Genomic DNA, 114,195 nt, shown 5'->3' on the forward strand with positions numbered 1-114,195 from the left:
GAGGCGTAAATGGTGAGGAGTGAGGGGTAGACTTCAACACCTCACACCTCACACCTCAGCGCGATTTCCAGGCATTTTCTTCCAGATATAACAATAGCTTGTGCATTCGGCATGGTATTGTTGCCAAGCAGCATCTAGTATTATGCTGCACGTACCCAGAAGTAAAATCTCAGGAGGAGAAACGGTATGACGACGCAAGTAGCCAAGAAGTTAGCAATCGCTCTATTTATGGCCTTGATGGCAGGCGGACTGATCGCTTGTGATGATCAAGGGCCGGCTGAAGAAGCGGGTGAAAGCATTGATGACGCTGCAGAAGATGCCGGGGAAAGCATGGAAGAGCTCGGCGAAGATATGGAAGAGGCTGCCGAAAACTAGGCCGAGAATTTATTTGATGAGTTAGCCAAAGCAGTCGCTGAAAAGCGGCTGCTTTATTTTTTGGAATATGGCTATGATGACTCCAATAATGATAAGAAATGGAGGAAGCAACATGCAGTTACAGTGTGATAAAAGTCTGCTATTGATGGTCGATTTCCAGGCCGGGTTGCTGCCTGTGATCGATGGTGGTCAAGAGGCCGTTAACGAAGCGGCTTGGCTAGGCGAAATGGCGTGCTTGCTTGAGGTGCCGGTATGGTTAACCGAGCAGTCTCCAGAAAAGTTGGGGGGAACCTCCGCACCACTGCTCGCCAGCTTGAATGACTATCAGCTCTGGCAAAAACAGCACTTTGGCGCCATGGCGGAAGCTGAATTTCGTGAAGCACTAAACGCAACGGGCAAAACTCAGATTGTGCTGTGTGGAACAGAAGCGCATATCTGCGTGCTGCAAACGGGACTAGGTCTATTAGCGGCAGGTTACGAGCTGTACTGGCTGAGTGACGCTTCTGCCAGCCGCCGCCTGCAAGAGGCTGCGTTTGCCCGTGAGCGCGCTTGCGCAAGCGGTGCTGTGGCGGTGACGGCAGACATGGTGGCTTATGAGTGGCTACACCGCTGTGACACTGCGCTATTTAAAGAGGCGCACCAGCGGTTTTTAAAGCCACGTTCGGCTCGCCCCGTACGTTTCTTCTAGGCTGTTCGCCTCGCTCTAGCGATCACTATCCTTGCGAGTGAAAACGAAGGTATCACCCTCGGATGCCGAGGCATCGAAACGATAGCCTGCTACATCGAATGCCTTGAGTTGCTCTGGGTTGTTGACCTGTTGCTGAATCAGCCAGGCGCTCATCAGCCCGCGGGCCTTTTTGGCGTAGAAGCTGATGATTTTAAAGGTGCCGTTTTTCTCATCTTTAAACACCGGCGTAATGACTCTGGCATTGAGTTGCTGGGTATCTACCGCTTTGAAATACTCATTCGAAGCGAGATTCACCAGCACGTCAGAGCCGCTTTCAGCAATGGCCTCATTGAGCGCAGGCGTTAGTATAGGCTTCCAGTAGGCATACAAATCCTTACCAGCACTGTTGGACAGCTTGGTGCCCATCTCTAGCCGATAGGGCTGAATCAAATCCAGGGGCCGTAGCAGGCCATATAAGCCGGAGAGTATGCGTAGGTGGGATTGCGCGTAACGGTTATCTGCTTCGCTGAAGCTTGCTGCTTGCAGGCCGGTATAGACATCGCCCTGAAACGCCTGGGCAGCGGGTTTGGCATTGCTCAGCGTGAAAGGGGGGCGCCACTCCTCAAAGCGCGCTGCATTCAGCCCCGCCAGTTTATCGCTGATGCCCATAAGTTCACTGATTTGCTGGGGCGAGTAGTCGCGCAAAAGTGTGATCAATGCTTGGCTGTATTTCAGAAAGTCAGGTTGTGTTACCTGCTCTGTGGTCGGTGGGGTTTCAAAATCCAGCGTTTTAGCGGGAGAGATAACGCTCAGCATCGCATGCTCCTAGGGCCATCATAAGTGAACGTAGTATACCAAGCCTCGGCCAAGGCCGAGGCTATCGCTTCGATAGTTCTGGCAGAGCCGCTTACTGCCTATAGGCGGGGCTCAGCAGCCGCTTAAGGGCAGGGATTCGGCATGCGGCGATGAATATCTTCGATGGCCTCTAGCACTTCGTTATCCAGTTTGAGACTCTCGCTGGCAAGGTTGCTTTCCAACTGCTCCATTGTGGTGGCACCAATGATATTGCTGGTTAAAAAGCTGCGTGAATTAACAAACGCCAGCGCCATTTGCGCAGGGTCTAGCTCGTGCTTTTTAGCGAGCGCCACATAAGCCTGGGTGGCCGCTTCGGCTTCGGGTGAGGTGTAACGCTTGAAGCGCTCATACAGCGTCAAGCGGCCTTTGGGTGGCTGCGCGCCATTAAGGTATTTACCTGAGAGTACCCCAAACCCTAGCGGTGAATAGGCAAGTAGGCCGACATCTTCACGGTGGGCAATTTCAGCCAAGCCGACTTCAAAGGAACGGTTAAGCAGGTTATAGGGATTTTGAATTGACGCCACGCGGGGTAAATCCAGCTTGTCGGCGAGCTGCAGTGAGCGCATTACGCCCCAGGGAGTGTCATTAGAGAGCCCTATAGCCCGCACCTTGCCAGCATCAACCAGCTCTTTCAAAGCAGCGAGCGTCTCTTCTAACGGCGTCGCGTCTTCGTCTTTGCTATGCACGTAGCCCAGCTTGCCAAAGAAGTTGGTTTGCCGGTCTGGCCAGTGCAGTTGGTAAAGGTCAACGTAATCGGTTTTTAAGCGCTCCAGGCTGGTGTCAATGGCCTGATGAATATGCTCACGGGTTAAACGCGGCCCACCGCGGATATGGTCAAGGCCTGGGCCTGCGGCTTTGGTGGCTATGATGAGATCGTCTCGGGCGCCGCGCTGCTTTAGCCAACTGCCGATATAGTGTTCCGTCAGACCCTGTGTACTGGCCATGGGCGGGACGGGGTATGCCCGGTATCAATAAAATTGATGCCAAAGGCCACGGCCCGGTCAAGCTGTTCGTGGGCTTCGGCTTCGCTATTTTGCTCGCCAAACGTCATCGTACCTAAGCAGAGTCGACTGACCTCCATGCCGGTTCTGCCAAGTGGGCGCGTTTGCATTTTCATCTCCTTACTAAGGCGGAATTGCCACAAATAAGCCACCATTACCTGGATGGTAGACGGCGTATGAATCGCATGTTAGCGAGGCTCTTGGCAAGCAGCAAATTAATGGGGTTGAGTCGTCGCAAAGGCAGGCGTATGCTTGCCAGCCCATCGACCGGCTAAAGGCCGGTTTCTCGTGTGGTTGGCAGCTATTTCATGACTGCTGGCCCAAGGTTCCAACAGACAGGCAGGGTGGTTTGCCATGCTGCAGGCATCAACGTTATTTACTCGGCTAGAATTTCGCCTAGCTGAACGGCTGTTCCATAATCACTGGTTGTTGCCGCGTTCACCGCGCACCCAGCGTTTAACGATGCGCTTATTTAAGCGCTGTGCGGAGGCGGGTCACCCTGACGCGCTCTCTGTTTATGGCCATATGTTGTTTCATCGCAGTCAGACGCCCCAAGACAAGGCGCGCGGTGCGCGCTACGTTCTGGAAGCGGCGCATGCCGGGGATGTAAAGTCACAGTACCAGGTGGCACAAATCCACGAGCACGGCTGTGCTCAATACCCGCGCCGTGAAGACTACGCGGTCACGTGGTACGCCCGCGCTGCACAGTCGGGTCACTATCTAGCGGCCGAGAGGCTTGCCCGTGCTTATCGCCTGGGTGAGTTAGGCTTGGCAGTGGACGGCGAGCGAGCGGCTTACTGGCAGCGACAGGCGGAACAGCAGACGCTAAATAACGTGGCCGCCGCATGAAGCGTTACCGCGTTTTGATTGAGTGAGGAAGGTTGTGTCCGAGACGCTACCCACAGTATTAGATATTGAAGCGTCCGGATTTGGGCGTGGCAGCTACCCGATTGAAGTCGGCATCGCACGTGCCGACGGAAGCTGCTGTGCTTTTCTTATTCAACCGCTGGAGGAGTGGACGCACTGGGATCCTAAAGCCGAATTGCTACACGGTATCACCCGTGATCGCCTTATTCACGAGGGCTACCCGGTCCGCCAAGTTGCCCAATGGTTGAACGATGAGCTGCGCGAGCTGGGTAAGGCGTATAGCGACAGCTGGGGATACGATAACACCTGGCTGTCGCTGCTTTTCCATCACGCTGGCATGCTGCCGGGTTTTCGTCTTGAGGCGTTAAGAATACTGCTGAGCGAAGAGCAGCAGGCACTATGGAGCGACACCAAAGAAGCGATGATCGCCGAACAGGGGATTCACCGTCACCGGGCAGGGGAAGATGCCCGCTTGCTCCAGTTGACGTATCAGCATACCCGTAAGCTCACTGAGCACCTGGGCCGCTCGTAACTCCTTCCTTCTCCGGCGTTCGTTATAGCTGAGCTTCTAGCGCATCAAGGAGCTCACCGGGTGACGGCGCGTCGAGCAGCATCTCCCGGGTGGGAGCCGCCAAAAAACCATGACCGACCGTGCTGTCTAAAAAAGTCAGCAGTGGAGAGTAGAACTCGTCAATGTTAAGTAATCCCATGGGTTTTTCATGCAGGCCCAGGTAGCCCCACGTCCATATTTCAAACAGCTCTTCCAAAGTGCCAATTCCGCCCGGCAAGGCAATAAACGCATCGGCGTTGGCCGCCATGGTGGCTTTGCGTTCGTGCATATTGCGCACCCGAATCAGCTCGCTCAAGCCAAAGTACGCCTGTTCGCGCTCCACCAGGTGGTCGGGCATCACACCAAGAACTTCACCACCGGCCTCAAGTGCTGCGTTAGCTAGCTCGCCCATCAGGCCAACGCGTGCCCCGCCATAAACCAGCGTATGGCCGCGTTCAGCGAGCGTGCGCCCCAGTTGATTAGTGGCCTGCCGAAAGGCAGGGCTATTGCCTTCTCGGGAACCCAGATAAACGCAAATTCGAGCCATTCGAACATTCCTTATAGCAAGCGAAGAACAGTATTTAAGGAGAGTACTTAAGGAGAGTACTTAAGGTAAATGTTGATTGACCTGATGATGCTGATCCATCCACTGGCCAATCACATTATCGCCACACAGGTGATGGGCATACTGGGTATGCAGGCAGCGTATCTGGTGCCAGTTAGTAATCCCGCCAATGCCTCGCTCGGTCATCACCTGGGTGTAACCCAGCTTAGCGACTTCTGCACGCTGAGCATCGCTCATAAAGTCCCAGCGGGCGGCTACATAGTCGCGGTGACTCTGCTGATAGGCCTCAAGAAATTCGGGCTCATCCTGCAGGCGCTGTTCGAGCGCCTTGATCACACCAACGGCTTCGATGCGGGAAATCTCGACTTTCAGCACATCTGAGCAGAGCCAATACAGGGTGGGGAAGGGTTTGCCATCGACAATCGGTGCCATACGCAGCACGAGCGGCGTGCCTTCACCGTCGGTAGCGGCGACCGCTTCGATGCCGCGCGGTGCACGGCCAAGCTGCTGGGCAATAATGGCGAGCTGACGTTCGTCAGGCGCTTGGTTGGTGCGTATCACCATTGGGTTGGTCTCTTATGAACGATCGTCTTGAACAAATTTAGTCGAGCGGCCAACGGCACGGAAGAAGCAGCGATTGAGCTGTTCAGGGGACGCGACATAGCACCACGTCCGCTCACAATATTCAGCGGCTCGTGCCATTAGCACGTCATAAAGGCGGTTGAAGGGGGCATCATAATCGTAGGGGTCGGCACCAAACAAGCGGATATGCGGGTAGTCGGCAAAGCGCTCGACAAAATAGTTTTCCAGATCGGCCTCTACGGCACGGTGTTGGGCGACGTTGTCAGGGTCTATCCAGAGGTTGTAGCGGATGGCCATTACAATTGGCTCCTGTTGCCCCGAAAGCACGGGGCTGCGGTAATCAGGCGGGCTCAGGCGCGTCTTGCAGGTGCGACGTTAGCGCCTCGCGCAGGTCACCCTCAATAGGCATGGCGCACTTGGCCTGGTGGTCATACTGCACCATAACGGTATGCCCCAGGTTAGTGAGTTTGCCATGCTGGCGCGCCTCTTGGGTCACAGTAAACGAGCTATTGCCTAATCGCGTTAAGTAAGTACGTATTTCGATATCGTGACCGTAAAACAGTTCAGCCCGATAGTCGACTTCCATACGCGCCATAATCAAACGCCACTGCTTGGGGTTTAAGTCAGGGGTAAAGAGTTTGAACAGGTCATTGCGGGCAAGCTCAAACCACGCCGGCAGGCGGGTGTTGTTAATGTGGCCTAAGGCGTCGGTATCGTAAAATGCGGGCTCGATGGTACGTGTAAACATGGCATGTCCTTGTAGTTATGAACATAATTATGAACAGGGTTATGTAAAGAAGCAGCTATTGGCATAACAAGGCTCTTTAGGATTGACCCAAGCAAGCGCTTGGTCAAGCACCCTTTACACTAAACGCAATCCCTGCTGGTCGCGCCAGGCGGCTTCCAGGGCCTCTTTCAGGGGGGCTTTCAAGTGTCCTGGGAGCGCGTCATGAGCGTCTTGCAGTGAACCAAAGGAGCGGTTGCGTAGCCAGCAGTAGGCCCAGGCGCAGGCCTCGGCGTCGCTATCGGGGGTCGGGCGAGCGGGCATTTGATTAAGCAAAAACACCGCGGTGCGGGGTGCCCATAGCGGCATTTCGCCAAGCTCATCGTGACTCCACTGTTCAAGCGTCGTGCCACTAGGCGTGGCGTCGGGGGTGCCTAATTTCGCCACCCGTGCTGTTTCAGCCAGAATGAGCGCTAGCTGGTCTGTATCCGCTTGGCCTAGCGAGCGCCATTGCCGCAGCAGCGCAGATAGCCCCGCGCGCATCTTGGTATAAAAGTCATCTTGCGGCATGCTTGGCACAACCCCTATTCAATGAGTGAGATTTTTCATGGCCTATGATTTTGCCACGCCTGTAGAGCGACGCCACCCAGAAGGTGGCTGGGCATCGCAAAAGTGGCACCGTTACGGCGACGATGTGTTACCCCTTTGGGTCGCCGATATGGATTTTCGCTCCCCGCCAGCGGTGATTGATGCGCTGCAGGCTAGGGTAGCTCACGGTGTATATGGCTATGGCGAAGTGCCTGCTACGTTAACAGAAACCCTGTGTGAGTGGAGTGCCCACCACTATGATTGGCCGATTCAGTCGGCGTGGCAGCAGTGGCTACCGGGCGTCGTGCCGGCCTTGCACATCGCCGTATTAGCGCTAACCGAGCCAGGCGACGGCGTATTAACGGTGGCTCCCATCTATCCGCCATTTTTAGACGTGGCAAAGCGCACCGGGCGACTGCCCCAGCAGGCGATGCTGGCTGCGCCTTCGACGCTTAACGAGCCATGGCAGCTCGATATTGCCGCCCTGGAAGCAGCGATTACGCCGCGTACCCGCTTGCTGCTGTGGTGCCAGCCCCACAACCCGACCGGGCGCGTATGGCGTCATGAGGAGCTTGCCGCACTGGCTGAACTGGTCAAGCGCCACGATCTTTGGGTGGTCTCCGATGAGGTGCACTGCGATCTGCTGTTAGACGAAGGTGCCCAGCACCGCCCGTTAGCCGCGGCATTTCCTGAATTAGCGAAGCGCACCATTACCCTGTGGGCGCCGTCGAAAACGTTCAACCTAGCCGGGCTGACCAGCGCCTGTGCGGTGATTCCCGATACTGCGCTGCGTGAGCGGTTTGCGGCGGCTACCAAAGGGTTACTTCCCGATGGCAATGTGCTTGGCTTGGTTGCGGCGGAAGCCGCTTATCGACATGGCGAGCCGTGGCGTCAGGCGCTGTTAAGCGTGTTGAGAGAGCATCGTGGGACGCTGCAGGCGCGTATAGCGGCTTGGCCGGGCGTGCGCTGGAGTGCGTCAGAGTCGACCTATCTAGCTTGGCTGGATATGCGCGAGGCAGGGCTAGGCGATGCGCCGCATAAGACGCTGCTGAAAGAGGCGGGGGTAGCGCTTTCGGACGGGGCTGCCTTTGGCTGCCCCGGCTATGTACGGCTTAACTTCGGTACTACCGCTTCCCAGCTGGAAGCGGCGCTGGCTCGAATGGATTCCCTGCTGAAGCGGGATTGAAAGCCTTCAGAAGACCTTAGTACATCATCGCAAAGAGTTTGCGGCGGTAAGCAACGGTCAGCGGGTGGTCGGCGCCCAGGGCGTCGAACACCTGTAGCAGCGTTTTACGTGCCGCGTCATCGTTATAGGCGCGATCCTGCTTCATCAGCGCCAGCAGCGCCTCCAACCCTTCATCATAATGACCGTCGGCCACTTGGCGCAGGGCGCGCTGGTACTGCGCTTCGCTATCGGTGCGATCACCCAGGGCGGCAATCTCTTCGGCTGAGAGTGCCTGCTCGCTAAACTCGATGCTGGCGCGTACGCCACGGGCAGGCGCGGCATCACGCTCCTCCGGCGGCAGGTTATCGAGCACCTCGCGGGCCTCATTGCCTTTGTCCTCCGCCAACAGCACGCGGGCGAAAGCTACCTGGTAGGCGTAGTGCTCTGGATACTGGCCCATCAGAGTTTCATAAATCTTACGGGCAGCGGCGATTTCGCCGGCTTTCAGCGCCTCTTCCGCCTGCTCTTCTGGGGTGGGCGGTGCCTCACCTGGGGCAGGGAAGTAGCGGTTCAGCCACTCGCGGACTTCTTTCTCCGGCAGAGCGCCTTGGAAGCCATCGACTAAACCGCCTTGGCTAATCAGCTTCACATCAGGCACCGACTGTACGCCCAATTGGCCGCCAATTTCAGGGTTCGCTTCGATATCGAGCTTGCCGAGCAGGAAGGCGCCCGCGTACTCAACTACCAGCTTTTCCAGTATTGAAAGCAGAGTACTGCTGCCAGGATGAGAAGGTGAGTAGCAGCCCAGTAGCACGGGCACCTTCATGGAGGCTTCCAACACCTGCTGAATATTGCCTGCATTAAGCTCGATAATAACGTCTTCAGGACGTACCGCTGCCTGTTCAGCATCAGGCGCGGGGGCGTCGGTATTTCCGGTATCCGCAGTCAGCGGTTTACCTGAGCGGGGATCAATAATCTGCATAGGAAGACTCGGCATCAAAAAATGAACAATAGTTCCCTATGATATGCAGGCATGCCCGGGAGGATTCAAGGAAAGGAGGGGAAATAAAACCCAGGGCGCGATGATGCACGCCCTGGTAGAACCATTTTTTTCTGGTATTGCTTAAGGAATGATTCGTTCTGCGCGCAGGCGAGCGAACAGGTCGAAAAACGCCGCGCGGGTTTCGCGGAAGTGGTCAAAGCCGAAATCGCGGGATTTGGTCACATCGTTAACGCACTCAAGCTCGCGTCCCAGGTCGGCATCGGTGTGCCACCAGGAAGCCAGCTTGGAAACGTCGGCTTCGATTAGCCCGTGTTGCTCGGCAATCTCAGCCCAGGTTGGCGCTATGTCGGCCATCTGTGTTTCAAGCGGCTGCGGCGTTTCCGGGCAGTCCGGCACTTCAAGGCCGAAAAACTCACCCATTTCATTCCACAGCCGACGCCAGCGGAAAATATCGCCATTGACGGTGTTAAAGGCTTCGTTATGCGCGCCGGGCGATACTGCCGCCCACTCCATCTGCCGCGCCAGCACCAGCGAATCGGTCAGGTCGGTCAAAGCGTTCCACTGGGTCTGCGAGCCTGGGAAAATGAACGGCTTGCCCGTTGCCTTGCAGATAGAGGCATAAACCGCCAGCGTTACGCCCATGTTCATAGCGTTGCCGCGGGCATAGCCGATCACGGTGTGCGGGCGGTGCACGTTCCAGCTAAAGTCGTCGCGCTTTGCCGCTGCGAACATGATGTCTTCGAGGGTGTAGTAGAAGTTCTCACCCGGTACCCGGGGCGCTGATTCACGAAACGGCGTCTCGGTCTTGCCACTGCCGTAGTTTTCGAAGGCGCCTAGGTACTGCTTGGTGCCGGTGACCAACGAGACATGCGCCACGCTTGCACCCTGCAAAGCGTCGAGCAGGTTGTGCATCATCGCGCCGTTAGCCTCGACATTGGCCTTCTCGTTGTCACGGCGTACCCAGGTGCAGTAGAAAACGTTAGTAATGGGTAAGCCCGAGAGCGCCTTAGCCGTCGCTTCGCGATCGAGCAGATCGGCGGCGACGGGAATGACACCCTCTTGTTGAGAGGGGCGACGTGATAAACCGTAAACGGTCCATCCGCTAGCGGCGAGATAGCTGGCCAGATTGCCGCCGGTGATGCCGGTAGCGCCTACTACAAGTGCTGTGCCTTTGCGCATCGTTAATTCCTTATGCAGACAAGAGATTCGAAACGGGGGGCGAACGTTGTGCTCGTGCCCGATGAAAAGCAGTTTGGTCGCTGAGTATCATTGCTACAATTGGAAAGATCGCAAATCTTTATTGCGACAGGAGCAACTCAATGGATCTCAATGCGCTACGCATCTTTGAGCGCGTCGCCGCGACAGGAAGCTTTACTGCCACCGCGCGTCATTTTCATCGCGCCGTGTCGTCGGTCTCACGCCAGATTGCCTCTTTAGAGGAGGCGCTGGGCCAGCAACTGTTCTATCGCCACACCCGTGCCGTGACGTTGACCGAAGCGGGCTGGCGCTACTATCAGGAAGTTCGCGAGATTCTTGAGCGGCTCGACTTGGCGACTGAAGCGCTGATGGCACCCAATACTGAGCCCAGCGGTGTGCTGCGCCTTAACGCCCCGGTGGCCTTCGGCCAGCGGCAGATCGTGCCGATTCTGCACCATTTTCAGCGCCGCTACCCGGCGATAAAAGCCGAGCTGATGCTGACCGATCAATTGACCGACCCGGTGCGTGAGGGCATCGATATCACCTTTCGCGTCGGTGCCTTGGCGGATTCCACCTTGGTGGCGCGCCGCCTAGCGCCAATGAATTATGTGGTGGCCGCGGCGCCCGAGTATTTGCAACGTTGTGGTACGCCCACCCGCCCGGATGATCTGAGCCAGCATGACTGCTTACTCTACCAGGGGGAAATGGGCCGCCAGCGCTGGTATTTCAATACTGCCGATCAGTCACAAGCCTGCGCTTATAAAGTCGACGGCAGCCTCTACAGCAACGATGCCGAGAGTTTGGTGCGCGCAGCGCTAATGGGGCAGGGGCTGGTGATGTTTCCCACCTGGCTGATCGCTGACGAATTGGCATCCGGTGCCCTGGTGCCGGTACTCGAAGCGTGGGAGTGCGAGGTTATGCCAGGCAGACGCGATATCCACGTGCTCTATGCTCAGCGTCGCCTACACACACGCAAGGTGAGTGCATTTCTGGATCATCTGTTTGAAATGGTGGGGCCTACGCCGAGCTGGGATCGCTGGCGTGAGCAGGAGTGATGCTCGACATTGGGAGCGTTCAGAGTAGTTCTTCTCTGAGTTCTTCTCTGTCAGATACAAAGACTGCATATACCATCAAGGTGGAAGGCTCACAGCGTCGGCGCGTTTATCCAGTATTTCCTTCGTTTATAGCGACGCCTTTTTTTCACCGGGCGGTATTCGCTTCATAATATGAGTTCCCGCCGCGGGGTGGCCACGGGGGAACTCCTTATCTCAACATTCAGTTGGCGTAATCATGCGAGAACGCTGCCAGTGACGCCTTCAGGTCTTTTTCAGCAATCGCGGCACCAATGCTGCGGAACTTCCAGCTGCTATTATGGCGATACACGCTACCCATAATCATGCTCACTTTGCCCGCGAACGTCGGGTCGTTAGCCACGTCAAATTTTGCAAATTCGCTACCGCTACCCGCTTTACCGTTGTGGATACGAATACCCGCAAACGGGATCTCACCGAAGTTCTGTTGTGAAAAAGAATTCAACACTAACGCAAGCGTAGTGACGTTACTGGGTACGTTTTTTAGGTTGATCTGGATAATTTCGTTGTCTTCGCCATCATCGCCGCCAGTGTCACCCGTGCGGTCGTCGCCGCTGTGATTGATAGAGCCACACTTCGATTTCAGCTGACGAAACCACACCGTATCGACCAAATTGCCTTGGGCGTCAAACATGCCAACAGAGGCATCCAGGTCAACGGCGACGTGTTTTTTGCCAAAAAAGCCTTTCTTTTCGATTGCGCCCCAGTTAACACCGATTTCGATGTAATCCAGGCTGCCACCGCCTTCTTTTTCAAGGCTAATACGTTGGCCTTTCGCGAGGTTAATAGACATAGTGAATGCTCCATGTTTTGCTTGATTGCCGGGTACCGGCATTGGGTTTAACTAATTGGGGTTAACTAAAGGGCCACCGTATTACGCTGGCCCCTAAATGGATTAGCCGAACAAGTTGCCCAAAAAGCCTTTCTTTTTCGCTGGGGTGACGTTTTCAAAGCGATAGGGGATCTTGAATTTCTTGTTGTACGGCTCTGACTCGCTGGCCTGTGGGCCTTTAAATACCGCCGGGCCCACGATGTCGACATCGATGGAAGCATCCCGCCAGAAGATCCAAGGCGTTTCCTCCTGCCCAGGCTTTGATGTTTTGCCGGAAGGCGCCAGGATGACTTCTTCTTCAGTGATGATTGCGTAGCCAATGATATAGGTGTAAATGTTGGGGTTGCGGGCATCGGGAGCCTGATTGAAGTCGAAGCTGCAAATTACCTCGTCGCTGCCATAGGTCATTTTCATTTCCGGACGAAGTGACGCCACCGACACTGCGCCATTGCCCAGGGCAGAATAGACACTGAAGCACAGCGCTACCGGCCCGCCGGCGCGCTTTGCGATGTCGCGAGCCACGGTAATGATTTCCTCACCTGGCGCGTCGATGCTGGCGCTCTGTACATCACCGTGATGGTGCGCAAAAGGCATCGCCTGCAAGGATCCCCGGTACTCTCCGTCAATCAGGTACATCTTGCCGTCAGGGGCCAAAAGCGAGCAGCGCAGGTCTAGGTCGTCATTGCCATCATCACCGTCACCGTTATCAACCCACTGGGCACGCACAATAATATCGGAACTACCTTTGGATAGGCTGATGGTGGCGGTCTGGTCTGCTTTAGTCAGATTGATCATGGTGGTTCTCGCTGGTCGGGTAGTTAAATAGAGGCTTGTAAGGCGGCGACCCGCTTGGCCCAATTGTTGTGGCAAGTCGCTTCTAGCATCTGTCCACTGTGTTGAAACACCGCTTCCGGACTATTGAGCAGGGCATGGGCCTGAGGCTGTTGGCGGGCCATGGCTTGCGTAAAATGCTCTTCGACCAGCGCTACCTGCGCCGGGTGGACGCAGGTCTTGGCATAAAACCCCCAGGCTATGTCCAGGGCCACTTCACGAGACAGGGTGTTGGGTTCGCTTATCAAGTCACACACGGGGGCTGACAGCTCAAACCCCGCAGGCCGGAAAATGGTAATGAGCCGCTCAATGGTTGACCTCAAGGGGGTGTCATAGATGGTTTGGCCTGGCTGGCGTTTAAGGCCTATGGCACCTAAAAGATCATTAGCGCCAATACGCAGGGCGATGACCGGGTTACCTAGGGCTTGTACCGCTTTAAGGGTGGCGATGGCGCTGTCTTCACGAAATAGCGCCGGTGTTTCGAGCGTTGGCATGATGGCGAGCTGTTTATTGCGATCCAGCACGTCGCGCCATGCGGGCATGGTGGTGTCGTCAAACTTTGGGATCACCACCCCATCGAGGCGCGCCACCGCATCGGACGACTCCAATAGTTGGCGCAACACAAAGGGGTTACGCGGTCTGACAAAGCGGAGAAAGGGTACCTTTGCTGGAGCAGCCTTCAACGCTTTTATCAGTCGCTGCACGGCCCAGGTGACGGCATCGGGTGCCACCGCATCTTCCGTACACAGGATGATCGATCGTGCATCGTGGCAGCCAACGGCTAAAATCTGATCGAGCGATTTGTGGGTGGCGGGCACATAGAGCGAGGCGCCGAGCTGGCCATAATGGGGAGTCGCCATTAGATAGCCTCCGCCTTGGTAACCGCTTTGATCAATGAGCAGGCGTGGAAAGGCATATCAGGGCATACGTCCACCGGCACGCCTTTTTCTTCAGCCAGCAGCATTAGATGTTCAACATCCGGGTGGGCTGTATTACGTACCATCAACAGCGCCGGCACGCGACGCAACATGACGCGTGTGGCCTCAGCAATACCTGGTTTGATGTAGTTGATGTCGTCGACGCGATAATGGCGTTGGATCTGGGCGAGCATTTCTTGCATCAGGCACCGCTGGCGCGTGAGTTCGCCCTCTGTTGGCAAAGAGGCGCCATCAAACGGCTGCGATAAATGAGCGGCGACACGTTCTATGAACGCTTGTGATTGGTCGTAAGACGCCAAGTCGGTATAGAGGACACAGCCATGAAAAGCACCCTCAGGGACTTGATGGTTGAGTACCGATCGCGATACAAGGCCTGATACAGTGGCGTTGAGAATGCCCGATGGAATGGCATAGTCCTCACACGTTGCCGCGTAATCGGCCGACCCGCCGATGTCTGAAATGACCGCCAAACGGGTAGCGACGGTGCTTTTACCTTTGGCACGTCGGGCAGTGTTGTAACGCGACATATCTGAACGCAATTCACGGGTAATCACGCCTTTGGCTGTCCAGGCATCGACGAAGACGAGGCGCTGAGCATCTACGCCTACGTCATCCAGTAGATAATCCAGCGCCGCGGTGTCGATGCCTCGATCACGAATAATGGAGACGCTGTAGTGCTGGCATGCCTGGTCTTCATAATCCACTAAGGCGCGTCGCAGTAGCGCGCCCGCCGGGGTGCCAGCGCGTACCAAGCTGACCAGCGTAATGGGAGAGGCGCTAACCCCCAGGTCGGTCATCAACTGATGGGCTAACTGGCGCACTTCACGCGCTAGCCTGGGGGCGTAGCGCTCGCAAAGGGTCTCGAATAACGCCAGGTATCGTGGGCTTGGCGCTTCCTCACGATGGATCATTTCACTGTAGTGGGCTTGGCCTGTTTGAATCCGGTGCTCTTTCTCTTCAATCGAGAGGTATTCTGGCACTATCGGAGTGAGCAGAAACTGGCAGTCATCCGGCAGGTAAGAGCCATAAAAGGGGGCAAGCGGGGCCACTGCGGTCATTGGGCGAGTTCCTTAACAGCGTTCCAAACTTGGCTACGCGTGGGCATCACGGCCATATCGCTATGGGTCATGAAAGGTAGATCCGATAGGCTGTCGCCAAGCGCGATGATGGTGTCTTCTGGCTGACGCTGCAGCACCTCCTCGAGAAGAAACCGGCAAGCCTCTGATTTGCAGGTGTAGGAAGGGCGTAGAGCGGCATTACGGGTGTTGGCATGAAGCGATAGCCCATGTGTCTGAGCAACCTTATTGAGTAGCGCGTGAGCCTCAATAGTCAGCTCTCCCGTTGCCTTGATCGACAAATAGACCGGCACTGACAGGTCTTCCAGCTGACGCAAGGTAAACTGCAGGTGTGGTACTACCTGGGGCAGCGCCTCGCTAAGATCAGCGTAGGCCCGACCGATGGCCAGGTGCGCATTATCCACGTGAGGTGACAGCCGGGATTGCCACGCCGGTAACACATGGCCTTCGAACGTGACCAGCGCGCCATGGCTGACCACGGCATACTTTCTTGGAAAGGATAGCGTCACACGGTCCAGCGCATAGCTGGTTCTTCCTGTCACCGGAATAATCAAATCGGCCGCGCCACTGAACAGCTCCCACAGCATGCGTTGCTGGTGGGTCTGAAACGAAAGCGGGGTGCCGTCGCCATCGACAGCCGCGAGCTGAACGCGCTCAGCGTTGTCGGGCAATGACCGCTCACTGGCGAACAGGGTATCGTCGAGATCTGTCAGCAGGATCACTCGGCCCCGGCTCATGCCACTTCTTCCTGTTTGCCATTAGCATACAGGCGGTGAGCTGCTTCAAGCGCTTGGCTTAAATGCGGCTGACCGATGCCATCAAAGGCCAATGGCTCACGCTGTAGCGGTGCGTTGTAAAGGAAGTGGGTTTTATTGCTATCGCCGGGAGCGGGGTGCTCAAGCCGATTCGCCACTTCATCGCCCAAGGCGATGGGTGAGCGTGTAGAGCTTTGAAACAGCACATCCATACCAGCCATTTCTAACGCCAGGGCCACACGAAAGGGGGTATCTAAGAATTCCCCCATGCCATACACCACATGGGGTTTATTGACTTGAAGGTTCCGCGAGAGAAATTCGTCTTCCAGTACTGCCTCGTAGCTACCAAACAGCATGCCGTAAAGCCCCTGTCGCTCCAGTGGCAGTGGCGCTGACTGTGTGGCTGACTGTGCGGAAAGTGCATTGCAGAAATCGACATCGACGTTATCGGGCAGAGTGGCCTGATATTCTGGGTCGGCAGCGAAGGAAAAGGTTCCCGCCATCAGCTGTACGAAGTTAATCTCGATATTAGACGGTAGCAGTGACAACAAGTGCGCTCGTGCTGCTTCGTCTAGCCAGCTTACGATCGACACAATGTGTAGACGCTTAACCCGTGAAAGTTCGGGTTGCCCCATTAGCGAATGGGCTAACTGCGCCAATGTGCGGCCCGTGGATATCTCATCATCGACGAGCACAAGATCCTCAGTCGTTTGGACGGCATTTAGCGCATCGCCTTCCAGGCGCGCCATGTGCATCGTATCAGCGTGTGAGTGTGCCTCGCGGATGCGTAACCAGGGATTAGGCACCAGGAAGCGAGTGGTGTGATGAAAAACGCTATGCTCATGCAGCTTGCCAAGATGGCGTGCAACGCCAGCGCCTAAACCGATCGCCGTTTCCGCCATGCCTACCACATAAGCGGTATGGCCGCGTAACTGGATGGCCTGCGCTAACTCGGCATGAACAGCATCCATTTTAGAGGGCCGCACCGGTATATGCTTGCCCAGCACACGGGATACGAACAGGTAGCCGCGACGGGGATTTAGCCGCGACGCAAAGGCGATTAATTCGTCAAGGCGGTGGCCATTTTCGGTCAATGTAAGCGTCAGCCGTCCGGCCTGGATGTCTTTAATCGCTCTTTGCGTGCTCATAGAACAGTATTCCAATCAGTATATAGGCTCTGAAAAACCGCTTAAGCGCGCCAGAAATAGCTTTTCAGAACAAACATCTCCCAGCATCGGAAGCCCGTGTCATTTAAAAGTCGCGTTAGGGTAAGTTGCTTAGATGAGTGGGAGTCACCGCTCCCACTCTTACACTCGTTTAAGAGGCGCTTAAGCCATACTTGGATGCGAGGTCGCTCAGACCACCGCTAAAGCCTTGACCGATGGCGCGGAACTTCCATTCGCCGTTGTTACGGTAAAGCTCACAGAAAATCATGGCATCTTCAATTGAGTAATCTTCTGACAGGTCGTAACGAACGACTTCTTGATTATTGTCTTCGTTGATAACGCGAGCGAAGGCATTATCAACCTGACCGAAGTTCTGGCCACGTGCCGCGGAATCGTGAATGGTGACCGTGACAGCAATTTTGTCGACGTCAGCGGGCACCGTGGATAGGTCGACCTTGATGACTTCATCATCGCCTTCGCCTTCACCCGTGAGGTTATCGCCCGTGTGCTCAACAGAGCCATCGGTAGATTTTAGATTATTGTAGAAAATGAAGTCTTTATCACTGCGGCACTTGCCATCGCTATTGACCAGAAAAACGCTGGCATCTAGATCAAAGTCCTGACCGGTGGTGATGCGAGGATCCCAACCCAGGCCGATACGGATTTTCTTGATACCGGGTGATTCTTTGCTCAGCGAAATGTTACCGCCTTTAGAGAGAGAAATAGACATATGTTGACACCTCATCGTTAGTTGATAGATATAGAGAGGCCAAGCCATTGCTTGACCATAGGAAAGACCTTATTGCAGGCCGTAACCGGTTAGGAATGCCGCCAAACCACCCGCAAAGCCATCGCCTTTGGCCGCAAAGCGCCATTCGCCATCTTTCTGGTAAAGCTCACCAAAGATCACTGCCGTTTCGGTGGAGTAGTCCTCAGAGAGGTCGTAGCGTGCAACTGGATCGGTGCTACCGTCTTTCAAGACCCGGACGAAGGCGTTGTTGACCATACCGAAGTTCTGGCCACGCGCCTCAGCCTCGTGAATGGTAACGACGAGAACGATTTTGGCAACATCGCTACTCAGCTTCTCAAGGTCAACGGTGATGGTTTCGTCGTCGCCTTCGCCTTCCCCAGTAAGATTGTCACCAGATGACACGACACCACCACACGGTGAAGATAGCTGGCTATAGAACACTAAGGCACCGGTTTCACCGACTGGTTTGTCATTAGCATCCAGCAACAGAGCAGATGCGTCTAGATCGAAGTTTGCACCATCGGTAATACGGGTATCCCAGCCCATACCTAGGGTGAATTTCGTGGCACCTGGGGCTTCCTTCGAGAGGTTAATACGGCTGCCTTTGCTCAGGTCGATCATGCAACACTCCTTAGTACGTCATATTGGTTAGTACCCGAGAGTAGGCACTGGCAAACGTATTGAGTCGCTTGCCAGTATCTCCTCAGTGAGAGGCGCCAGGCGACTCGACTTTCCTTCCTGGATTCATAGCATAACCGCCGCACTCTGGGCCATCCGGTAGAATCAGGAGTGCCCGAGCCGGTACTCGCTCCGCTTTACGATCAAAGTGAAGCAGCGTATGGGATGCCGACAACTGACCCGAACCCAACGATACCAGATTCACGCTTGTATTGGGGTAGGTTTGAGCCAGCGATAGGTCGCCAAACGCCCTGTCTTCATGACAGCACAATAAGCCGTGAGTTGCGTCGTAACGTGACGAATGGTGGTTATGACCTCGAGCTGGCTCGGCGTCGGCGCAATGGGCGGCAGGAAACACATAGATAACAGAGAGTGTCTGAACTTACGGGTGACTGTTGACTCAAGCGAGAGCTGATGAGAATCGGCTAATAATGAGATATCTTTCTGGTGCGTTCAACGTACGTTAAATTGAATTTTGGAAACCCTGAGGCATCGTAAGGTGTAAGGTATTTAAGGGTGGGACAAGTAGGTGTGTATGTGGCTAGGGTGGTGCAGTCACTCAACGTAAAAATTAAATTAACCAATCACCCGGCAACATTTAATTAGACGGTTGTCGGCGCTGTTAAGGGAAGAGTAATTGATGGGTACCCAACTGATTGCAGGGCAGAACGCCAAACTTAATGACGCACAGCTTACGTTTAGTCTCGCCGTGGGGAACGACCAAGGTGCTGGCCTAGACGCCTCAGCCATTCTGCTGGCTAACACCGGTAAGGTGTCGAGCGATGATGACTTCATCTTCTTTAACCAACCCAAGCACCCGTCAGGTGGCGTAGAACAAAAAGATGGGTCGACATTTTCGGTCGATCTGAGCAAGGTGCCCGGCCACCTTGAACGGATAGCCTTCGTCCTCACCGTTGAGCCTGGGCTATCAGCGTTGTCAAGCGGCTACCGTTTTGACCTTAAGGGTAACGCTGATCAGTTTGAATTCAGTGGGCAAGGCGCAGGGCGCCAGGAGAAGTCGCTCATCGTGTGCGAGTTGTACCGTCGCAACGGTGATTGGAAAGTGAAAGTCGTTGACCAGGGCTTTGCCGGTGGCATGGCACCGCTTGCCGAGCATTTTGGCGTCGATGTCGACAGTAATTCCAAGCCAGCTCCCACGCCAACACCGGCCCCCGCCCCTCCCAAACCCCAGGAGAAGCCATCGATTAATCTTAGCAAAATCACCCTTGATAAAAAGGGCGACACTATTTCGCTTGAGAAAAAATCAGCCACGTTCGGCAAAATCCATGTGAACCTCAACTGGGATCAAACCGCCGGGGCGGGCGCCAGCAAAAAAGGTCTATTGGGATCGTTACTGGGCGGCAAGCAGGGAGGCGTCGATCTTGATCTTGGCTGTATGTTCGAGTTTAAAGACGGCACCAAAGGGATTGTTCAAGCCCTTGGTAATCACTTCGGCAGTCTGGAAAGGGCGCCCTATATCTTTCTTGATGGCGACGATCGCACGGGGTCAGTGAACCAAGGCGAGAACTTATACCTGAATGGCCAGCATTGGGGTGACATCAAGCGTGTGATGATCTTTGCCTTCATTTATGAAGGCGTTGCCAACTGGGCGCAGACCAACGGACGCGTATCGATCAAAGCGCCTGATCAGCCTGAAATCGAAATCCGCATGGACGCCAGCGGTAAAAACGAGAACTTCTGTGTGATTGCGATGCTGGAGAACCAAAACGGGGCCCTGAATATTTCCAAAGAGGTGAACTACTTCGGCAGTCACAAGCCAGCGGATAACCATTATGGTTTTGGCTTCCAGTGGAAAGCGGGCACTAAGTAACGACATAACGTTGCCAACCCCTACTGGTAGTGCCGTCCTGCTACGGCACTGCTTCTCAAGACGCTTGATGAATGCAGTGAGGAAACCATGCGCCGACTCCCCGTATACCTAGTGCTTGATAAGTCCTACTCCATGGCCGGTGAACCGATTAATGCGGTGAACCAAGGCTTGCAGGCCTTAGTCGACATGCTGCGCCAAGATCCTTTCGCGCTTGAAACTGTTTACCTGTCAGTGATCGAATTTAGTTCAGAAGCCCGCCACACTGTGCCCTTGTGCGATCTGATGACCTTCCAGCCCCCCACACTAAAGCCTGATGGTATGACGGCTCTGGGCGCGGCACTCAAGCTCACCGCTGAGCGTATCCGTGAGGAAGTACAGTCCTCGTCCAGCAGCGCGAAGGGCGATTGGCGTCCTTTAGTGTTTGTCTTCACTGATGGTGTGGCCAATGACGACTTAGATGCAGGCGTCCAGGCTATGAAGAGTGTCAGTGTGGCTAAGTTGGTTGGCTGTGCCGCTGGCGCCGATGCGGATACGGCCGATCTGCAACGTTTTGCCACCGACGTTGTGCGGTTGAACAGTAACGACGCCGAGTCTATCCGGGCCTTCTTTGCCTGGGTCTCTGCCAGTGTCTCAATGACCAGCCAGTCCGTTGAGTCTGGCGGCAGCGATGGCAGCGCCGAATTGCCGCCCCCGCCCAATGAAATCAGTGTCATCAACCTGAGCAAAAACTGAGCTAGGAGCTAGCCATGGATCGTCGTTTACCTATTTATCTACTTATCGACTCGTCGGGCTCAATGCGCGGCGAGCCCATACAGTCAGTGAACGTTGGCTTGTCGGCTATGCTGTCGGCGCTGCGCCAGGACCCTTACGCGCTCGAAACTGTTTACCTATCCATCATCACCTTTGATCACGAAGTGAAAGAGCTGCTCCCCCTGCAGGCCTTAGAAAGCGCCCAGGTGAATGACATTGAGCTGCCGCGCTCTGGCGCAACGCATATGGGCGAAGGCCTTAATAGGGTCTGTGACTGCGTAGAGCGGGATATCCTGACGTCCACGTCCGACCAAAAGGGCGACTTCCGGCCGATGCTGTTCGTGATGACCGATGGCTCGCCCTCGGATCTGATGGATTTTGAAGCGGCGGTAACGCGCATCAAGGCAATGAAGTTTTCCGAGATTATCGCCTGCGCGGCTGGCCCTAAAGCCAAGGAAGAGCACCTCAAAAAGTTCGCGACCAAGACGGTAAGTCTTGAAAACATGGACAGCGCAGGCTTTGCCAACTACTTCCAGTGGGTATCGGCGTCTATTGCGGCTAACGCTAGTGGCCAACAAAACGGGGCTGGCGACGACATCACGCTGCCTCCGCCCCCCGATGAAGTGCAGGTCGTCCTGTAACCGAGGTATTAATGAGACGTTTACCCATTTTCTTTGTGCTCGATGTTTCGGAATCCATGGCCGGTGAGCCTCATGCTCAACTGCAGCGGGCGATGGAGTCTATCGTTGAGCAGCTTCGCCAGGACCCCAGCGCCCTGGAGACCGTGCATATTTCGGTCATCGCTTTTGCTGGGCAGGTGGGTACCGTGGTGCCCATGGTCGATCTGATGGGGTTCTACCCACCGCGTTTACCGCTTGGCGGCGGGACGGCACTGGGGGAAGCCCTGGATGAACTGATGACCCGTATTGAGGTGGACGTAAAAAAAACCACACCCAACCAACGGGGAGACTGGGAGCCGGTTATCTACCTATTGACGGATGGCCGCCCCACTGATCGCACTGATGCTGCTATCAAACGCTGGCGTCAGCACTACGCCAGCCGCGCCCATTTGATTGCAGTCACGCTTGGCGGGGCTGCCGACACGCAAGTGCTCAAACAGCTGACCGATGACGTGGTCTCGCTGGAAAACGGTAGCGGCGAAGATTTGAGCCGCTTTGCCCGCTGGGTCTCTGCGTCGGTCGCCGCACAGAGCCAAGCGCTGGATGTGGGTAAAAACGCGCCAGGTATCTCACTTTCCAAAGCGAGCGATGTGGGGATTAGCTTGGTGAAGGACAGTGACGCGGCGCCGGTCGACGATCAGGTCGTGGTATTCACCGGTCGCTGCCACCGCCACAAGAAGCCGTACTTGCTCAAATACAACGCCGTGGCGGTACCGGGCAGTTTTGGGGCGCCAGCCGCTCAGGGTATTTATGGTCTCGAAGGTGTCTTTCCCCTCAGCGAGGAGTATTTCGAGTGGTCTTCGGAGAGCAGCGCCAAGGCATCGGTTAGCAGTGACCAATTGGAAGGGGTGCCGCCTTGCCCTCACTGTGGCGCGGTTACCACATTTGCATTATGCGGCTGCGGCAAACTGATGTGTTGTAACGGCCCTGGCAAGCAAATCTGCCCTTGGTGTGACGCTAACGTAGCGTTTGGTCAAGGTAGCGGGGGTGCCGGTTTTGATGTGGGTAGGGGGCAGGGGTGAAGGAATCACAAGACTACTACCGTCGGGTTATTAATAGCCTGTTTGGCGCTCCAGGGCAACGGGTGAAGGATCACGTGGTGGATCAGGTACTAAACGAGACGGACGCAGCTGCGTTAATCGATGACTTTCGCAACCGCTTTAATGACGTCATGTTAGAGCACTTTAAACAGGCAAAAGAGCACGGCACGACAGCAAAAGAAGCGGGTTCCGCCTTTATGCCAGGTATCTCCATCAGCGATAGCGAGGAACGCTCAGTGTCCGAACATAACGATGCCAATTCGGGTAATGCTCCCCAGGATCGATCAGCGGGCGCACCTCTCCAGCCGGGCGATATCCCCTCCGCGGCCCCTGCAGAAGCGCCGGTGACGGTAGTCGCGTCGCGTACCGAGAGCCTCCCCAATGGCCGTACGGGGCAACCCTATGACGTTTGCCTTGATGAGTTGCTGGATGACTTGCCGGCTAAGCTGCAACTTGATCATGATGGCGGCAGTTGTCTGTCATTGTCCCATGACCGGCGGCTGCAGGGCACGCCGACTGCCCAGGGGGCTCACCAACTGGACGTGCAAGGTCTTAATGAGCATGGCGAGAAGATACTGCAGCTCACGCTCAAGCTGGCGCTGATCCCTAGCTCTCGCGACCTATGGAAAGACCTGCCGTCAGATCCCGACGCTCCCTATGCCAAGCCCGATGAAGACGTTGCTCGCCTAAGTGGTGGCGAAGGGTGGCAAATGGCCATGGGCTCACAACGCGGTCGGTCTCATGCCCACCGGGGTGGTCAGCGTGATGATCACGGCACTATCGCCCGGTCAGCAACAGGCTGGAATGTGTTGATCGTGGGGGATGGTGCGGGGTCGTGTGAGTACGCTCGCCAGGGAAGCTTATTAGCCACGACCGTGGCCCGCGATGAGCTGTTGAACTCATTGGAGGCAAGCGAGGGGGCCGCTTTGGAAGCCGCCGCGCTTGCGTGGTGGAAAGGGGGGGATCGTTCTCGCATGTCACAGCAGTTACTGGTACCCCTGCAGCAGACGGTGATTACCGCGGTGCATGCGGGCCATCGAGCGATTACTGAGGAAGCCAAAGCCGCGGGGCACCCGGCGAAAGCTTTTTCGACGACCTTGCTACTCGCGCTGCATAAAGAAACGCCAGATGGACACATCGTGGTGACGTTTGGGATTGGCGACGGCGCGGTGGCGGCGCTTTACGAGGGGCGACAAGCCCAGATGCTGAATACCGCCGACTCAGGCCAACATGCCGGACAAACCCGCTTTCTTGACGCGCCACTTTTCCAAGAGGCTGAGGGTCTTTACCAGCGAGTGAAGATTAACGTTTTCTCGTCACTTGATGCCCTGATTGTCGCTACCGATGGCCTGACCGATCCAAAGTTCACGTCTGATAACGATATGCACGACGGTGACAGCTGGTGGGCGTTTTATGATGAGCTGGCGCCAGCCCTGGAAGCCCCCGATGCAGCGTCTGAGCGCGACCCGCTGCAGGACTATCTGAGCTTTTTTGTTGAGCGCCATCACGACGACCGGACGTTGGCGGTGCTGTATCGTGACCGCGTTATGTCAGCCGATATGAGCGACTCGGAGCTCACGACATGAGCGCCCCCATTATTACGCTAACAGCCTCCAACGGTGAGCAAGTTCAGTTTCGCGACAAAATCATCGCCACAGGTGGTATGAAGGATGTCTATGCCAGCCCAGACAAGCGCTACGTGGTTGCCTTCTACCGTGCCCAGCTGGATGACGCTGCCCGTCAGCGCCTTGAGATGATTACCGGCGCCTACCGTGAGCGCATCTTTGACAATGAGCAGGGCGCCTACTGGGAGCAACTGTACTGCTGGCCCACGGCGACGGTTGAGCACAACGGGCGTACCGGGGTAGTGGCACCGTTCTATCGCGACCATTTCTTCTTTGAGCATGGTTCGTTCAACAACGACATGCTCAAAATTCAGGGTAAGGATAAGGAAGGCAAGTGGTTTGCGTCGCCCAACAACCAATTCAAGTTCTTAGACGCCAGAGAGCGCGGCAACTGGCTTAATTACCTGCAGCTCTGCTTACGCCTGTCTCGCGCCGTTCGTCGGCTACATGCGGCAGGGCTCGCCCACAGTGATTTGAGCTACAAGAATGTTTTGTTAGCACCGACGACCGGCAACGTCTGTATTATCGATATGGATGGTCTGGTGGTGCCCGACCGGTTCCCCCCAGAGGTCGTGGGCACCCCCGACTTTATTGCGCCTGAGTGCGTTGCAACGAGCCATCTGCCTAAAACTGACCCGCAACGGGTATTGCCCAGTATTTTCACCGACCGGCACGCGCTGGCGGTGATGGTCTATTCGCTGCTGCTGTTACGCCATCCCCTGCGCGGACAAAAAGTGCATGCCGATGATCCCAGCGAGGATGAGCGTCTCACGATGGGGGAGCAGGCGCTGTTCGTCGAGCATCCCAGCGACAACAGCAATCGGCTCACCCCAACGGAAGCAACGAAGCCGACCGAGTTGCCGTGGAAAGACCCGCAACAGCTTCCCTACACTATCACCGGCCCTTACCTAACGGCGTTGTTTGATCGTGCCTTTATCGATGGCCTACATGACCCCCGCAAACGTCCTAGCGCGGATGAATGGGAGGTTGCCCTGGTTAAAACGGTGGACCTGATTCAGCCCTGCCAGAATAGCGCCTGCCAGCAAGCCTGGTTTGTCTTCGATAACACCACGGCGCCACGCTGCCCCTTCTGCCAAACCCGGTATCAGGGAAAGCTGCCGGTGATTAACTTTTACTCCTCGCGGGGGGATCGTTATCGTCCGGATAACCACCGTTTGATGGTGTATTCAAACCAGAGCGTTTTCCCGTGGCACGTTGATCGCACGATTATGCCGAACGAGCGGCTTGGCGATGCGCATAAATCGCGGGTGGGCTACTTCGTGCTGCACCAGCAGCGCTGGTTCTTGGTCAACGAAAATATGCCTGATTTGAAGAATGCTCAGACCGCTGAGGCCGTACCGCTCGGTGGCAAGATTGAATTGGAGGACGGGCTACAGCTGCTAACCGGCAAGTCACCTAGTAGCCGCTTGTTCTATCTGCAGATGGTGTAAGAGCATGCTCAGCCTTCGAGGCGATAGTCTTTCAAATAGGTAGCACTGCCCATGGCATGCGACAGTGCTATCTGATTGCTTCTTTTGCGAAATATGTCGATACGGTCAATCAGAGAGTCACCGCCAGGACGCTGTCAGCCACCGTGTATTGCGCGATAATGAAGGCGATATAGCACGCTGCCATGATCCCGCCTGCTATACGGCCGATCTTACCTACGAAGAGTAGGAAGGCCGCAAAGACGAGGGTTACAAGCACGACGACGTAGATGTCGAAGGACGCAAAACGTGGATCGATCAGCAAAGGTTTGGCGACGGCAGACAGTGCCAATACCGAGAGAATATTGAAGATGTTACTGCCAATGATGCCACCTACGATCATGTCGTTCTGGCCCTTGCGAGCGGCAGCTACGCAGGCGGTCAATTCAGGTAGCGAGGTGCCGAAGGCAATAAGGGTCATACCGATTACGGCTTCGGGGACGCCGAGTGCAATCCCTCCGGCAACCGCTCCCTGAACCAGAATCTCGGACCCGACCAGCAGAGTTGCGATACCGACAAGCAGCATAAGTCCCGGAAAACGGCTGCCGGTATCGTGCTCTTCCACTTCGTCTACGTCGAGCTTGCTCGCCTTGTACTGGTAAAACACGTAGCCGGCAAGCGCGATGACCATCACCAGACCTCCCCAAGCTGGCAGGGTGCCGGCGATGACCGCTGCCGTCATGCCTGCCGTGGCGACCAGCATGACGACCGTGTCTAGACCTACCTCGGCGCGTTTGAAGACGACAGGTGCAATCAGGGCTGATACCGCAATCACCATCAATATATTGGCAATATTTGAGCCAATCACGTTACCCACCGAAATGCCGGGAAAACCGGATAGGTTGGCGTTGACAGAGGTGAAAAGTTCCGGCGCAGAGGTGCCGAACGCCAGAACGGTGGCAGCAATGAAAAGCTTTGATAATCCTGACCGTCCGGCAACCGTCACGGCATTATCGACCGTCCAGTCCCCTCCCTTGATCAGCAGCCAAACGCCAAAAGCGATTGCGCCAAATGCAATCATGGAAAGTTGGTAGGTGCTGAGTTCGTGCATGTTGGTTCCTGAAAAATAAACAACGGCGAAAAGTGAGGACGGTTTATGTGATTGAAGGGGTTATAGATCGAATTCTTCAGGCTTGAGGCCAAGCTCCTGTGCGATTTCTCGCACCACGGCTTTCTCATCGGCATCGAAATCCCCATCGGCCGCACCGATGGCGCACACAACACGGACAATGACCCGGGCTTGATCTTCCTTACCGCGTACTTTGCCGACGGTCTGCAGTGCATTGGCCTTGCCGATTGCATGATCGAATTCGAAATCGCCAACGGCTTTGTTGAACACCTCAATCACCTGTCGGATGTCGAAGTGCTTCAGCTCGTCCGAGCGCTCCAGAAAAGCGGCCATCTTTTGTTTTTCTGAGGCATCGACTGTGCCGTCAGCTGCGGCTACGAGGGCGCAGCCGGAGACAATTGCTTCCATAAAGGTACGGTTTTTGAACTTCGCTACCTCAGCCGTCAGGTTTTCACGTGCCTTAGTAACGTTTTCTTTTAGCCAATTAAGTGCCATTTTGCTTCTCCAGTCTGATAATGAAACATTGAAATTTAGAGGGCTTGATCAGATAGCCTATCCAGTGTCTTTATAAGATCCGCGAGGCAGAGACTACGCACGGCTTGTGGTGGTCATTGATGCCATAACGACGCCGTATGAAGGCATTGATCGGCCAGCGTATAGTGACACAACTCATCATCTTGCGTCTCGTCGACCAGATGACAGAGGGCGTTCCATCAGGATGATCCCCTGTCATCCTGATGCCCGGAGCTGCCACTGCCCGACAGGAATTCATCACGCGCGCGCTGACTGTCATCGTTGTTACGGCTGGCGACACGTGCCTGCTCTGCTTGAGCTTCTCGTTCGGCGCGCGCTGCCTCGCGACGGGCATGCCGTCGCCGGGCCGCGCCACGCACCCGCCAGGCGACATAAACTCCCCCCAATGCTAGCAAGGTCAGTACAACGATGTTGAACAGCGGAAAGTGCCGGTAGCCTGGCTCGACCTGCCAGACCTTCACGGCGTTGGGAAACATCGAGAAGATCGGAATACGCCAACCGTAATGCCGAACGGCCACCAGGTTATCTTCGTTCTGTGAAATCGAGCGGGCACGCGTGTTTAGGTTGGAGCTATCGAATTTGCCGTACAACAGTGCATCTTCGTTACGATAATTGACCGGATCGCCTTGCGGGTTTTCTGCAAGGATGAAGTACACATCCATGGTACTGACGGAGCCATCGGATTCACTGTCCACGTTGTTCTGCTGGGTATCGACACGCTTAACATCGGTACCGATCAGGCGTACGACATCAACCTGCGGTAGGGCATAGTACAAAGCGGCGCCGACTGCGATCAAAACAGCGCCAACCAGGGCATATCCAAGGCGTTTCATTGATCATTTCCCTTAGGGTCAAGGTGTTTGTAGCGACCAGTACCCACCCAGCGCGACGTCTATTCGGCTTGGCGGTAAGGTTTTGGCAGGTTTCCTTTGAAGGGCACAGCACATCGACATTCTATTGGCTGACCATCAGTGTAATCACTTTTGAGCTGCCAGTGATAATGACATTCGTGAGCGTCTTCGGCAACTCTGCCCCGACCGAATCAGCAGGCAGCAGAGTGGCACCGGAAGTCGCTGTCAAGGGCGAAAAGCAATAAAGCGACTCAGTAAGTTTCCATTGCCACCAGGCGATAGCCTCTGCATAGTTAGCCAATCAGCCAATGCAGAACGCGCTTATTTGAATGCAGGGCCCATTAACCGATAACGAGGCACCTATCTATGTCGCAGCAAGTGATTCTTACCACCTCGTCACACCTTGAAGGCTACCGCGTAACCGACCATCTCGATATTGTTTCGTCTGAGTGTGTGTTCGGCATGAACGTGATAAAGGATATGTTCGCGGGCTTTCGCGACTTCTTTGGCGGTCGCAATAAATCATCTCAGAACGCCTTGCGTGATGCGCGCGTTGCTTGCCTTGATGAATTGCGCGTAGAGGCAGCTCAGTTAGGCGCTAACGCTGTGATTGGCATTGATCTTGATTACAGTGAGATTTCAGGCGGCGGTAAGTCGATGCTGTTCTTGGTTGCCACAGGAACCGCGGTGAAGGTGACGAGAGCGTAAGGCCGGATTTGAACCGATGCCTTTCTGGGGTGATAAGGCGGTGAGCCCGACAGCTTTTCTGAGTGCTCTCACCGAACTTCAGGCAATAAAAAAGGCAGACCAGTAAGTAACTGATCTGCCTTTCAAAATATTGGTAGCGGGGACCGGATTTGAACCGATGACCTTCGGGTTATGAGACTGATGATTTAGGGACATTTATTTTGTCCTTAAATGGTTTTAAATGGCTTTAAACCTTATGATAGAGCGGTTTTCGGCAAATGCCGCTTCTGGACGTAAGGGTTATTAATGACACGGGAAGGCGTAGGAGATTGTCACAGCCAGCAGCTGGAAGCAGTGACCGTAAGTCTCGGGAAGCGGTACCGCAAGCTAATAGCATGGGCGCACGAGGAGAATTTACTTGATGTTCTCCAGGTCATTTATCACGCCCTAGGACTAAGCCCCCGCAATGACGCGATTGCCAATCTTGTAAGGGAATGCTCTCACCCTGAATCTGTCGAGATTCTCTCGCTTTGGGCGGGCGACCCGATAGTCGATGAACTACAGCGGTTTGTTAACCATTTCAATGCATCGCCAGACATCTCTCGTGACTACTCACAGGTACCTCATGTCGGCACGGTTGAACAAAACAAACGTCAGTTTCAGGAAGGGGGTGTAAAAAATAAAACGTTTTTGATTACGTTGCTCACTAACCCGCTGGCTGATGGTAAGGCGAAGTCGACCGAAGGCTACCTGCTGTTTTGGCGTCGACTTTTGCGTTTATGGTTTTTGGTGCACGCAGCACAGCGTATCGCTCATCAAAAATGTATCGCGGATCGCAATATCAGTGATGCAGCACGTTTTATGACCTTAGGCCCCTACGATGAAAAATGGCATGTGGTAGACGCGCTATTAAGGCGGTGTCGCAGTTTTGTGGGGCAGCATGAGCCGACGCTTGAGCGTGTTAACGATGCGTTCATCTCTGCCGCCGATGAGGTGAGTCATGATTATCGTGATAACAAGAGCTATAGCCGCTTTTTCAACGCCATTACTGCTATTGCGCGTCAAGATGTTAATCCCATTAATCATGAGGCAATAGCATCTCTCTTGCGTATTGAACGGTTCTTGCCGACTGTCCTCCCACTGGTACACCAAGGTTATGACGAAAGCGAAGATACCGAGTACGAATTTTACGCGTATCAAAAAGAAGAAGATGCCGATCAAGACCCAGAGGATGAGGGAGTCTATGTTGCAAGGGTAGATCCCTCTGATAGCGATGCGGAACAACAATTAGCTAGCCGAAGCTATTTTGTCCAAACGGCAGAAGCATCGCATTTTTTGCCATGGAGCTGGGAAAAGCTACTGCCGCCAGAGCGAGAAAAGCTGCTTAGTTGGGTGGATCAATGCTTATTTTCAACCGATGAGGTAGAGCAGCTCGGCGCCGTGATGGTATGGCTGTCAGTTCGCTTCTCACGCTCGCTCTATTTTGCTGCACAGTTTCAGATAGATGATGCCCCGGGTGATGAGTGGACATTGACACGTGACTTTTCATCGATAGCGCGGAAATCACCTCGACGTGGGAATGCCTGGCAACCCAATAGCGAATCACTCGATTATGTTCACTCAATAAGAGAAGTGCTCTCCGTTGAACTGCCGGAACAGGTCACTGCGATCCTCCAGCGAGCCGCTAACGCGCAGCAAGCTTCGCTCGCCACGTTAGGGGATATGTGGGAGAACACTCTGCCTTTGGAACGTTGGTTTTATCAGCAGACCCAATTACATTTTCCCCGAGTAACGAGCGCTAAATTGGCGCAGGTCTGGGGACAAGCCGTCTTTGATAACACCCATGACCCCCATTTGGCGCGTCTTTTAACCGCTCACCCCAACGCAGGGTTGCCAGGCGCATGCAGCTATGCGACATGGGATATAACCGCGATCGAAAAAGGATTGTCTCTATCCCTCTCCGACTCAACGCCATTTCCCCCCTCCGTGAATCTGATTGGTAGCCGTCTCTCGCCCATCACGACGGTGTTGCGTCAAGAGATTACTAACGCCAGGGCAATGGTTGAAAGTAGCGCCGACGGTGACCTGATTCACTATCACAACGTCCTGGCTCAATACTGTGTCATGGGACTTTATGCAGCCTCGGGCGGCCGATATCTTAAAGATCCATTTGAGTCGCTGGGACACTTCAACCTAACAGCACGTTGTTTATATCTTAACGATAAAATCGACCAAGGGCGCCGAAGTAGCCGGATGGTGCCGTTACCAGACAGAGCGATCGAACTGTTGCAGTGTTACGTGACGCATTTGCAATGGCTGGCTCAAGTACTCAAAAACGTCAACGCTGCGCTGGCAGAAGCGATACATCAAACACTGGATAACAACGCTTTATCAGCACTTCCGCTGTTCTTCTTGTTGGATGATTCGCTGGTATGGCACTCCATGACAAGCACCGACTTGCCCGGGGTGCCTCTCTTTCAGTGGCCCTTGCCCGGCAACGTGTTTCGCCATCGCTATGCCCAACAGCTGCGTTTTTTGAAGGTGCCATCAGAAGTGGTTGATGGGTGGATGGGGCATGCGGAGCGCAGTGTGGCGACCTACGGCGATTTTTCGCCGCGTTGCTGGACCGACGATGCGCACAGCTATGCCGATGCCGTTAACACCGCCTTTGATGAATTAGGTTTTTTTCCTCCCACGCTGCCTTCGGTGTTGCCTTTATTAACGCCTCCATCTAGCAGTGCTGAGGATCAGCACTATCAAAAGGCACTGGTGAACCGTCGGTTTGGTCAGTGCCAGCGAGAACACGAAAGACGCCAAACGATGGTGCGAGAACGTAAAGCGGCTGAAGCGGATATCGCAATATATATGAGCCGCAGAGCATGGGGGGAGCTGACACAGGACGATATTGATGTGTTAGTTCAGCGTATGCTGCATCGAAGTGGTTCGGTGATACATACCTATGCATCGCTACGGTTGTCAGTGCTGTTGCGGTGCTTGAAAGAGGAAGGCAACCGGCACCAGCACGGTATCAGTAAGCGCGTGGCAGAAGCGTCGGCTGAAAAATCGTTACTGTCCAGCAAGGCTTCAGAGGCCCTTTCATTGTGGCCAGAGCTAAAGCGGTGGGCGGATAACATTCGAGCGAAAGTACTGAAAGCGCATTTTTCTAAATTGAGCGCTTTGAGCGTTGGGGCGCTTTTGTTGTGCTTAGAAAAACGCATTAGTTATCAACGTATGCTGCTAGATGTAGCCCGAGGGCGTAATTATCGACTCATTCAGCACAAGCAAGAGTATTTGCTTGAGTATAGCGAAAGCCTGGAACTGGACAATTACCTCGCACCCGTTCAGCGCCACCGTATCAGCTATAAGACGGCATCTTTGCTAGCCGCCGGGCAGCAAATTCAAAAAGAAATCGATCTAAACAAAGTGCTGATGCCAGCCACTATCACTCCACCCCCTGATGCATTGAGAGGGCATTTGCCGAACATAGCGGAGACAAGCGTTCAAGCCTTGTTTGCAAGCTTGGGTGAGCTGATGGATCAAGTAAATCTCTTATCACTGCCTGGCATGGTGGCAGGCATGCTAGGCGGGCGTGTTCTTTCGACGAGCTTACCGCTTCACGATGAGCTACGGATTCGAGAGGGCGTTAGGTTAGCATTTCCTACCCATGACGATAGCGCAGACAGTGAACTCAATGTGTCGGCCACAAAAACGTCTCGTTGGCGCCATCTCAACAAAGTGGAGCAGCAGGCCAATGCGCAACGGCTTTATGAAGAAGTCCAAGAGGTTCTGAAAGGGTATACAAAGCGGCAATTACGCCAGGGGGCTTCGCAACTCGATAGGCTAAGCAGCGCATACGACGGGCACGTCAGTAGCTGCGTCCTGCTATTAGTGCGGTGGATGAGTTTTATTATGCGGCGAGGCAAAGTCGGTAAACGGAACGACTATGCGCAAAGCTCATTAACGCGGTACTTCTCAGCATTGAAATCAGCCTTTGCTGAGATTGGCTACCAGGTAGATCTCCTCGACTTTGACGAAGAGGAAGTCACGCACCTTTACGCTAAAATGCTGACGTTTGTTGAGCTAACGTCGCAAGATGCGCACTACTTCAGTCATCGGTTGCGTGATTTTCATGCGTGGGTGGAAACGTTGGGGGTGGCAAGCCCTGATTGGCAAGAATTAGCTATCGAGAATGATCGCCGCAGCGTTCGCGCAGGGATGTTGATACAAAGTGAATACCTCCTGTGTCAGTCCGCTTTGCAATCAAAATGGCAAAGCCAACACGATGAGAAATTTCTGTTGTTAGGGTTTGTGCTGTTACTGACCTTTCGTTTTGGGCTGCGCGCGCAAGAAGCGATAGGGCTACAGCGCAATGACTGGTGTGAGCATTACGGTATCCGTTGGGTGCTGGTGCGTGATAACGCGCAGCGCAAGCTCAAAAGCGACGCTAGTCGCCGCGCAGTGCCACTGCTTTTTGCGCTAGATCCAGCCGAAGAGGATCTCATCGGTCACGTGTTAAGTCGCTTCCACTCACTGGCGGGTAACGATTCAAAACGTCCTTTATTGGGTGAACTTTACGAGACCCAAGTCAGGCTCATTCACTGGGCAGCGCAGGTGAGTCCAATTTTGATTCAGTTACTGCGCAATGGGACGTCGAGTAGGGGAATGACGCTGCACCATTGCAGGCACGCGTTCTACAGCACATTAGCGCCCTCGTTATTTGGTATACAAACATTGCTTACAGAAGCGATAAGCGGTCACCTTGATCCACAGTTCATACGTCAGCACGTATTAGGTCACAACAACCAAGTATCGCGACGCAGCGGTATGGCCATGGCGAGATTGATGGGGCATCGTCACCCGCGTACGGGGTCATTAAACTACAATCATGTATTGACTGATTGGGCAGATCAACTAACCCCCGTACGTCATATGCGTGCAAGAAAAATTGATGGTGTTCTAAACACCAAGACATTGTCGCGTATTGAAACTCCGGCGCTTGAAACAACCGATATTTCCGTTCGTTACACTCGTTTAAATTTTATGGTGTTATGGAAAATACTACGGTTTGTAGGGCTAGGTATGAGCTATGAACGTGCAGGGAAGCACGTTAATCTTAATCCAGAGGCTACAGAAGTCATTGCAAAAATCGTTCGCGAAGCCGAATCACATATGCGATTTAAATTGAAAGGGGAAAGCGATGCTTGGGTAAGCGGGGCGAACTATCCCAATATTTTATTACGTCAAGTAGGCGAAAAGGCGTGGCGCCGACTTATTGAGCATGTAACAGGACTAGAAGCGAGCCGGTTGGTGAGCTTGGATGGTAGCGTAATTTTGGGTGAGTTACCTTTTTTAATCAGTAAGAACCGGCAGCTACTAATGAGTCATCAGCATCACTGCGCCTTTCTTATACAGGTATTTTCTCTGTTTAATGTGCCAAAGCAATATATACAGATTGCCTTAAAAAATGCGCCTGAAGAGCTCGTCAAAATGCTAAAATCAAATGGCCTTTATCAAGAAAAGAACATTAATACGTTCCAGCTGGATCCGTTTCCGATTATCGTCGATAATGTGCTTGATCGACGCCAAGAATATGTCGGCATTGGCCTTAAAAGATCTCCGGAAGGAACGATACGTAACAGTCACGAGCTGTCTGTAGCCTTGCTAGCTTGTGGTCTCTTTGCGACACTAAATAGATCTTAGTTGTAAGTATCTAACGTTTCTTCAGTTTCGCTGATAAGCGTGAAATCATCTATTTCTGTTAAGGATTTATCTATCTTCAGTTCTGATAATGTATAAGAAGGTTTTTGCTTCATTTTTTGCGTGATCTTTTTTGCTTTGAAGCGGACATAAGATTCTTGATAGCTGGCTTCTAAAAATACCTTAAAGTCATCGGGGTGAGTAACGGTAAAGTGTCGTACGTCACCTGCCTGTTGTAGACTATCTTCAATGACGCGAAGTTCTATCCAAGTTTGCGTTCTTGAAAAACCATCAGGGAGGCCAACGCCTTCGATCGGTATATTTGTTTTCTCCTCATCGTCGAGCGTAATAAAGTCAGAGTTAACACAAAGAATTGACTCTTTTTCAATAGTGTCAATTAAGCTAAAACCATTCGCCGGGATTTTTGTATTTTTCCAGCTTGATAGAAAAATATTGCGGCGTTCATCAAGCATTTCAATATTTTCTTTACTTAACCAAGATATATCAAGCGTTTGGTTAAAAAGATCGTTATTAGGAAGAAGTTGTTGAATAATAAATAACGCCAGTGTGCGTGATTTTTCTATGATTTCTTGATTAGTTTTCGAATCTTTAAAAGCGTCTAAAAAGAAAACAGCACCATCTTTATCATAAGGGTTTTCTGTACTGAAAAATATGGTTTTATATTTTATTGCGACACTATATTCTTTTTCAGTAATGCAGTTAAGACTGGCGGCAAGATATTTGATGATTTTTTCAATAGCAGAGTTTTTAATTTTATTTACATCAAATTCACAATAGTTTTCATATACACTTTCGATGGCGCTAGCATTGGGAGCGAGGATAATCACCTGGTTTTCTTTTAATTTTGACACGGTAAATTCACCAAGTTTAACTATATGTATATACAGATAAAACTAGCAGCTGTGTCATGTTTTCAATGGGTTAAATAACCGTGTTTTTTGATGCTATTTCGCTAATTTAGCTTCATGGGTGTCATTTGTGACTGTTGCACTCTGCTCAAGAAGGAAGGGGGAGAGTCACTATAGATCTCGGTCTACTTGAAGGCTTCGTCACCACGCGGCGGTGAGAGAAGTTGCGAAAGCAAGAGAGCGTCACCAGCGTCGTCATGGCATTTGTGCTTGCCAACCCGTATCGCTCCGATTAGCTGTAGTCCTCAACCGTGTCCTCGTGATCGCCCCACTAGTGAGCAAGAGCTTATCGCTGTCGTTCAAGTGCTCTGATACGCACCTATGTCACCGAAGCGTTTAATGAGCACGTCTGTATATCCATATCCTATCTTCCCCAAATGAAGAAGGTAGTACGCTGATAGGACGTATTTGTAAGACCGCCTTTGTAAGACCGCCTTTGGAAGACTATGTTGAGGTAGCGTTTGACGCTATGAGGATCATAATGAAATCACAAGGAAGGAGAACGGCATGATGCCTATTAGTCGTGGGAAACAGTTTAAGGCGCTGTTGTTAAGTGCAATGATCGGGCTGAGTGGGGTAGCGCTCGCCGGCTGTGGGGAAGAAGAGGCGGTGGAACAGGAAGCAAAAGAACCGATGAGCACGGGACCAATGAATGCCGACAGCCCTCCTACCAGTGGGGCGCCAGGTGAGGGCGTAACAGAGTAAAGAGTTTATTAATGTAAAAAGCTTTAATACTGAGGTTTGCCGAGCATGCGCTCGGCAAATGTTTACTTTTCATTGTCTTCCAAGCGACGATATAGCGTCCTGCGGGCGATTTCCAATACTCTACCGTGCGTCACTTATTGCCACCTGTCGCTTCAAGCACTTTGTTAATATAGCATTTTTCGACTTCCTCTAAGCTCGGCCACTGCTGCGCTGGCAGGTCTTCCTTTCGCAGCATTAGCGGCAGAAAACCCTTACTCAAAGCCAGATGGAACGTGGAACAGTTTAAGCGGCACAGCCGTTGAGACTAGCCCCGGCAGTTTCGTTCTCGACTATGGTAAAAACACAGTCACTGTCGAAATGGATGACTGGAGCTGGTATGACCAAGAAGGTATAGGCCTCCTTGACGGCGATAAAGTGACTGTCTATGGCGAAGTCGATGACGATGACGATCTTGCCGAGATGAGCAAAATTGAAGCCAGCAGTGTTTATGTAGAAACGCTTGGCACCTATTTTTATGCCGATAGTGCTGATGAAGAGTCCTTACGTCAAAGTGTTACCACACCGATTGTGGCAGGCTTCACTGAAGTCGTAGGTACCGTTACGAGTACAAGTGATCATGAACTCACCGTCGACACCGATCTTCAGCAAGTAACAATTGATACGACTAGCCTGCTCTATAACCCTATGGACGATGTTGGATATCAGCAAATTGACGAAGGAGACTTGGTCAGTATCACGGGCGATATGGAATCAGACCTCCTCGAAAGCATGGAGTTGATGGCGGATAGCCTTGTAATTCTCGATAACGCTTAACATCTTTTGCACAGATATTAACATATATTGGTGACTAACTCTTGCGTCGTCAGCTAATTTGCTGGCGGCGCTTTTGAATTGTTGTTCAGCTACAAACTGAGCTGATAATAAGAGTAGTGATTAGGAACGCTCGCCATTAATGGATGACTATATAGTAAGGTTCTACATATAGTGCATGAAGTGCTATATAAGATTATGATGATAAGCTGCTTATGATCGGATAATAACGGCCTAGACAATACTTCGGTTGACCACCTAAAATTTTCTTCTACTTTGGTCATCCCCAAAGAATTATTCACTTTTATCCCCAGGTACCTGACGATGCTTGCAAGCTGATTGAGGCACAGGAGTTGTTACACCACTCCAAATTTTGGGGTGATATATCAGCTAAGTTTTAATGCAACTCATCTTGAGCGTACCATTGATAAGTACATCTAGAAAAATTTCGCTTACATAAGAGCTGACGATACGGTTCTTAATAAGCGTCTTCGGATATGAATCACTGTTTCAGGAAATAGGGAGAACAGGCAACTAAGAATGAAAATGAATGATGAAAAAGCAGCAGACAGCTTAAAAGATACAGTCATTTGCGCCTGTCGACATCATCGACAGGAAGGTTCCAGTAATCGTATGGGCTGAGGCTACCCTTTTGTTCTTGTCTGAGAAGCTAATTCTAAATATTCATTAGAATTTTTTAAGCAGCTCTCTTCTATGCTTGAAAATAACTTCGCGTGCACGCTGATGCGCTCTACGCCGTGCTTCATTCTGAAGCAGGTTTATGGGCATTAAGCCGGATAACCAGGCAATCACGACACCGAAGATCCATGCTGAAATCCAGGCAGCATCCTCCAACATCAAGATTAGCGCAAGCTCAGCGGTTGCCACACATTCGATCAGGAGTGCCAGCCCCATGGTATCAATCATCTCCTGATCAAGCCGGGAAAGCCACAGACGAACAGTATTTTGGAGCGGTTCAACGGCCACGCTAGGGACGTGCTGGCGACCTGGCTCTATATGGAACAGACGTTCAAACGCTAAGCTTGGCTGTACAATCACCACATTCATCCGAAGGCGCTGCATCATCAATTGCCAATCATGGCGATGAAGGAGTGATAGGCCAAGCGTTCTGAGTTATTTACCAAACGAGTGGTCAATCACACGGGATCGGACATCTATCCTATTAATCCCCAATTATTAACCTTGGCAGCAATAGCGATCTCTTTCGCGTGTTGAAAGTAAGGACGGTCGCCTTTAATCGTTACACGCTCACCTCGCCGGGCTTGCCCGGAGTAATCAAAAATTGCCCGGTGCTGTGTGCAGCGGTTATCCCAAATAGCCAAGCTGTTGGGAGTCCAGTTTAGGCGGACGGTAAACTCTGGCGTTTCCTGGTGGCGATAGAGAAACTCCAGCAGCGTCTGGCTCTCTGTGTGGGAAAGCTCAACAATCTCCCGAGTAAACCCTCGATTGACAAAGAGGCTTTTGCGCCCCGTTTCTGGGTGAGTGCGCACCACGGGATGCACCGCCTCAGGGTAATCCGCACCGTTCTTGAAGCCAAACTGACTGCGATCTTTAGCCGCTTGATGACCGTAATGAAGGCGATAAGTAGCTTCGCCTGAGTGAACGGCGGTTAAGCCTTCAAGCAGGGATTGCAAAGCGGGGGAAAGTGCTTCATACGCAGCATAACCGCTGCTGAATAGGGTGTCGCCGCCGTATTCAGGCACATCGCTTAGGTACAACAAACTTCCCAGCGGTGGCTCGACATCGCAGGAGACATCCGAGTGCCAATGGCCACCGTTTACCGCTCGCTTGCCGCTTCGAATCGCTTTCGGGTCGTTAGACGAGTTGGCATCCGCCTCAATGGGAAAAATTTCCGGATACCCTTCGGGCCCTTTAGCCATAGGGTGAACGTGCAGGTCGCCAAAGCGTTTACCCAGCGCAATATGTTGATCCCGCGTGAGCGCTTGGTTACGCAAAATCACTACCTGATATTGTAGAAACAGCGATTTTAGCGCTGCAAACGTTTGGTTGTTTAGATTGGCAAGATCAATCCCTTCGATCTCAGCGCCAATATGTCCGCTTAATGGGCGTACATGAAGCGTGCTTTGTGTGAGTGTTAGCGATGTCATGTGCAGTGCTCTCTTAAATGGAGTGTGAACCTACTATCGAAGAGCCTCTGCATGAACCCAAATAACTTAAATAACCGTGCTTTTTATGATTTAGATATCAGTTGGCAATGAATAAGTAGTTCAGTTACTCGCTGATAATAACTTCTCGAAAACTCACTTCTGAGTAATATCAGAACTTCATAAGGTGGCCTGACATTTAATGCTCAGGAGCACCGCCATGAAACGAACGCTCATTAGTACTTCTATTGGTACCTCTGGTTTAGCCACGCTGCTGGCGGTCTCGCTGGCAAGTGCAAGCCCCGCTCAAGCCGCAGAACAACTGCGTATCGCCGAACAGTTCGGCATTACCTATTTGCTGCTCCACGTTGCTCGTGACCAGGGATTGATTGAAAAGCACGGTGCCGAGCGCGGTGTGGATATCGATGTGGAGTGGCTGCAGCTCTCAGGCGGGGCGGCCGTTAATGATGCGCTGCTCTCTAACAGTATCGATATTGCCGGGGCTGGGGTGGGGCCGCTATTAACGGTGTGGGATCGCACTCATGGCAATTTGAATGTGAAAGGCATCGCTTCGCTAGGTGAGTTTCCTAACTTTTTGATCACCAATAACCCCGATATTCAGACGTTAGAAGATATTGATGACAATGACCGCATTGCCGTGCCTGCAGTCGGTGTATCTGTTCAGTCGCGTTTCTTGCAAAAGGCGGTCGCCGATACCTTTGGGCAGGATCAGTTTGATCGGTTAGAGGGCAATACCGTTGCACTGCCTCACCCAGATGCCACGGCGGCGCTCATCAGCGGTGGCACCGAGATTAATACGCACTTTTCATCCATCCCTTTTCAATACCAGGCCTTGCAGCATGAGGGCATTCACAAAATTACCGACTCCTACGAAATTCTAGGCGGCCCGGTATCTCCGACGGTGCTTTACGCCACCGAAGATTTTCGCAATGAAAATCCTGACATCTATGCTGCGTTCCTGGATGCACTGGATGAGGCCAGAGCGGTAATAGAAGAAGACCCGCGCGAAGCCGCGAATATCTACAAACGAGTGACAGGCACGCAGTTAGATATCGATTTCCTGGAGTCGATTATTACTGACGAACAAGTGAGCTTCTCTCTGGTGCCGAACAACACTTTCCCGCTGGTAGAGTTTCTGTTTGACGTTGGCGCTATTCAGAATGAGCCCACTTCATGGCAGGACTACTTCTTTGACGATATCCATGCCTGGGAGGGGAGCTAATGTCACTAGCCCTTCGTAATCGCCATGTGCTGGGTGAGGCCTCGCTGGATCGCGAGGCTTATTCACCGACAAATACGTCATCCGCAGCAGCAACTCCCAGGCTGGTAGTGGACAACGTCACCCTTGAATACCGCACTCGCCAACATGTCGTGAAAGCGACCCAGCAAGTGAGCTTCAACGTGCAGGAAGGAGATCGCTTTGTCCTGCTAGGGCCATCCGGTTGCGGAAAGTCCACGCTGCTCAAAGCCGTTGCCGGGTTTCTAGCGCCTGCGGAGGGCAATATTCGGCTGGATGGCAACACCATTCATGGCCCAGGGCCCGACCGCATCGTGGTGTTTCAGGAGTTTGATCAACTGCCCCCCTGGAAAACCGTCAAGCAGAACGTCATGTTCCCGCTTGTGGCTTCGCGCACCTTGGGGCGCAAAGCGGCGGAGGTGCGTGCGTTAGAAACGCTAGAAAAGGTTGGGCTGGGGCGTTTTGCGGATGCCTATCCGCATACGCTTTCCGGTGGCATGAAGCAGCGTGTGGCCATCGCCCGTGCGCTGGCCATGCGGCCACGGGTGCTGCTGATGGATGAACCCTTTGCCGCACTCGATGCGCTCACCCGGCGCAAAATGCAAGAAGAGTTGCTGGCGTTGTGGGAGCGAGAAGGCTTTACGCTACTGTTTGTCACTCACTCTATTGAAGAAGCCCAGGTAATAGGCAACCGGGTACTGCTGCTTTCACCCCATCCAGGCCGGGTACGCGCCGAGCTAGGCTGCGCTGACGATAGCCTGCACAGCTTAGGCAGTGAAGCGACGAAAGCGCGTACCCAAACCATTCATCGGCTGCTATTTGAAAACGAGGTGGCCCCATGAGTGCGTTAGTCAGCCCGCGTGTAGATGAAAAAATCACTCCCTTAGCAGGTCAGCGTTATAGCTATGTTGAAGGGCTTTACTGCCCGCGCTGTGCTGCGGAGTATGCCCATCAACACGTTCAACAGCTGTGCCAGTGTGGCTCGCCGCTGCTGGTGCGTTATGACTTGGAGGCGCTTAAAGCGTCATGGTCGAAGGCGGATCTTGCCTCGCGCCCCTGGAGCCTGTGGCGTTACCACGAACTGCTGCCCGTGACGTCGCCAGACGCCATCGTGAGCCTAGGTGAGGTGGTTACACCGCTGATTGAGTTGCCTGCGCTGGGTGCCGATATGCGCTTGGATAATTTGGTCATGAAAGATGAAGGGCTGCTGCCCACGGGGTCATTTAAAGCGCGGGGCGCGGCGGTGGGCATATCCCGCGCTAAAGAGTTGGGTGTTACCCACTTAGCCATGCCAACCAATGGTAATGCCGGTGCCGCGTGGTCGTTATATGCCGCCCGGGCAGGCATTAAAGCCACGATTAGTATGCCGGTAGATGCCCCCTTTATTACTCGTCAAGAGTGCGCGGCTGCCGGTGCCAGCCTAACGCTGGTCGATGGAGTGATTAGCGATTCAGGTAAGCAGATTGGCGAGTGGATAAAAGCCACCGGCCACTACGATGCTTCCACCCTGAAAGAGCCCTATCGCATTGAGGGCAAGAAGACCATGGGGCTGGAGTTAGCCGAGCAGCTCGGCTGGCAGTTGCCAGATGTGATTCTGTACCCCACCGGCGGTGGCGTGGGGCTGATCGGTATTTACAAAGCCTTGCAGGAGCTTCAGACGCTGGGATGGGTCACCGGCAAGCTGCCGCGGCTAATTGCCGTGCAAGCCGATGGTTGCGCGCCCATTGTGAAGGCTTGGCAAGCGGGCGCGCGGGTATCGGAATTCTGGGAGCGCAGTCATACCCATGCGTTTGGTATCAACGTCCCTAAAGCACTGGGGGATTTTCTGGTGTTAGACGCCCTGTATGCCACCGGGGGTCGTGCCATTGCGGTGAGTGAAACGGCGATTCGTTGGGAGCAAACCCGGGCGTCACAGCTAGAGGGTACCTTTGTATGCCCAGAGGGTGCCGCTGTTCTCGCTGCCGCACGGGAGTTAAGCACACTCGGCGAAATCGGCACTCATGAGCGTGTGGTAGCGCTGAATACAGGCGCAGGCATCAAATACCCGGATAGCCAATTGTTCCACGTTGATGTGCTGGATAAACAGAGCGCGATTCCCACTGCGGGTTTCACTACTGCGTCAGGAGATTCACATGAGCGTACATGACCTGCGTGGCCCCGTTGATCCACGCGTTGATCGCTTCTTTGATCTACCGCCCGTTGATGTGCGCGAGCTAAAAGTCGCTCGCAGTGTTGGCAAACGGCTGTGGGATCAGAGCGTGGTGCGTAAAACTATCATTCTGGTGCTGTTGGTTGTCGCTTGGGAGGTGGTTGCCAGGGTCCAGAACAATCCATTGATGCTGCCCAGTGCCATGGAAACCGCGAGTGCACTTTGGCATGGGCTGGCGTCGGGCGTGCTGCTGGCACGGGTAAGTGCATCGCTGAGCGTGCTGCTAAAAGGCTTTGCCTTAGGTGCGTTCCTCGCCCTGGCGTTAACGACCTTGGCGGTCTCAACGCGTATTGGGCGAGACTTGCTCACCACATTAACGTCCATGTTTAGCCCGCTCCCCGCCATTGCCCTGTTGCCGCTGGCGCTGCTGTGGTTCGGCTTGGGCGAGGCCAGCTTGATCTTTGTATTGGTGCACTCCGTGCTGTGGGCCATGGCGATCAATATTCATGCAGGCTTTCAAGGCGTTTCAGAAACGCTACGTATGGCTGGGCGTAACTACGGTCTTAAGGGGCTGCGCTATGTGGCCTTCATTCTGATTCCTGCAGCACTTCCCGCGCTGTTGGCGGGGTTGAAAATTGGCTGGGCGTTTGCCTGGCGCACCCTGATCGCCGCCGAGCTGGTGTTTGGTGCTTCTTCAGGCAAAGGCGGGCTTGGCTGGTACATCTTCCAGAACCGGAACGAGCTTTACACCGATAACGTTTTTGCAGGCTTGGTCGTCGTTATTGTGATTGGCCTGCTGGTGGAAAATATTATTTTTGACAGCGTTGAGCGCCTAACGGTGAAGCGCTGGGGCATGGTGCGCTGATGCCTAAAAAGGAGAGTTTCTGATGCCGTTAACACAAGTCACTCACTACTTAAATGAGCACCTCGACGCTTTCAATCCAAACGCTAGCCTGCGACACCACGCGGCGTTTCATTGGGAGAGTGGAAGGATATGGGGGAAGCTCTCCAATTTGACGCTGTATCCATCACAGCAACCTATCTTCTCATTGGAGCGGTTGGATATTGCCGCTTGGGAAGCCGGGGTTGAAATTCGTGATCAACACGATGTACCGCACCCATCAGACTGGCTCTATTTTCTCTCGTGGAACCAGGAAGATGTGGTTTTTTTAGACCGTTTTCTACGGGTTCTGCATGCCCTGAATCATTTGGCTCTGAATGGGGCTAGCACCAAACCGCTGATTGTAGATGTGCACTGGCGTCATATCCAAGCCGTCGAGGTTTCTCATGGCAGTGTATTTGAAAGTTTGTTAACCCAATTGGGCCTACATCCTAGCCAAGTGGTCTTGCGGCTTGATGGTGCCGTGGTACTGGAAGAGGAGCATGCCCAGGCCGCTGCCCATAGCTTTCATCAACGTGGCTATCCGCTCTTGGCGCAAGCCGTACCGCTTGGTACCACGGCTAACGAGTGGCAGCGCTTGAAGCAGAACGGTATACGCTGGGTAACGCCACCGCCGGATGCATTGCCGCTAGCGCGCAAAAGTCGCGAACACTTCCCCCGCTTAACGGAGTGGAGCAAGGATGCGCGACTCGCAGGCCTAAAAGTGTGGTGGCCAAAACTTGATCGACCTGGAGACTTGGGGATTATGACGCAGTTGGAACCGACATTGGTTAGTGGGGAGCAGTTGAGTGATTTTAGTGTCTCTGAAACAGTAACTATTAGATAAGCCTTCTTTAGCTTTTTTATTTAGTTGCTTTGATTTTTAAATCTTTAATCCAGAAAATTATATCGCTTAAAAGTATTTATTTAACTCAGAGAGTCTTCACTACTATCTCATAGGTAGGCTAATCAAAAGGGGACGGTAATGAAAATTCAACATTATATTGGCGCATCGTTTATTAGCACATGCTTGGCTGTGTCGGCTGCCAGTGCTGCTGATAGCGAGTTTTTGGTCAGCACCGAGTGGCTCGAAAATAATCTCGAAAGTGAAGACTTGGTGGTTTTTGAAGTCAGCGTAAATCCAGGTGTGTACGAGCGGGGCCACATACCCGGCGCTGTCAATGTTAGCTGGCATACGGACTTAGTGGATACGGTTAACCGTGACATCGTTAGCCAGGAGAACTTCCAGTCCTTACTTCGGGATGCAGGCGTATCTGAAGGTGACACCATTGTTCTTTATGGGGATACCAATAACTGGTTCTCGGCATGGGGGGCTTGGGTATTTGATATTTATGATGTCGCCAACGTTAAGCTGCTGGATGGTGGCCGTAATAAATGGGAAGCCGAAGGCCGCACGTTAACGCCTATCGCACCGACGCCCGGAGCTGGTGATATCACCATTGCGAGTGCTAATTCAGAGTTGCGCGCCTTTTTATCCGATGTGGTCGCGGCGGCGAAAGATGAAGCAGATGTTGATGTTGTCGATATTCGTTCAGCGGATGAATATGCGGGTAAGATTTTCGCACCGCCGGGTGTTCAGGAGCTGGCGGTTCGGGCTGGTCATGTGCCCGGCGCTGTGAATGTACCTTGGGGCAATGCAGTGGCAGAAGATGGTACTTTCAAATCCGTTGAGGAGTTGCGCCAAGTCTATGCAGATGTTGGCATCGACGGTGACAAACCCATCATTACCTACTGCCGTATTGGTGAGCGCTCCAGCCACACTTGGTTTGCTCTTAGCAAGCTGCTGGGATACGACGTGAGCAATTATGATGGTTCATGGACTGAGTACGGTAATGCCGTTGGCGTCCCTGTCGCTAACCTGTCAGGCACTGTCTGGGGTGGCCAGTAAGTTGTAACGTTTTAGTGTTCCTCTTCCTTGGGGATTCAGGCAGTGCATTCGCGCTGCCTTTTTTATTGATAACTATGTTTCATTGACAGGTACGCTTGATAAATAGGCACTTTATGTCGAATTTTATACGCGATGAGGCGAGTAGGATCCATTTTCCAGCTGCTCAACAGTGGCTATTGCCCTTGCTGGTGATCGCAGGCGTCGTTCTCTTTGCCAAATGGGTAATAGCGCCTAGCGATAGCGGGCATCTTGAAATGTCACTATGGCTTGGGGTGTCGTTTGGGGTGTTACTACAGCGTTCACGGTTTTGCTTTTATTGCGTATCAAGAGATTTTTTTGAACGGCGTGATGCGGCTGGGCTGCTAGGCATTGTGGCTGCGTTGGCGGTCGGCTTGGTGGGTTACCATTTTATCTTTGGTGCGTTTATGCCAGTGCCTCGTGCTGATCGTTTACCCCCAGGGGCACATATTGGCCCTATTAGCTGGGTGTTGGTGGTGGGGGCATTTATCTTTGGCATCGGCATGTCATTAGCTCGCTCCTGCGTCAGTGCTTTGTTTTATCGGTTAGGTGAAGGCATGGCGACCGCGCCTATTGGTTTGCTGGGGGTCATCGTAGGGTTTGCGCTTGGCTTTGCCAGTTGGAATACGCTTTATCTTCAAGCCATACAAAGCGCGCCGGTTATTTGGCTGCCTCACTATTTAGGTTATGAAGGGGCATTGTGGTTACAGCTGGTCGTGCTGGCTTCCGTGGCGTTGGTATTGGCGTGGCGCCATCAAATAATGCCTGCATCGAATACAACCATGTGGTGGCGTAAGCGTTGGCCAACCTGGACAGGCGGACTTCTCATCGGTGCTTTAGCCGCACTGGCTTACCTTAGAGTAGGGCCCTTTGGTGTTACGGCGGAAATTGGCAGCTTAGCGCGAACAGGGGCAGATGCTTTTGGCTGGCTACCGGCTCGGCTTGAAGGCTTGGATACCTTCAGGGGGTGCGCCACTGTTATTAAGGAAACGCTCTGGAGTAATAACGGCTTATTTGTTATCGGTGTGATCTTAGGTGCGTTTGCCTCGGCACTTTCAGCTGGCGATGTGGCCTTCAAAAAGCCCTCTTTTAAAGAGCTCACGCGGACATTTGCAGGTGGTGTACTGATGGGGTGGGGAGCAATGGTCGCACTAGGCTGTACGGTCGGTACGTTACTCTCCGGCATTATGGCGTCAGCGCTGTCAGGCTGGGTCTTTGCCGTCTTTTGTATGGCGGGGCTTTACCTGGGATGGCGTGTTCAGTACCGCAAATAATGGTGGCGTGGCTCATTCTGATACCAACAGGATGAGCCACATACCGCGTTCACTTCTTAGTGAACAGGAAGTACAGCACCGTCATAATGCTCGCGAATAAAATCTGCCACCTGCTCTGACTCCAATGCGTTAGCAAGTGATACAAGGCGCTCATCGTGGGCAATGTCTTGACGAGTTACCAGTATATTGGCGTAGGGATTGTCGAGAGCTGTCTCCAATACCAGCGCATCTTTATCTGGCGTATAACCTGCTTCTAACACCCAATTGCCGTTGACGATCGCCGCGTCAACATCTGCTAATGCACGCATTAATAGTGGCGCATCGATGGGCACTATCTCAAGTTCATATGGGTTTTCGGCAATATCCAGTTCCGTTGCTTGCGTTAGCTCTGCTCGGCTAACGCCTGGTGTCAATGAAAGTAATTCGGCATCTTCTAATAAAAAGAGGGCACGACTCAAGTTGGTAGGGTTATCCGGTACGGCGATACGTGCGCTCTTGGGCAACGCTTCCAACGTATCATAACGGCTTGAGTAAATACCTAACGGTTCGATATGTACGGTAGCAATCACCGTCAGTGGCTGTGAAAAATTAGTACTGTCTGTTTCTAGGTAAGGTACGTGCTGAAAGAAATTGGCGTCGATATCTCCCCCGGCGAGAAAGCCGTTTGGATTCATCTGGCCGGTAATCTCGATAATCTCAAGAGAGAGGTTGTCGAGCAGTTGATCGTCGGCGAATTCGAGGATGTCTGCGTGAGGCAATGAAGAGGCCATGATAGTCAGTGTTTCTGCCCGTTCGTTCGCTTGGAGGGTCATCGAGAGTGCCCCCATAACCAGGCTGCCCACAGAATGGGTAATATAATGATGGTATTGATTATTCATACGAGTTCCTTAAGAAACAGAATGAGATGAGAGTTCAGGATAAAAGCGTTCAGCAACATCAGGGTGCGAGCGTAATCGGCCCTTTAGAGCGTTAGAGCCGATGTCACGAAAGAGCGGGTTGTCGGGGTCGCTTTCCGGGCCTAGTGCATCTTTGGCCAAGTGCTCGGGTAGCGGTAAAAGCGGCACACTGCCTTCCAGGCTGGGGGACAGAAAATAGCCAATGGAGTAGCGCGTGACACCAGCATCGGGTACCAGCACTCTATGTAGCGTGGCGCACAAGTAGCCATTGGTGGCGAGTTCCAGAATCTCACCGATATTAACGACCAAGGCACCTGGCATCGGTGGTACATCGAGCCACTCGTCATTTCGCTTCACCTGCAACCCTGGATGCTCGTCTTGTAACAACAGAGTGAGAATGCCTGCATCTTTATGAGGGCCTACGCCCTGGCGCTCATGTACCTGGTGGCTTCCGGGGTAGCGAATAAGCTTAAGAAGTTGCGCTGGGGCTTTATCGATAAGCCCATCCAGCGCTTCTTCAGGCTGTTCAAGGGCGACCGAAAATGCGCGCAGCAATTGTATGGCCACACTGCGTAGCGTTGCAGACCACTCAAGCGTTACCTCGCGTAACTCGGGCAACCGGGAGGGCCATTGATTAGGACCCTGCAATCGTAGCCATGCAGGGGCATCGGATGAAAGCTCAAGAGCGGGTAACTCAGCACCTATATCAATTTGCTCTCGGCGGTCAGGCACCCCCCGGGTCAATTCATGGCCTAGTTGGGTATAGCCTCGAAAGTGCGGCGAGTTGGCCATGCTGATGGCATTTTTTTCTGCTTGTGGTAGCGCGAAGAAGCGCCTGGATACCTGCCATATTTGCTGCGTGATTGCGTTATCAACGCCATGGCCAACAAGGTAGAAAAAGCCAACATCGCGGGCCGCATGACGCAAATTGGCTAGAAAGTCCTGGCGTCGATCCATACAAGTGAAATCACGCAAATCCAGAATTGGAAGCGCAGGCTGTTTCCTGGAGGTGTTGGGAGTTACACCGCGACGTTTGTTTGTCATTATGTTTCCTCGTAAGTAATACGCTGGAGATCCTGCTCCAGCGCCATGGTGAAGCCATGCTCTTTACCCAATACCATTTCCTAAATGGGTTGGGTGCCTAGCTTAATTAAGAGTAAGAAGTATTGGCCTACCTATTCTTTAAACGGTAAACATAGCGGTCACCGGCATACTGGATGATGGCAACAATGGCAATAAGAATGGCAATAACGGCAAGCATCACGGTGGTGTCGTAACGCTGATAACCGTAACGAATCGCTAGGTCGCCTAATCCGCCTGCACCAATGGCACCTGCCATGGCAGAGGCAGAGATCATGGCCACAAGTGTGATGGTGAAGCCGCCGATGATCCCTGGTAAGGCTTCAAGCAGAAGAACGTTGAAAATGATATGGCGCTTTTGGCAACCCATCGCCTGGGCAGCCTCAATCACCCCTGAGCTGACTTCTCGCAAACTCACCTCGGCGATGCGCGCAAAGAAGGGCGTCGCGCTCACAGTAATAGGCACAACGGCAGCCCAAACGCCAATGGTTGTCCCAGTAATCAAGCGGGTAAGTGGGATCAACGCCACCAGCAAAATAATAAAGGGTGTGGCGCGGAAGCCGTTGACGATACTGCCTAGCACCCGATTAACCAGTGGCGCTTCAAAAATTTGCCCCCGGGCGGTGGTCACCAAAATGATTGCTAGCGGGATACCCACAAACCAGACAATCGCCGCTGATACACCTACCATATAAAGCGTATCGAGAAAGGCTTGCCAAAGTGCATCAAGCATGCGCTGGGACAGCATAGCCGAGTACCTCCACGGTTGAGACAAGGTCATTAATAGTTTCGAGGCGTTGGGCTAGCTCGTCTTGCTGGTAGGGTAGGCTGACAAGCAGCTCGCCTTGTGGATGGCCTTGAAGCCGACCAATACCACTCTGCAGTAGCCTGAGATCCCCGCCTAAGCGCTGGCTCAAAATGCCCAAGGGGAGGTAGGTGGCCGCGGTTCCATCGAAGAAGAACTTCACAATCGCCCGTGACGTACCATCCGCCGGTGTCGCCACGATTGTCTGTGAAATGTCGTCAGCTACTTTGGGTTTCAATGGCGCCAGTAACGCCTGGGTAGCTTCGTGTTCAGGTCGCCCAAACACTCGCCAAACAGGCCCCAATTCAGCCAGCGCACCATCTTCAAGTACCGCTACGCGATCACAGATCTGACTGATGACGGACATCTCATGTGTAATCAGCACAACGGTGAGTTTGAGGGATTTGTTGATCTCTTTGATCAGGCTTAAGATGGATTGCGTCGTTTCAGGATCGAGTGCTGAGGTGGCTTCGTCGCATAACAGAATTTCTGGCTCCAGCATCAGCGCACGCGCAATGCCCACACGCTGTTTTTGTCCGCCGGATAAGCGGGAGGGGTAAACGTGCTCTTTACCTTCTAAGCCCACCAAGCGTAAAAGTTCTTGTGCCCGTTGTTGTATGCGATTCTTATCACGAATGCCGGCCGCTTTAAGCGGAAGCGCTAAATTTTCAAGTACGGTTGCTGAAGAGAGCAGATTAAAGTGCTGAAAAATCATCCCAATACGACGGCGTAGCTTGACTAGGCCATTTGTATCGAGGGACTGGATATCGACGCCATTAATCAACACTTTTCCAGTAGTGACATCTTCAAGGCGATTGAGCGTGCGTATCAGGCTCGATTTACCCGCACCACTCCTCCCGATAATGCCGAAGATCTCTCCTTGGTAGATATCCAAATTTATATCTTTAAGCGCCTCTACTCGCCGCTGACCAGATACATAGGTTTTGCCGACAGCTTCCAGCTTCAGGTGCAGCGGTGCGTTGGGGGGCGTAGTTTGTTTCTCGGCAGCCCCTGACGGGGCCGCCTTGCGGTAGGGGGCTACGGCAATATTCATTCACTCAGCTCCAGGGGAGGAAAGTCTTCCCATGCCAATTGATACAGCGAGCTATCACCGAAGGCTTCTTCCAAGGAGGTTTTTACTTCAGGTGCCTGGTGATAGATAGAGATAAACTGTCGAATAGCGGTGTTATCTTCATTGTCGGGGTGAACCACGAAGCGAAGCGCGAAAGAGTGGGTGTCGTCACGGTGAAACAGTAAGGCGTCAGCGGGGTCTGTTACACCTGACGATTTGATGTAGTGAGGGTAGCTAAGAATAGCGGCGACATCTTCAAACGCGCGGGGTAGCTGTGGCCCCGGTAGCTCTACAAAAGAGAGATCCAACGGGTTGTCTTCAATATCGTACAGGCTGGCATGGTAGCCGATGCCTTCTGGCAAGGTGATTAACCCAGCTTGCTCTAGCAGCATTAACCCCCGCCCTTGGTTGACAGGGTCATCGGCTACTGCAATGGTACTGCCCGCAGGGATATCTTCTGGTTTATCAAACTCCTTTGAGTAAATACCCATTAAGCCCTCAACCCCATAGGCGAGCGGGGTTAAATCAAAGCCACGCTCTTCCTCGGCATTGGTCAGAAAAGGCTCATGCTGAAAGTAGTTGATATCAATGTCTTTATTAAGTACGGCGGTATTAGGTAGCACCCAGTCGCTAAACTCAGTGACCTCAACATTGATGCCTTGTTCTTTAGCCAAATCTGCGGCGACATAGACTGAATCGACAATCAGTCCATTTGATACAACGCCAATCCTGACATCGTCAGCGTGTACCTGTGAGGCAGCGGCTAAGGGGAGTAGCAGACTTGCCAACAAATATTTTTTGGTGCGGGCAAAAGAGAGGGGGGTAGTGAGAGAGTGTATTCGCATAGTGGTTTACTCAAAAGTGGTCAGTAATGGCAGACCATAAATCACTATGCCTAAGTGTAAAAATAGTTATGATAACTTTCTAAATCATGATTATTAAATCATTTGTAGCGATACGTGTGGCGGATCTTGCTGTGACTGAGTAGGTTGATAAGATTTTAAGTTGGTTTTTAAAATAGATATACGCAATAAAGATTTTGAAAGGCTCTAGCGGTAGAGTAAGGTTGAAAATGCAGTGTCCCAGTGGAGTATGCCTTTTAATCGCCTGAATGGTTGATGCCAATTAGGCGATTTTTTTATGCTTATTATTTGTATTCTTCATTAGCAGGGTGATGAAATTGTCTTTCCAAATGCTGTAAGTGGTTCCAGCCCATTAAGCGACTGATCATTTCCTTGGCGGCGTTAGTGAGGGATGGTGCATTTTGTTGATAAGTCCAACGGTAGAGCGCTTGCTGTTTAGGCGCAAGCGAAGCGAAGTATTGCTGGGTCTGATTATGGATGTGTTGACGCAGGCTGGGAGAGCCAATGATAGTCGTTATCAAGGCGGCCTGGCGATCTTTAAACGCCGTATGCCTGTTTTCAGGTAGTACGAGTGCTTCGCTGGATGTAAGCCAAGAACTCAAAATATGGTCAACGGCAGCAGGACTCTCGGTACCTTCTTCGGCCCAGCAGCCACTTGGCGAAAGGAAGCGGAGTGCTAATCGGCCTGATGATTTTTGGCATAGAGAGGGGCTGACGAGAGCGAGCGGAAGCTGCTGGAATCCTGTGGAAGTGGTTTCTCGAGACAAAAAGCAGTAACTGGTGGTGCTCGGCGGAGGTGTGTTGAAAGGAGAAACGGGGCGCGTAGTAACGACATATAAAAGCTGGTGCTGATGACAAAACGCTAAGAAGTTGGCTGGGTCGTTTAGTAGTTCGCTGTCAATCAGCACCGGCCGGCAATGGCTAATAGAAGCCGCCAACATCGCAAATAGTAAGTCGGCGTTGAGCGCACCACAAAATCCGATACGAGCGTTGGTCGCTAGGCTATGATTTCGCATATTGGCGGCGAGGTTTTCCGCTTCTCTTAATAGGTCGATCCATCGCCAGCGTCGCCATTGACCATGGTCAGGCTGCCATAATGCCGTCGAAAGAGGAGTGGTACTTGCCCAGTGTCGCAACTGGATCATATTGCTAGGGTTTGAGTGCGTGTGTGATTCACAACATCGCGCATTAGGTAACGAGGAGAATGGGGGTTGCAGGCTTGGCATCTCGTTATTCATCCGGGTAGATATAAGTAGAAAACATATAACTTGAGTGGGTTGATAGGCTAAATAATTTAAACAGAAGTAGTCATCAGTTTTATAGCATTAGACTTGCTTGTCTCATGCTGAAATAGATATCTCATAAAGTGATTTGTTTGGGTTTTATCCATTTCTTTATGCTGTCTGTAATCAGTGCTTAATGCCCTTTGCAGCCTGTTTACAGGTTTAATTACAGGATAAAGACGCGATGAGTTTAGATATTTTCTGGTTCCTGCCTACATCTGGCGATACGCGTTATTTGGGTAAAGGTAGTGGACGGCCACCCAGCAACGCTTATTTACAGCAAATAGCGGTTGCCGCTGAACACCATGGTTATGACGGTTTGCTCATTCCTACCGGCTCCAGTTGCCTAGATCCGTGGGTGGTGGCTGCAAGTTTAGTACCCGTCACTCAGCGGATTAAGTTATTGGTAGCGTTGCGCACCTCTATTTCAGGCCCCACTGCATCCGCTCGCCAGGCGGCAACGCTGGATCAGGCGCTCAAAGGCAGGCTGTTGCTCAATGTTGTGCCGGGCGGCGATGCCGCTGAACTGGCGGCCGAAGGGGTTCATTTGACCCATGACGAACGCTACGAAGTGGCCGATGAGTTTCTAACGGTTTGGAAGCAGCTGTTGAAAGGTGAAAGTGTTGATCATCAGGGCAAGCACTTTCAGATCGAGGGCGCCAAGAATTTCTTTGATCCTGTCCAGAAGCCTTATCCGCCGCTTTACTTTGGCGGCTCTTCCCCCGCGGCTCATCAATTAGCTGCCAAGCACGTTGATGCCTACCTCACCTGGGGTGAGCCACCTGCCGCTGTTGCTGAAAAGATTGCTGATGTGCGGGCAGTAGCGGCCAAGTACGGGCGCGAAGTGGAAGTTGGCGTGCGCCTCCATGTGATTGTCAGAGAAACCCGCGAAGAGGCTTGGCAGGCAGCAGACAAGCTGATTGCCAACCTGGATGACGAAACCATTCAAAAAGCCCAGGAGAATTTTTCGCGCATGGACTCTGTGGGGCAGCGGCGTATGGCGGAACTGCATGGCGGACGTCGCGACCAGCTTGAGATTAGCCCTGATCTTTGGGCGGGTGTCGGGCTGGTCAGAGGCGGAGCTGGAACGGCGCTGGTGGGAGACCCAGAAACAGTGGCGAAGCGTTTGCAGGAGTACGCGGATTTAGGCGTAGATACGTTTGTACTCTCGGGTTATCCGCATCTTGAAGAGGCAATCCGCTTCGCTGAGCTCGTTTTTCCTTTGCTGCCTGGCAAACAGGCGGTGACAGAAGAGGGCGTATTTACCGGAGGCGCGTTTGACGCGCGTGCGACGCAACCCCGTCAAGCCTCAGCCTCGTAAATCACTTTTTCTACCCCTGATATCTTAACTATTTTGTGCTTAAGGAGTTTGTTATGAGCGTTGTATTAATTGCAGGAAGCCCTGGAAGCTTGTCACGTACCTCAGCGTTAATCGACTTTATCAATAAGGAGCTACAGGAACAGGGAATCGAAACAGAGGTATTCAACGTTAATGAATTTGACGGTAATGAAGTGTTTTTTGCCGATTTTACCGCACCTCAAATTGTTCGCTACCGGGAGGCGATTGCCAAGGCAGATGCGGTGGTGTTGGCAACGCCTGTTTACCAGGCCTCCTTTTCAGGGGCGCTTAAACTGCTGCTGGATTTAATACCTGAGCGTGGGCTGAAAGGCAAAGTGGTACTGCCGCTTGCCAATGGTGGCTCTGACAGCCATCTACTGGTGATTGATTACGCGTTAAAGCCGGTGTTGTCTGCGTTAGGGGCCAGCAATGTATTGGGCGGTGTCTACGTCAACGCAAAACAGCTCACCCTTGATGGCGAAAAGCGCTACCAAGTGGGGGAAGAGGCAAGTGCTCGCATCAGTCGCTCTATTGAAGAGCTGATTGAAACGCTCCCCAGTCAGAGTTCCGCATCAGCGAGTGCCTACCAGCGCTCTGTTGCCTACGCTTAATTTTCAGTGGGATTAACTATGATTAAACGAACAGCCTTATCTTCCGCTGTACTAACGGGAGTGTTGGCTTTGTTGCCGCACCCGTTGTTAGCGGCAGACGACCCTGAAACGCTGCGTATTGGATACCAGAAATACGGCACGCTGGTACTGCTCAAAGAGCGTCAGGCACTGGAAGAGCGATTTGCTGATCGCAATATTAATGTCACCTGGACGGAGTTTCCTGCTGGCCCGCAAATGCTGGAAGCCCTTAATGTAGGCAGCATTGATTTTGGCACGGTAGGTGAAACACCACCGGTATTTGCCCAAGCTGCCGGGGCGGATCTTGTTTATGTGGCCCACCAGCCCCCAGCGCCTCAAGCAGAAGCGATTCTTGTGCAAGAAGATTCGCCCATCCAAAGCGTTGCCGAGCTGGAAGGCAAGCGCGTTGCGCTAAACCGTGGTTCTAATGTCCATTACCTGTTGGTACGTGCGCTACAGGATGCCGGGCTATCGATCCACGATATTCGCACCGCCTTTTTACCCCCTTCGGATGCGCGCGCAGCATTTGAGCGAGGCAGCGTCGATGCCTGGGTTATTTGGGAACCCTACTTGGCTGCTGCCGAAGATGCACTGGGGGCACGCATTCTGACCGACGGTACCGATTTAGTTAGTAACCATGAGTTTTATATTGCGGCGGGGCCATTGGCGGAGCAGTACCCGCATGTTGTTGAAGAGATCGTACAAGAGCTACAGGAGCTGGATAGCTGGGCAACTGATAACCTTCGTGAAGTGGCTGAGCTGCTAGCCCCCTCCATCGGCCTTGATCCGGATGTGGTGTATGTGGCGGCGAATCGCGCAAGCTACGGTGCTCAATATCTTTCTGATGAAGTTATTGCCCAGCAACAGGATATTGCCGATACCTTCTTTGAACTGGAGCTGATTCCACGCGAGCTGGATATCCCTTCTGTGGTATGGCGGCCTAGCGATGAATAATACACCGTATCCTTACCCGCTAAACGTAATTGAGCCTCAATGTGCCTGGGCCTGCGTTTTACCGTTTGATGGTTCTTTTTTCTGGTTTTTGCATTAATGCATTGAGGAGAGTGGCCGCATGAGCATTGCAAATGCCTACCCAGATCAGTCTGAACGATTGAGAGCGGTGGATGCCTCGCGAGACGTTCTGTCGAGCAATGATCAGCAGCATTGGCTGGCCATTGCTGATCAGTTGGCAGCGCGCCTAGCCGAAAGTGCCGTTGAGCGTGATCGCCTGGGTGGGCATGCCTCTTTTGAGCGCGAGCTGATTCGTGAAAGCGGTTTGCTGACATTGGCTGTACCCACTGAATATGGCGGTCAGGGGCAGCCATGGTCACTTGTTTATCACGTGGTCAGACGCTTAGCCAGGGTGGATTCAGCGCTTGCCCATGTGTTCGCTTTCCACCACCTGCAAGTGGGGTCGGTATTACTTTATGGCAATCAACATCAGCAGCAGCGACTTTTAACTGCTACCGCTCAAGAACATCTTTTCTGGGGCAATACCCTTAACCCGCTGGATAAGCGCACCGTCGCTACCGAGCGCGGTAATGGTGGCTTTATCCTGCAAGGCAAGAAGGGATTCTGCTCAGGGGCAAGAGGGTCAGACTATTTAACCGTCTCGGCGTGGCATGAGCCGACCCAAAGCCTGGTGATTGCGGCGATCCCCACTCATCGTCCTGGCATTACCGTGCATGATGACTGGGACGCTATCGGCCAACGGCAAACCGATAGCGGTACCGTGAGTTTTGAGCAGGTGGAGGTGCTAGAGAGCGAAGTGCTGCTACCGCCTGGTTTTGCGTGGTCCCCGTCGGCTCAGTTTCGCGCCTGTTTAGCCCAGTTAGTGTTAGTCAATCTATACGTAGGCATTGCCGAAGGAGCCTTTGAGGAAGCAAAGCGCTTTACGCTTGAGCAGGGGCGACCCTGGTTAGCCTCTGAAGCAGCTCAAGCGCAAGATGACCCTTACCTTCAGCGCCACTTTGGTGAGTTGTGGGTAAAGCTGCGTAGTGCTCAAGTATTGGCCGATATAGCAGGCGATATAGCCCAGTGCCACTTTGTGAAACGTACCGCTATTAGTGCCGAAAACCGGGGTGAGGCTGCAATTGCCATTGCAGAGGCGAAAGTCGTGGCGCACCAAGCGGCGTTGGATGCTAGCAGCCGGTTGTTTGATATTGCAGGTGCGAGGGCGACTGCGCGGCCTTTGGGGCTGGATCGTTTTTGGCGCAATGTACGCACCCATACACTCCATGATCCGGTGGATTATAAAATACGCGATCTAGGCCGGTGGGCACTGCTGGATCAGTATCCTGTGCCAACGTCTTATTCGTAGTCAGGGCAAACTATCAACGCTTGAAAAAAAGAGGCCCACGCTGAGATGAGTGAAAAAAACCACAATGAGCCATCTCCATGGCCATTAGACAGTGTGGTGACAGAGTTACGGCAGGTAAGACACGAGTGGCGCGAGCGCCAAGGCAGGGAAACCGACCTGGGCACCCGTGAGCTTCCTGCTCACCGCCATATACATGAGGTGATTGATGCCCTGTGCGGCATCTTATTTCCTATGCGCTTGGGCCCCTCTGATCTCAAAAAGGAGAGTGAGGATTTTTATGTGGGGCATCAGCTTGGTCACGCGTTGAATATTCTGGTGACCCAGGTGCGTTTAGAACTGAGTTGCCAGCAGCCGCGCCTGGAACCTCAGGCTCAAGATCGTAAAGCGAATGAATTTGTCCGTCGTTTTGCCACCATGCTGCCTGCACTACGTCGGCAATTAGATCAGGACGTGATAGCTGCCTATCGCGGCGACCCGGCAGCGTCCTCGGTAGACGAAATTTTGCTTTGCTACCCAGGGCTATTAGCCATTATTCATCATCGCATCGCAAATGTGTTCTATGTGGAAGGGCTGAGAATCATCGCAAGGATCATTGCCGAAAAAGCCCACTCGGTGACCGGTATTGATATTCATCCTGGCGCAACGATTGGCAGCCATTTCTTTATCGACCACGGCACGGGGGTTGTGGTCGGTGAAACGGCGGTCATTGGTGAGCGGGTACGCCTTTATCAGGCGGTGACGCTAGGAGCGGTAAGATTCGATGAGGACGATCAGGGTGCACTCACCAAAGGCGAGCCACGCCACCCCATTGTGGAAGACGACGTGGTGATCTATGCCGGTGCCACCATTCTTGGCCGTATCACCATTGGTCGCGGCGCTGTAATTGGCGGCAACGTTTGGCTAACCCGCGATGTACCTCCAGGTAGCAGGATTACTCAGGCGGTACTGCGGCAGTCGGTGGATACATAGAATACCTAAATTCATAATTCCATCATTGCTAGGCTAAACGATAACACTCCTTATTATGACTTACCCAGGCTCGTATTAAACATCGCTACGAGCTTGGGTTTTGCCTCGCTATCTATTATTCCTCTTGTTTAACTCAGTGCCCTTCAGTGATCGTTTCCTCTGAAACCAGTTGAGTGTTGAGGTGACTATTTAAACGACGATACTGCGCTCCAGCGTGATAGCTCGGAAGCTTGTCCCCGGCACTAAAGAGTTTGTGGCGTAGGCTGCCTTCCTGGTAGCTGGTTTTGTAGACGCCGCGATTTTGCAGCTCGGGCACGATAAGGTCGGCAATATCTTCAAAGCTTTCCGGTGTGACCGTGCGCGATACGTTGAAACCGTCGATGCCGACGTCAGTGATCCATGACTCAAGTTCATCGGCGATATAGGAGGGGTCACCTACCAGGGTGGGGTAGCGGCTGCCTAGTTTGAAGCGTTCCAGTAACTTACGCTTGGTCATGGCGTTGGCTTGGGCACTGCTCGCCGCCGACTGAATGGCATTGCTGTTGCCGTAGTGAATCGGCTCATCCAGCTCAAAGCGATCAAAATCGATACCGACGCTGCTAGAAAAGTGGGCAAGCCCTGCTTCTGGGCTGGCATAGCGGCGGTAATCATCGTACTTATCCTGCGCTTCCTGTTGGTGGGTGCCGCTAATCATCGCAATGCCTGCGAAGATTTTGATATCGTCTGCTTTGCGCCCCGCTGCAACGGCTTGACGGCGCAGGCTATCCACTGCCAGTTTTGCCTCACCCTTATCCTGGGCACTGATAAATACCGCTTCTGCGTGGCGGGCGGCAAACTGCTGGCCACGAGGTGAAGAACCGGCTTGATATAGAACGGGCGTGCGCTGTAACGAGGGTTCACTCAGGTGATAGCCCTCCATCTGGTAGTAAGGGCCTTGATGAATGATTTTGTGCACTTTAGCGGGGTCGCTAAACACGCGAGCCTGGCGGTCGCGCAATACGGCATCATCTTCCCAGCTGCCTTCCCATAGTTTGTAGAGCAGTTCTAGGTAATCGTCCGCGCGGTCATAGCGCTCATCATGCGTGGCAAGGCCATGGAGACCGGCGGCTTTAGAACCACTATCGAGATACCCCGTGACGATATTCCAGCCGACGCGGCCACGAGTGAGATGATCGAGTGTCGACATGCGGCGAGCAAAGAGATAGGGCGGCTCAAAACTTAAGTTGGCGGTAATACCAAAGCCTAAATGCTGAGTCACTGCGGCCATCGCTGAGACGAGTACGGCAGGGTCATTGAGCGGCAGCTGCACGGACTCCCGCAACGTCGTCTCAACACTATTTTGATAAACGTCATACACCCCGATGATATCGGCAATAAACAGGCCGTCAAAAAGACCACGCTCCAGCGTTTTAGCCAACTCCGTCCAGTATTCCAGCGTGTTGTAGTCTGACGAGTTATCCCTTGGGTGCGTCCATAACCCATGATTGATATGGCCGACACTGTTCATATTGAACGCATTGAACAGGATGTGTTTTTTGGGCGCTGGCATCGTTTAGATCGCTCCGTGACGGGGTGGGCGTTGCCCATTGAGGTAGAAATTGCCTATTGCGTGCAGCTTCCAGCGGGCAGGGTCATGTAAGGTATGTGTGCGGGCATTGCGCCAGAAGCGATCTAACTGCCGGTTATCCAACGTTGCCCCCGTGCCGGATAGCTCGAATAACTGCGAACCCGCCAACAATGAAACCTCGGTGGTGAGTACTTTCGCTTCGGCGACATCAATAGAGGCTTGCGCCACGCTGTCGTCATCGGGCGTTTTCTGGGCAATGGCAACGCTGCCAGCCGCTCGTTTAAGCAGGCTCTTTGCCGCTTTTAGGCGCACGGAGAGATTGCCTACTCGCTCGATTAACAGCGGGTCTTCGCTTGCCTGCTCTACGCCGGCATCAATCCAGGGCCTGGCATGCTGTTTGACGAACGCCAGTGTGGCGGCGAAAGCGCCTTGTGCAATGCCCAAATCAATCGCGGCGTGTATCAACTGGGCAAAGGGCCCGATAGCGGTGGGCCGTTCAAAGGAGTCGGTAAACGGCACCACCCATAAGGGGTCTACCAATACGTTGTCCAACTCAACTGAGCCACTTCCCGTAAGGCGTTGGCCAAAGCCGTCCCAGTCGTCGGTAATGGTGACCCCGTGTGCTGACTTGGGAATGAATACCAGCTGTTGGCGTTCTGCTTCATCCACCACCAATGTCGGTATCCAGTGGGCGTAAAGAGCGCCTGTGCAGTAGAATTTTTGCCCGTTGACGCGCCACTGTTGGCTCGCATCTCTATATAGTCTGGTGCGGCGTTTGTAATCCTTATGGCCTATTTCCGCGAGTGCATTACCCAACCGCTTACCGCTGATGACCTCTGAATAGAAGAAGCGCTTCTGCGCTTCACTGCCGCCTACGCGCAACACCTCAAGGGCATAAAAGTGGTTTTGGGGAATTTGGGCGATGGAGCCATCAGCGGCGGCAATGATGGCAATCACTTGGGCAAGTGCATCACTACTTAGCTCTGGGCCGCCATAGTCAGCGGGTACGGTGATCGCCCATAGGCCGCTTTTTGTAAAGTCATCAAGCTCTTGCCACGGCAGCAAGCGCTCTTTATCACGCTGGGCTGCTTGCTGTTCAAAACGGCTAGCGAGAGTATGTGCAGTCGCAATCGCTTGCTGATCACTAGTGATCAATCCCACGCGACTGGCTTGAGGGGAAATGAGGGTAGCCTCAGTCATGGTTGCTCACTTAATTCCATTGATGGCGTGCGGGTAGCACGTCATTGAGGTAGTAGTTGCCGAGTAAGTGATATTTCCAGCGAACTGGGTCGTGCAGGGTGTGGGTACGCGCGTTACGCCAATGGCGATCCAAGTTGTGCTTGGCGCGGGTGGCAGATGCCCCGGCAAGTTCAAAGAGTCGTTCGCTGGCTTCAAGTGCTATTTCCGTGGTGAGAATTTTCGCTTCTGCCACCGCAACGGACGCTCTTGCACTGCCTTTATCGTCAATCGGCTGGCGGGCGATCTCATCAAGCGTCGTGGCAGCTTCCTGAAGCACCGCGTTGGCGGCATGGAGGTCGATTTTCAGGCGACCAAATGCATGGATGGTGTAAGGGTCATCGCTGGCGCGAGCAACGCCGGAATCTGTCCAGGGGCGGGCGTGTTCGCGCACAAACTGAAGAGCATCGTCGATAGCGTTACTGGCAATGCCTGCATCAATAGCGGCCTGAATGAGCTGTGAAGAGGGGCCGCTCAGCCCAGGCTTATTGGCGATTTGCCACACCGGCAGGGTATGTTCCAAGGGAACCTGAACATCGTTAAACGTGACGGTGCCAATGGCCGTGATACGTTGACCAAAGGCCGACCAGTCGTCGATAACGTTTACGCCTGGTGCTGTACGTGGCACAAAAGCCAGCACAGCACGGCCCTGTTCATCCAGAGCGCGGGTAGGGATCCAATGGGCATAGAGTGCGCCGGTGGAGTAGAAGCGGGTGCCATTAAGGCTGAGTTTATCTTGGCCTTGCTGTTCAGCAAGGCGGGTGCGCTGATGCAGAATGGTTTTGGTTCCCCGCTCGGGCCCTGCGTTGCCAAATCGTTGACCTTTCAAGACAAGGCCAAACCAGTGCGCTTTCTGCGCTTCGCTAGCCAGCTCTTTCACTACGCCCAGTACGCCAAACTGGTTTTGAGGAATTTGACCCAAAGCGGGGTCTGCAGCACTCAAAAGGCGAAAAACCTCCGCAACGGTTTGATAAGAGACATCCGCCCCGCCGTATTCGCGTGGCACGGTTATTCCGCCTAAGCCGCTGTAAGAAAATTCATTAAGTTCCTTCCAGGGAAGCCGCCGTTCAGCATCGCGAGTGGCAGCTTCTTGGGCGAAGCGCTTGGCAAGTGCATGTGCCGTGGAGATTGCCTCTTCATCATTACGGATAATACGAACACGGTCAGCAACAATGGTGAGAGGCTCCATTAAGGAGCCTTCTGCAGAAGCAGTAGTGGGTGATAAGGTCATAAGTAACTACTCTACCCAGGGGAGCGTATAGAGATCAGGATTGCCGCCATAGCTGGCATCAATGGTTTCCCTTACGGCAGGAGACGTTTGGAATTGATTGATGACATCCAGAAGAAGAGCGTCATCCTTGCGGCTTTCCTGGGCCACAAAGCCCATGGCGTAGAAAGTGTCATCAATGCCTGAATAAATCAGCGCTTCGCCAGCTTGCTCCGGGCGGCCTGCATTAACGAAATGGCTGGGCCAAGAGACTGCTAAATCTACATCATTCAAACTGCGAACAATTTGCGGGCCATCAATTTCATGGAAGTGGAGGTTATTCGGGTTAGAAGTAATATCGTGCACGGTTGCGCCAATGGCATCGCCGTCACTTAATTCGATTAATCCTGCACGTTGAAGCAGCAATAACCCGCGCCCTTGATTGACAGGGTCACTTGCAACGGCCACCCGAGCACCTTCGGGAATATCCTCTAACGTGGTGAGGGTATTGGAGTAGATGCCAATATTTTGCAATAACCCCAATCCCAACATGCTGAGCTCATAGCCACGTTGGTCGATCGCGTTATCTAAAAAGGCCTGGTGCTGGAAAAAGTTAAGATCAATATCGCCGTTGTTAAGCGCTTCATTGGGGAGCGTCCAGTCGCTAAATTCAATGACCTGGAGATCAATACCTTGTTCACTAATTTCATCACTGAGCGCTAGCAGTGAATCTGACGTAACCCCAGACGTTGTGCCAATGCGTACCACATTATCGGCATAGGAGGCCGTTGCAACCGCTATGAGTGCTGAAGAAAGTAATAATGAGCGAAGTTTCATCGTAAGTCCTTATCCTGAATAGGTGTTTATAAATTAATGCAGAGCGGTTAGAGCTTGCGCATCGGCAGTGCTTCTGTAAATAATCATCTATTTAGAAATAAAAGCTTAGGAAGTATTTTAGATGTTGATATTCATAAGTAAGGAATAAATAAGGTGATAAAAAATCCCTCTTAACGAGGGATGAAAGATGACGCTGGAGGAGAAAGGAGAAGATTATGATCGCTTAACAGAAGACATTAAGCACTGCGTCGCTGATCACTATGTAGCTCGCGATAATAATCAAAGCACTTTAGTAAGCGAAGACCGTCACTCCAATGCGTATGCCCCGATACACTATTAATATGGCCTGCATCGCGGATAATATGTAGCGCGCTGTGCCATTCGTTAGCAAAATGCTGAATACGTTCAAGGCTGGCGGTGTGGTCATTGGTAGAACCCACTACCAAACTGGGAAAAGGCAATGGCGTTAAGGGGACCGGGCCAAACGCGGCTAGATTTGGATTTACGTTTAAACGCTCTACATCTGCAGGAGCGACGAGCAGTGCGCCCTGTATCTTGGCCCTTAGATTGGGTCGTGTGGCCGCCCAGTGAGCAACCGTAACGCATCCAAGGCTATGAGCAATCAGGACAATAGGCCCCTTGGCCTGAGCAATGGCGCGTTCCAATGAGGCAACCCAATCGCCCAGTTGAGGATGACTCCAGCTACTGACGAGTGTACGGGAACTATTAGGTAGTTGTGTCTGCCAATGGCTTTGCCAGTGATCCGGACCAGAGCCATTCCAACCGGGTACTATCAGATAGTGTTTGTTTAATGACGTCATCCTTAAATCTCCCAGATTCAAATTTCTGCAATTGAAAAAGAGTATGTCGTACGGGGAGAAAATAACAATGGCTGGTAAATAAGGATAAATGAAAAGCTTATTAAGAAATAAAGGTAAACAAAAAATATGCCTCTTTGAACAAAGAGGCATATTGATTCCTTAATTAAAAAAGTGTTTGTTTAGCGAGGCTTGGCACTGTTAGCAACTATTTCGCCGCGCACCGCTGCACGAAGCGTGCCAATGGCGGGTGGCGGCTCGTGGTCTTTTGGCAGCAGTGGAAGTACCTTTTCACCAAAGTGGTAAGCCTCTTCCAGGTGTGGGTAACCTGAGAAAATAAAGGTATCGACGCCCACCGCCATATACTCTCGAATACGCTCGGCCACGGTTTCTGGGCTACCGACTAATGCGGTGCCTGCGCCGCCGCGCACCAAGCCCACCCCTGCCCATAGGTTGGGACTGACCTCAAGTTTATCCCGCCGCCCACCGTGCAGGGCAGCCATCCGGCGCTGGCCTTCGGAATCCATACGTGAAAACGTCTTCTGTGCAGCGGCAATGGTCTCATCATCTACATGCTCAATAAGTTTATCTGCCGCTGCCCATGCCTCTTCATCCGAGTCGCGCACAATGACATGCAGCCGGATGCCAAACGTTAACTCACGGCCCGCCTTGTTGGCTGCTTCACGCACGGTAGCAATTTTGTCGGCCACTTGTGCCGGTGGCTCACCCCAGGTGAGATATTTATCAACGATATCCGCCGCTACTTCGATGCCTGCTACCGATGAACCACCAAAATAAAGGGGGGGATGGGGCGTTTGAGCCGGTTCAAAAATCAGTTGGCCCTCTTCAATGTGGATATGCTTACCCTGGTAGGTAACATTTTCACCGGCAAGCAAACGACGGTAGACATCCAAGAACTCCCGGGTAACTTCATACCGTTGGTCGTGGGGCAGGAAGATGCCATCGCCCTTATTCTCAACGGGATCGCCACCGGTCACTACATTGATCAACAGTCGGCCATTGGAAATGCGGTCAAGGGTTGCGGTCATACGCGCTGCCACAGTGGGCGACTGCAACCCCGGGCGCACCGCAACGAGAAAGCGCAAGCGTTCGGTGGTGGGTACCAGAGCGGAGGCAATCACCCAGGAGTCTTCGCAGCTTCGGCCAGTGGGTAAAAGAACCCCGTAAAAGCCAAGCTGGTCTGCTGCTTGGGCAATTTGCTTCAGGTAGCCAAGGCTGACCTCGCGGCCTCCTTTGGCCGTGCCTAAATAGTGCCCATCTCCATGAGTGGGTAAAAACCATAGAAACTTCCCTTTGGTAACTATAGGTGTTGCTTGGGAAGTGTCATAAGACTCAGCCATGTTACTCTCCTGGTTGCCAAATCTTTGAATCTAGGGCATCGACGGCGTTAGGCAGAATATCCGCAGCCAGGAAGGCATCGGCAATTTTCTGCTGCTCGCTAAGACCCTCAAGCGTCACAGGCTGTACGTCATAGCTGCGGTTTTGCAGCGCATTTTGTACAATCTCAGGGTCAAGGTCGCCCCATAATGGCGATAAAAGCTCGCTCGCTTCCTCTGGGTTGGCTTTGATCCATAGGCCCGCCTCATAGAGCGCGTCATAAACGGTAGCAATGACCTCTGGATTGGCTTCCGCATAGGGTGTTGTCGCTAGATAATAGCGCTTGTAACTCGCTAAACCGTCGCTACCGTCAGTAATGGTGCGTGTTTCCAAAGTTGCACGGGAAGTTGAGAGGAAGGGTTCCCAGGCAATCCATGCATCCACACTGCCTTGCGAAAAAGCAGCACGCGCATCGGCGGGGGGGAGGTAGGAAACCTGGACATCGTCAAGGGTCAGGCCAACGCTTTCGAGTGCTGCAATCAGCAAGTAGTGGTTGCCTGCACCACGGGTGACGGTAATGCGCTTACCCGCAAGATCTTCCAGCGTTTCAATATCACTATCTTCCAGTACGATAAGCGCTTGTCCAGAGGGGGAGGCGGCTTCACTGGCATAGAAGGTTAGGTCTGCCCCCGCTGCCTGGGCAAAGATGGGTACGGTATCCGCCACATCAGCACTAATGTCGATATTGCCAACATTCAGTGACTCAAGCATCGGTAAGCCACTGGTGAATTCATACCAGTCAATGGTAACGCCCTGTTCCGCCAGCTTTTCTTCCAGGGAGTTATTGTCCCTTAACACACTCATTAAGGTAGACGAGCGCTGATAACCGATGCGTAATTCTTCCGCTAGGCTAAATGGCGCCTGTAGCAGCGTAGCGGCCGCTACCGCGCCAACGATTATCGAACGGTTGAATGAAAGTGGTAGAGCAAAAGGTTTCATGGAGGTGTTCCTTAACGCGCACGTTCCGTGTGCTTTGGGGTTATGAGAAATGCCAAAGGGTAAGGTCAGATGTTTGTTATTGGCCTAATACGCGTTTCAACACTTTTCCTTCAATGGCCGAAACGGCGGCGCTCGCTTGCTCACGTGGCCGTGCAATCTCAACATTCATATCCATACCAATCTGGCCCTGTTCAAGCACAATGACGCGATCCGCCAGTTGAACAGCCTCTTGCACATCATGAGTCACCAGTAGCACGGTGAAACCATTTTGTTGCCAGAGTCGCTCGATTAGGCGCTGCATTTCGATGCGTGTTAATGCATCCAGCGCCCCTAGCGGCTCATCCAGTAGCAGGAGCTGTGGCTGATGAATGAGGGCGCGCGCTAAGGCAACTCGCTGGCGCTGGCCGCCCGACAGCTTGGCGGGCCATACATCGGCTTTGTCAGAGAGGCCGACTTCTTCTAAGACTCTTAACGCGCGAGGCCTCCAGTCACCTTTCAGGCCCAGCCCAATATTGTCGATCACAGATTTCCAGGGCAGCAGCCGGTCATCCTGAAACATCATACGAATATCGGTGGATACCAAGTCTGCATGGCCGTCGGCACTTAAGGTGCCTGCGTTGTGGCGATCCAACCCGGCAATAAGGCGTAGTAGCGTGCTTTTTCCGCAACCGCTACGACCCACGATAGCGATGAACTGGCCTTTCTCGATCTCCAGGTCGATGCCTTTGAGTACTTCCAGCTCGCCAAACTTTTTCACCACGCCTTTGAGGTGTAAATGCGTACCTCCTTTCGGTGAAGAGAGGGAGGTGCGAGCACTGCTGGCAGCGCTTTCTTTAACTGGTGTCGTTGTTTCTGAATAGGTAGAAAAACTCATGTTCAGTCTCCCTTCACATAGGCGGGGTGCCAGCGTAGCCAGCGCCGTTCAAGGACGCGGGCAGCTTCATCCGCTAGCTTGCCAAGTAGCGCATAGAGCACAATGGCGAGCACGACGACGTCGGTTTGCAAAAATTCACGCGCATTCATGGCCAGATAACCAATGCCTTCACTGGCTGAAATGGTTTCCGCCACGATAAGCGTTAGCCACATCAACCCCAGCGAGTAACGTACGCCCACTAGGATTGACGACATGGCGCCCGGTAAAATCACGTTGGTAAAGAGCGGCCAGCCAGACAGGCCGTAGCTGCGCGCCATCTCCATCAGGTTGGAGTCAATATTGCGAATGCCATGGAAGGTGTTGAGGTAAATGGGAAAGGCAGTACCCAATACCACGAGAAAGATCTTGGCTGTTTCATCAATCCCGAACCAGAGAATGACCAGCGGAACCAATGCCAGATGCGGAATGTTCCTGATCATCTGCACGGTACTGTCGAGCAACCGTTCCCCCCAGTGAGAAAGCCCGCTAATCAGGCCCAGTGCCAGCCCAATACCACCGCCAATCACAAACCCCAATGCCGCGCGCTGGAAGCTAACCCCCAGGTGGTAGAAGATTTCCCCCGAAGCGGTTAACCGCCAGCCGGCTTCGATCACTGCCAAAGGGGCTGGCATGATGCGGCTAGAAATCCAGCCGAACGACACCGCCAACTGCCAGAGTAGTATTAATACAATGGGAACCGCCCATGGCAGTGCGCTGTCGGCCCACCTGTTAGACGCTAGCCTTTGTGATGCTATGGACATAGACAATCCCTCCAAAAATGGAAAAAACCGTGAAATAAAGAATTAAGCTAGAAAGAGTGTTGATTTATGCTACCAACGCGATTCCTATTCGCTTAAATAGTTAAAACAGAAAAGGTTATTCAAAAAAGCTTAGGGAAAGCTTTCTTGCGCTCTAAGCCAAGTTGCAAAGCTAGTATCAAAGGCATCACTAACATCGACAGCTACGGGTAGAACCTCATGGCGGTGGAAGAAGTCAGCGGCTAGTTGTAAGGAATTGATCACCTCTGAATCAATCGTGGCAGGGGTTATTCTGGCTTGTGCTACCCAGCGTTCAGCTACCTCAATGGGTAACTCCAGTGTATTAGCAAGTTGTCGGGAAAATTCGGTAGGATTCTCCAAGGCCCATTGTTGAGCGCGTGCTAATCGTAAAAGAAGATCTTGAATAGCTTCCTGTTTAGACTCAATGGCATCTTCATGGGCTAGCGCATAGGAGTATCCCGTCATGACGCCGTCACCGGTTTCAATGACTCTACTGTTATCGAGTAATATTGCGCTCGATGTGTAGGGTTCCCAGGGTACCCAGGCATCTACCGAGTGTCGGTTTAATGCTGCGCGACCATCAACTGGCCCTAGAAAGGCAAATTCCACATCATTAGTACTCATTTCAGCTCTTTCCAGGGCTCCCAGTGCCATGAAGTGCCCCCATCCTCCTCTATTAACTGCGATTCGTTTTCCGGTCAGGTCTTGAATACTTTCAATATCACTATCGCCATTGACTACGATGGCAACCGTTTCCGTGTTGTATCTCCATGCACCTACGGCCTTAACAGGAGCCCCAGCAGCTCGCACAAATAGAAAGGGGATATCACCAGTAAAGCCTACGTCTAAGGCTCCGGCGTTAAGTGCCTCTAGTACTGGTGCGCCAGCTGCAAACGTTGTTAATTCGAGTTTATAAGGAAGCGATTCAAGCTCGCCAGAGGCTACTAATGATGCATATCGGTCACCTTTAACATCACCAAGGCGAAGCGATATTTCTTCTTCGGCCATAACGGAAAAGGCTAACAGTGTTAACGCCATTGCTGCATACTTTGAGAACGAAGGGATATATTTAACGAGCACGGTTTTACTACTCCATATTAAGAAGTTTTCTTTTGTTAAAGGGTTAAGTGGGTTGTTAAACCGCTACGAAATTCGTTTTGCGTCTGGCGGCTTTTTGACGAGTTAAAGGAATCAGTTCACGGCCATACTCCAAGACATCTTCCAAAGGATCAAAGCCGCGTATGAGAAAGGTATCAACACCAAGGTCATAATACGCGAGCAGTGCATCAGCCACTTTTTCCGGCGTGCCAACGAGTGCCGTCGAGTTATAGGCACCGCCCACTAGTTTGGCTATACCTGTCCACAGACAAGCGTCGATTCTGTCTCCTTGTTCAGCCGCTGCAAGTAAGCGTTGGGCGCCCACACTATCTGGCTTATGAGGATGGACTTGTCCGGCATTGTCTAAGCGTTGTGTTGCTTTAGCTAAAATATCATCTGCTTTATGCCAAGCTTCCTCTTCTGTTTTGCCAAGAATGGGTCGAAAAGAAATGCTGAAGCGGACTTCTCTGCCGTGTGTGGCTGCTTCCGCTCGAACATTAGCAATGGTTTCTTTGATTTGTTGAAGAGGCTCGCCCCACATGGCATATACATCGGCATGTTTGCCAGCCACTTCTATAGCGGCGGGAGAGGCGCCGCCAAAGTAAATAGGGATATGCGGTGCCTGAATAGGACGAAGTTCTGATTCTGCTTCTTCAACTTGGTAATGCGTCCCCACGTAGTTAAAAGGCTTCTCTGCAGTCCATATCGACTTAACAATATGGATAAATTCGTCCGTTCGTGCATAGCGTTGGTCATGGTCAAGATAGTCACCATCTTTACGCTGTTCTTTATCGCTACCACCGCTGATAACATGGACAGCGAGACGGCCATTCAATAGATGCTCAAGTGTGGCAAGTTTTCGTGCCGCTAGCGCAGGAGCCACGAATCCCGGGCGGTGCGCCAGGAGAAAGTTCAAGTTCTTAGTTGCTGCACCAGCGAGGGCGGTTACCAAAAAGCCATCTGGTTGATTAGACCAATAGCCGACTAGCACACGATCAAATCCAGCTTGCTCATGGGCTTGCGCAAAACGGTGTATATACTCTTTATTAAACACCGGGCCCTCAGTTTCAAAAATCTCTGAAGAAGGGCGGTGACCAATCATGCCTATAAACTGAATGCTCATGAATAATTGGCTCTATGCTTTGCTTAATTAAGCGGGTGATAGGGAGCGTTTCCGATTGGCGATTTTTTGACGTGTCAGTGGAATCAGTGAACGGCCATAATCGAGGGCATCTTCTAGCGGATCGAAGCCTCGTATCAGGAAGGTGGAAATACCAAGATCAGCATATTCCAGAAGGGCGTTACTGACTTGCTCGGGGGTCCCAACGAGCGCAGTGGAGTTGCCTTGAGCACCCAGTAAGCCTGCGATACCTGTCCACAGCCGTGTATCAAGACGATCCCCTTTGGCGGCTGCTTCTAACAGGCGTCGGGAGCCCTCGTTTTCTGGCTCATTTCGCGTAATGCCGCGTTTGATTGCCAGTTCGCGCGCCCGCTCCAAAATGTCATCGGCACGCTTCCATGCCGCTTCTTCTGTATCGGCTAGAATGGGCCTTAGCGATAAGCTAAAGCGTATGGTTCGGCCATGACGTGCAGCGGCTGCTTTTACTCTCGCGATGGTGTCACTGACCTGGTCATGGGTTTCGCCCCACAAGGCGTAAATATCAGCATGTTTTCCTGCCACTTCGATAGCGGCAGGTGATGAACCGCCAAAGTAAATAGGAATAGTGGGCTGCTGAATGGGTTTTATGGCGGAGGATGCTGCTGTCACCTGATAGTATTTTCCTTGGTAATCAAAAGGGCGACTTTGGGTCCACGTTTGACGGACAATATCCAGGTATTCATTGGTACGTTCGTAGCGTTCTTCTTTACCTATATAGCTACCATCCTGGGCGAGTTCAGCATCATTCCCGCCAGTAATAACGTGCACTGATGCACGCCCTTTGCTGATCACATCAAAGGTAGCGAACTGCCGTGCAGCCACGGTGGGCGCAGTAAAACCAGGGCGATGTGCGACCATAAAATTCAATGAAGAGGTAACCGCCGCTGCATGGGTGGCGACCAGCAGGCTTTCAGGACTATTAGAATGGAAAGCAAGTAGAGCACGATCAAAACCCGCAAATTCCTGCGCTTTGGCTAGCGTTTCAACATAGTTCAGGTCGAGAGTAGGGCCTGTAGTCTCGCGTGATTCTGATCCGCTTTGATTGCCGATAAAGCCAATAAATTCAATGCTCATTGATATATCCTCGCTGTTAAATATTAATCACGAAAATCAGGTTCTTCACGGATAACCCGATCAAGTAACGGTAAGAAACTGACCCAGCTTATGAACTCTGTTCCCACTTGCGCTGCTGTGTGTTCAGCCACGTCATGGGGGATTGCAATGGGCTTGCCAGCAGCTTCGGCAGCCAGTTGAACCCTTGCAGCGTTCTCCATTGCGATATACCGCCACGCGGCACCTTCAATCGTTTGGCCCACTGTGAGAAAACCATGGTTTTGCAGAATGACCGCTTTGTGATTGCCTAGTGTGTTCGCTATTCGCTGGCCTTCACTGCTATCAAGTACCACGCCAGTAAAGTCATCGAAGAGGACGTGGCTGTTATAAAAAGCACAGGCATCTTGGGAGATGGGGTCTAATAACCGGCCGAGTGCAGACCAACTTTTGCCATGCGGGGCGTGTGTATGTGCTGCAGCCAACACGTCGGGCCGTGCTTGGTGTAATTCGCTATGAATGGCAAACGCCGCACGGTTGAGTAGCCCGTCGCCCTCAACGACGTCGCCATGGTGATTGACCAGAATTAGATCGCTTGCACGTACATGCCCGAAATAGACACCATGAGGGTTCACCCAGAAGTGATCCTTCCACTCAGGATCGCGGGCGGTAATATGGCCTGCGCCACCTAGATCGAACCCTTGCCATGCAAAGACACGAAAAGCAGCCGCTAAGCGCTCTTTACGATGTTGGCGTTCTTCGGAAACGGTGCCTTTTTCACCAGGTAGCTCTCGGGTGAGGCTGTGCCCTTTACGTGGGTAGGCAAACACGCTTGGACGTGTGGGCTGCCGGTTTGATGGGCTCAACGGCTCGGTTTTGGGATGGGTTGAGATAACGGTGCTCATGAGGTGGCTCCTGTAACGTTGAGTGCCGCTTGCCCGGCGGCTTTAAAAACGGTGTCATCCTGTGGTGTGTGGATACGACCACAGAGCACATCACGGTAGTGACGCTGGAGTGGATGAGAACCGGATAGGGCTGGGTTGCCCGCAGCTTTTACAATGTGTTCTACCGCCCTGATCGATTGACTCGTCGTTATCTGCTTGATCTGGGCAAGTTGATGGTGGCGTACGTCATTATTGGCGGCTGCATCGAGGAGCACTTTATTGGAGAGCAAAAGGGTATCAATGCGCCCAGTAATCTCCTGAAACCTTTCAAGGCTAGCGAGAGGTGCCCCTAAGTTAGAAGGGGTGCGCGTCAGCAGCCACCGTTTAAACCAGTCGTTGGCAGCCTGTGCGACGCCATCGTAAAGTGAGCCAAGTAGCACGTGCATCCATTTCACCGCTTCTGATTCAGCGGCTTTTTTGTTGGCGATGGCCTGGGGCGCACTATCTACAGCATGATCCAGTGGCAGCTCTACATCATGAAAAATAACGCGATGGCTTGATGAGGCACGCATTCCCAGGTGATCCCACTCGTCGATAATTTCTACACCTGGCGCATGGGCGGGTACTAGCCAAAAGCCTACGGAAGGCGTTTTATCATCACTGCGTGCCCATACGTTCATCCAGGTCAAACCATGGCTACCGGTTGAGTAGATTTTCTCACCCGACAACCGCCATCCCTTAGTGGTTCTATAAGCCGTTGTCGTTGGCAGCCCGCCGCGGGAGGGTGAGCCAAGGGCTGGTTCAACGCGTAATGCATTGATTAATGCACCTGATTGAAGGGCATCTTGAGCTACGCGAGCACTTAATCTGTGAGGCCATTTGCTGCTATGGTGCAGCTGTTGATGCTGTAAATAGTGCATCAACAAAATGAGCGCCGTGGATGCCTCGCCTTTGGCAACCGCGCTAATAACTTGACGGACAGTGTTGAGGTCTGCCGCTTGCCCACCCAGGGAGGCGGGAGTGGTCAGGCTCAGTAAGCCCAAACGGTGCAGGTAGGCAAAATTATCGCTTGGAAAGCGTGCTTGACGATCCACTCTGTCTGCACTTTGGGCTAGGTGGCGAGTGATTTCTGGTAAATCGACGTCGGCATTTTTGTTGAATGCATCAACCGTGAATGGTTTCCTGGCCACCTTCATAGCGCCTGGCCCTCATCTTCACTGGCTAGCCTTGCATTGAAGCGATCATCCCAGTAAGGAGTGAGATCGACGGGGGAACTCAGAACGCCAAAATGTGCAAACACATCGGCTACATCTTGGGCGCTGTCGATGGCTTCAGCGGTAACGCCAGTCACTTCAGCGGGTTGGCTTTTGTTATGAAACATCGACAGAATGACGTTTTCAGGCACTCTAATTTCGTTACTTTGCAGTGAGGCAAATTCTTCTTCGTTTTCATTCTGCCATTGATACGAGCGCTGAAGACGTTCCAGGAAATCTTCTATTGCTGCGCTTTTGGCAGGGTCTTCCAGAGCGCTAGTATTGGCGTAGTAGAGAAAGTTGCCAGACAAATAGCCCGCTGCGGTTTTAAGCACTCTGGCGCCTGTCAGTTGCTGTGTCAGCGGAACGCTATAGCCATAGATTGCCCATGCATCGAGGTCGCCGCGTGAAAATGCGGCGGCGCCATCGGTAGGACTCAGATTACGAGGGTCAATATCTTCAAAACTGAGCCCCGCTTCATCTAGCATTTGCAGAAGGTAATAGTGAGTAGTCGTTCCGCGAACGTACCCCACACGCTTACCCGCAAGCTCTTCAATGGAGGTAATCTCTGAGTCTTCAGGCACTAAAACGACTTGATGATTAACATCATTTTTGAGTGCTGCGACCAAACGAAAGTCAGCACTGCCGTGAGCCGCAAACACGGGAGGCGTTTCACTTCCAGAAGCAAAATCAATGGCGTTTGCATTAATAGCTTCCAGCATCTGGCTCCCGGCTCCAAACTCCCGCCATTCAATTTGATACGGCGTATCGAGTAACCCTGCGGCCTCTAGGCGAAGTTGGTCGCCTCCTTTATAGACAGCGACTCGTAGTGTTATGTCTGCCAGCTCGTCAGCAGCAGATGCAGCAGCAAAGGAGGGAGCGCTACTGAGGATGGCTAGGGTGAGTGAAACCAAGTTAAGCCAAGTTGGCAAAAAACGAGTGACTCTCATGGCTGTTCCTCGCCTGTTTCATGGAACGTGAAGCTGCGATCAAAGGTGGTTTCGACGTCGATGGCGTCGGGAATCAAACCTACTTGCAGGTAAAAGTCGGCGGTTAACTGCTGCTGACTAATGATCTCTTCATCTATATCGCGCCAAGCGAGTTGCCTTCTTTGGTATTGGAGTTTGGCAGCGTCTTCAGGAAAGCCAATAATCTCTGCAAGGGTGGCTGCGTACTCATCGATATGGTCATAAGACCAGGTTTGCGCATCGCGTAAGCGCACCAGGTAATCCTTTAGCGCAGCATGCTTGGCAGGGTCACTGATGGCTGAATCCGTAGCCGCAATAAAGCTATTGCCGCTGGTAAGCCCACGGCCGTTAGCAATAATTCGGGCACCTTCCTGTAGCTCTGCGAAGGCGGTGTAAGGTTCCCACGTTGACCACGCATCCACGGCCCCTGTGGCAAGGGCGATGCGCGCATCTACTGGGCCCATAAAGCGAAAATTGACATCCTCTTGTGTTAATCCATGGGCATCCAGGGCACGAAGCGCAACATAGTGGCCAATAGAGCCACGGCCTGTCGCAATGTTTCTGCCCCGCAGCTCTTCCACGGTTTCAATCTCTGAATCACCGTTGACTAACACTGCTGTGCCGTAAGGGTCAGACTGATTAACCGCAATAGCTTTAATGTCTGCACCCGCAGCGAGGGCAAAAAGCAGCGGTGCATCGCCGATAATGCCTGCGTCAACAGCTCCTGCATTCAATGCTTCGGCAAGTGGCGCAGCAGCAGGAAATTCAGACCACTGCACCGTATAGTCCGCCCCTTCTAAGGCGTTAGCGGCATCTAGCTGCGCACGCATATTGCCTTTCTGATCGGCAATACGCAGGGTAATTGGTTCATTTGCTAGCAGGCTGATAGGTATTAGCGAAACGCTACTAACGAGCAGTGCTAGTCCAGTTTTATAAATAAAATTACTTGGCATTATGGCGCTACCTCTACGTGGGCTTGTTCAAAAGAAGAGAGGAAATCAAGATCGGTAATGCCAGCGGCATTAACGTGGGTAGGTAGTATTTTTAGTTCACTAAACAGATCGGCCACGTTTTGCAGAGCCTGGATATCGCTTTCTTGTACTGGGCGCATTCCTTGAGAGCTGCGCGCGGCAATCCAGGCGGCATCATCGAGTTCCAGGCCCGTCAACTGGGCATACACGCTGGCGTATTGCTGAGAGTTCTCTAATGCCCATTGACGCGCGTCAATAAAACGCTGAGTAACATCAGCGAGGGCAGCCCTTTTATTGGGGTCATTTAAAGAGGACGTTGTGACGGTAACGAAAGAGAGCGCTTCCCGGAGCCCTTCACTATCACGAAGGACGCGCGCGCCCTGGCGTTCAGCGATGCCAAGGTATGGATCAAAGGTAGCCCATGCTTCTATTTGCCCAGAATTGAAGGCGGAGCTGGCATCAGTAGGAAGTACAAAACGTACGTCAACGTCACTACGCTCAATGCCTGCCTCTTCCAGCGCCGCGTAAAGAAGATGCTGGGAAATGCTTCCTCTAGCTGAAGAGACAACCACTGTCTTTCCTTCTAAATCAGCGATATCACGAATCGCTGAATCAGCTTGAACTAAAATTCCATTCGAGCTGCCAAGCCCTTCATTGGTAGCGACAATAGTAAGATCAACGCCGCCGGCAGCACCCATTAATACAGGTAGGTCACCTGCATAAGAGGTGTCGACGGCTCCTGCACGTTGGGCCTCGAACAGCGGTGCGGCCCCTTGAAAATTGGCCCATCGGAAGTGGTAGGGAACATCATCAAGTACTCCAGAAGCTTCGACTAATGAGCGTAAATGGCGTGATTGATCACCCAACACAAGTGTGACCGAATCAGGGGAGTGATGATTACTTTGTGCAGCGCTTGTGAGGCTAAAAGCGAACAACCCTATTGCTGCTAGCGCAGAGAACGGATTATTAATAGCAGGGGTAAGTCTCATGTGCCTTCCTGTTTAAGCCATCAGTGGTAATGGCTGTCACCCTAGCGCACTCCTTTTTATGATTTAAATTCATTTTAATGATAACTAAATATGCGTTTTGAGAAAGTTGTGGGCGTATGAAGCTGCAGCGCTTAGCCGGAAGCGCTGCAGTTTTAAGAAAATGAGGCTAATAGAAGAGGTTACGTTACTGCGTGATAAGGAGATGGTCAGCGCTTATGGGGTAAGTGCGCGCGCCAGTTGAGCGCCAAATAAATGGGCAGGTTTTTGTAATTTTCCTAGGTGCTTGGGGTACACAAGCCATAATTCTGCAAGCGGCGAGAAATCCTTCAGAGTAATGACCTGAAGAGTATCGCAATACTGGCTGTTTGCTAGCACTGGTGCGGGGATGAGCCCCAGCCCTTTACCTTCTGCCACTAGGCCCAACTGAAGTTCGCTGCCGTAGGTGTCCAAATTAACCTGCAGGTTTACTCCCTGGTCAGCCAACGCCCGCATTAATCCGTCTCGAAAACCGCAGCCATCGGGGTTAAGTATCCAGCCATGTTGTTGGCTATCGATAAGGTATTGAAAAGGTGGGGTATCCTGTGAGGCAACAACGCATAGCTGAATTTCCCCCAGTGGTACTGCCGTTACAGCATCTGGGAATGCTCTGTAACGAGGGAAAAGTATCATAGCGGCATCCAGCTCAGCCTGTACAAGTTTGGCGAGTAGCTCTGTTCCCCAACCAGAACTGACGCGCGTTTGTAGAGCAGGATAGTGTTGGTTAAGTGAGCGCAAGGGCGGTAACAGTACCGCTTCACTAAGGCTGTGGGGTACCCCCAATCGAAAAGTACCCTGCGGCGGCGTATCGTTTGCGACCAGCTCACGTAAAGCATCAATTTCCTGCAGAATACGTAGGCACTGCTCGAACACTTTCAGCCCCATAGGCGTAGGTTTTAACGGCTTTGTGTGGCGGTCTAATAGCTCCACTCCCAGTGTTTCTTCGAGGTTTTGAATACGTCTGGTAATCGCTGATTGCGTTAGTTGAAGGCTATCGGCAGCTTGAATGAGCGATTGTCGTCTGACCACGGCAACAAAGGCACTGATGTCATCATTCTTCATAAGTAAAGTGGTGCTTCCTTACCCTTGCCTGATTTGCATATTAACTTATCATTAAAATGCATTTAATGAATATAGGAGGGCTTGGTAAGGTCGCCATTTACACAACTCAAATGGGGTGATGACGATGGCCGATGAACTGCGTTTGGATCGATTGCGCAATTTTATCAGCGAAGTGGCTCGGCAGGTGGATCGTGCACAAGATGAAGAGGCGCTGCTGGATGCTTTAAAGCCTCTTCTAGCAAAGCTGGTCAGTCATGATGATTGGCTACCCACTGAGTTTACGCAGCCTCATCCTGAGTATTACCAGCAATATCTTTTACATGCAGACTCCCAACAACGTTTTTCAATAGTGAGTTTTGTATGGGGGCCAGGACAACGTACGCCGATTCATGATCACCGAGTTTGGGGGGTTATTGGAATGCTACGTGGGGCAGAGCTCTCACAGGGATTTATACGAACGGAACAGGGAGAGCTGAGAGTCCAGGGAGAGCCCACCCGACTTAATCCCGGTGATGTTGAAGCAGTATCACCTTCAGTGGGGGATATTCATCAGGTCAGTAATGCACTGAACGATCAAACCTCCATCAGTATTCACATTTATGGTGCCAACATTGGTGCTGTGAAGCGGGCTGTTTATGCGGCTGATGGCAAAGAAAAGGTTTTCATTTCCGGGTATTCAAACCAGTTCCTACCTAATATTTGGGACGTTTCGAAAGAGACAACACTACCATGAGCAACTTCCGCACTCTCTCTGGCACTAGCGTCATCCGCTATTTAAAAGACAAGCAAGAAATCGCCATTATCGATGTCCGCGAAGAAGCCCCGTTTGCAGAAGGGCACCCTCTCTTTGCTACCAACATTCCCCTATCGCGCCTCGAACTGGAGATTTTTACCCGAGTTCCTCGTTTAAATACACCGGTGGTGGTGTACGACAACGGTGAGGCGTTAGCAGAGCAGGCTTATCAAAAGCTCTCTGGTTGGGGGTACAGCGACGTTGCGCTTCTGGAAGGGGGGCTAAAAGGGTGGGAGGCGGCTGGAGGTGAGATATTTCATGATGTTAACTCTCCCAGCAAGGCCTTTGGAGAGTTGGTGGAATCGGTGAGGCATACGCCTTCACTTGCGGCTGAAGAGGTGAAGGCATTACTTGATGCCAGGGCGGATGTCGTAGTGCTGGATGCGCGTCGTTTTGATGAGTATCAAACCATGAGTATTCCTACCGGCATCAGCGTGCCGGGAGCGGAGTTAGCGCTGCGTGTAAAGGAGCTTGCCCCAGACCCCTCCACCCAGGTAATTGTTAATTGTGCGGGTCGTACGCGTAGCCTTATCGGTACCCAATCACTGATCAACGCGGGTATCCAAAACCCTGTCGCGGCGCTGCGCAATGGCACTATCGGCTGGACACTGGCTGGGCAGACTCTTGAGCATGGACAGTCCCGGTCTTTTCAGCCCGTTAGCGATGAAACACGTTTGACGGCGGCGACCTCTGCACATGCAGTGGCAGACCGAGCCGGTGTAAAAAGAGCGACACGAGATCAGCTTTTTACTTGGCAGCAGGACGCGACTCGCACCACCTATCTATTCGACGTACGAACCCCTGATGAGTTTACTGCAGGGCATTTTCCTGGCGCCTTCTCTGCACCAGGAGGCCAGTTAGTTCAAGAGACTGATCATCATGCGGCGGTGAGAAGCGCCAGGGTGGTGCTGGTAGACGACGATGGCGTACGTGCCAACATGACGGCATCTTGGCTGGCGCAAATGGGGTGGGAGGTCTATGTGCTTGAGGGCGTCGAACTTAGTCATTTCACGGAGTCAGGCGATGAAAAACGCCGGTATCCGCCGGTGCAGTCTGCTGACGTGGTGACGGCGGAAAGCCTAGCGACACTGCTGGGTGAAGGCGGTGTAGCGGTTTTCGATCTTACGACGTATCAGCGCTATCAAAAAGGCCACATCCCTAGTGCTAAATGGGTGCTGCGTACGGATTTGGTCTCCCAAGTAAAAGCGCTACCCCAGCATCAGGTGATCGTTTTAACCTGCGGTAGTGATCGCTTAGCCCGTTACGCCTGGCAAGAGTTGGTCCAGCAAGTGCCCCATAAGGTGGTTGTGCTTGAGGGAGGTAATGCAGCTTGGCGTAGAGCGGGATTATCGGAAGAGGCAGGGTCTGGAGACGCGTTATCACCGCTGATCGACCGCTACCGACGCCCATATGAAGGCACGGATAATCCCAAAGAGGCCATGCAGGCCTATCTGGATTGGGAGTTTGGTTTAGTCGCGCAGTTGGAGAAAGATAGGACTCATGGATTTCAAGTTATATAACGCCAGAATTCCTGGGTATATGTAAGGGGCAGTTGAATATTGCACTTGGGCCTCAAGGCCCATCCACCCAGTCAATAATGTCACGCGGTCCAAACCAGGGGGCTGGCTGGGTTTTATCTGAGGCAGAGCGGGTTGGCCGCTGGTGCTGCTTGCACCAGCGACGCCACTTTCTCATTAGGCCCTTAGCCGTTTGAAACACGTTCATCCGGCAAGAACACGCGGCTGTAAGTGGGGCGAATCCAGGCATCACCACCCTGTGCTAAGCCTAAGGCGCGGAAACGGTGCTTGGTAAGCTCTGCGTGAACAAGCTCCTCGCTATTGTCGGTGCGCAGTTCAAGACGAACGGTAGGGCCTACCACCGATACCACTTCTATTTTGGCATGCAGCGCATCTGGGTGTTCACGCCCAGCGAATACCTCAATCTCATGTGGCCTTACATAGGCCTGACCTTGCTCATTTTTGTACCCTTGAAATTCAGGCGCTGGCAGTTGTACATCGCCAATGCGGGCGATCCCATCATGAACCCTTGCATGAAATAGGTTCACATTACCGAGGAACTGGTACACGAATGGGTTGGCCGGGTGGTCATACACATCCTCTGGTGAACCATCCTGTTCTACGCGGCCTTTGTTCATCACCACAACCCGGTCTGAGACTTCCAGCGCCTCTTCCTGGTCATGGGTAACGAACACGCTGGTCACGTGAATATCGTCGTGTAATCGGCGTAGCCAGCGGCGAAGCTCGGCGCGCACTTTGGCATCCAGTGCGCCGAAAGGCTCATCCAGCAACAGCACTTTAGGCTCCACCGCCAGTGCACGGGCCAGCGCAATTCGCTGGCGCTGGCCGCCAGAAAGCTGATGTGGGTAGCGGTGGGCGGTCCAGTCCAGTTGTACGAGTTCCAGCAAACGCATGACTTTCTGCTTAATCTCATCTTTGCTGGGACGGGTTTTGCGTGGTCGAACGGTTAACCCGTAAGCGACGTTTTGAAACACGGTCATATGCTTGAACAGGGCATAGTGCTGAAACACAAAGCCAACACCGCGCTCGCTGACATGCAGGTCGGTAGTGTCTTCGCCGTGAAAGCGGATTCGCCCGGTATCTGGCTGTTCTAGTCCGGCTATGATGCGCAAAAGCGTTGTCTTGCCGGAACCAGAAGGACCGAGCAGGGCAGTGAGTTCGCCATCACGGAACGTTAGGCTGACATTGTCGACCGCGACAAAGTCGCGAAAGTGTTTATTAACGTGATCGATTTCGATGCTCATAAATAGTCTCTTATCTCTATGATGCGCTGAGGGATCAGGCGGCGGCTATACGTTGGCGGCGTTCATCGTTCCACTCAACGGCGCTCTTAATCGCAATGGTGACTAGTGCAAGGCCTGTCAAAAGCGAAGAGACGGCAAAAGCGGCGGTAAACATGTATTCGTTGTAAAGCACTTCAATGTGTAGGGGCATGGTGTTGGTTTCACCGCGAATGCGACCTGACACCACCGCTACCGCGCCGAATTCACCCATGGCACGGGCATTACACAGAATAATGCCGTAGATGAGTCCCCACTTAATGTTGGGAAGGGTGACGTACCAGAAGGTTTTCCAGCCGTTGGCACCGAGCGTTAACGAGGCTTCTTCTTCCTCTTTACCCTGCTGCTGCATAAGAGGGATCAGTTCGCGTGCAATGAATGGCAGTGTCCCAAATATGATGACAATCACGATGCCAGGAACCGCATAGAGGATTTGTAAGTCGTGCTCATACAGCCAGGGACCAAGCCAGCCCTGGGAGCCGAACATGACGACGAAAATCAGGCCCACCACGACCGGTGAAATAGCGAAAGGCATATCGATCAGTGAGATTAATATAGACTTACCTCGGAACTCGAATTTAGCAACGGCCCAAGCGGTCGCTACGCCGAACACCATATTGGCGGGTACGACGATAATCACCACCAGCAATGTTAAGCGGATAGCAGCCAAGGCGTCGGGCTCAGTGACGGCCGCTTGCCAGGCCGATAGTCCCTGGCTGAAGGCGCTGTAAAGTACCACGATCAGTGGAAGCACCAGGAAGAGCCCTAGAAAAGCAAGCGCGATAATAATTAGGCTAAGCCTTAGCCAAGCAGGCTCTTCAGTAGCGCGACGCCAGCGCTTTTCCATTGAAGGATTGGATAATGAAGATGAAGTGTTTGAAAATGACATGGAGAGTTCCTTAGTGGCGCCGAGAAGCCCACCACTGCAGGCCATTAATTAGCAGCAGTAGCAAGAAGGCAGCGAGCAGCATCACCGTGCCGATAGCGGCGGCACCTTGATAGTCAAATTGCTCAATCTTGGTGACTATTAGTAATGGAGTGATTTCGGTTCTATACGGTAGGTTGCCTGAGATAAATACAACGGATCCGTACTCCCCCAGTGCACGCGCGAATGCTAATGCAAAGCCTGTTAATGCTGCAGGAAGCAGTGCTGGGAAAATCACCCGCCGAATAGTAGTGAAGCGGCTAGCGCCCAGGCTAGCGGATACCTCTTCAAACTCCGCTTCTAGATCCTCTAATACTGGTTGAACAGTCCGTACAACAAAAGGCAAACCAATATAGGTGAGTGCTACCACAACGCCCAATTGGGTATAGGCAACGCGAATGCCGAAGACATCCAGGTGTTGGCCTACCCACCCAGTGCTGGCGTAAAGTGTTACGAGGGCAATGCCTGCTACAGCGGTGGGTAAGGCAAAGGGGAGATCCACCAGCGCATCAACAATGCGTTTACCTGGAAAGCGGTAGCGCACTAGCACCCAGGCCACGAGCATGCCAAAGAATAAGTTAATTAAGGCTCCGATCAATGACGCACCAAAAGAGAGTTTATAAGAGGCCACGACTTGTGGATGGCTAATGGCCGACCAAAAGTCAGCCCAGCTCATGGTCGTGGTAAATATCAGTAATCCGGCAACGGGAATCAGGAAGACTAAGCCGAGATAGAAAAGCGAGAACCCCATTGTCAAGCCAAAGCCTGGGATCACATTGCGCGGTTGGTTAAGGTTCGGCATGTTGAAGCTCATCATTTGTTGGGGTGGTTAAACCCAAAAACCCCGGGCCTCACAGCCTGGGGATTGAAAGTATCAACCTATCTTAATTGGTGGGATTGCCGACCTGTTCGAGAATGTCATCGAAACGACCACCGTCATTGAAGTGCGTTTCTTGAGCATTCGTCCAGCCTTCAAACACCTCATCAACGGTAAAACGCTCTACTTCAGGAAACTGATCAGCAAACTCTGCCGCAATGGTCTCATTGGATGGGCGGTAATAATGTTTGCCTGCCAAGCGCTGGGCCTCATCAGAATAGAGTTGCTCCAAATAGGCGGTAGACACCTCGCGGGTTCCATGAGCATCGACGTTTTTATCAATCACTGTCACAGGCGGTTCTGCGAGAATGCTTACCGACGGCACGACAATCTCAAAGTCGCCTTTACCAAGCTGTTCGGTGGCCAAGAATGCCTCGTTTTCCCAGGCGAGCAGTACATCGCCAATACCGCGCTGAACGAAGGTATTAGTCGCGCCGCGTGCCCCAGAATCGAGTACAGGTACGTTTTTGTAAATATCGCGTACGAATTCAAAGACCTTCTCTTCGTCGCCATCGAATTTATCTAACGCGTAACCCCACGCGGCAAGGTAGTTCCAGCGTGCGCCGCCCGACGTTTTGGGATTGGGGGTGATCACTTCTACGTCGTCACGAACAAGATCATCCCAGTCTTGAATATTCTTTGGGTTGCCATCGCGCACCAGCAACACAATAGTAGATGTATAAGGAGAGCTGTTATTGGGAAGACGTGACTGCCAATCCGCAGGTATTAAATCAGAGCGTTCATGGAACTGATCAATGTCATACGCCAAGGCGAGCGTGACAACGTCGGCTTCCAAGCCATCGAGTACCGCGCGGGCCTGAGACCCCGCTCCCCCATGGGATTGACGAATAGTGACAGTTTCACCGCTCTGTTCTTGCCAGTAATTGCTGAACCAATCGTTGTACTCCCGATAAAGCTCGCGAGTCGGGTCGTAGGAGACGTTGAGTATTTCCAATGATTCGCTTTGCGCTTGAACGGTCGCGCTGAACGTTATTGCGCTAGCGAGTACGGCGCCACCCAATAGTATGGCGGCGGTGAGTTTAGATTTTTTCCAGGTGTTTGTAGGCGTTGTTTTTTCCATGATGAGGCTGCTCCAGCTCAATGTTTAGCTATCGTTTTTGAGGTGATGATGCACAGCCTAACGGTCTCTATTATTCAAATTAACGAATAAAAAATGGATTTCTTATATCTTTTTATGATTAGCAATCCGCTACAAACCAGTGAGCTTGCATAGGGAAATCAGGCATATTGAAAAGCCACAACGGTCAGGTGGCGTGGTTGCCTGGTCGTCATGGTGAGGTTTGAAAAGATGGAAAAACGGAGGTGGTGAACGACAGCTAATCCCTGCGGCCTGCTAATACTTGGTTAACGGTCTCTTCATCCAGGTTGTCGCGGCAAAGCTTTAAGAATTGGTAGGCATAGCCACGCAAGAAATGGCCACGTCGTAGCGCTAGATAAGTGGTGTTACGGGGAAATAGACTGCTGGCATCCAGTAGTTTTAAACCCTGATCACGCTGTTCGTGATACGCCATGGAGGCGATTAACCCAACGCCCATGCCCAGCTCTACATAGGTTTTGATTACATCTGCATCCAATGCGGTAAGCACAATATCTGGGAATGCATCCGCAGCAGAAAATGCGGTATCAATACGGGTACGCCCAGTAAACCCTTCGTGGTAAGTCACAATCGGGTGCTCAGTAATACGTTCAAGTGTTAATGGTAAGCCGTCATTGAGCGGATGCCCTTCCGGCACCACGACGCCATGATACCAATGGTAGAAGGGAAAGCAGGCAAAAAGCTGCCCTTCCTCATGCAGCGCCTCGGTAGCAATACCGATATCCACTTTGCCCGCTTTCAGCATTGAGACAATTTCTTCAGGGCTGCATTGGTGAAGTTCCAAATGTACTTTTGGAAATGCTTGCTTAAAACGAGCAATGATGGGCGGTAGGGCATAGCGTGCCTGGGTGTGCGTAGTTGCAATGGCAAGGCTGCCTTGATCCACATGGGTAAGCTGATGCGCTGAGCGTTTAAGATTTTCCACATCAAGCAAAATGCGCTCGATGAATTCCATCAAAGTGCTACCCGCGACTGTCAGCCCAAGAATCCGCTTGCCCCTGCGCTCAAAAATCTCAACGCCTAGCTCTTCTTCCAAATCTCGAATGTGCTTACTTGCCCCAGACTGAGAGGTGAACAGAGCATTAGACGCCTCAGTAAGATTAAAGTGCTGACGCACTGTCTCGCGTACGATGCGCAGTTGCTGAATATTCATAGCGAGGAGTATCCGATCAGTTGGCAGTTTTAATATTCAATAAAAGAATATTAAAAATATCTTTTATTCCATAATTATATTTCACGATATCCTTATCGTTTTTCTGGGAATCGGGGTTTCAGAGATGAACGTATTGTGATAACGCCTTTTATGATGAAAGGGCAAGGCGCCAGCTCAGGCTGGTAATAGAACCAAGCTCCCTCAAACGCTTCTCTAGCTATAAGTTCAACCAGGAGGAGTTTCTGAGAATCAAGTTTTACTAAAGTAGCTAGAAAGAGCGCATAAAAAAGCCGCCACGCGACAGCATTGGCGACTTTAGAGTGATATCTCATACAGCATTATTGAGACTATAAAACTGATATCTCTGGTCGCCAGAAAACATTTTGACCAATACGACCGAAGCCCCAGTGGTTTTTGGAGCGAAACGCTCGTATTTGGTTATCGGCCATTGCACTTTGCCCATCGGCATCGCGGATATAACGAGCAAGTGTTATGGCTGCTTTCTGGCCGTAGCGCGCACCCGGTGACGCGCATGTCCAAGAATGGCGTAGCATGATAGCTAGGTCAGGCGCGTGCTTATCTAAATACGCCAGCCCATAGGCGCAGGCTTCTAAGGTAAAGGCATCATGACTACAGAGCTTCCAGGCGGAATTCGGTTTGCCTTTAGCGTCGTAGGTGTAGGTTTTTCCAATATCATGCAATAACCCCGCGACAAAGCACGTTTCCTGTATCAAGCGTGACATAGAGGGCTCGTTAAGACGTAGCATAGCCACGGCATTGTTAGCGACGTTCAACGAATGCTCTAGCAAGCCGCCCGGGTAGGCATGGTGATAATTGGCGCTGGCGGGCGCATTCAAAAAAGCTTCAAGACGATCCTTCCGTTCCAGTACCCGTGTCAAAAACACTCGAAGGCAGTCTGATTGAAGCGACTGTACGGTCGCGATTAACTTGTCGAATACCTCTGGCATCGGGGAGTACACCCGTGGCAACGATTGCAAGGTATCCATAGAGGTCACTTCATCCCGAGACGCCCTGCGGAACTCATCGAGAATGAATTGGCCTGACAAACACTTCACGCCGGAGGCGGTAACAAAGTCCAGATGGCCGATGCGCTCAGGTACTGTTGTTTTGCTCAAGTTGAGCATCGCGATTTGATCCCCCACACAATCGCTTAGCCGCAACTTTAAGAAAGGCGTTTTCGCGTTGTCGAACTCCACCACGCGTCCAGTAAGGCGATAAGTGCCCGTGAAGGTACGAGACAGATGAGTAGGGGCGTTATCAAGCCGTTTCATGATGCTGCTCCTTCTGGGGCTTAGTGGGCGTGGTGTTGCCTAACAAACGCTCAAAGGCAGAGCCATCCATACGGGTGGCATTGGGGACGTAACGCGAATAAACCTTGAACAGCATCTCGGTTGAACTATGGCCCAGCATTCGCGCCACCCACTCTGGATTTTCGCCAGAAGCCAAAAAGAGTGTCGCGGCAGTATGCCGTGTTTGATAAGGGCGTCGTTTTGTCAGCCCAAGAGACTTAAGCAAGGGATACCACACGCGCTTCGTCACATTGTTGTGATCAAGCGGCTGTCCCAACTGATTGCAGAACACGTATTGGCTCAGATGCCCAGTGGCAGCATACTGCGTTTTTAGCGCGTCATACACTTGACCAAACATAGGGATTTCACGCTGCGACCCGTCGGTCTTGGTATATTCCGTTTCGCCATTGATCAATGTTTCGCGTACCAAGATTTCCCGCTTAGCAAAATCAACGTTTTTCCACTTCAACCCATCGACTTCGCCGGTGCGCATGCCGGTAAAAAAGCGCACGGTGTAATAGTTGCAATAGTCCGGGCGGACTTTATCGATGATGCGTTGTACTTCGTGTAGCGAAAACGGCTCAATATGCGTCTTCTGCAGCTTTAACGGCTTGATGTTCTTGTACGGAGACTCAAAATCGAAACGCTCGGCCGCTTCATCGAGCACCATGCGCAAAATAGACATATGGCTGTTGATCGTTTTATGCGATACCAGCCTCGTGGCACCACGGCCCTTGCGCTTGGCTAGTTTGGTGCGGAACGCCAGGATGTCCGCCTTGGTGATATCTCCGATGTGTTTTTTCCCAAACGCTGGTTTAAGGGAGCTATCCAGGATCGAGCTCACATTGCGTACGTGGGAAGCACGCCATTGGATTTTACTCTCGTCGAACCACTGATCAGAAAAAACGTTGAAGAGCGGTGTCTCCACAGTCGGTTGAGTGTTCTCGATCTGTGCAGGTTGAAGAGATTGATTTTTAGCGGCGTTATTTAACCCCAGCTTATGTAAATTTTTACTGCCAGGGAAAAACTCAGCATAGTCGAGATCATCTAGCAAAATTTTTGCTTCTACCTTTGCCAGTAATTGCTCCACCTTTTTTCTGTTAGTAGGCGTGTCTTTCAGTGCAGTTTGCTCACGTAATCGCAGGCCTTGGTAGAAAAAATCCAGATAGAGCTTACCCGTCTCTTTTCGTTGGCGAACCTTACCCATGGCTATAGCCTCCATTTGCCATCGGAATGGAGATAGTGCCATGAGTGGCTTTAAGCATTTCTTTTTCAACGGCTTCCCACAAGAACAAAATTTTCCGTCGGCCAAATGGCTTGATGTAGTGGGTTCCCTCGATAAGGACGCTGTCTTTTAGCTGCTGTCGGATAGTACGGCAGTCGTACTTGATGCGCTGGGCAAGCTCTTCGGTCGTGAGATAGGTATAAGATGATTCCATCGAAAACCTCCAAAAGGAGTGGTATTCTGCGTGACTAAAAGACATTCCAAATATCAGAATGTCATCCTAAATGACATTTTAGACAGCAAAAAACCATTTGCAAGCGTTTTTTGCCATTCAGGATGACAAAAAAGCATTTGCAGGAGGTATTGATGGTTCGTTGTCATCTCGCACGCTTGATGGGTGAGCACAAAATGAAGATCGTGGATGTTGCGCGTGAAACAGGTCTTAACCGCAATACTGTTACGCTTCTTTATAAAGAAACTGCTCAGCGAATCGAGTTGGATGCACTGGATAAACTATGCAAGCTTTTCAGTTGTGAGGTGGGTGATTTGCTAGAAATTCAAAAAAATCATGAGGAAAATGAGAGGTGATTAATACTGCCAGTCGTTGACTGAAGGTCATAAGAATAAATTACAGACGCAAGCAACGGAGCGAATGTGTCACATATACGTCACAGATGTGTCACAGGGAGTTTGCAGGCTAACAGATACAAAAAAGGCAGATCAGTAAGTAACTGATCTGCCTTTCAAAATATTGGTAGCGGGGACCGGATTTGAACCGATGACGGTTATGAGACTGATGAAATATGGACATATTATATGTCCTAAAATTACATTTAACGATCTAAAATCATCATTAGAAAGGATTTTTCTTGGGTTACGTTCATGGAGGTAGCGTCATTTAAGAGCAAATGAGGGGATTTATATTTGGCACAGAAGTAGGAGAAATTCCTTGAAAGGAAGTGACCTTCAGGCCAATCATAGGGCACAGTCAAGCTGATAAGATAGGTCTAACGTAGATGATCTTATGCCTCAGTTTCCTGAAAGCCAAGATCGAGTAATCCTGGCCGTAAATCAACTAACCCACTGGCTGGCACACCAAGCCAAAACAAGTTCCGGGCGCGGGTTACCGCAACATAGCCAATACGCCCGATCTCTGTATCCACGCCGTTCATTAAGCCTTCGGCATGTTCCTTGTTTGTCAAATACAGCACTGCATCCAGGCTTTCTCCCTTCGCCTGATGAACTGTGTCAACGCGAATGCGGGGTCGGCAATTATTCCCATTCAGGTCAGCGTCAGATAGTAACGGTCCATCAGGCAAATCTCTTGTAGTGAGCTTGCTACCAAGCTTATCGACGCTCGTCAGGCCACAATCTTTATTAATTTGAGCCAGCAAAGTTTTGACCCTATTAAGTAATAGGGGGTGCCACTGCGCTTTTCCATTGAGCGATACACCGGGCAGTCCCAATTCAGGATTACGAGTAAAAGCCCAGATGAGCCGACGTAACGCCTGATCCTCACGTTGGGATGTAAGCTTAGCCAACATCCCATTTGGAGCATCAACGAGTAGGTTGACGATACCGATAGCCACCAGCCTGAATGCACCTTGATAGTCTTTAAAACGCTCGCGCAGAATTGCAGCCTGTGTAAACCGTTTGACGATGCCCCAGCCTGGGGCCCCTTTTTTGCCAGCCAGTTTATCTGCCTGTTTGCGTCCGCGGCAGAGTACCGCCGAACGCTCCAGCCTAAGGCCAGCGGCCTCCACTGCTCTCTGAAACGAAACAATGAGTTGCTCTCTGTCATTCTTACCGTAAGCTACAAAGAAGGGACCATGGACTGTATCAGGCGCTTCCCTATCTGCGGCATCGGTTCGTCCGGCCAGATGGTTGGCCAGATCAAGGATTGGTGGCACGGACCGGAAGTTTCTCTTCAATTCGAGGCTATTTACGCCGTCACGTTGCCCGTACTTTGACAAGAACGCCCCATCAGCACTGGCAAATTCATAAATACCCTGATTTGGATCACCTATTAGTGAGACCTGGCAACCAGCACTCACTAGCTGCTCGATGATGACCTGATGAACCGTTCCGATATCCTGAGCCTCGTCAATCAGGATATGCGGATAACGGCGAACCAGAGCACGCAGAATCCCAGGTTGATCTGCTAACGTGCGATAGCACCAGTAACGCCCGAGGTTGTGTGTGTAGGCACCGATCCGCCCAAGGCGATGCACCACGTCTGCAGCTTGGGCAGTATTGAGCCTGTGCATTTCACTTTTAATATCCGAGTAGCAGAAGTAGACACCTCCAGCGTCAATGCCGACCTGCATTTCATTGATAGCACGCGGGTAAGGATCCGTTTGAAAGGTGAATCCTTTCAGAAATGCTTCTCCACCGGTCACAAGGAAAGCTGTCTGTTGCGCGCCCATCGTCCGATAGGCATGAGGGCGCAACACGTTGCTGGTGATGAAAGTATCCAGCGTATCTATGTCCACGCGGTTGTTGACGTTGCTGCTGAGCCCCAGATCTTGATATTCCTTTCGGAAAGTGTCTACAGCGACATTGGAGAAGGACAGGAGTGCCGCACGACCGCGGTGATTACCAAGTTTTTGACGAATATTGGCCAGACGTCGCACGGCAGTGAATGTCTTGCCGCTGCCAGCACAGGCAATTACTGACAAGGGCTCTACTGAGGCATCTATAACCTGCGTCTGCTCTTCGGAAGGATGGTTCACTACTTGGTCTCCGCTGTTTGACAGGCATGAGAAATCGCATTCTGGATGTAGTCTGGCACTACAAAAGCGTTGCCTTCGGCAATAACTTGCGCAAGTGACTGGCCAAAGCGCCCCTTCTGCACATTATTTTGTTTGCGCTCAAACATACCGCTGAATAGAGTTCGTGCTTTGGCTGCATCCCCTTCTTCCTTTGCAACCTTGTCTTGAAGGTCTTGCGCGATTCTCGGATGCATATTACTTAGAGCAGCCAGCATGGCGGCGCGATTAACGTCATCCAACGCCAGATCATATTCGAGAGTTTTGAGACCGCAGAAAACCTTAACGAGGGTATCCTCATTTTTCTGCATCCTAACGGTATTGTCTGAAACCCTAATTTCCTCGTCGAGGGAGGGATAAACTGCAACCATTTCTCCGGTTTCATCCAGTTCACCTGCCGGATCCGCGTCGGTAATCACTGATACCGGAATTTTCAGCGCTTTCTCGCCAAACAGAGGCAAGAAAGAGTCAAAATTGAGTCCTTCGACACTGATTAGGCTGACGCCGTGCTTGCGAAGGTTATAGCCACACTTTTCCGCCAGCACTTGGACCAGAATTAACTCAGCCGCGCCTTCAACGAAGATGATACGACGGGCAAAAAACAGTTCAGCGCGGGTCACATCAAGGTAGCGTTCGAGTTTTTCTCTTTTCCCCCTTTCGAATTGGATAGTGCGTGGGAAGAAAGCCTCCACGCCAGTGTCTGTTTCGACTAGGCAGGTGAGGCTGTTGAGATTGGCAATGCTAGCAAAGTTGGGCGAATGACTAGAAACAAACAACTGAACGGGCTTCTCACCCTCCCCATCTTGGATCGATTCCAGGTAATCCAGCAACACTGCCTGCAGCTGTGGATGCAAGTGTGCCTCCGGCTCTTCAATGATCAGGCCTCGGTAACTCGCGTCAGCGTTCCTGGCCAGCTCACAAAGAACCACCGCCATGTAAATTAGATTGTTGAAGCCAAGTCCATTCTGTTCAATTTCGAAGTCATCCACTACTAACGACAGGCGTGATGCCAGCTTCTGAAAATCGTTTCCGCTCAATCCCAGATCCAACACTTGGGTTAGCTGAGACCCTAGCATCATGTCATGCCGACTTGTTATGGCCGTGTGAGCGTTAATAATCGGATCGTGGTCCTTTAGGTCTTCATCTAGCCTCTTGAGTGCTTCATTAACTCCATTACGACCAGCTTCATCGGCAAGGAGCTGAAATAGTCGGGCCAGCTTGCTGTTTCGACTGGGCTTGAGTCCCTGTGAAGCATCTCTAAGGGGAGGCAGGTAGACGCCACGAAGGTTCTCGATCATATCCGCGGTTAGGCCTATCTCTTCATGGTCTCCGCACCAGCGTCGTACTCGCAGCCTGCCAATCTTGTCAGCTTCTGAATAACGGATGTTAATGTGAGCTTCAAACCTGCCATCTTCGTCCGGCTTCAGTGCTGCCAGAAAATCGGCTTCGTCGTCTACGTCCAAATCCTGGAAGACGTACGTAAATTGGATATCACCTGCCGGATCGCTCCCCTTTGGTCGATGCATATCGTCGCTGTCAAAGCGCGGGTATGGTTCGTCGTATCCTGCAAGTAGCGCGCGCAATGCATCGACAATTGCGGTCTTGCCAATGTTATTAGAGCCGACCAGGACGTTCAGCCCGGGCTGAAACTCCAGGTCAACAGATTGCAACTTTCTGAAGTTCGTTATTTTAAGTTGTGCTAAATACACAAATGTATCGCCCCCTGCGAATCGGTTTGTAATTTACCCATTGTTATCATGACGGTGTTATCAACACACCCCCTGCGCTCCATCCCAGAAAAGGCCATAAGCGGTTACTTCAGCAATATCATGTCGCTATGCCAATACGATGTTTCTAACTCTGGAAAGGAGAAAGGCTGTTTTCGCGACCAAAAATAAATTTTAACCAGTAGTTCTTCCTCGAATCGTTTCAGAAATTAGCCGCTACTGGGAGGTTCAGCGGCCTCAATTCAGCCGTATTATGCACGCCCTAATAGTACTCGCTAAAATTAGACTTGGTTGTGGCAGCAGGTACCTGAAACCCACTAGAAATAAACAATTTCGGGTACCGACAGCCCTAGAGGAGGTCGGTAAGCTACCTTTTAAACTTCACGGAGATAAGCACATGACACACCTCAAGCAGCCATCTACTCCCCTAGCCATTTGCGAAGATATTCTGCGGAAGAGTAAACAATACAATTTGGAGCATCACTGTTTGCCGAGTGAGAACAGAGTGATTGATAGGCTTTTGAACAGAAGTCATGAGCTAGAAAGCGCCTATCAGGAACTGTACCGAAAGCTCGGCCATCATCCTCATGCACTTCAGGATTTTCTCGCCAAGCTTTTGAGTACAGCCGCATTTTGGAATCCGGAGGACATGAAGGCCGCCCGTGCTAGTCGATATCGTCTCATTGAGGTCAATCGGCAGATTGCGGACAAGGCTATGGAGCTCTCGACGCTGCTGGATGAGCGCAGCGTGCTCCATAATCATTCCGGCTTCGCTAGCAATACCCATTATCATGTCTGCGAAGTAATCGAAGAAGCCTCTGAACACAACCCTTTGTTTGGAATGGAGATTGGGGATAAGCTTAGCCGCTTACACTATCAATATGACCTAAAATATTGGCCATCAATAAGCGACTTCATGGACGAACTAGCCCAGGATGCTAGCGACGCAGATATTGAAGCTACTGATCCGCTAACCAAGGCGGCCACGGAGAGCTCTAGATCGTCAAAAGGTGATTTTCTCAGGGCCTTCCTCGCTGCCATCGAAGAAAGCAGTGCTCAGGTGTTTGGGCGGCTGCCCAGTGACTTGAAGATCACGGACAATACCATGGCCTCCTTGATTAACTGCGCACTGGAGCTAAAGGTGGACGAGATGGCATCCGCCGACTATGTGAAGCGCTTCCGGCAGAAGGAACGCGAGCGCAGTAGAAGGACGTCCTATTGGACATCAGCCAGCAATTGAAAAGATGAAATAAACACTCTGCTCGGAAATGCCTGATTCGAACAAAATTTCAGTTTAAAAGTAGAGCGGTATGGATGTGCTATGCGTCACATGCTGCATCAACGCAAATGCTCCCATCATGAACGCTAACCGGGTCTCACAGTGCAAATAGGTCGTTTATTATCACTGGCTGCTTTGCGCCGTATTGTGTGCATGCCATAGATAGGACGGATAACCTCTTGCCGAAATGCTAAATATAGTTTTTCTTTAAGAGCTGAAAAAGTCGTAAGATCAGTCAGGTCTTATAGGCTTGGAGTACTCATTTTGCCAAACGTTTTTTTCTCATACTGTCACGCTGACGAGGTGCTGAGAGATCAGCTAGAAAAGCAGCTAGCGATGCTCAAGCGTCAAGGTGTTATCGACAGCTGGCACGATCGAAGAATTGGTGCTGGTCAGGAGATCGACGCAGCCATTGATCAACATATCAACAGCGATGAGATAATTTTGTTGTTAGTGAGTCCTGATTTCATTGCTTCCGACTATTGCTACAACATAGAGATGGCGCGTGCCATGGAACGCCACAACGCTAAGGAGGCAATCGTCATTCCAGTGATTTTGCGAGCATGCGATTGGCACCACGCCCCATTTGGAAAGCTGCTTGGCACCCCCCAGGATGGAAAGCCGGTCACTCTCTGGCCAGATAGGGACGAAGCATTGTTACAGGTCGCGAAGGAGGTTCGCAAAGCGGCTGAAAGGTGGCGAAGCACTCAATCAAGCGCCGAACGCGTGGATGTTGGGGCTTTGATGCATACCCAGCAGTCTGTAGTTGCCGGCCCGCGTTCGAGTAACCTTCGAGTCGCTAAGACCTTTACTCAGTTGGACAAAGACCGGTTCCAAATCGACACTTTTGAATACATTGCGCGCTTTTTCGAAAACTCTCTGAATGAGCTCCAAGCACGGAACCCAGGCTACGAAGGTGTATTTCGTCGAATTGATGCTAATCGGTTTTTTGCGACCATCTACAAAGATGGTGAGAGCGTCGCGACGGCGACAGTGTATGTTGGAGGGCAAATGGGAGCAGGGATCTATTACAGTCAGGGTGGTGACTCTTTCAGCAGTAACTCCTTTAACGAGGCTCTTTCGGTGCAAGCAGACGACCAAGCCCTTTACCTAACGAGCATGGGAATGGCTTTCCAGGGGCGTCAACATCAGAAGCTATCTCAGGAGGGGGCAGCAGAAATGCTTTGGGAAATCGTTATCGCGCCACTTCAGCGTGCAAGATAACTTCTCTGTCGGAAACTGGGCCCCTGCTGATTCATGGGTGGTAAACCCTATCCCAAAATAGGCTTCGCATGGGATAGGCTATTCCGATGACTACCTTCTGAGGCTGCCTAGCGCTTGGGTGCTGAAACGCCTGTTGGGCCCATGTCCACTTTGGATGGGTGTGACATCAAACTCGTCAATTACCAGTGAGCAGTGATAGTTGCCTTTGTCCCACGATACCTAGTTAGAGTTAAGCAACTGTTTTCCTCAAAGCGGCCAAAGCTATTTGGACGCACAGCTAGTTGGTGCCCTAAAAATGTTTTGCCACCACTTGTGAACCACGCCACTTAGGTAATCTCGGGTCATGCCGTGCATGTAACGTTAAATGTTGCCTGGGCATGCAACATCTGTTCACGAAGTTTAGCAAGGTAGAATTTGTTTGGCTGGTGGCAACACCGTCTTTAGTCATACGAATAATCAAAAAAGTCAGTGTGACAGCTCTGGTGCGCGACTGCTTTGGCTACTCGTGCTTGGTATCAATAGATATTGGTAGCTATCACTATTATTTATATGTTTTTTAGATATATAGTAACTGTCTATATAAGAATGAATAAGTCGTAATCCCGGCTTATTCATGAGGCCGACCTGAAAACGAAGATGGCGAGTGGTTTTCTCTTGTAGAATCAGGACGTTCCTGCCAGAACACGATTCAAGAGGACCACTCGCCATGGGTGAAAGCCTATCCACCTGGACGCCCTCATGCAACGGCTCTATCCGTGTTGAGCTGAGCGGCCAGCGCACCACCAGCGACAGCGGCGCTCTGCTGCTGCGTGAAGCCCTCGACAACAGCGGCGTGATCGAGGCGCTGGAAGACAATCTGGTCGATCGACGCCACCCGCTGCGCATCCGTCATTCGCTGGCCAGCCAGTTGCGTACCCTGGTGCTGCAACGGGCGATGGGCTGGATCGATCTCAGCGATACCGACACGCTGCGCCGTGACCCGCTTTGGCAGTTGGCCTGCAGCGATGCACGCGGCATGACACCCCTGGTCCAGGACCGGCCGTCTCAAGCCACGCTGTCGCGGCTGCTGGCGTGTCTCGGGCGTAGCGACAACATCGATGCCGTACACGAAGGCCTGCTGCGACTGGTGGTCTGGCGTCTGACCTCGCTGGAGAAGGGCAAACGCCCTCATCAGCTGACACTGGACATCGATGGTCTGCCGATTGAGGCTCACGGTCACCAGGGCGGCTCGGCCTTTCATGGTCATTACGGTGCCCGCATCTACTCGCCGCTGGTCGCATCGTTGGCGGAGACCGGCGACATGGTGGGCGGCTTGCTGCGGGAGGGCAATGCCGGCCCAGCCGAGGATGCCGACACCTGGATCCCTCATCTAGTACGGCGACTCAACGAGAGCACCGGTGCCCAGGTGCGAGTGCGCATCGACGCTGGCTTCACTGACAATGCGACATTGGAGGCCTTGGAAGAGCGCGACATCGAGTACCTAGGTCGGCTGCGTAGCCATACAGGTCTGCAGAAGCTGGCAGCGCCCTATCTCAAGCGACCGAGTGGCCGACCACCTGAGCAGCCTCGTGAATGGTGCCATGACCTGGCGTACCAAGCCGGCACCTGGCCGACGCCAAGGCGCGTGGTACTGGTGGTCCAAGAACGTCCCGATGACCTACTGCTGCATGCCTTCTTCCTGGTCACCAATCTCAGCCAGTTCGACTGGCTGCCGGAGAAGGTTCTGGCGCTCTACCGTAAGCGCGGCAGTGCCGAGGCGCACATGGGCGAGGTGAAATCAGCACTCGACGTGCATCTCTCCTCGACCGACCGCGGCGCTTCCACCGTTCAAGAGGTGATGGCCCGCAACGAAGTGAGTCTGCTACTGAGTCTCTACGCCTACCAGGTCTTGCATGGACTGCGCTGCCTCCTGGAGCGGCAAACCCACCAAGGCTGGAGCCTGAGCCGGATGCGCGAGCAAGTGCTCAAGATCGCGTCCACTATCTCGCTACACGCCCGGCGCATCACTGTTCACCTTGGCGATGCCGCTGACAAATGGTGGCCCACCTTGCTTAAGGGGCTACCGAAGCTGACCGCACTGAGCTGATACACGGTTGATATCACAACCGATCCAAGCGCAAGGCGGCCATCACGATGGCTGGCGATCACGGCTGCCCTGATGGCCGGAATCGATTACTGAAGGTTATATAGCAACAAAGAAACCGTACTATTTGGGTATATATCGGCAGGTACTCACACCGCAAATACGGCTGCTGGGAGTCGGTGCCAGCAACCTGGGGCTTCGCGACGCTCAATCAGCATACTCATGAATAAGGCGGGCTTATCTAAGTGCCGCCAGAATGGGGACTGTCATTATAACTATCGTTGTTGCATCGTCGAACGACTTATCACCATATATAACCGAGATAGGATCAAAGTGAAGGGTTGATAAGCGTCAGATGTATGTGATTCTCAGTATTTTAAGCTTATAAAGCACTCATACCACACTCGGTGGTAAACCAATCGCGAAAGCGCTGTATTTCATCGTCATCGGCTCGGTTTTCGCGATAACAAAGATAGTGACGCGTTTCCTCCAACACTACTTGCTCAGTAACTGGTCTAACCAGTTTTCCCTCTGCTATTAAAGGCATCACGAGATGATCCCAGCCCAGTGCTACGCCTTGATGGTTTAGTGTCATCTGAATCAGCATGTTATAGTCATTTGCATTGAAGAAGTGGGAGCTGTTCTTAGCATTCCTAGCGATATCGAGCTGGTGAATTGCCATCCATACCCCCCAATCTACATGCTCGGCCACCTGAGCACGTCCATAGGGGCTAAGGTTGAGCAGTACAGCGTCATGTCGCAACCCATTCAGAGTGGCTATCTCGGGATGTTTTTCCAAGTAGCTAGGCGAACACACTGGGTAAATTACATCACAGAATAGCGGGATGCTGATGTAGCCTTCCATCACACGCGACAGCTTGGTGATAAAGATATCTGGAGAAACACCTGGTTCCATGGCGAGGAAATTCTGTGTTGTTACCAAGTTGAGATCGATGTTTGGATTGGTGCTAAAGAATTTGGGCAGGCGGTGAGACATCCAAAGCGCCGAGAAGGCAGGAGAGCAACATAGCGTTAGCGATTGTCGAGCAACGTTACCAAAATCATCTCGGATGCGATCAGCGGCCTGAGCGATATTGATGAACGAAAGCTGGGCAGCATCGAAAAAAATAGCTCCTGCTGCAGTCAACTCCACAGCACTTCCCACACGTTTGAACAGAGGCGTCTTTAAAAAACTCTCCAGCTCTCGCACTTGGCGGCTGATGGCAGCCTGGGTCACGCATAGTGCTTCTGCCGCGCGAGTGAAGTTCTGATAGCGGGCCGCCGCTACAAATGACCTTACTGCCCGCAACGAAGGCATCTTCAATAGTGTTTGATCAGGCGCAGTGTGTCGGCTCATAACATTAAATCCCTAACGCTAATATAGAAAGGCAATTCTGCTCAGTCTGTTGGTTGCCTTCCCGTCTGCATCAGGGCTACACTGATCATATTCACACAGGCGTCGGGGAGGAGGTGTTTATGACACCGTCATCACAAGAGCTGACAGAAAATCCGCTAGAGCTAATTTTGCCTACCGGGTCTTCGATCTTCGTGACCGCTTTCCCCAGCCCCTGGAAACTTTTCGTGAGGCGTTGGAGTGCCTGCAAAGCGAGAGGGCCTACATGGCAACGATGAGTGGTGAAATTGTCGCCTATCTGCGTGGTGGCTACTCTCTCACCATTCCAGAGCACTTTTTCCTTCGCCGAGTAGGTAAGGATGTCACTCTCGCTCCACCCGAAGAAAACGACGCCGTCTGTGTTGAAGTTGAAGCCTGGCTTCGAGAAACTCTCACGAAGCATAGCGCCACATTGGCGGTTCAGGACGCTTCAACGGTACGACCAAGCAGATTCGATTTGCTGCTGGATCAATGCGATCCTCAAGCATCAAAACCTGATACTGGTCACGAGGTTTTAGACTTGCTCAACGATAAGAATGCATGGGCAGCCGCTATACAAGTATTTGGCGGCAAGGAGGAGGCAAAGCGTTGGATGACCAGTCCGCTCGATATTTATGAAGGCCTTTCTCCAGTGGAGATGCTGCAAGAAGATCCGCAACGGGTATATGACTACCTGATCCGGATCGAGTATGGCGTATATACGTAAGGGGTTGCCTGCTTACGATCAAGGCCGTGTGAAATCCCGAGCTATCAGAAGTGAGTATGCAAGCTAATAGCTGGTTTTTTTGAAAAATATGGCTTAAAAAAATGGTTTTGGCCATCAGAAACGAACCACTTCTTTGCGGGATCAAACAAGTATCCAAGTAAGTTGCCATCTTATAAACTTACTTGGAAAAATCTTTATTGAAATGCTAGCGGTCTTCGGAGTGGATAAAATAGGCGTGAGGGTTAGCACGCCATCTCATTATCCAATCATGCGTTCAAGTGCCACTATGAGTCTATGAGTGAGCAGCCGCTTTTCTCAAGAGATTGGAAAGCCTGCTCTCCTGGGATGGTGCGCAGAGTCTGGTATAGGTCCCATTCACTCTCAGAGTTGCCAGGCGCCTTAACTTCTACAAGATACATATCATGCACCATACGACCATCCTCACGGATGATGCCATTAGAGGTGAACATATCGTTGACTTGGTTATCGCCCATCCATGCACGTACTGTGCTGGCATCGTCGCTGCCGGTGCCTTCAATAGCGTTGAGATAATGCATAGTGCTGGAATAGACGCCAGCTTGAACCATGGTGGGCATGCTGCCAACGCGCTCGTAGTAGCGCTGTGCCCATTCGCGCGCTTCGCTGTTCATGTTCCAGTACCAACCGTCGTTAGCTGCATACCCTGGGTTACATCAAGCCCTAACGCATGGATATCATTGAGGAATACCATTAGCCCGGCCAATGATTGTCCAGATTCCGTTAAACCAAACTGGCCAGCAGTACTAATCGCATTGACGGTATCGGCTCCCGCATTAGCCAAGCCTACTATTTTTGCCCCCGAGCCCTGTGCTTGCAAAATATATGAGGAAAAGTCGTTAGTATTGAGAGGATGGCTAACACTATCAATGACTTGGCCCCCCCATTTCATTGACAACGTTTGTGACGTCATTTTCAAGTGACTGACCAAAAGCGTAATCAGCTGAGATAATGAACCAGCTATCGCCACCTTCTTCTACGATAGCCCCTGCCGTGCCATTGGACATAGCATGAGTATCGTACACCCACTGAATATGATTAGGGCTGCAATGTTCGTTAGTGATGCTTAACGCGGCTGCGCCAGACACCATCCCGATACGATCGTGTTCTGCAAGCAGTCGAGTGGCAGCGATGGTCACTGAAGAGGCAACGAGGCCACCGACCATATCGACATTACGTAAGTCAATCCATTCACGAACGGTATTTGCACCAACGTCAGCGCTATTGCGATCATCGGCACTAAAGACCTCAATCGGAGCCCCATGAATTTTGCCATTGTACTCGTCAACGGCCATTTGCATGGCCTCAAGGCCACCAGGACCCGCCAAGTCACGGTATGGTCCAGACATATCAGCGAGATAGCCGATACGAATGGCATCATCGCTGATTGATGCGTTGGCATTCCCTGAAGCAGCGAGTAAAGCAGCACTAATGGTCATGGCTGCGTTTCTTATAAGCTTGTGAGTCATTGTTCAATCCTTCCTCGTTAAAGAGGCTGTTGTTGTTGTGATTCGTTGTTGTGATTCGTTTGCTACTCGTTCAGGTCGCTTGTTATCTTCTCCTTGGCCTGAATAGAGGCCAGGTCTTTTTGCAGCTTGTTGATGTAATGCAACAGGCTAACCATGTCATCGAAACCAAAACTCTCTAGCCCTTGGGCATAAAAGTCGTGGATGCGCGGCTGTAGTGACTGCCAATACGCTCGACCTTCTGGTGTTAGCAAGATGAGGCGAGCACGGCCATCGTCTGGGTGGGGGACACGAAAAACATGGCCTTCTCGCTCGAGCCGTTTGAGCACCCCATCCAGGCTTTGGCGACTGACAATCAAATATTCAGTTAAATCATTAAAGGCGATGCCCTGCTCAAAGCCGCTACGTGAAAGTGCGCCTAATACCGCCCACTGCACGGTGGTGAGTCCCACGGTACTTACCGTCTGTTTCTGTAAAATATTGCTGGCCTGGAAAATACGAAAAAACAGGCGGTTGGCGACGCTCTTGTCGTCCTGAGTCATTTGTTGACCTCCATGGTTAAAGCGGCGCCAGTAGGTGGGGTAACCAGTTGTTTCTATTGAGATACCAACTGACGCGCAATGATGTTCTTCATGATTTGGGCGGTGCCATCACCTATCTGTAGGCCGAGCACATCTCGCATGCGTTGTGAAAAAGGCAAGTCTTCACCCCAGCCGGTATGGCCATGGGCCAGCATGCACTGCTTGATCACGTCGAAGGCCAGTTTTGGTCCCCACCACTTGTTCATGGCGGCCTCTGTGGTATGAGGCAGATTATTGTCCTTCAGCCATAGTGAGTAGTAGCACTGAAGACGGGCTGCTTGGACATAAGTCTGGTACTCGGCAAGTGGGTGCGTCAGTCCCTGAAAGGCAGATAGCGGTTGGCCGAATGCTTCGCGTTCGGTTAGCCATTGCCATGTCTCATCCAGTGACTGCTGGGCCACCGCCAGGCATTGTAGGCCGATCAGTGCTCGACTGTAGTCGAAGCCCTGCATCACCTGCTTGAAGCCCTGTCCCTCTTCGCCCAGCATGTGATCGGCGGGCACCGACACATTGTCGAAGAAAATCGAGCCGCGGCCAATGGCACGTTGGCCGGAATCCTCGAAACGGCTGGTCGAGATACCATCGAAATCCATCGGGACAAGAAACGCGCTGATGCCGCTGGCGCGCTGCTCTTGAGTGCCAGTGCGGGCAAAGACCACCGCCACATCGGCTTGGTCGGCCATGGAGATGGAGGTCTTCTCGCCGTTGAGTATGAAATGATCTCCCTCACGGGTTGCTTTGAGCTTCAGATTAGCGGCATCACTACCGCCATGTGGTTCGGTTAGGGCAATACAGCAGATTTTTTTACCGGTGGTAATGCCAGAGAGCCACTCCTGTGCCAATTCGGGACGTGCGTGATGAGCGATAATCTGGCCGTTTAGCGAGGCCAAAAGCGGAAGATAACCGACGTTGAAATCTCCGCGGGAAATTTCTTCGATGATCACGCCGCTGGTCACGCAGTCTAGGTCACTGCCGCCAAATTCTTCGGGCAGCTCACCGCCTAAGCATCCCATTTCACCTAACGCCTCGGCAATTTCGCGTTCTATCAATGCATCCGTTTCGCGCTGGCGGTAGCGAGGGGCCAGCATGTCCGCGGCAAGTTTCGCTACGCTTTCTCGAATAGCGTCCTGTTGTTCAGTAAATGCAAAATTCATGGCTGTCTTCCTTCCTCCTCATGGCAGGCCGTCAACATGGAGTGTCAACGGCAGCTGCCTTCAACGTCTAAGTGGCGTCATTTGTTGTAATATTTGCGGAATTCCGGCTTGCGCTTTTCCTTAAACGCTGCAACACCCTCCTTCGATTCATCGGTATCGTAGTAAAGGCTCAAGGTCTGCATGCCTAACGCGCCGATACCGGCGATATTCTCGCTGTCGGCATTAAAAGAGCGCTTGGCGATAGAAAGGGCGGTAGGGCTCTTCTCGAGGATCTCGTCGCACCATTTACGCACCTCCTCGTCGAGCTGCTCGGGCGGAACCACGGCATTGACCAGTCCCCAGTCAAGTGCCTGTTTGGCGCTGTACTTGCGACACAGGTACCAGATTTCACGGGCGCGCTTCTCACCGATGACCCGAGCCAGATAAGCGGTGCCGAAACCGGGATCCACGGAACCTACCTTAGGACCCACTTGACCGAAAACGGCGGTCTCGGAGGCGATGGAGAGATCGCATACTACATGCAGCACATGACCGCCGCCGATGGCGAAGCCATTGACTCGGGCAATGACCGGCTTGGGCACCTGGCGGATCAGCGTCTGTAATTCCTCCACTGGCAAGCCGATGATGCCGCGACCGTCGTACTGACCTTCGTGGGCGCCTTGGTCGCCGCCGGTGCAGAAAGCCTTGTCGCCGGCGCCGGTGAGTACGATCACGCCGATAGATTTATCCCAGCCGGCACGGTTGAAGGCGTCGAGCAGCTCCATGCAGGTCTGGCCGCGGAAGGCGTTGTAGCGGTCAGCGCGGTTAATAGTGATAGTGGCCACGCCGTCGGTGACGTCATAGAGGATATCTTCGTAGTTCATCATTAAGCTCCTGAAACTCGATGCAGGTAAAAGACGGTGGGGAATTAGCCAGCCATGGTGAGACCGCCAGACACACTAATTACCTGGCCGGTAATGAAGCTGCCCTCGTCACTGGCAAGCAGAGTAATGATGCCGGGAAAGTCTTCTGGCTGGCCGATGCGGCGCATGGGCACGGCGTTACGGAAAGCTTCGAGCAGCTTCTCAGGGTCGCGTGCAGTATCAGCTACGCCCTTGAGTAGGGCGGTATCGGTCGGCCCTGGGCAGACCACGTTGAGAGTGATGTTTTTGCTGGCGAGCTCGCGGGCCAGGGTTTTGCTCAGGCCAAGCATGCCTGCCTTGCAGGCGGCATAGACGGCTTCGCCGGAGGAGCCGACCCGGGCCGCGTCGGAGGCGATGTTGATCACTCGGCCGCCGCCGGCTTCGACCATCTTCGGCAGCACCACGTGGTGCATGTTTAGTGCACCGGTGAGGTTGATCGCAATTAGAGATTCCCACATGGCCGGCTCGGTCTTGAGAAACGGCATGAAACGGTCATAGCCGGCGTTGTTGACCAGTATGGTGGGGGTGCCAAGACCCTGCTCGATCTTAGCTACTGTAGTTACGATGGCGTCGTAGTCGGTGATGTCAGCAGCGTACGCCTTGGCCTGCCCTTGGGCGGCCTCAATCACCTTCACCGTTGCTTGAGCGGCTTGCTCATCACGATCGAGCACAGCTACCTTGGCACCATGTTCGGCGAAGCGCTTGCACACAGCTTGGCCAATGCCACCACCGCCACCGGTGATGATAACAATGCTGTCTTTCAATCCTTTCATCTCGTTTTCTCGCTGTTTTTTGGCTAGGTTGTCGTGTGGGCCTGGTTACAGGGGTCAAGGGGTTTCTTTTGCCTGCTCCCGAAGCTTGAACTTCTGGATCTTGCCGGAGGGAGTACGTGGCAATTCGTCGACCACGATCAGGTATTCGGGTTGGTATTGGCGGGTAACCTTGCGTTCGCTGAGAAAGGCACACACATCATCAAGTGAAAGCGTGTCGGCATCCTCCTTTAGGGTGACATAGGCGCATAACCGCTCTCCGAGGCGTTCGTCGGGCTTACCCACGAGAGCTAACGTCTGAATTTTCGGATGCTGATAAAGGGTGTTCTCAATATCGACGATGGGAATATTCTCACCGCCACGGATGACCACATCCTTGGAGCGTCCTGTGATGCGTACATATCCTTGCTCATCAAGGCGCGCCAGGTCGCCGGTAGGGAACCAGCCCTCGTCATCCACGCCGTAGAGCTCAGGCTGCTTGAAGTAGCCGACAAACAGGCTGGCTCCACGCATGTAGAGCGGCCCTTCTTGGTCTACGGAAAGAGTATTTCCCTCTATATCGGACACTTTCAGTTCGACGTAGGGCAATGGCACACCGTCGGTATGCACGGCGCGCTCAGGAGCGTCTTGGGGCAATGTCGTCGTGACAGCGCCGTTTTCTGTCATGCCCCAGGCGGAGAGGATGCGGGTCGGGAGATGTTTCGCCGCCTTCTCTACCAGAGGGCTAGGGATGGGTGCGCCGGCGCACAGGAAAAGCTTCAGCGATTGCAGGTCGGGTCCATGCGTAATTGCCTGCTCGGCAATATCGGCTAAAAAGGGGGTCGAGCCGAGCATCAGGCTAGGCTGTTCGGCCTTGATGATGTTGACCGCCTCGTCTGGTTTCCACGTGTCCTGCAGCACCGCGGTGGCTTTGAGATAGACCGGCAGCATCAGGCCATAGAGAAAGCCGAGTTGATGAGCCAGCGGTGATGGCATGAAGACGGTGTCCTCCCCTCCCAGAGCAAGACGCTCGGCAAAAGGGCGGATATGACTGAACAGGGTATTAGAGGTATGCATTACCCCCTTAGGCTTGCCGGTGGTGCCCGAGGTGTAAAGTATTTGTACTACGTCATCACCCGAGATGCGGCGCGCTTCGAAGAGGGCGTCTGTATCGATTTCTTCTTCCCAGGCGTGTTTCAGCAGCACCTTGTCGAAGCTGTCCTCACCTTGGCTGCCGATCACCAGCACATGCTCAAGCTTGGGCAGTGAATGCTTTAGGTCGTGCGCCATGGCGCTGTGGTTAAAATGGCGGAAGCTCTGTGGAACGACGAGTACTTTGCTCTCGGCCATGCCGAGCATAAACTCAAGCTCATGCTCACGAAAGATCGGCATCAACGGGTTGAGTGCCGCCCCTATGCGTACGCAGGCCAGGTGCAAAGCCGTCATTTGCCACCAATTCGAAAGCTGACAGGAAACAATGTCTCCTTTCTCCACCCCCAGCCCGGCAAGGCCAGCGGCGATGCGAGTAACCTTCTTGTCCATGTCGTAATAGCTGATTTCTTCTCGGCTTCCGTCTGCCATGCGATAGGTGATGACAGCAGCTTTTTCTCCAACGGCGGCTACCACTTCATCCCAGTAATCTGTAATGATCTTGTCGTTCCAGGCGCCAAGATCGACCATTGATTTCCTTCGCTCAGGTGTCAGATTAGTATGGATTTTCATGTAACCTCCTGAAAGTATTTTATTTTTGTCTTTTATTAGGTTTCTTTTGAGCGCAGCTTTTTCTGTGCGCCTTGGAAGAAAGCTAGGCTAAGATAAAATTTATGTCAACATGTTGTCTTTTATTTTGATGCTGTCTAAACTCGAATCAGAGGTAGGCGAGGACTGGACTGCAGAATGCGACAACTCATTGCCGTGAAGCGCGCTGGAAAACTCCTTACGGTCAAGACATTCAGGAGGCATTTGATGTACGAGAACCTGCAGGTCGAGCGCATGGACGCCATCGGTTTGATCACCCTAAACCGACCCAAGGCCCATAACGCCTTGAACGATTCGCTGATGCGCGAGCTGGGCGAGGCGCTCAAGGCGTTCGAGCGGGACGACGCTATCGGCGCCATGGTTATCACCGGTGGGGAGCGGGTCTTCGCTGCCGGTGCCGATATCAAGGAGATCCAGTCGATGTCCTTCTCCGAGGCCTACTTATCGGACTTCGTGACCGACGCCTGGGAGGAGGTGACTCGCTGTCGCAAGCCGGTGATCGCCGCGGTGGCGGGCCACGCCTTGGGCGGTGGCTGCGAACTGGCCATGATGTGCGACCTGATCATCGCCGCAGACACGGCTCGCTTCGGCCAGCCCGAGATCAAGGTGGGCACTCTGCCCGGCGCCGGCGGCACCCAGCGGCTGACCCGTGCCGTCGGCAAAGCCAAGGCCATGGACTTGTGCCTGACCGGGCGTCTGATGGCGGCCGACGAGGCCGAGCGCAGTGGCCTGGTCAGCCGGGTGGTGCCGGTCGAGCAGCTGCTGGAGGAGGCCATGTCGGCGGCGGCCCAGATTGCGGGAATGTCGGCGGTGGCGGTGCGGCTCAACAAGGAAGCGGTGGAGCGGGCACAGGAGACCACCCTCGCTGAGGGGGTGCGCTTCGAGCGGCGATTGCTTCACGCCAGCTTTGCCACCGAAGATCAGAAAGAGGGCATGCGGGCTTTTATCGAGAAACGAGCGCCAGTATGGCGACATCGCTAAACACTTACGTTCGGCATACAACAATAATCGGGAGAGAACGCTACATGAGTCATCTCGTTACCCTGGTTCGAACCGGCCGTTGCGGCCTTATCACTCTCGCCAGCCCCCCGGTGAATGCGCTGAGCCAGGCGGTTCGCTCCGGCCTGGTCGAAGCCCTGGCCGCTGCCCTAGCGGACCCGCAGGTGGAGTGGCTCCTGCTGCAGTCCGGCGGGCGCTGCTTTTCCGCCGGCGCTGATATCAAGGAGTTTGGCAAGATGCCGCAGGCGCCCCTGTTGCCGGAGGTCATCAATGCCATCGAGAGCGCCACCAAGCCCGTGGTGGCCTGGCTCCACGGCGTCTCCCTAGGCGGCGGGCTGGAGCTGGCCATGGCCTGCCACTACCGCCTGGCGGAGCCCGAGGCGAGCTTCGGCCTGCCGGAGGTCAAGCTGGGATTGATTCCAGGCGCCGGCGGCACCCAGCGCCTGCCACGGCTCATCGGGCTGGAGGCCGCCCTCGAGCGAATCTTGTCCGGTGAGCCCATCGGTACAGAACGGGCCCTCGAACTGGGGCTGGTGGATGGCGTGGCCGCGCAGGGGAATACTCCGGAGGCGGAACGCCTGTCCATGGCGGCAGAGCTGGCCCGGCGTGGCGTGCGACCGACGCGGGCGCGCGAGATTCACTCGTCCTGTGACGATCCGCTCGACTGGCTGGCACGCCAGCGCGAGGCGCTGGCGGCGTCGGACGACCTAGCGCCGTTCAAGGCCGTCGAGGCGCTCGAGGCGGCCGTCAGCCAGCCCTTCGCGACAGCCCTCGCCCAAGAGCGCGAGCGCTTCTTGGAGTGCCTGGCCTCGCCTCAGCGACAAGCGAAAGTGGAGGCCTTCCTGACTCCACGACACGATAACCGCACTCGGCCGAAAACTACCGACGACGATTCACGGGAGACCACCGCATGAATATCCACTTCAGCAATGAGGAGCTCGCCTTCCGCGAGGAAGTACGGGCCTTTCTGAAGACCGAACTTCCCGATGATATTGCCGCCAAGGTCCTCCTTGGCAAGAAGCTAGCCAAGGAGGACCACCAGCGCTGGCAGGCAATTCTCAACCGCCGCGGCTGGTATGCCGCCAACTGGCCGGTCGAGCACGGCGGCACCGGTTGGAGCGTGGTCGAGAAGCACATCTTCGAAGAGGAGGGCGCGGCTGCTGGCGCACCGCGGCTGATCTCCTTCGGCGTCAATATGGTCGCGCCGGTGATCATCAAGTTCGGTACCCCTGAGCAGAAAGCCTACTACCTGCCGCGCATCCTCGACGGCAGCGACTGGTGGTGCCAGGGCTACTCCGAGCCGGGCGCAGGCTCCGACCTGGCCGCCGTGAAGACCCGCGCGGTGCGTGACGGCGATCACTACATCGTCAACGGCCAGAAGACCTGGACCACCCTGGGTCAGCACGCCAACCGCATCTTCTGCCTGGTGCGCACCGACCCCGAGGCCAAGCCCCAGGCCGGTATCTCCTTTTTGCTGATCGACATGGATACTCCGGGCATATCGGTGCAGCCGATCATCACCCTGGACGGGGCCCATGAGGTCAACGAGGTGTTCTTCGACAACGTCCGGGTGCCGGTGGAGAACCTGGTGGGCCAGGAGAACGACGGCTGGACCTGCGCCAAGTACCTGCTGACCCACGAACGCACCGGCCAGGCGGGAATCGGCATCTCCAAGGCGGCCCTGACCCATCTCAAGGCAGTTGCCCGCCGCGAGGTAATCGACGGTCGTCCGGCGTTGGAGGACTCGCTTTTGCGTCAGCGCATCGCCGAGGTGGAGATGCGACTCATGGCAGTGGAAATGAGCACCCTGCGCATCCTGGCGCGCGCTCAGGCCGGCGGGGTACCGGGCGCCGAGAGCTCGATCCTCAAGATCACCGGCTCCGAGATCCGTCAGGCGATCAGTGACCTGGCCCGCCGAGTGCTGGGCCCCCACGCCCTGCCGTTCCTCGCGGAGGAAATGGCGTTCGAGTATGACGGCGAGCCGCTTCACGCCGACTACAGCGTCTCCCCGGCCGCCCACTACTTCAATCTTCGTAAGCTGTCGATTTACGGCGGCTCCAACGAGATCCAGAAGAACATCCTGGCGAAGGCCCAGCTGGGCTTATAGGAGACCATCATGGACTTTTCACTGAGTGACGAGCAGCAGATGCTGCAGGACATGCTGGCCAGGCTGGTCAGGGAAAATTATGTCTTTGAGCAGCGCGACAAGGTGCAGCGTAGCGAACCGGGCTTCAGCGAGGCCTTTCAAGGCCAACTGGCGGAGCTTGGGGTGCTGGCGGTGCCTATCGACGAGGCTCATGGCGGTATGGGGGGCAGTGGCGTCGAGAACATGGTGGTGATGCAGGAGCTGGGCCGCGGGCTCTGCCTGGAGCCTTTCCTGGAATCCCAGATCCTGGGCGGTGGTCTGGTACAGGCGCTGGGCAGCGAGACCCAGCGGGCGACACTGTTGCCGGCTCTGGCCACAGGCGAGCTGCGCCTGGCGGTGGCCTCCGAGGAGCCATGTACCCACTATCGGCCCGAGTGGACCGTGACCCGTGCCGAGCAAACAGCCAGTGGCTGGCAACTGACGGGCCGCAAGTCGGTGGTGATCGGCGGGCAGGCGGCTCATCGGGTGCTGGTGCTGGCACGCACCGCCGGCGAACCCGGCGAGCGCGACGGCCTCTCGCTGTTTGTGGTCGACCCTGCCGCAGACGGCGTGCAGCGCCGCGCCTATCCGACCATGGCGGGCCCTTGGGGCTGTGATCTCACCCTCGATGGCGTGACGGTGAGCGACGATGCCCTGCTGGGCGGAGCTGGCCAGGCCTTCGCAGCGCTGGACCACCAGCTGGGACGCGCCATGGCGGCTCAGTGTGCCGAGGCGGTGGGTAGCATGCAGCAGGCATGTGAGCTGACCCTCGAGTACCTCAAGACTCGCCAACAGTTCGGCAAGCCGATCGGCCGCTTCCAGGTGCTCCAGCATCGCATGGTGGACATGACCACCGAGCTCGAGTTGGCTACCTCCATGGCGATTCTCGCCGCCTGCGTGGCCGATGAGCCAGCAAGTGTCGAGCGTAGCCGCCAGCTTATCGCCGCCCAGCACGTGGTCAAGCGCGCCGCTCAGTTCATCGCCGAGCAGGCAATCCAGCTTCACGGTGGCATCGGCATGACCTGGGAGTACAGCCTCGCCCACCATGCCCGCCACCTAGTGATGCTTGGCCATCGCTTCGGTGACGACGACCGACATCTCAAGGCCTATGCCGACCTTCTCGAGGCCAGCTGACCCCTGTCAGTGACCACAACGACAAGTAGAGGAAATTCCGACATGTCCCAGAACCCCGCTTTCCATTGGCAAGACCCGCTGCTCCTCGACCAGCAGCTCACCGACGAAGAGCGCATGGTGCAGCAAAGTGCTGCTCAGTTCGCCGCCGACAAGCTCGCGCCACGCGTGCTGGAGGCCTTCCGCCATGAAAATACCGATCCCGCTATCTTTCGTGAGATGGGTGAAACGGGTCTGCTGGGGGCCACCATCCCCGAGGAGTACGGCGGCAGCGGCCTCAACTACGTCTGCTATGGTTTGATTGCCCGCGAAGTCGAGCGCGTCGACTCCGGCTACCGCTCGATGATGAGCGTGCAGTCCTCGCTGGTGATGGTGCCGATCAACGAGTTCGGCACTGAGGTGACCAAACAGAAGTACCTGCCCCGTCTTGCCAGCGGCGAGTGGATCGGCTGCTTCGGCCTCACCGAGCCCAATCACGGCTCCGACCCCGGTTCCATGGTATCCCGCGCCCGCAAGGTCGAGGGCGGCTATCGGCTCACCGGCAGCAAGACCTGGATCACCAACAGCCCTATCGCCGATGTTTTCGTGGTATGGGCCAAGGACGACGAGGGCGATATTCGCGGCTTCGTGCTGGAGAAGGGCTGGGAAGGCCTTTCCGCCCCGGCGATCCACGGCAAGGTGGGGCTGCGCGCTTCAATCACCGGCGAGATCGTCATGGACAATGTCTTCGTGCCCGAGGAGAACCTGTTCCCTGAAGTGCGCGGCCTAAAAGGTCCATTCACTTGTCTTAACTCGGCTCGCTACGGCATCAGTTGGGGCGCACTCGGCGCCGCTGAGGACTGCTGGCACACCGCACGCCAGTACACCTTGGACCGCCACCAGTTCAACCGCCCGTTGGCTGCCAACCAGCTGATCCAGAAGAAGTTGGCCGACATGCAGACCGATATCTGCTTAGCGCTGCAAGGCTGTCTGCGCCTAGGTCGTATGAAAGATGAAGGCAGCGCGGCGATAGAGATCACTTCAATTATGAAGCGCAACAGTTGCGGCCGCGCCTTGGATATCGCCCGTCTGGCCCGCGACATGCTGGGTGGCAACGGCATCAGCGACGAGTTCGGGGTGGCGCGCCATCTGGTCAATCTCGAAGTAGTGAACACCTATGAGGGAACGCATGACGTCCATGCCTTGATTCTCGGTCGCGCCCAGACCGGTATCCAGGCCTTCTGCTAAGCCCTGTAACAGAGTGTCCAATAACAACTCACGGGAGAACGTCATGAAAATCCTCGTCGCGGTCAAACGCGTCATCGACTACAACGTCAAGATCCGGGTCAAGCCGGACCATAGCGATGTCGACCTCACCAACGTCAAGATGGCCATGAACCCCTTCTGCGAAATCGCCGTGGAAGAAGCGGTGCGCCTGAAGGAAAAAGGCGTGGCCACGGAAGTGGTGGCGGTGACCATCGGTCCCAAGGCAGCCCAGGAACAGCTGCGCACCGCCTTGGCGCTGGGCGTGGATCGCGCGATTCATGTGCAGACCGACGAGCGCGTCGAGTCGCTGGCCGTGGCCAAGTTGTTGGCCAAGGTGGTCGAGGATGAGCAACCGAACCTGGTGCTGCTGGGCAAGCAGGCCATCGACACCGACAACAACCAGACCGGCCAGATGCTGGCCGCGCTGACCGGCCTGCCCCAGGGCACCTTCGCCTCCGAGGTGGCGGTGGAAGGCGACAAGCTGCAGGTGACCCGCGAGATCGACGGCGGCCTCCAGACCGTCGAGCTGTCCCTGCCCGCCATTATCACCACCGATCTGCGCCTGAACGAGCCGCGCTACGCCAAGCTGCCCGACATCATGAAGGCCAAGAAAAAGCCCATGGACGTCAAGACGCCGGAAGAGCTGGGCGTCGAGACAGCCTCCAGGGTCAGCCTGGTCAAGGTCGAATCCCCGGCCGAGCGCAAGGGCGGCATCAAGGTAAGCTCGGTGGACGAGCTGGTCGATAAACTCAAGAACGAAGCCAAGGTGATCTCATGAGCATTCTGGTCCTTGCCGAACATCACGACGGCCAACTGGCCGCCGCCACCGCCCATGCCGTGGCCGCAGCGCAACAGATCCAGCAAGCCGGCGGCGGCGATATCGACGTTCTGGTGGCTGGTGAAGGCGTCGATGCCGTGGCCCAGGCCGCTGCCAAGCTCGACGGCGTGGCCAAGGTGCGCGTCGCCGATCATGCGGTCTACGCCCACCAGCTGGCCGAGCCGCTGGGTGCCCTGATCACTGAACTGGCCGGCGATTACAGCCACGTTCTGGCGGTGGCCTCGACCACCGGCAAGAACGTCATGCCGCGTGTCGCCGCACTCAAGGACGTGTCCCAGCTGTCCGAGGTCGTCGAGGTCGACGATGCCGATACCTTCAAGCGGCCGATCTACGCCGGTAACGCCATCGCCACGGTCAAGAGCGCCGATTCCCTCAAGGTGATCACCGTACGCAGCACCGGTTTCGATGCCGTGGCCGAAGGGGGCAATGCCGCCATCGAAGCGGTGGATACCGTGGTGGAAAACACCCAGTCGCGCTTCATCAAGGAAGAACTGGCCCAGAGCGACCGGCCGGAGCTGGGCGGCGCCAAGGTGGTGATTTCCGGCGGCCGCGGCATGGGCAACGGCGAGAACTTCAAGTTGCTCGACGGCATCGCCGACAAGCTGGGCGCGGCGGTAGGCGCTTCGCGGGCGGCGGTGGACGCCGGCTTCGTGCCCAACGACATGCAGGTCGGCCAGACCGGCAAGATCGTCGCCCCGGACCTGTACATTGCGGTGGGCATCAGCGGCGCCATTCAGCACCTGGCGGGCATGAAGGACTCCAAGGTGATCGTGGCGATCAACAAGGACGAGGAAGCGCCGATCTTCCAGGTCGCGGATTATGGATTGGTGGGGGATCTGTTCGAGATCCTGCCGGAGCTTGAAAGCAAGCTCTGAGGAGACAAGGCATGGCAAATTCAGTAAAAGAGAAAATTGGCGTTGTCGGTAGCGGCGTGATGGGTCGAGGAATCGTCCAGTTGTTCGCCACTGCGGGTCACGAAGTATGGCTACATGACAGCCGCGAGGGAGCTATAGAGGAGGGGCTGGGCTTTATCAGCGGTCTGCTCGAGCGATCAGTAGCTAAGGGGCGAATGTCGGAGGCGGAACAAGAAGCTACCTTGGCACGCATTCAGCCTAGTGAGTCTCTGGCGGGGCTCACCGACTGCGACGTGGTGGTCGAGGCGATCATCGAGGATATGGAGGCCAAGCAGGTGCTGTTCTGCCAGCTGGAGGAGGTGGTGTCCACTGAGGCGATTTTGGCCAGCAATACATCATCGCTGTCTGTGACCCGGCTCGCCAGCGCTTGCCGCCACCCCGAACGTGTTGTGGGCTTTCACTTCTTCAACCCTGTACCACTGATGAAAATTGTCGAAGTGGTGCGTGGCGAGTTGACGTGCTCCCGGGCACTCGAGCGTTTAGCGCGGATGGCTCGGGAGGCGGGGCACTTCCCGGCGCTGACGCCCGATACGCCAGGGTTTCTTGTCAACCACGCCGGGCGGGCCTATGTTCCTGAGGCGCTGCGCTTGGTGGATGAGGGCATCGCCAGTCCCGAGCAGATTGATCGTATTTTCTGTTTGGCTCTGGGCTTTCGCTTAGGACCTTTCGAACTACTTGACCTGATCGGGCTCGATGTCACCCATGCGGTGATGGAGTCAGTCTATCACCAGTTTTACGAAGACCCCCTCTATACGCCTTCGTGGCAAGTACCTCGGCGTATTGCAGCAGGTCTGCTAGGGCGCAAGAGTGGCCAAGGCTTTTATCGTTACGAAGATGGTCGGCGAATTGTGCCAGAGGTCCCGGCGATACCGATGGTACCGGTTCGGTGTTCTTTCTGGCTGGACCGAGATGATCCCGAATGGCGTGAGCGCTTTTCTCACCTACTGGGTATCGTGGGGGCACGGCTTGAAGATAGCGAAACGCCGTCGGAAGAGGCAATTTGCTTAGTAACTCCTATAGGGAAAACGGTCAGCGAGTGTATCGCTGAACAAGGACTGCCCCCTGAACGCACTTTGGCGCTGGAAACGTTAGCGGGATTTGATACCTGTCGCGTGCTCATGCGTCACCCGGCGATCGATCCAGATGTTTTGGCGCAGGCGACAAAAGCGCTAAGCATGGATGGCGTCCCGGTAGAAGTGATTAATGACTCTCCGGGGTTTGTTATTCAGCGCATTCTTGCCTTTATGACCAATATCGGCAGCGAAATCGTGCGTCGAGGCATTAGTGACCCGGAAACGCTCGATCGCGCCGTCAAGCTAGCATTAGGTTACCCAGAAGGGCCAATGGCCTTTGGTGATCGCTACGGACCTAAGACATTTACCCAGGTGCTAGGTTGCTTGAATGATCATTATGGTGAAACACGCTACCGCATCAGTCCCTGGCTTAAACAGCGAATTGCGCTGGGAATGCCCTTGATCCCGGAGCAATAGCATAAGCACAAGGGGCATTGCATAGGACATATAGAAACAGCGGACCTCAGGGTCAGGGTTGATTTCGGCAGTTTGTGTAAACATGTTGTTATTTAATATGGTTTATGAAGAAATCTAAGGCGATATATAAAGAATTTTATATAAAAATATGTATAGATACTGACATTTATCCGGGTTTTTTTAGACTCGATTGATACTCCGCGGACTTCCAACAATCATAAAAGGGGTCATGATGAGCAGCGCAATACTCGAGTTACGCAATCTCACCAAGCAGTTTCGCGGCTTCACTGCTGTGGATGCCATCAATCTTCAGGTTCAGGAAGGGCATATTCATGCCTTGATTGGCCCCAACGGAGCAGGAAAAACAACGGTCTTCAATCTGCTGACCAAATTTTTGCCGCCCACCCGCGGCGAAATTCTCTA

The 114,195-nt window shown here is 53.1% G+C and carries 105 protein-coding genes and 4 pseudogenes (1 of these 109 only partly in view); 45 read left to right on the top strand and 64 right to left on the bottom strand.

What is annotated here, in order from left to right; genetic code table 11:
* Window positions 1-186 precede the first annotated feature (186 nt).
* The gene (locus tag ACT3UM_RS15705; RefSeq protein ID WP_022520373.1) at window positions 187-375 is read left to right on the top strand and encodes a hypothetical protein; all 189 of its coding nucleotides are present in this window, start codon (window positions 187-189) and stop codon (window positions 373-375) included.
* Between the two features lie 112 nt (window positions 376-487).
* Complete coding sequence (locus tag ACT3UM_RS15710; RefSeq protein ID WP_498900310.1) at window positions 488-1,063, top strand: isochorismatase family protein; 576 nt, start codon at window positions 488-490, stop codon at window positions 1,061-1,063.
* 15 nt (window positions 1,064-1,078) lie between these two features.
* Here ACT3UM_RS15710 and yaaA read toward each other — a convergent pair whose 3' ends face one another.
* Complete coding sequence (yaaA, locus tag ACT3UM_RS15715) at window positions 1,079-1,858, bottom strand: peroxide stress protein YaaA (RefSeq protein ID WP_498900312.1); 780 nt, start codon at window positions 1,856-1,858, stop codon at window positions 1,079-1,081.
* A gap of 122 nt (window positions 1,859-1,980) precedes the next feature.
* Window positions 1,981-3,008: pseudogene (locus ACT3UM_RS15720) on the bottom strand (NADP(H)-dependent aldo-keto reductase).
* Between the two features lie 244 nt (window positions 3,009-3,252).
* On the opposite strand from ACT3UM_RS15720, the gene ACT3UM_RS15725 reads away from it, so the two are divergent.
* Together ACT3UM_RS15725 and ACT3UM_RS15730 are read left to right on the top strand one after the other, a co-directional pair.
* Window positions 3,253-3,747, top strand: coding sequence for a tetratricopeptide repeat protein (locus ACT3UM_RS15725; RefSeq protein ID WP_035576449.1), 495 nt, complete (start codon window positions 3,253-3,255; stop codon window positions 3,745-3,747).
* Between the two features lie 34 nt (window positions 3,748-3,781).
* Window positions 3,782-4,297 carry a hypothetical protein gene (locus ACT3UM_RS15730; RefSeq protein WP_498900314.1) on the top strand — a complete coding sequence of 172 codons (516 nt, stop codon included), beginning with the start codon at window positions 3,782-3,784 and terminating at the stop codon, window positions 4,295-4,297.
* A gap of 22 nt (window positions 4,298-4,319) precedes the next feature.
* Here the strand turns inward: ACT3UM_RS15730 and ACT3UM_RS15735 are convergent, their stop codons facing one another.
* The 5 genes from ACT3UM_RS15735 to ACT3UM_RS15755 all read right to left on the bottom strand — a co-directional run bounded on the left by ACT3UM_RS15735 (window position 4,320) and on the right by ACT3UM_RS15755 (window position 6,756).
* Window positions 4,320-4,862 (bottom strand): LOG family protein, encoded by a 543-nt coding sequence (locus tag ACT3UM_RS15735; RefSeq protein WP_498900316.1) that lies wholly within the window; start codon window positions 4,860-4,862, stop codon window positions 4,320-4,322.
* 60 nt (window positions 4,863-4,922) lie between these two features.
* Window positions 4,923-5,444, bottom strand: a complete 522-nt coding sequence (locus ACT3UM_RS15740) for a DUF501 domain-containing protein (RefSeq protein WP_498900318.1) — start codon at window positions 5,442-5,444, stop codon at window positions 4,923-4,925.
* A 12-nt stretch (window positions 5,445-5,456) separates the two neighbouring features.
* The gene (locus tag ACT3UM_RS15745) at window positions 5,457-5,759 is read right to left on the bottom strand and encodes a hypothetical protein (protein ID WP_035576453.1); all 303 of its coding nucleotides are present in this window, start codon (window positions 5,757-5,759) and stop codon (window positions 5,457-5,459) included.
* Between the two features lie 43 nt (window positions 5,760-5,802).
* Complete coding sequence (locus tag ACT3UM_RS15750; RefSeq protein ID WP_035576454.1) at window positions 5,803-6,210, bottom strand: acyl-CoA thioesterase; 408 nt, start codon at window positions 6,208-6,210, stop codon at window positions 5,803-5,805.
* 114 nt (window positions 6,211-6,324) lie between these two features.
* Window positions 6,325-6,756: a hypothetical protein gene (locus tag ACT3UM_RS15755; protein WP_498900321.1), complete on the bottom strand. Its 432-nt coding sequence runs from the start codon at window positions 6,754-6,756 to the stop codon at window positions 6,325-6,327.
* 37 nt (window positions 6,757-6,793) lie between these two features.
* On the opposite strand from ACT3UM_RS15755, the gene ACT3UM_RS15760 reads away from it, so the two are divergent.
* Window positions 6,794-7,960 carry a MalY/PatB family protein gene (locus ACT3UM_RS15760; protein WP_498900323.1) on the top strand — a complete coding sequence of 389 codons (1,167 nt, stop codon included), beginning with the start codon at window positions 6,794-6,796 and terminating at the stop codon, window positions 7,958-7,960.
* Window positions 7,961-7,976: 16 nt separating this feature from the next.
* On the opposite strand, the gene ACT3UM_RS15765 is transcribed toward ACT3UM_RS15760, so the two are convergent.
* Both ACT3UM_RS15765 and ACT3UM_RS15770 read right to left on the bottom strand, forming a co-directional pair.
* A complete protein-coding gene (locus tag ACT3UM_RS15765; protein WP_498900325.1) occupies window positions 7,977-8,921 on the bottom strand; it encodes a tetratricopeptide repeat protein in 945 nt (314 codons plus the stop codon).
* A 141-nt stretch (window positions 8,922-9,062) separates the two neighbouring features.
* Complete coding sequence (locus ACT3UM_RS15770; RefSeq protein WP_498900327.1) at window positions 9,063-10,121, bottom strand: SDR family oxidoreductase; 1,059 nt, start codon at window positions 10,119-10,121, stop codon at window positions 9,063-9,065.
* Between the two features lie 140 nt (window positions 10,122-10,261).
* Here ACT3UM_RS15770 and ACT3UM_RS15775 point away from each other — a divergent pair, with 140 nt between their 5' ends.
* Entirely contained in the window at window positions 10,262-11,194 is a 933-nt protein-coding gene (locus tag ACT3UM_RS15775) for a LysR family transcriptional regulator (RefSeq protein WP_498900329.1), read from the top strand.
* A 220-nt stretch (window positions 11,195-11,414) separates the two neighbouring features.
* On the opposite strand, the gene ACT3UM_RS15780 is transcribed toward ACT3UM_RS15775, so the two are convergent.
* The 8 genes from ACT3UM_RS15780 to ACT3UM_RS15815 form a co-directional block, all read right to left on the bottom strand.
* Window positions 11,415-12,023: a TerD family protein gene (locus tag ACT3UM_RS15780; RefSeq protein WP_498900331.1), complete on the bottom strand. Its 609-nt coding sequence runs from the start codon at window positions 12,021-12,023 to the stop codon at window positions 11,415-11,417.
* Window positions 12,024-12,125: 102 nt separating this feature from the next.
* Complete coding sequence (locus tag ACT3UM_RS15785; protein ID WP_498900333.1) at window positions 12,126-12,857, bottom strand: hypothetical protein; 732 nt, start codon at window positions 12,855-12,857, stop codon at window positions 12,126-12,128.
* Window positions 12,858-12,880: 23 nt separating this feature from the next.
* The gene (locus tag ACT3UM_RS15790; protein ID WP_498900335.1) at window positions 12,881-13,753 is read right to left on the bottom strand and encodes an aldolase/citrate lyase family protein; all 873 of its coding nucleotides are present in this window, start codon (window positions 13,751-13,753) and stop codon (window positions 12,881-12,883) included.
* Complete coding sequence (locus ACT3UM_RS15795) at window positions 13,753-14,889, bottom strand: cysteine protease StiP family protein (RefSeq protein WP_498900337.1); 1,137 nt, start codon at window positions 14,887-14,889, stop codon at window positions 13,753-13,755. Before ACT3UM_RS15795 ends, ACT3UM_RS15790 begins: the two co-directional genes overlap by 1 nt.
* Window positions 14,886-15,644: an HAD family hydrolase gene (locus tag ACT3UM_RS15800; RefSeq protein ID WP_498900339.1), complete on the bottom strand. Its 759-nt coding sequence runs from the start codon at window positions 15,642-15,644 to the stop codon at window positions 14,886-14,888. The genes ACT3UM_RS15795 and ACT3UM_RS15800 overlap by 4 nt, the downstream gene beginning before the upstream one ends.
* A complete protein-coding gene (locus ACT3UM_RS15805) occupies window positions 15,641-16,810 on the bottom strand; it encodes a phosphoribosyltransferase domain-containing protein (protein ID WP_498900341.1) in 1,170 nt (389 codons plus the stop codon). The genes ACT3UM_RS15800 and ACT3UM_RS15805 overlap by 4 nt, the downstream gene beginning before the upstream one ends.
* A gap of 169 nt (window positions 16,811-16,979) precedes the next feature.
* The gene (locus ACT3UM_RS15810) at window positions 16,980-17,558 is read right to left on the bottom strand and encodes a TerD family protein (RefSeq protein ID WP_498900343.1); all 579 of its coding nucleotides are present in this window, start codon (window positions 17,556-17,558) and stop codon (window positions 16,980-16,982) included.
* Window positions 17,559-17,627: 69 nt separating this feature from the next.
* Window positions 17,628-18,200 (bottom strand): TerD family protein, encoded by a 573-nt coding sequence (locus ACT3UM_RS15815; RefSeq protein WP_498900345.1) that lies wholly within the window; start codon window positions 18,198-18,200, stop codon window positions 17,628-17,630.
* 697 nt (window positions 18,201-18,897) lie between these two features.
* On the opposite strand from ACT3UM_RS15815, the gene ACT3UM_RS15820 reads away from it, so the two are divergent.
* From ACT3UM_RS15820 to ACT3UM_RS15845, 6 genes are all read left to right on the top strand, one after another.
* The gene (locus ACT3UM_RS15820; protein ID WP_498900347.1) at window positions 18,898-20,088 is read left to right on the top strand and encodes a TerD family protein; all 1,191 of its coding nucleotides are present in this window, start codon (window positions 18,898-18,900) and stop codon (window positions 20,086-20,088) included.
* Window positions 20,089-20,175: 87 nt separating this feature from the next.
* Window positions 20,176-20,820: a vWA domain-containing protein gene (locus ACT3UM_RS15825; protein WP_498900349.1), complete on the top strand. Its 645-nt coding sequence runs from the start codon at window positions 20,176-20,178 to the stop codon at window positions 20,818-20,820.
* A 14-nt stretch (window positions 20,821-20,834) separates the two neighbouring features.
* Window positions 20,835-21,479: a vWA domain-containing protein gene (locus ACT3UM_RS15830; protein ID WP_498900351.1), complete on the top strand. Its 645-nt coding sequence runs from the start codon at window positions 20,835-20,837 to the stop codon at window positions 21,477-21,479.
* Window positions 21,480-21,490: 11 nt separating this feature from the next.
* Window positions 21,491-22,540: a TerY-C metal binding domain-containing protein gene (locus ACT3UM_RS15835; protein WP_498900353.1), complete on the top strand. Its 1,050-nt coding sequence runs from the start codon at window positions 21,491-21,493 to the stop codon at window positions 22,538-22,540.
* On the top strand, window positions 22,537-24,144 hold the full coding sequence (locus ACT3UM_RS15840; RefSeq protein ID WP_498900355.1) for a protein phosphatase 2C domain-containing protein: 1,608 nt from the start codon (window positions 22,537-22,539) through the stop codon (window positions 24,142-24,144). Before ACT3UM_RS15835 ends, ACT3UM_RS15840 begins: the two co-directional genes overlap by 4 nt.
* The gene (locus ACT3UM_RS15845) at window positions 24,141-25,634 is read left to right on the top strand and encodes a helix-hairpin-helix domain-containing protein (RefSeq protein WP_498900357.1); all 1,494 of its coding nucleotides are present in this window, start codon (window positions 24,141-24,143) and stop codon (window positions 25,632-25,634) included. Before ACT3UM_RS15840 ends, ACT3UM_RS15845 begins: the two co-directional genes overlap by 4 nt.
* 109 nt (window positions 25,635-25,743) lie before the next feature.
* Here the strand turns inward: ACT3UM_RS15845 and ACT3UM_RS15850 are convergent, their stop codons facing one another.
* The 3 genes from ACT3UM_RS15850 to ACT3UM_RS15860 form a co-directional block, all read right to left on the bottom strand.
* Window positions 25,744-26,721: a calcium/sodium antiporter gene (locus ACT3UM_RS15850; RefSeq protein WP_498900359.1), complete on the bottom strand. Its 978-nt coding sequence runs from the start codon at window positions 26,719-26,721 to the stop codon at window positions 25,744-25,746.
* A 60-nt stretch (window positions 26,722-26,781) separates the two neighbouring features.
* Window positions 26,782-27,234 carry a tellurite resistance TerB family protein gene (locus ACT3UM_RS15855; RefSeq protein ID WP_498900361.1) on the bottom strand — a complete coding sequence of 151 codons (453 nt, stop codon included), beginning with the start codon at window positions 27,232-27,234 and terminating at the stop codon, window positions 26,782-26,784.
* Window positions 27,235-27,452: 218 nt separating this feature from the next.
* A complete protein-coding gene (locus ACT3UM_RS15860; RefSeq protein WP_498900363.1) occupies window positions 27,453-28,106 on the bottom strand; it encodes a DUF1523 family protein in 654 nt (217 codons plus the stop codon).
* A 384-nt stretch (window positions 28,107-28,490) separates the two neighbouring features.
* Here ACT3UM_RS15860 and ACT3UM_RS15865 point away from each other — a divergent pair, with 384 nt between their 5' ends.
* Together ACT3UM_RS15865 and ACT3UM_RS15870 are read left to right on the top strand one after the other, a co-directional pair.
* The gene (locus ACT3UM_RS15865; RefSeq protein ID WP_498900365.1) at window positions 28,491-28,832 is read left to right on the top strand and encodes a YbjQ family protein; all 342 of its coding nucleotides are present in this window, start codon (window positions 28,491-28,493) and stop codon (window positions 28,830-28,832) included.
* Window positions 28,833-29,117: 285 nt separating this feature from the next.
* The gene (locus ACT3UM_RS15870; RefSeq protein WP_498900367.1) at window positions 29,118-34,511 is read left to right on the top strand and encodes a site-specific integrase; all 5,394 of its coding nucleotides are present in this window, start codon (window positions 29,118-29,120) and stop codon (window positions 34,509-34,511) included.
* On the opposite strand, the gene ACT3UM_RS15875 is transcribed toward ACT3UM_RS15870, so the two are convergent.
* Complete coding sequence (locus ACT3UM_RS15875; protein WP_498900369.1) at window positions 34,508-35,380, bottom strand: hypothetical protein; 873 nt, start codon at window positions 35,378-35,380, stop codon at window positions 34,508-34,510. The genes ACT3UM_RS15870 and ACT3UM_RS15875 overlap by 4 nt on opposite strands.
* Window positions 35,381-35,944: 564 nt before the next feature.
* Between ACT3UM_RS15875 and ACT3UM_RS15880 the strand changes: the two genes are divergently transcribed.
* A complete protein-coding gene (locus ACT3UM_RS15880; protein ID WP_498900371.1) occupies window positions 35,945-36,142 on the top strand; it encodes a hypothetical protein in 198 nt (65 codons plus the stop codon).
* Between the two features lie 62 nt (window positions 36,143-36,204).
* Here the strand turns inward: ACT3UM_RS15880 and ACT3UM_RS15885 are convergent.
* Window positions 36,205-36,356: pseudogene (locus ACT3UM_RS15885) on the bottom strand (helix-turn-helix domain-containing protein); the annotation flags it as partial.
* 143 nt (window positions 36,357-36,499) lie between these two features.
* Here ACT3UM_RS15885 and ACT3UM_RS15890 point away from each other — a divergent pair.
* Both ACT3UM_RS15890 and ACT3UM_RS15895 read left to right on the top strand, forming a co-directional pair.
* On the top strand, window positions 36,500-36,955 hold the full coding sequence (locus tag ACT3UM_RS15890; RefSeq protein WP_498900373.1) for a hypothetical protein: 456 nt from the start codon (window positions 36,500-36,502) through the stop codon (window positions 36,953-36,955).
* Window positions 36,956-37,819: 864 nt separating this feature from the next.
* Window positions 37,820-38,188 (top strand): annotated as a pseudogene (locus ACT3UM_RS15895) (integrase core domain-containing protein); the annotation flags it as partial.
* Here ACT3UM_RS15895 and ACT3UM_RS15900 read toward each other — a convergent pair.
* The gene (locus ACT3UM_RS15900; RefSeq protein ID WP_498900375.1) at window positions 38,128-39,081 is read right to left on the bottom strand and encodes a TauD/TfdA dioxygenase family protein; all 954 of its coding nucleotides are present in this window, start codon (window positions 39,079-39,081) and stop codon (window positions 38,128-38,130) included. The pseudogene ACT3UM_RS15895 and the gene ACT3UM_RS15900 overlap by 61 nt on opposite strands.
* Before the next feature lie 217 nt (window positions 39,082-39,298).
* Here ACT3UM_RS15900 and ACT3UM_RS15905 point away from each other — a divergent pair, with 217 nt between their 5' ends.
* The 7 genes from ACT3UM_RS15905 to ACT3UM_RS15935 all read left to right on the top strand — a co-directional run bounded on the left by ACT3UM_RS15905 (window position 39,299) and on the right by ACT3UM_RS15935 (window position 46,566).
* Window positions 39,299-40,321: an ABC transporter substrate-binding protein gene (locus ACT3UM_RS15905; protein ID WP_498900377.1), complete on the top strand. Its 1,023-nt coding sequence runs from the start codon at window positions 39,299-39,301 to the stop codon at window positions 40,319-40,321.
* A complete protein-coding gene (locus ACT3UM_RS15910) occupies window positions 40,321-41,178 on the top strand; it encodes an ABC transporter ATP-binding protein (protein WP_498900379.1) in 858 nt (285 codons plus the stop codon). The genes ACT3UM_RS15905 and ACT3UM_RS15910 overlap by 1 nt, the downstream gene beginning before the upstream one ends.
* Window positions 41,175-42,482 carry a threonine synthase gene (locus ACT3UM_RS15915; RefSeq protein WP_498900381.1) on the top strand — a complete coding sequence of 436 codons (1,308 nt, stop codon included), beginning with the start codon at window positions 41,175-41,177 and terminating at the stop codon, window positions 42,480-42,482. Before ACT3UM_RS15910 ends, ACT3UM_RS15915 begins: the two co-directional genes overlap by 4 nt.
* Entirely contained in the window at window positions 42,469-43,350 is an 882-nt protein-coding gene (locus ACT3UM_RS15920) for an ABC transporter permease (RefSeq protein ID WP_498900383.1), read from the top strand. Before ACT3UM_RS15915 ends, ACT3UM_RS15920 begins: the two co-directional genes overlap by 14 nt.
* Before the next feature lie 22 nt (window positions 43,351-43,372).
* The gene (locus ACT3UM_RS15925) at window positions 43,373-44,212 is read left to right on the top strand and encodes a hypothetical protein (RefSeq protein ID WP_498900385.1); all 840 of its coding nucleotides are present in this window, start codon (window positions 43,373-43,375) and stop codon (window positions 44,210-44,212) included.
* Between the two features lie 138 nt (window positions 44,213-44,350).
* A complete protein-coding gene (locus tag ACT3UM_RS15930; RefSeq protein ID WP_444648993.1) occupies window positions 44,351-45,274 on the top strand; it encodes a sulfurtransferase in 924 nt (307 codons plus the stop codon).
* A 113-nt stretch (window positions 45,275-45,387) separates the two neighbouring features.
* Window positions 45,388-46,566: a YeeE/YedE family protein gene (locus ACT3UM_RS15935; RefSeq protein ID WP_498900388.1), complete on the top strand. Its 1,179-nt coding sequence runs from the start codon at window positions 45,388-45,390 to the stop codon at window positions 46,564-46,566.
* Between the two features lie 56 nt (window positions 46,567-46,622).
* Here ACT3UM_RS15935 and ACT3UM_RS15940 read toward each other — a convergent pair whose 3' ends face one another.
* The 6 genes from ACT3UM_RS15940 to ACT3UM_RS15965 all read right to left on the bottom strand — a co-directional run bounded on the left by ACT3UM_RS15940 (window position 46,623) and on the right by ACT3UM_RS15965 (window position 52,508).
* Complete coding sequence (locus ACT3UM_RS15940; protein ID WP_498900390.1) at window positions 46,623-47,444, bottom strand: MetQ/NlpA family ABC transporter substrate-binding protein; 822 nt, start codon at window positions 47,442-47,444, stop codon at window positions 46,623-46,625.
* A gap of 9 nt (window positions 47,445-47,453) precedes the next feature.
* Window positions 47,454-48,506, bottom strand: coding sequence for an isopenicillin N synthase family dioxygenase (locus tag ACT3UM_RS15945; RefSeq protein WP_498900392.1), 1,053 nt, complete (start codon window positions 48,504-48,506; stop codon window positions 47,454-47,456).
* Window positions 48,507-48,633: 127 nt separating this feature from the next.
* Entirely contained in the window at window positions 48,634-49,290 is a 657-nt protein-coding gene (locus ACT3UM_RS15950; protein ID WP_498900394.1) for a methionine ABC transporter permease, read from the bottom strand.
* On the bottom strand, window positions 49,268-50,401 hold the full coding sequence (locus ACT3UM_RS15955) for a methionine ABC transporter ATP-binding protein (RefSeq protein ID WP_498900396.1): 1,134 nt from the start codon (window positions 50,399-50,401) through the stop codon (window positions 49,268-49,270). The genes ACT3UM_RS15950 and ACT3UM_RS15955 overlap by 23 nt, the downstream gene beginning before the upstream one ends.
* Entirely contained in the window at window positions 50,398-51,264 is an 867-nt protein-coding gene (locus tag ACT3UM_RS15960; RefSeq protein WP_498900398.1) for a MetQ/NlpA family ABC transporter substrate-binding protein, read from the bottom strand. Before ACT3UM_RS15960 ends, ACT3UM_RS15955 begins: the two co-directional genes overlap by 4 nt.
* Window positions 51,265-51,566: 302 nt before the next feature.
* Window positions 51,567-52,508 (bottom strand): hypothetical protein, encoded by a 942-nt coding sequence (locus ACT3UM_RS15965; protein WP_498900400.1) that lies wholly within the window; start codon window positions 52,506-52,508, stop codon window positions 51,567-51,569.
* A gap of 241 nt (window positions 52,509-52,749) precedes the next feature.
* Between ACT3UM_RS15965 and ssuD (ACT3UM_RS15970) the strand changes: the two genes are divergently transcribed.
* The 5 genes from ssuD (ACT3UM_RS15970) to epsC all read left to right on the top strand — a co-directional run bounded on the left by ssuD (ACT3UM_RS15970) (window position 52,750) and on the right by epsC (window position 57,822).
* Entirely contained in the window at window positions 52,750-53,886 is a 1,137-nt protein-coding gene (gene ssuD, locus ACT3UM_RS15970) for an FMNH2-dependent alkanesulfonate monooxygenase (protein ID WP_498900402.1), read from the top strand.
* 53 nt (window positions 53,887-53,939) lie between these two features.
* Complete coding sequence (ssuE, locus tag ACT3UM_RS15975) at window positions 53,940-54,515, top strand: NADPH-dependent FMN reductase (protein WP_498900404.1); 576 nt, start codon at window positions 53,940-53,942, stop codon at window positions 54,513-54,515.
* A gap of 18 nt (window positions 54,516-54,533) precedes the next feature.
* A complete protein-coding gene (locus ACT3UM_RS15980) occupies window positions 54,534-55,487 on the top strand; it encodes a sulfonate ABC transporter substrate-binding protein (protein WP_498900406.1) in 954 nt (317 codons plus the stop codon).
* Between the two features lie 118 nt (window positions 55,488-55,605).
* Window positions 55,606-56,853: an acyl-CoA dehydrogenase family protein gene (locus tag ACT3UM_RS15985; protein WP_498900408.1), complete on the top strand. Its 1,248-nt coding sequence runs from the start codon at window positions 55,606-55,608 to the stop codon at window positions 56,851-56,853.
* 45 nt (window positions 56,854-56,898) lie between these two features.
* Window positions 56,899-57,822 (top strand): serine O-acetyltransferase EpsC, encoded by a 924-nt coding sequence (gene epsC / locus ACT3UM_RS15990; protein WP_498900410.1) that lies wholly within the window; start codon window positions 56,899-56,901, stop codon window positions 57,820-57,822.
* Between the two features lie 133 nt (window positions 57,823-57,955).
* Here epsC and ACT3UM_RS15995 read toward each other — a convergent pair whose 3' ends face one another.
* The 18 genes from ACT3UM_RS15995 to ACT3UM_RS16080 all read right to left on the bottom strand — a co-directional run bounded on the left by ACT3UM_RS15995 (window position 57,956) and on the right by ACT3UM_RS16080 (window position 76,986).
* A complete protein-coding gene (locus ACT3UM_RS15995; protein ID WP_498900412.1) occupies window positions 57,956-59,371 on the bottom strand; it encodes an LLM class flavin-dependent oxidoreductase in 1,416 nt (471 codons plus the stop codon).
* Window positions 59,372-59,374: 3 nt separating this feature from the next.
* Window positions 59,375-60,589, bottom strand: coding sequence for an SfnB family sulfur acquisition oxidoreductase (locus ACT3UM_RS16000; protein ID WP_498900414.1), 1,215 nt, complete (start codon window positions 60,587-60,589; stop codon window positions 59,375-59,377).
* A 10-nt stretch (window positions 60,590-60,599) separates the two neighbouring features.
* Window positions 60,600-61,856 carry an SfnB family sulfur acquisition oxidoreductase gene (locus tag ACT3UM_RS16005; protein WP_498900416.1) on the bottom strand — a complete coding sequence of 419 codons (1,257 nt, stop codon included), beginning with the start codon at window positions 61,854-61,856 and terminating at the stop codon, window positions 60,600-60,602.
* A 6-nt stretch (window positions 61,857-61,862) separates the two neighbouring features.
* Window positions 61,863-62,669, bottom strand: coding sequence for a MetQ/NlpA family ABC transporter substrate-binding protein (locus tag ACT3UM_RS16010; protein ID WP_498900418.1), 807 nt, complete (start codon window positions 62,667-62,669; stop codon window positions 61,863-61,865).
* A 236-nt stretch (window positions 62,670-62,905) separates the two neighbouring features.
* Complete coding sequence (locus ACT3UM_RS16015) at window positions 62,906-63,490, bottom strand: RBBP9/YdeN family alpha/beta hydrolase (protein WP_498900420.1); 585 nt, start codon at window positions 63,488-63,490, stop codon at window positions 62,906-62,908.
* Between the two features lie 179 nt (window positions 63,491-63,669).
* Window positions 63,670-64,848 carry an FMNH2-dependent alkanesulfonate monooxygenase gene (gene ssuD, locus ACT3UM_RS16020; RefSeq protein ID WP_498900422.1) on the bottom strand — a complete coding sequence of 393 codons (1,179 nt, stop codon included), beginning with the start codon at window positions 64,846-64,848 and terminating at the stop codon, window positions 63,670-63,672.
* 1 nt (window position 64,849) lies between these two features.
* Window positions 64,850-65,824 (bottom strand): aliphatic sulfonate ABC transporter substrate-binding protein, encoded by a 975-nt coding sequence (locus ACT3UM_RS16025; RefSeq protein ID WP_498900424.1) that lies wholly within the window; start codon window positions 65,822-65,824, stop codon window positions 64,850-64,852.
* A 76-nt stretch (window positions 65,825-65,900) separates the two neighbouring features.
* Complete coding sequence (locus tag ACT3UM_RS16030) at window positions 65,901-66,698, bottom strand: ATP-binding cassette domain-containing protein (protein WP_498900426.1); 798 nt, start codon at window positions 66,696-66,698, stop codon at window positions 65,901-65,903.
* A 2-nt stretch (window positions 66,699-66,700) separates the two neighbouring features.
* Complete coding sequence (gene ssuC / locus ACT3UM_RS16035; RefSeq protein WP_498900428.1) at window positions 66,701-67,498, bottom strand: aliphatic sulfonate ABC transporter permease SsuC; 798 nt, start codon at window positions 67,496-67,498, stop codon at window positions 66,701-66,703.
* Window positions 67,499-67,627: 129 nt separating this feature from the next.
* Window positions 67,628-68,554 (bottom strand): ABC transporter substrate-binding protein, encoded by a 927-nt coding sequence (locus ACT3UM_RS16040; RefSeq protein ID WP_498900430.1) that lies wholly within the window; start codon window positions 68,552-68,554, stop codon window positions 67,628-67,630.
* Window positions 68,555-68,651: 97 nt separating this feature from the next.
* Window positions 68,652-69,737, bottom strand: coding sequence for an LLM class flavin-dependent oxidoreductase (locus ACT3UM_RS16045; protein ID WP_498900432.1), 1,086 nt, complete (start codon window positions 69,735-69,737; stop codon window positions 68,652-68,654).
* A 27-nt stretch (window positions 69,738-69,764) separates the two neighbouring features.
* Window positions 69,765-70,847, bottom strand: a complete 1,083-nt coding sequence (locus ACT3UM_RS16050; RefSeq protein ID WP_498900434.1) for an LLM class flavin-dependent oxidoreductase — start codon at window positions 70,845-70,847, stop codon at window positions 69,765-69,767.
* 23 nt (window positions 70,848-70,870) lie between these two features.
* Window positions 70,871-71,728, bottom strand: coding sequence for a class II aldolase/adducin family protein (locus tag ACT3UM_RS16055; RefSeq protein ID WP_498900436.1), 858 nt, complete (start codon window positions 71,726-71,728; stop codon window positions 70,871-70,873).
* Window positions 71,725-72,897 (bottom strand): acyl-CoA dehydrogenase family protein, encoded by a 1,173-nt coding sequence (locus ACT3UM_RS16060; protein WP_498900438.1) that lies wholly within the window; start codon window positions 72,895-72,897, stop codon window positions 71,725-71,727. Before ACT3UM_RS16060 ends, ACT3UM_RS16055 begins: the two co-directional genes overlap by 4 nt.
* Before the next feature lie 2 nt (window positions 72,898-72,899).
* Complete coding sequence (locus ACT3UM_RS16065) at window positions 72,900-73,910, bottom strand: ABC transporter substrate-binding protein (protein WP_498900440.1); 1,011 nt, start codon at window positions 73,908-73,910, stop codon at window positions 72,900-72,902.
* Window positions 73,907-74,881, bottom strand: a complete 975-nt coding sequence (locus ACT3UM_RS16070) for an ABC transporter substrate-binding protein (RefSeq protein ID WP_498900442.1) — start codon at window positions 74,879-74,881, stop codon at window positions 73,907-73,909. Before ACT3UM_RS16070 ends, ACT3UM_RS16065 begins: the two co-directional genes overlap by 4 nt.
* Window positions 74,881-75,888 (bottom strand): ABC transporter substrate-binding protein, encoded by a 1,008-nt coding sequence (locus ACT3UM_RS16075; RefSeq protein WP_498900444.1) that lies wholly within the window; start codon window positions 75,886-75,888, stop codon window positions 74,881-74,883. The genes ACT3UM_RS16070 and ACT3UM_RS16075 overlap by 1 nt, the downstream gene beginning before the upstream one ends.
* 213 nt (window positions 75,889-76,101) lie before the next feature.
* Entirely contained in the window at window positions 76,102-76,986 is an 885-nt protein-coding gene (locus tag ACT3UM_RS16080; protein ID WP_498900446.1) for a LysR family transcriptional regulator, read from the bottom strand.
* Window positions 76,987-77,110: 124 nt separating this feature from the next.
* Between ACT3UM_RS16080 and ACT3UM_RS16085 the strand changes: the two genes are divergently transcribed.
* Both ACT3UM_RS16085 and ACT3UM_RS16090 read left to right on the top strand, forming a co-directional pair.
* Window positions 77,111-77,719, top strand: a complete 609-nt coding sequence (locus ACT3UM_RS16085) for a cysteine dioxygenase family protein (protein WP_498900448.1) — start codon at window positions 77,111-77,113, stop codon at window positions 77,717-77,719.
* Complete coding sequence (locus ACT3UM_RS16090; RefSeq protein ID WP_498900450.1) at window positions 77,716-79,299, top strand: rhodanese-like domain-containing protein; 1,584 nt, start codon at window positions 77,716-77,718, stop codon at window positions 79,297-79,299. Before ACT3UM_RS16085 ends, ACT3UM_RS16090 begins: the two co-directional genes overlap by 4 nt.
* A 182-nt stretch (window positions 79,300-79,481) precedes the next feature.
* On the opposite strand, the gene ACT3UM_RS16095 is transcribed toward ACT3UM_RS16090, so the two are convergent.
* The 8 genes from ACT3UM_RS16095 to ACT3UM_RS16130 form a co-directional block, all read right to left on the bottom strand.
* Entirely contained in the window at window positions 79,482-80,561 is a 1,080-nt protein-coding gene (locus ACT3UM_RS16095) for a sulfate/molybdate ABC transporter ATP-binding protein (RefSeq protein WP_498900452.1), read from the bottom strand.
* A 34-nt stretch (window positions 80,562-80,595) separates the two neighbouring features.
* Window positions 80,596-81,486: a sulfate ABC transporter permease subunit CysW gene (gene cysW / locus ACT3UM_RS16100; RefSeq protein ID WP_498900454.1), complete on the bottom strand. Its 891-nt coding sequence runs from the start codon at window positions 81,484-81,486 to the stop codon at window positions 80,596-80,598.
* 10 nt (window positions 81,487-81,496) lie between these two features.
* A complete protein-coding gene (gene cysT, locus ACT3UM_RS16105; protein WP_030074456.1) occupies window positions 81,497-82,324 on the bottom strand; it encodes a sulfate ABC transporter permease subunit CysT in 828 nt (275 codons plus the stop codon).
* Window positions 82,325-82,406: 82 nt separating this feature from the next.
* Window positions 82,407-83,480, bottom strand: a complete 1,074-nt coding sequence (locus ACT3UM_RS16110; protein ID WP_498900456.1) for a sulfate ABC transporter substrate-binding protein — start codon at window positions 83,478-83,480, stop codon at window positions 82,407-82,409.
* Window positions 83,481-83,736: 256 nt separating this feature from the next.
* On the bottom strand, window positions 83,737-84,669 hold the full coding sequence (locus ACT3UM_RS16115; protein ID WP_444648955.1) for a CysB family HTH-type transcriptional regulator: 933 nt from the start codon (window positions 84,667-84,669) through the stop codon (window positions 83,737-83,739).
* 347 nt (window positions 84,670-85,016) lie between these two features.
* Complete coding sequence (locus tag ACT3UM_RS16120) at window positions 85,017-85,961, bottom strand: TraI domain-containing protein (RefSeq protein WP_444648954.1); 945 nt, start codon at window positions 85,959-85,961, stop codon at window positions 85,017-85,019.
* Window positions 85,948-87,186, bottom strand: a complete 1,239-nt coding sequence (locus ACT3UM_RS16125) for a tyrosine-type recombinase/integrase (protein WP_498900459.1) — start codon at window positions 87,184-87,186, stop codon at window positions 85,948-85,950. The genes ACT3UM_RS16120 and ACT3UM_RS16125 overlap by 14 nt, the downstream gene beginning before the upstream one ends.
* Window positions 87,179-87,418, bottom strand: coding sequence for a hypothetical protein (locus tag ACT3UM_RS16130; protein ID WP_444648952.1), 240 nt, complete (start codon window positions 87,416-87,418; stop codon window positions 87,179-87,181). The genes ACT3UM_RS16125 and ACT3UM_RS16130 overlap by 8 nt, the downstream gene beginning before the upstream one ends.
* Before the next feature lie 152 nt (window positions 87,419-87,570).
* Between ACT3UM_RS16130 and ACT3UM_RS16135 the strand changes: the two genes are divergently transcribed.
* Complete coding sequence (locus ACT3UM_RS16135; RefSeq protein ID WP_444648951.1) at window positions 87,571-87,792, top strand: helix-turn-helix domain-containing protein; 222 nt, start codon at window positions 87,571-87,573, stop codon at window positions 87,790-87,792.
* Window positions 87,793-88,226: 434 nt separating this feature from the next.
* Here the strand turns inward: ACT3UM_RS16135 and ACT3UM_RS16140 are convergent, their stop codons facing one another.
* Complete coding sequence (locus ACT3UM_RS16140) at window positions 88,227-89,936, bottom strand: UvrD-helicase domain-containing protein (protein ID WP_233975428.1); 1,710 nt, start codon at window positions 89,934-89,936, stop codon at window positions 88,227-88,229.
* Entirely contained in the window at window positions 89,936-91,681 is a 1,746-nt protein-coding gene (locus tag ACT3UM_RS16145; RefSeq protein WP_233975426.1) for an ATP-dependent nuclease, read from the bottom strand. The genes ACT3UM_RS16140 and ACT3UM_RS16145 overlap by 1 nt, the downstream gene beginning before the upstream one ends.
* Before the next feature lie 415 nt (window positions 91,682-92,096).
* Between ACT3UM_RS16145 and ACT3UM_RS16150 the strand changes: the two genes are divergently transcribed.
* From ACT3UM_RS16150 to ACT3UM_RS16160, 3 genes are all read left to right on the top strand, one after another.
* On the top strand, window positions 92,097-92,939 hold the full coding sequence (locus ACT3UM_RS16150; protein WP_233975425.1) for a hypothetical protein: 843 nt from the start codon (window positions 92,097-92,099) through the stop codon (window positions 92,937-92,939).
* 303 nt (window positions 92,940-93,242) lie between these two features.
* On the top strand, window positions 93,243-94,202 hold the full coding sequence (locus ACT3UM_RS16155) for a toll/interleukin-1 receptor domain-containing protein (RefSeq protein ID WP_022520322.1): 960 nt from the start codon (window positions 93,243-93,245) through the stop codon (window positions 94,200-94,202).
* A gap of 706 nt (window positions 94,203-94,908) precedes the next feature.
* Window positions 94,909-96,288 (top strand): IS1380 family transposase, encoded by a 1,380-nt coding sequence (locus ACT3UM_RS16160; RefSeq protein WP_498900537.1) that lies wholly within the window; start codon window positions 94,909-94,911, stop codon window positions 96,286-96,288.
* 379 nt (window positions 96,289-96,667) lie between these two features.
* On the opposite strand, the gene ACT3UM_RS16165 is transcribed toward ACT3UM_RS16160, so the two are convergent.
* Window positions 96,668-97,642, bottom strand: coding sequence for a LysR substrate-binding domain-containing protein (locus ACT3UM_RS16165; RefSeq protein ID WP_444674095.1), 975 nt, complete (start codon window positions 97,640-97,642; stop codon window positions 96,668-96,670).
* A gap of 262 nt (window positions 97,643-97,904) precedes the next feature.
* Between ACT3UM_RS16165 and ACT3UM_RS16170 the strand changes: the two genes are divergently transcribed.
* Window positions 97,905-98,384, top strand: a complete 480-nt coding sequence (locus ACT3UM_RS16170; protein ID WP_498900464.1) for an antitoxin Xre/MbcA/ParS toxin-binding domain-containing protein — start codon at window positions 97,905-97,907, stop codon at window positions 98,382-98,384.
* 284 nt (window positions 98,385-98,668) lie between these two features.
* Here ACT3UM_RS16170 and ACT3UM_RS16175 read toward each other — a convergent pair.
* The 6 genes and pseudogenes from ACT3UM_RS16175 to ACT3UM_RS16200 form a co-directional block, all read right to left on the bottom strand.
* Window positions 98,669-99,889, bottom strand: a pseudogene (locus tag ACT3UM_RS16175) (ABC transporter substrate-binding protein).
* A 62-nt stretch (window positions 99,890-99,951) separates the two neighbouring features.
* Window positions 99,952-100,428, bottom strand: a complete 477-nt coding sequence (locus tag ACT3UM_RS16180; protein ID WP_444674097.1) for a MarR family winged helix-turn-helix transcriptional regulator — start codon at window positions 100,426-100,428, stop codon at window positions 99,952-99,954.
* Window positions 100,429-100,481: 53 nt separating this feature from the next.
* Window positions 100,482-101,621 carry a cyclohexanecarboxyl-CoA dehydrogenase gene (gene aliB / locus ACT3UM_RS16185; RefSeq protein ID WP_444674098.1) on the bottom strand — a complete coding sequence of 380 codons (1,140 nt, stop codon included), beginning with the start codon at window positions 101,619-101,621 and terminating at the stop codon, window positions 100,482-100,484.
* 77 nt (window positions 101,622-101,698) lie between these two features.
* Window positions 101,699-102,484 carry an enoyl-CoA hydratase-related protein gene (locus ACT3UM_RS16190; protein ID WP_335598464.1) on the bottom strand — a complete coding sequence of 262 codons (786 nt, stop codon included), beginning with the start codon at window positions 102,482-102,484 and terminating at the stop codon, window positions 101,699-101,701.
* 44 nt (window positions 102,485-102,528) lie between these two features.
* The gene (locus ACT3UM_RS16195) at window positions 102,529-103,296 is read right to left on the bottom strand and encodes an SDR family NAD(P)-dependent oxidoreductase (RefSeq protein WP_444674099.1); all 768 of its coding nucleotides are present in this window, start codon (window positions 103,294-103,296) and stop codon (window positions 102,529-102,531) included.
* A gap of 54 nt (window positions 103,297-103,350) precedes the next feature.
* On the bottom strand, window positions 103,351-104,994 hold the full coding sequence (locus ACT3UM_RS16200) for an AMP-binding protein (RefSeq protein WP_444674100.1): 1,644 nt from the start codon (window positions 104,992-104,994) through the stop codon (window positions 103,351-103,353).
* 243 nt (window positions 104,995-105,237) lie between these two features.
* Between ACT3UM_RS16200 and ACT3UM_RS16205 the strand changes: the two genes are divergently transcribed.
* From ACT3UM_RS16205 to ACT3UM_RS16245, 9 genes are all read left to right on the top strand, one after another.
* Window positions 105,238-106,011 carry an enoyl-CoA hydratase gene (locus ACT3UM_RS16205; protein WP_444674101.1) on the top strand — a complete coding sequence of 258 codons (774 nt, stop codon included), beginning with the start codon at window positions 105,238-105,240 and terminating at the stop codon, window positions 106,009-106,011.
* Between the two features lie 44 nt (window positions 106,012-106,055).
* The gene (locus ACT3UM_RS16210) at window positions 106,056-106,943 is read left to right on the top strand and encodes an enoyl-CoA hydratase-related protein (RefSeq protein WP_444674102.1); all 888 of its coding nucleotides are present in this window, start codon (window positions 106,056-106,058) and stop codon (window positions 106,941-106,943) included.
* Window positions 106,940-108,136 carry an acyl-CoA dehydrogenase family protein gene (locus ACT3UM_RS16215; protein ID WP_498900469.1) on the top strand — a complete coding sequence of 399 codons (1,197 nt, stop codon included), beginning with the start codon at window positions 106,940-106,942 and terminating at the stop codon, window positions 108,134-108,136. Before ACT3UM_RS16210 ends, ACT3UM_RS16215 begins: the two co-directional genes overlap by 4 nt.
* A 9-nt stretch (window positions 108,137-108,145) precedes the next feature.
* Window positions 108,146-109,288, top strand: coding sequence for an acyl-CoA dehydrogenase family protein (locus ACT3UM_RS16220; protein WP_444674104.1), 1,143 nt, complete (start codon window positions 108,146-108,148; stop codon window positions 109,286-109,288).
* A gap of 42 nt (window positions 109,289-109,330) precedes the next feature.
* Window positions 109,331-110,512 (top strand): acyl-CoA dehydrogenase, encoded by a 1,182-nt coding sequence (locus tag ACT3UM_RS16225; protein WP_444674105.1) that lies wholly within the window; start codon window positions 109,331-109,333, stop codon window positions 110,510-110,512.
* A gap of 43 nt (window positions 110,513-110,555) precedes the next feature.
* Entirely contained in the window at window positions 110,556-111,308 is a 753-nt protein-coding gene (locus ACT3UM_RS16230) for an electron transfer flavoprotein subunit beta/FixA family protein (protein ID WP_498900472.1), read from the top strand.
* The gene (locus tag ACT3UM_RS16235) at window positions 111,305-112,243 is read left to right on the top strand and encodes an electron transfer flavoprotein subunit alpha/FixB family protein (RefSeq protein ID WP_444674107.1); all 939 of its coding nucleotides are present in this window, start codon (window positions 111,305-111,307) and stop codon (window positions 112,241-112,243) included. Before ACT3UM_RS16230 ends, ACT3UM_RS16235 begins: the two co-directional genes overlap by 4 nt.
* Before the next feature lie 11 nt (window positions 112,244-112,254).
* The gene (locus ACT3UM_RS16240) at window positions 112,255-113,772 is read left to right on the top strand and encodes a 3-hydroxyacyl-CoA dehydrogenase (RefSeq protein ID WP_444674108.1); all 1,518 of its coding nucleotides are present in this window, start codon (window positions 112,255-112,257) and stop codon (window positions 113,770-113,772) included.
* A 229-nt stretch (window positions 113,773-114,001) separates the two neighbouring features.
* Window positions 114,002-114,195, top strand: partial view of an ABC transporter ATP-binding protein gene (locus tag ACT3UM_RS16245; RefSeq protein ID WP_444674109.1) — the 5' portion only. 580 nt of this gene lie beyond the right edge of the window; 194 of the gene's 774 nt are visible here — the first part of the coding sequence; its start codon is at window positions 114,002-114,004; the stop codon falls past the right edge of the window.

The organism is Halomonas sp. AOP13-D3-9, from assembly GCF_052379125.1.
Taxonomy (GTDB): Bacteria; Pseudomonadota; Gammaproteobacteria; order Pseudomonadales; family Halomonadaceae; genus Vreelandella.

Bases quoted from the DNA above. Each gene is read 5' to 3' on its own strand.
- ssuC (WP_498900428.1), bottom strand. From the start codon at position 67,498: ATGTCCATAGCATCACAAAGGCTAGCGTCTAACAGGTGGGCCGACAGC.
- ACT3UM_RS15780 (WP_498900331.1), bottom strand. From the start codon at position 12,023: ATGTCTATTAACCTCGCGAAAGGCCAACGTATTAGCCTTGAAAAAGAA.
- ACT3UM_RS15810 (WP_498900343.1), bottom strand. From the start codon at position 17,558: ATGTCTATTTCTCTCTCTAAAGGCGGTAACATTTCGCTGAGCAAAGAA.
- ACT3UM_RS15770 (WP_498900327.1), bottom strand. From the start codon at position 10,121: ATGCGCAAAGGCACAGCACTTGTAGTAGGCGCTACCGGCATCACCGGC.
- ACT3UM_RS16240 (WP_444674108.1), top strand. From the start codon at position 112,255: ATGGCAAATTCAGTAAAAGAGAAAATTGGCGTTGTCGGTAGCGGCGTG.
- ACT3UM_RS15930 (WP_444648993.1), top strand. From the start codon at position 44,351: ATGAAAATTCAACATTATATTGGCGCATCGTTTATTAGCACATGCTTG.
- ACT3UM_RS16170 (WP_498900464.1), top strand. From the start codon at position 97,905: ATGGCAACGATGAGTGGTGAAATTGTCGCCTATCTGCGTGGTGGCTAC.
- cysW (WP_498900454.1), bottom strand. From the start codon at position 81,486: ATGTCATTTTCAAACACTTCATCTTCATTATCCAATCCTTCAATGGAA.
- ACT3UM_RS16010 (WP_498900418.1), bottom strand. From the start codon at position 62,669: ATGAAACTTCGCTCATTATTACTTTCTTCAGCACTCATAGCGGTTGCA.
- ACT3UM_RS16115 (WP_444648955.1), bottom strand. From the start codon at position 84,669: ATGAATATTCAGCAACTGCGCATCGTACGCGAGACAGTGCGTCAGCAC.
- ACT3UM_RS16085 (WP_498900448.1), top strand. From the start codon at position 77,111: ATGGCCGATGAACTGCGTTTGGATCGATTGCGCAATTTTATCAGCGAA.
- ACT3UM_RS16160 (WP_498900537.1), top strand. From the start codon at position 94,909: ATGGGTGAAAGCCTATCCACCTGGACGCCCTCATGCAACGGCTCTATC.
- ACT3UM_RS16025 (WP_498900424.1), bottom strand. From the start codon at position 65,824: ATGAAACCTTTTGCTCTACCACTTTCATTCAACCGTTCGATAATCGTT.
- ACT3UM_RS15725 (WP_035576449.1), top strand. From the start codon at position 3,253: ATGCTGCAGGCATCAACGTTATTTACTCGGCTAGAATTTCGCCTAGCT.
- ACT3UM_RS15935 (WP_498900388.1), top strand. From the start codon at position 45,388: ATGTCGAATTTTATACGCGATGAGGCGAGTAGGATCCATTTTCCAGCT.
- ACT3UM_RS15845 (WP_498900357.1), top strand. From the start codon at position 24,141: ATGAGCGCCCCCATTATTACGCTAACAGCCTCCAACGGTGAGCAAGTT.
- ACT3UM_RS15945 (WP_498900392.1), bottom strand. From the start codon at position 48,506: ATGACAAACAAACGTCGCGGTGTAACTCCCAACACCTCCAGGAAACAG.
- ACT3UM_RS15735 (WP_498900316.1), bottom strand. From the start codon at position 4,862: ATGGCTCGAATTTGCGTTTATCTGGGTTCCCGAGAAGGCAATAGCCCT.
- ACT3UM_RS15960 (WP_498900398.1), bottom strand. From the start codon at position 51,264: ATGCGAATACACTCTCTCACTACCCCCCTCTCTTTTGCCCGCACCAAA.
- ACT3UM_RS15820 (WP_498900347.1), top strand. From the start codon at position 18,898: ATGGGTACCCAACTGATTGCAGGGCAGAACGCCAAACTTAATGACGCA.
- ACT3UM_RS15995 (WP_498900412.1), bottom strand. From the start codon at position 59,371: ATGCCAGCGCCCAAAAAACACATCCTGTTCAATGCGTTCAATATGAAC.
- ACT3UM_RS16065 (WP_498900440.1), bottom strand. From the start codon at position 73,910: ATGAGAGTCACTCGTTTTTTGCCAACTTGGCTTAACTTGGTTTCACTC.
- ACT3UM_RS16150 (WP_233975425.1), top strand. From the start codon at position 92,097: ATGACACACCTCAAGCAGCCATCTACTCCCCTAGCCATTTGCGAAGAT.
- ssuD (WP_498900402.1), top strand. From the start codon at position 52,750: ATGAGTTTAGATATTTTCTGGTTCCTGCCTACATCTGGCGATACGCGT.
- ACT3UM_RS16180 (WP_444674097.1), bottom strand. From the start codon at position 100,428: ATGACTCAGGACGACAAGAGCGTCGCCAACCGCCTGTTTTTTCGTATT.
- ACT3UM_RS15920 (WP_498900383.1), top strand. From the start codon at position 42,469: ATGAGCGTACATGACCTGCGTGGCCCCGTTGATCCACGCGTTGATCGC.
- ACT3UM_RS15915 (WP_498900381.1), top strand. From the start codon at position 41,175: ATGAGTGCGTTAGTCAGCCCGCGTGTAGATGAAAAAATCACTCCCTTA.
- ACT3UM_RS16050 (WP_498900434.1), bottom strand. From the start codon at position 70,847: ATGAGCATTGAATTTATTGGCTTTATCGGCAATCAAAGCGGATCAGAA.
- ACT3UM_RS15745 (WP_035576453.1), bottom strand. From the start codon at position 5,759: ATGGCCATCCGCTACAACCTCTGGATAGACCCTGACAACGTCGCCCAA.
- ACT3UM_RS16190 (WP_335598464.1), bottom strand. From the start codon at position 102,484: ATGAACTACGAAGATATCCTCTATGACGTCACCGACGGCGTGGCCACT.
- ssuD (WP_498900422.1), bottom strand. From the start codon at position 64,848: ATGGCTGAGTCTTATGACACTTCCCAAGCAACACCTATAGTTACCAAA.
- ACT3UM_RS16005 (WP_498900416.1), bottom strand. From the start codon at position 61,856: ATGACCTTATCACCCACTACTGCTTCTGCAGAAGGCTCCTTAATGGAG.
- ACT3UM_RS16200 (WP_444674100.1), bottom strand. From the start codon at position 104,994: ATGAAAATCCATACTAATCTGACACCTGAGCGAAGGAAATCAATGGTC.
- ACT3UM_RS16220 (WP_444674104.1), top strand. From the start codon at position 108,146: ATGGACTTTTCACTGAGTGACGAGCAGCAGATGCTGCAGGACATGCTG.
- ACT3UM_RS16130 (WP_444648952.1), bottom strand. From the start codon at position 87,418: ATGGAATCATCTTATACCTATCTCACGACCGAAGAGCTTGCCCAGCGC.
- ACT3UM_RS15855 (WP_498900361.1), bottom strand. From the start codon at position 27,234: ATGGCACTTAATTGGCTAAAAGAAAACGTTACTAAGGCACGTGAAAAC.
- ACT3UM_RS15905 (WP_498900377.1), top strand. From the start codon at position 39,299: ATGAAACGAACGCTCATTAGTACTTCTATTGGTACCTCTGGTTTAGCC.
- ACT3UM_RS16210 (WP_444674102.1), top strand. From the start codon at position 106,056: ATGAGTCATCTCGTTACCCTGGTTCGAACCGGCCGTTGCGGCCTTATC.
- ssuE (WP_498900404.1), top strand. From the start codon at position 53,940: ATGAGCGTTGTATTAATTGCAGGAAGCCCTGGAAGCTTGTCACGTACC.
- ACT3UM_RS15740 (WP_498900318.1), bottom strand. From the start codon at position 5,444: ATGGTGATACGCACCAACCAAGCGCCTGACGAACGTCAGCTCGCCATT.
- ACT3UM_RS16110 (WP_498900456.1), bottom strand. From the start codon at position 83,480: ATGGAAAAAACAACGCCTACAAACACCTGGAAAAAATCTAAACTCACC.
- ACT3UM_RS16070 (WP_498900442.1), bottom strand. From the start codon at position 74,881: ATGCCAAGTAATTTTATTTATAAAACTGGACTAGCACTGCTCGTTAGT.
- ACT3UM_RS15890 (WP_498900373.1), top strand. From the start codon at position 36,500: ATGGATGACTGGAGCTGGTATGACCAAGAAGGTATAGGCCTCCTTGAC.
- epsC (WP_498900410.1), top strand. From the start codon at position 56,899: ATGAGTGAAAAAAACCACAATGAGCCATCTCCATGGCCATTAGACAGT.
- ACT3UM_RS16095 (WP_498900452.1), bottom strand. From the start codon at position 80,561: ATGAGCATCGAAATCGATCACGTTAATAAACACTTTCGCGACTTTGTC.
- ACT3UM_RS15980 (WP_498900406.1), top strand. From the start codon at position 54,534: ATGATTAAACGAACAGCCTTATCTTCCGCTGTACTAACGGGAGTGTTG.
- ACT3UM_RS16090 (WP_498900450.1), top strand. From the start codon at position 77,716: ATGAGCAACTTCCGCACTCTCTCTGGCACTAGCGTCATCCGCTATTTA.
- ACT3UM_RS15880 (WP_498900371.1), top strand. From the start codon at position 35,945: ATGATGCCTATTAGTCGTGGGAAACAGTTTAAGGCGCTGTTGTTAAGT.
- cysT (WP_030074456.1), bottom strand. From the start codon at position 82,324: ATGCCGAACCTTAACCAACCGCGCAATGTGATCCCAGGCTTTGGCTTG.
- ACT3UM_RS15900 (WP_498900375.1), bottom strand. From the start codon at position 39,081: ATGACATCGCTAACACTCACACAAAGCACGCTTCATGTACGCCCATTA.
- ACT3UM_RS16230 (WP_498900472.1), top strand. From the start codon at position 110,556: ATGAAAATCCTCGTCGCGGTCAAACGCGTCATCGACTACAACGTCAAG.
- ACT3UM_RS15925 (WP_498900385.1), top strand. From the start codon at position 43,373: ATGCCGTTAACACAAGTCACTCACTACTTAAATGAGCACCTCGACGCT.
- ACT3UM_RS16080 (WP_498900446.1), bottom strand. From the start codon at position 76,986: ATGAAGAATGATGACATCAGTGCCTTTGTTGCCGTGGTCAGACGACAA.
- ACT3UM_RS16055 (WP_498900436.1), bottom strand. From the start codon at position 71,728: ATGAGCACCGTTATCTCAACCCATCCCAAAACCGAGCCGTTGAGCCCA.
- ACT3UM_RS16000 (WP_498900414.1), bottom strand. From the start codon at position 60,589: ATGACTGAGGCTACCCTCATTTCCCCTCAAGCCAGTCGCGTGGGATTG.
- ACT3UM_RS15790 (WP_498900335.1), bottom strand. From the start codon at position 13,753: ATGGCGACTCCCCATTATGGCCAGCTCGGCGCCTCGCTCTATGTGCCC.
- ACT3UM_RS15955 (WP_498900396.1), bottom strand. From the start codon at position 50,401: ATGAATATTGCCGTAGCCCCCTACCGCAAGGCGGCCCCGTCAGGGGCT.
- ACT3UM_RS16125 (WP_498900459.1), bottom strand. From the start codon at position 87,186: ATGGGTAAGGTTCGCCAACGAAAAGAGACGGGTAAGCTCTATCTGGAT.
- ACT3UM_RS15910 (WP_498900379.1), top strand. From the start codon at position 40,321: ATGTCACTAGCCCTTCGTAATCGCCATGTGCTGGGTGAGGCCTCGCTG.
- ACT3UM_RS16215 (WP_498900469.1), top strand. From the start codon at position 106,940: ATGAATATCCACTTCAGCAATGAGGAGCTCGCCTTCCGCGAGGAAGTA.
- aliB (WP_444674098.1), bottom strand. From the start codon at position 101,621: ATGAATTTTGCATTTACTGAACAACAGGACGCTATTCGAGAAAGCGTA.
- ACT3UM_RS15795 (WP_498900337.1), bottom strand. From the start codon at position 14,889: ATGACCGCAGTGGCCCCGCTTGCCCCCTTTTATGGCTCTTACCTGCCG.
- ACT3UM_RS16075 (WP_498900444.1), bottom strand. From the start codon at position 75,888: ATGAGACTTACCCCTGCTATTAATAATCCGTTCTCTGCGCTAGCAGCA.
- ACT3UM_RS15750 (WP_035576454.1), bottom strand. From the start codon at position 6,210: ATGTTTACACGTACCATCGAGCCCGCATTTTACGATACCGACGCCTTA.
- ACT3UM_RS16165 (WP_444674095.1), bottom strand. From the start codon at position 97,642: ATGAGCCGACACACTGCGCCTGATCAAACACTATTGAAGATGCCTTCG.
- ACT3UM_RS15800 (WP_498900339.1), bottom strand. From the start codon at position 15,644: ATGAGCCGGGGCCGAGTGATCCTGCTGACAGATCTCGACGATACCCTG.
- ACT3UM_RS15815 (WP_498900345.1), bottom strand. From the start codon at position 18,200: ATGATCGACCTGAGCAAAGGCAGCCGTATTAACCTCTCGAAGGAAGCC.
- ACT3UM_RS15860 (WP_498900363.1), bottom strand. From the start codon at position 28,106: ATGAAACGCCTTGGATATGCCCTGGTTGGCGCTGTTTTGATCGCAGTC.
- ACT3UM_RS15985 (WP_498900408.1), top strand. From the start codon at position 55,606: ATGAGCATTGCAAATGCCTACCCAGATCAGTCTGAACGATTGAGAGCG.
- ACT3UM_RS15705 (WP_022520373.1), top strand. From the start codon at position 187: ATGACGACGCAAGTAGCCAAGAAGTTAGCAATCGCTCTATTTATGGCC.
- ACT3UM_RS15755 (WP_498900321.1), bottom strand. From the start codon at position 6,756: ATGCCGCAAGATGACTTTTATACCAAGATGCGCGCGGGGCTATCTGCG.
- ACT3UM_RS15710 (WP_498900310.1), top strand. From the start codon at position 488: ATGCAGTTACAGTGTGATAAAAGTCTGCTATTGATGGTCGATTTCCAG.
- ACT3UM_RS16045 (WP_498900432.1), bottom strand. From the start codon at position 69,737: ATGAGCATTCAGTTTATAGGCATGATTGGTCACCGCCCTTCTTCAGAG.
- ACT3UM_RS16030 (WP_498900426.1), bottom strand. From the start codon at position 66,698: ATGAGTTTTTCTACCTATTCAGAAACAACGACACCAGTTAAAGAAAGC.
- ACT3UM_RS16015 (WP_498900420.1), bottom strand. From the start codon at position 63,490: ATGACGTCATTAAACAAACACTATCTGATAGTACCCGGTTGGAATGGC.
- ACT3UM_RS15765 (WP_498900325.1), bottom strand. From the start codon at position 8,921: ATGCAGATTATTGATCCCCGCTCAGGTAAACCGCTGACTGCGGATACC.
- ACT3UM_RS15785 (WP_498900333.1), bottom strand. From the start codon at position 12,857: ATGATCAATCTGACTAAAGCAGACCAGACCGCCACCATCAGCCTATCC.
- ACT3UM_RS16235 (WP_444674107.1), top strand. From the start codon at position 111,305: ATGAGCATTCTGGTCCTTGCCGAACATCACGACGGCCAACTGGCCGCC.
- ACT3UM_RS16195 (WP_444674099.1), bottom strand. From the start codon at position 103,296: ATGAAAGGATTGAAAGACAGCATTGTTATCATCACCGGTGGCGGTGGT.
- ACT3UM_RS16120 (WP_444648954.1), bottom strand. From the start codon at position 85,961: ATGAAACGGCTTGATAACGCCCCTACTCATCTGTCTCGTACCTTCACG.
- ACT3UM_RS15870 (WP_498900367.1), top strand. From the start codon at position 29,118: ATGACACGGGAAGGCGTAGGAGATTGTCACAGCCAGCAGCTGGAAGCA.
- ACT3UM_RS16040 (WP_498900430.1), bottom strand. From the start codon at position 68,554: ATGGCGTTAACACTGTTAGCCTTTTCCGTTATGGCCGAAGAAGAAATA.
- yaaA (WP_498900312.1), bottom strand. From the start codon at position 1,858: ATGCTGAGCGTTATCTCTCCCGCTAAAACGCTGGATTTTGAAACCCCA.
- ACT3UM_RS15835 (WP_498900353.1), top strand. From the start codon at position 21,491: ATGAGACGTTTACCCATTTTCTTTGTGCTCGATGTTTCGGAATCCATG.
- ACT3UM_RS15950 (WP_498900394.1), bottom strand. From the start codon at position 49,290: ATGCTGTCCCAGCGCATGCTTGATGCACTTTGGCAAGCCTTTCTCGAT.
- ACT3UM_RS15805 (WP_498900341.1), bottom strand. From the start codon at position 16,810: ATGAGCACGCAAAGAGCGATTAAAGACATCCAGGCCGGACGGCTGACG.
- ACT3UM_RS16225 (WP_444674105.1), top strand. From the start codon at position 109,331: ATGTCCCAGAACCCCGCTTTCCATTGGCAAGACCCGCTGCTCCTCGAC.
- ACT3UM_RS15940 (WP_498900390.1), bottom strand. From the start codon at position 47,444: ATGAATAATCAATACCATCATTATATTACCCATTCTGTGGGCAGCCTG.
- ACT3UM_RS15850 (WP_498900359.1), bottom strand. From the start codon at position 26,721: ATGCACGAACTCAGCACCTACCAACTTTCCATGATTGCATTTGGCGCA.
- ACT3UM_RS15830 (WP_498900351.1), top strand. From the start codon at position 20,835: ATGGATCGTCGTTTACCTATTTATCTACTTATCGACTCGTCGGGCTCA.
- ACT3UM_RS15775 (WP_498900329.1), top strand. From the start codon at position 10,262: ATGGATCTCAATGCGCTACGCATCTTTGAGCGCGTCGCCGCGACAGGA.
- ACT3UM_RS15965 (WP_498900400.1), bottom strand. From the start codon at position 52,508: ATGCCAAGCCTGCAACCCCCATTCTCCTCGTTACCTAATGCGCGATGT.
- ACT3UM_RS15825 (WP_498900349.1), top strand. From the start codon at position 20,176: ATGCGCCGACTCCCCGTATACCTAGTGCTTGATAAGTCCTACTCCATG.
- ACT3UM_RS15865 (WP_498900365.1), top strand. From the start codon at position 28,491: ATGTCGCAGCAAGTGATTCTTACCACCTCGTCACACCTTGAAGGCTAC.
- ACT3UM_RS16205 (WP_444674101.1), top strand. From the start codon at position 105,238: ATGTACGAGAACCTGCAGGTCGAGCGCATGGACGCCATCGGTTTGATC.
- ACT3UM_RS16135 (WP_444648951.1), top strand. From the start codon at position 87,571: ATGGTTCGTTGTCATCTCGCACGCTTGATGGGTGAGCACAAAATGAAG.
- ACT3UM_RS15760 (WP_498900323.1), top strand. From the start codon at position 6,794: ATGGCCTATGATTTTGCCACGCCTGTAGAGCGACGCCACCCAGAAGGT.